A 115,343-nucleotide genomic window follows, 5' to 3' on the forward strand; every position below is an offset into this window, starting at 1 on the left:
GGCAACGTAGCCTATAAAACGGGAGAGCGCTTGTTCTGGGATGCCCAAAGAAAACAATTCAATCATAAAGAGGCCGATTTACTATTGGTCAATGAATACCATAATGGCTGGAAAATGCCAACCAAATAAGTTCCGTCAAACATTATGAATGTTTTCCTCGATAGCCGTTCACAGGCCATGTGTTTATGCTTTGCATTGGTGTTGATGTTAGGATGCTCAATTCCAAAAAAAGAAATTGCATCGCAGGTAAGACAAGTACCTTCTCCCATGCAGGATCATATCCGGGAACACGCCCGACTGAAGAATGAAGAGCCTCCGGGTACTAAGATTTTATTGGAGAATATATTGTCTAAACCGGTTACAGTATACTTGCCTCCTGCTGCGGAGGGCATTAGAGAGTTGGATTTGCTCATCCATTTTCATGGAACACCCTTTGTGGCCATGCAGGCCGTTCACAATTTAAAAAGGCCTATGGTTTTGGCCGTGGTGCAACAAGGTTCGGGTTCTTCGGTCTATGCAGCGCCTTTTGTCGATGTGGAGGTCTATCCCCGTCTGTTGAAAACCATACAGGATGAATTAGGTGTAGACCAGATCGGAAAAGTATATTTTAGCTCCTTTAGTGCCGGATATGGTGCCGTTCGTGAGTTGTTGAAAGCACATGAAGATAGGATATATGGTATTGTGCTTTTGGATGGACTCCATACCGATTATCTTCCCGATGCCACCCCTTTAGCACAAGGCGGACAATTGAATGCGGAAAAAATGAAAGGTTTCTTGGCATTTGCCCAAAAAGCAGTCAACGGAGAGAAGAAGATGCTCATAACCCATTCCGAGATTTTTCCGGGAACCTATGCCAGTACCACCGAAACCGCCGATTGGTTGATCACGGAATTGGGGTTAAAACGAAACCCGATTCTGGAATGGGGTCCCATGGGCATGCAACAAGTGTCTGAAACCCAAAAAGGCAATTTTGAGGTCAAGGCGTTTGTGGGCAATACAGCCCCCGATCATGTGGATCATTTGCATGGGCTAGAGGATTTTATAGAAGTGATGATAAATTGAGAAATACAGTTTTTGACTTGTTCGAAGCCATGTTTTTTTGGTATCACAATAGGCTGTCGCAAAAGAGGGATATAACAAATTTGACTGCGTTAAATAGTTTCAAGTTTGAATATTTGTTGGGATTGCTTCTTGTTGATTCTGTTAGGAGTGATTTTTATGAGCTGATCTCTTAATCCAGTTGCTATTGGGTTTTTCCAATGCGCAATCTTTCCTATTCGCCAACTTGTGTTTATAATACTGTTTACTTTTAGCATTCTTAATTTCTGAAATGTTGAAAATGCCTCATTACCATTAAATTTACTCAAACACTCTGCAAGGATATATGCATCCTCTATTGCTTGACATGCTCCTTGACCCATATTTGGGGTTGTGGCATGGGCTGCATCTCCTATCAGACAAGTATTGTTTTTGTACCATTTTTTTATGGGTGCTAGGTCGGCAATGGTTGCTGTATGAATTTTCTCTATTGGAGTTTTTGAGATTATGGACTGTATAATATGGTCATATCCTGAAAAAAAATCAGGTAGCTTATCCACTGAATGCTCGCTGGCACTTTTTTTAAAGGTTTTTGAAGCATACCAATAAACTTCATTTGACCCAATTTGCACAAATCCCAACCTGTTGCCTTTTCCCCAAGCTTCATTGAGTTCGTTTTTGAATTTTTTGGGTAAAGCATGATTAACAGTTCCACGCCAGCAAACTTGAAAAGCGTTTCTTATTCTTGTGGTTGGAAACAAAAAACCTCGAACCGTAGAGTTAAGCCCGTCAGCTCCCAATGTAATTTTAGAGTTGATTTTTTTACCGTTTTCAAACCTTAAAAGATTGGAGTTGCCCACCACTTCCATTTTTGAAAGTTTGTAGCCCAGTTTCAAACTATTGGACTCTAATTCCGTTGCCAATATTTTTTGAAGTGCTGCTCGGTGAATGGCAATATTTTGACAATCATACTTGGTCTCAAAGTATTTTAAATCTATACTTGAAAGTTTCGTCAAATTAGGCGAGGTGATATTCATGCAAGATATTCGATTCCCGTTTTGAACAATTTTAGAGTCCAAGCCTAGTCTCTGAAAAACTTGCATAGCATTGTTTGCAAGTATTATACCAGCCCCAACTGGTTTTAACTCATCAGCTTGTTCATATACCTGAGCTCTTATTCCTTTTCTTTGAAGGGCTATGGCCATAGTTAAACCTCCTATCCCTCCTCCTATAATATCCACTCTCATTTTAATAATTCATAATATAGGTTTAAATGAGTGCGAAAATTCAAGCAATAAATTACGACTTCCATAGTAGTGTAATATTTATCTATAGGCGTCATTTAACCCAATGCCCCTTTCAATCAAGGGCAGTATTTTTTCCAACCGTCTTTGTTTGGTCTGCTCTTGTTTGGCTTCAGAGATATATTCGCAAAATTCTTTTTGTTTATAGGGAGTAAAATTTTCGAATGCGGTTCGCAACTCCTTATTTTCCTTTAATTTTTCCTGAAGCAATGACGGAATGGTCACTTTTGATGTCTTTTCCACAGTAATCTCCAAACCCTTTTTTTGATTTTCAATGGCTTCCTGCATATAGGCGAGCACACTTTTTTTATCAATTCCATCTAGCGTATGGAACTTCCAATGCCGCATACCCTTGGTTTTTCCTTCTTGGGCATTTTCCAACATTTTTTTGGGATCTTTCAAGAACACCCCATTAAAGAACCAGACCCCAAAATGATTTTTGAACTTGCAGATGCCAAACACATTTTTGCCATTGACCGTATACACCGGAAAACTCCATTTAAAGTCCTCCTCACTTTCGGTTTGCAGGGCCAGTTTTCTGAGTTGGGCTATGCCTTCTTTAAATGGGTGGTCTTTGCTATAATACGCCGCTATTTTTTCTGATTTTCCCATAATCATTTAATTTGACTGGCTGTAAGTTCGCAAATCTTTACAATAACCTGAACAGCTTTTTCCATACTTTCCAAAGGGACATATTCATATTTCCCATGAAAATTGTGTCCTCCGGCAAAGATGTTGGGGCAGGGTAGTCCCATGAAACTCAATTGTGACCCGTCCGTTCCGCCCCTAATGGGTTTAATGATGGGTTCAATGCCCAAGGATTCCATGGCCTCCTGTGCAATCTCCACAATGTGGAACACCGGCTCCACCTTTTCACGCATGTTGCGGTATTGGTCTTCAATCTCCACAGCGATGCAATCTCCATGTTTTTTATTGAGTTTTTCGGTGATATTGACAAGAAGCTCCTTCCTGGCTTGAAAATGTTCGGCATCATGATCACGGATGATCAAGTCTATTTGGGCCTTTTCAATTTCCCCCTTAAGCTTGTGCACATGGAAAAAGCCTTCCATTCCTGTGGTATGTTCCGGGACTTCCCTCAGAGGGAGCAAACTTAAAAATTCATTGGCTATGGAAATGGCGTTTACCATTTTGTTCTTGGCATAGCCGGGGTGGACGCTTTTTCCTTTAACCATGATTTTGGCACTGGCCGCATTAAAGTTTTCATATTCCAGTTCGCCCACTTGACTACCGTCCATGGTATAGGCCCAATCGGCACCAAACTTTTTTACATCGAACTTGTGGGCGCCCCTTCCAATTTCTTCATCTGGGGTGAAGGCAATCCGTATTTTTCCATGTTTTATTTCGGGATGTTGTACCAAATACTCCATGGCCGTAATAATCTCGGCAATACCTGCCTTATCATCAGCTCCAAGCAAGGTATTGCCGTCCGTGGTGATCAAAGTTTGACCTTGGTACTGCAATAAATCCTCAAAATAACTTGGGGAAAGCACAATGTTCTTCGTCTTATTTAGGACAATGTCCGTTCCATCATAATCTTTTATAATCTGTGGTTTTACATTCCTTCCCGAAAAATCAGGAGAGGTGTCCATATGCGAAATAAAACCGATGGTGGGCACTTTTTTGTCCAGATTACTGGGTAAGGTTGCCATGATGTAGGCATTCTCATCAATGGAAACTTCCTGAAGACCAATTTGATGTAGCTCCAGAACCAATTTTTTTGCCAAATCCCATTGTTTTTCCGTACTAGGGGTAGTTTTGGAGTAGGGGTCACTCTGAGTATCGGTGGTTACATAATCCAAAAAACGGGACAATAGTTTTTCCATGTTGTGCTTTTTATCAAAAATAATGGTTATTCAATGGTAATTTTAAGAAAAGAGTGTTTTAAAACTTATCTTTCCCATGCTTTTCAAAATTGACCAAACTTGCACAGAATTTTAGTAATTGTTTTTCTTTCATCCGTCTTTGGCGTAAAGGCGCAACAGGAATGTGCCTTGGGCGTGGGAGGTACAGATTATGAAACCATTGCGGAGGTGTTTCAGCTAAACGATGAGCAGAGACAAAGTCTTAGGAATTGGAGCGCCGAATTAAAGGTCAGGAATGAAATCCTGGGTAATCAGGCTGAGTTTCTTTTAAAACAGCATGAAGAAAGTTCTCCCGAAGTCTTGATGACTATTTCCAAAGAGTATAAGACCATTATGGACAGTATGAAACAAAATGTCCGCATGATGGACAAAAGATTACTGTCAATTTTTAATCCAAAACAGTATAACTTTTACGTGAAACTCTGCGACCAACTTACCTTGCGCCCTATCTATATAAACAGGTCAGTTGACGAAAAATGAACGATTTGGTGTGTTCTGTTTTAAGAGTTTTTATTTTTGTTGAAAATCTTTTGAATGTATAAAACCCTCATTCGCCCAATCTTATTTTTGTTTGATCCAGAAAGCGTGCACCACTTTTCATTTTGGGCTATTAAATGGTTTTCCAGAATGGGACTTGGGCCTCTTTTCAGAAAGATTTTTGAACTAAAGGACCCAAGGTTGGAACGAGAGGTTTTTGGGGTGAAATTCAAAAATCCTGTGGGTCTGGCCGCTGGATTTGATAAGAATGCACAACTCTTCAACGAATTTTCGGATTTTGGTTTTGGTTTTGTTGAAATAGGGACCTTGACCCCCAAACCGCAACCCGGAAACCCTAAGAAGCGGCTTTTTAGACTACGAAAGGACAGTGCCATTATAAACCGAATGGGATTCAACAACCATGGGGTTTTTGAAGCGGTGGAACTGTTGAAGAAAAAGCATCGGGTCATTGTGGGTGGTAACATTGGTAAGAACAAGGTAACTCCCAACGACCAAGCCGTTAAAGATTATCTAATCTGTTTTGAAGCTCTTTTTGAGCATGTAGATTATTTTGTGGTCAATGTAAGTTCACCGAACACACCAGGATTACGGGAGCTTCAGGATAAAGAACCGTTGACCCAACTGCTAAAAAAACTAAAGAGGCAGAATGCCAAGCAGGCTAAAAAAGCGAACAAAAAAGAAAAGCCCATCCTTTTAAAAATTGCGCCAGATCTAAGCAATGACCAACTTTTGGACATTATAGCTATTGTAAAAGCCACGGAAATTGATGGGGTCATTGCCACAAATACTACCATTTCCAGAGAAGGCCTTAAATCTGACCTGATTGTTTCAGAGGAGCAAGGAGGGCTTAGTGGCAAGCCTTTGGCCAAAAGGAGCACAGAGGTCATTCGGTTTTTGTCCGAAAAGAGCAACAAGGCATTCCCAATCATTGGGGTGGGGGGAATCCATTCTCCTGAAGATGCCCTTGAAAAATTGGATGCTGGTGCCGATTTGGTGCAGTTGTACACCGGATTTATTTATGAAGGTCCGGGTTTGATCAAAAAAATCAACAAGGCCATTTTGGACCGCACATCGTAGAACAAGATGCATCAGTTGTTCCTGGTAAGCACCGAAACCATTAATTATCCCATTCTTATTGGGTTTTTGGTTTCTTCTGCGGCCTTGGCCATTTCTCCTGGACCAGACAATATTTTTGTGCTTACCCAAAGTATTTCCAATGGTGTCAAGGCAGGCTTGGCTACGGTTTTAGGATTGGTCAGTGGGTGCTTGGTGCATACCACTTTGCTTGCTTTTGGAGTGTCCGAAATCATTAAGCGCAGTGATGCCCTCTTTTTTGGAATAAAACTTTTTGGCGCTGCATATCTTATCTATTTGGCAATTAAAGTTTATAGAGGCAGCGATGCCATTCACGTTGAACAAGAAAAAGGGCCTTCACAAAGCTCTTTTAAACTGTTTAAGACCGGTTTTGCCATGAATGTCCTCAATCCCAAGGTCACTATTTTCTTTCTGGCATTTTTTCCGGGCTTTCTCTTTAGCGAAACGTTGAGTTCGGTACTCCAATTCTATGTGCTTGGCCTGCTATTTATGTTGGTGGCTTTCGCCATTTTTGGGATGATCGCGTTTTTGGCCGGAAGCATTTCAACCTATTTAATGCGCCATCCCAAAGTAGGAAGTTATCTCAAATGGGTCCAGATCATTGTTTTTGTGGGAATCGCTATTTATCTATTGCTATCGGATAAATAGTGCTAATTTTACAGGCAACCAATGTCAAAAGTAAAGCTCATAGAATGTCCGCGTGATGCCATGCAAGGCATAAAGACCTTTATTCCCACCGAGGAAAAAGTAAGGTATATCCAGTCGCTTTTGGGATGTGGTTTTAACACGTTGGATTTTGGCAGTTTTGTCTCGCCCAAGGCCATTCCGCAGATGCAGGATACAGCAGAGGTTTTGGCAGGATTAGATCTTTCTAAAACGAAGAGTAAGCTCTTAGCTATTGTAGCCAATATCCGAGGTGCGGAGGATGCCTGCAAACACCCTGAAATTACTTACTTGGGTTACCCATTTTCAATTTCCGAAAACTTCCAAATGCGGAACACCCATAAGACCATAGCGCAATCTGTGGATACCCTAAAGGGTATACTGGAATTGGCAAATGCCCATGGCAAGGAAGTGGTAACCTATATTTCCATGGGATTTGGAAATCCTTATGGCGACCCTTGGGATGTGGACGTGGTAGGGGAGTGGACTGAAAAATTGGCCGATATGGGTACCAAAATTTTGTCCCTTTCCGATACCATTGGGAGTTCCACCCCAAAGACCATTTCGTATTTGTTTTCCAATCTCATCCCCAAATATCCGGATATTGAATTTGGCGCACATTTGCACACCACCCCGACCAAATGGCATGAAAAAGTGGATGCGGCCTACAAAGCAGGTTGCAGACGCTTTGATGGTGCTGTTCAGGGCTTTGGAGGATGTCCCATGGCCAAGGATGAGCTTACCGGGAACATGCCCACGGAAAAAATGCTATCCTATTTTACAGCCGAAAAAGCCGATTCAGGTGTAAACTGGATGGTTTTTGAGGCTGCTTACAACAAGGCCACCGAACTTTTCTCCGCGTATCATTGATTTTTTTTGATGCTTGTCGTGTACTAAGCCTTAAAATTTATTTAAACTAAGTCCAAATAAATTTGGTTGCTTTAAGAGGTAGGAATATATTTGCCGCGCAATTATTAAAAAACATGAAACAAACAACTATTCTATTTGCTTTGTTATGTGCATCATTTACGTTTGCACAGACACAAACCGACTCAATCCAACTTGATCCCCAGAAACAAATCAACGCTGCACAGCGTTTACTATCAGGAAATTATGCTTCTGCAGTAACCGTGGGTGCCTATGGCGAGATGCTGTACAATCAGCCTGAAGGAGATAACGGTGAATTGGATGTACAACGTCTGGTTCTACTTTTTGGATACCGATTTGACGACCGTACCCAGTTTGTTACAGAGGTGGAATTTGAGCACGTTGAAGAGGTCTTTGTGGAGCAGGCTTTTGTGAACTACAATGCGGCTCCCAACCTTAATATCCGTGGTGGATTGATGTTGGTTCCCATGGGAATCATAAACGAATTCCACGAACCAACCACGTTTAATGGAACAGAGCGCCCAGGTTTGGACAATTCCATTGTTCCCACCACTTGGCGTGAGCTTGGGGTAGGGGTAACCGGAAGGTTCAACTCCATTTCCTTGGGATATCAAGCCTACCTTTTTAATGGATTCAAATCTGCTGAAGCCGATGGCGAAGGTGGTGTAGCTGGGAAATTAAGTGGTTCCAGCGGCCTTCGTGGTGGAAGACAAAAAGGAATCCAATCCACCATTGATAGCCCTAACCTATCCACCAAGCTGGATTACTATGGCATTCCCGGATTACGATTGGGTTTTTCAACCTATTTTGGACGTACCCAAGCTGATGACGACGTAGAGGAATTTGATGGTGCGGATATTGGTATCGCCATGTTCGGACTGGATGCCCGATATGCCTACCAAAACTTTACGGCCAGAGGACAATTTATACATGCCTCGCTATCAGATACCGATGCCTATAATGATCTAACCGGAAGTAATTTGGGAAGTGCATTGCAAGGTTGGTATTTGGAAGGAGCCTATAATGTCCTTCCAGCGGGAAATAGACAAAAGCTTTTTGCTTTTGCTCGTTACGAAATGTATAACACCCATGCGGATACCGAGGGTGGTTTGGTAAAAAATGAGGCCTATGACCGTACCGATGTTACTACGGGATTAACCTATCACATTGCACCAGGCGTGGTGGTCAAGGGAGACTATCAGTTCAGGAGTAATGCTGCAGATGACTCAGATGTGCAGGACCGTTTGAACTTTGGAATAGGAGTTTGGTTCTAAGAAGATTGAAGTAGGGTGGATGTAATATTCCACCCTATTTTTATTCGTAATGAGTCTAAATTAATATATTTGTGGGATGAAATCGGCAAAACCATATTTAGCTATCCCCTTTATTTTAATGCTACTTGCATTCGCCGCTCCAAAGGAGGTCAACAAGAGAGTGCTGAAAGAAGTGGAAAAGACCTTCGAGGTAGTTGATTTTACCATGCAGCCCATTACGATTACGAATGACTTGAACACCAAACTGCCTACTAAGATATCAGGGGAGAATTTGTATCGAATCACTGCTGGAGATTCAACTTTGGGATATGCATTTTTTGACCAGGCTCCGAGCAAAACTGCAAAGTTTGATTATTTGGTGTTGTTTGATGGCAGCGTAAAAATCATCAATACAAAAGTATTGGTCTACCGGGAGGAATACGGTGGTGAAATTGGGAGCAAAAGATGGTTGAAGCAGTTTTTGGGAAAAACAGGCGGTGATCGTGTAAACAGTGAGACCAATATAGATGCCATCTCCGGTGCCACCATATCGGTGAATTCCATGACCAAATCCATGGACAATCTGCTTCAGACGATAGGAATACTTCAGGATAAAGGACAGCTATAATGGTATATAACGGTGTGTTGTCTACATTCCCCAAAGAGATTCGCTTGTTCATAAGCACCTTTGTTATTATACTATCCATTGGATTTTTCACGGGATTGCTCTTTATCAAAGAAACCGATTCTACAACACCTGCAGGTATCGAGGAAAATTATTTGGGCAACGAGGAAGATGAAGAAGCCACGGTGATGAAGTTCAAGAAGGGCGACCGTGAGATGCTCACCATTGTGCACACGCATATTCTGTCCATGTCCATGATCTTTTTTTTGTTGGGAGGATTGGTATGGTTGACTCGTTTACCAAAAAAATGGAAGCTCTTTTTGACGATAGAGCCTTTTTTATCGGTGGTATTGACCTTCGGGGGCATTTACCTGATGTGGAAAGGCATATCTTGGTTTAAATATGTAGTTATTTTTTCAGGCATATTAATGACCCTTACGTATACTTGCTCCGCCGCATTGGTTTTGTGGCAGTGTGCTAGGCCATCGCGAAAGTAACGAGTATTGGATGTGGGGGGAAAGTCCTTTCGAAATCAGTTTTCAATAAACGTATAATCAATATCATGGTAGCCGATAAGTTCTGGTTGGAGCTTTTCGTAACGCAGTAGCTGCTTTATTTCGATAAGCTCTTCCTTGTTCACCAAAACAATGAAATGTTTCTTCCCAACCGAAATGGGGATTTTACGCTGTTGCGACCAATGTTTCAGCTGTTTTTCCCAATACGATGCATCCAACTGGTGGATATACTCTTTAAAAGCATCCAATTCCCATTCGTATAATTCAAAACACAGGTTGTTGAAAATCAACTGAAATAGCTTGCTTCTATTGCAAAAGGTCAATATACCATTCTTGGATTGGTCTAAAATGATGAGGGATTCACACATATCAAATTGGATTATGGGATAAATATATTAATTATTTATAATAAGTCTAAATAAAAATAAATTTTATATACCATTAACCAAATGCCAAAATAGATAGATATGAACTAAAATAGTGGTACATTTGCACGCAATTAATTCGTAATTGCAATGGAAGCCCACCTAAACAAAATTGTTGGCGAAGGATTGACCTATGATGATGTCCTGCTTGTGCCAGCATATTCCGAAGTACTTCCTCGGGAAGTCAATATTCAATCGAAATTTACAAGAAACATTACCATTAATGTTCCTATTGTATCTGCTGCTATGGATACGGTCACTGAATCCCGTATGGCCATAGCTATGGCTCGCGAAGGAGGCATTGGTGTGCTTCATAAGAACATGACCATCGAGCAGCAAGCCCTTAAAGTCCGTAAGGTTAAAAGAGCCGAAAGTGGTATGATCATGGATCCTGTTACTCTTCCTTTGGATTCTACGGTTAGGGATGCCAAAGCCAATATGAAGGAGCATAGCATTGGGGGAATTCCAATTGTGGATGATAATAAAAGATTGATAGGAATCGTGACCAATAGGGATTTGCGGTTCGAAAAAAATAATGATCGCCCCATTGCGGAGGTCATGACTTCGGAAAATTTGGTCACTGTTGGTGAGGGTACTTCATTGCAACAGGCCGAGGTAATTCTTCAAGAAAACAAAATTGAAAAATTACCGGTGGTGAATGACAAGGATGAATTGGTTGGACTTATCACCTTTCGGGACATCACCAAACTAACCCAGAAACCCATTGCCAATAAAGACCAATACGGTCGCTTGCGTGTTGCTGCTGCGGTTGGGGTAACGGCCGATGCTGTGGAAAGGGCAGGGGCCCTTGTAAATGCTGGTGTGGATGCAATTATTATCGACACAGCACACGGTCACACCAAAGGTGTGGTCGGTATCCTAAAGGAAGTCAAAAAAACATACCCAGAGCTTGATGTGGTCGTGGGTAATATCGCTACTGCCGAAGCAGCCAAGTATTTGGTCGAAGCCGGAGCCGATGCCGTAAAAGTGGGTATAGGACCAGGGTCTATATGTACCACCCGTGTGGTTGCCGGAGTTGGCTTCCCGCAATTCTCCGCTGTACTGGAAGTGGCTGCTGCCATAAAAGGTACTGGGGTTCCTGTGATTGCCGATGGTGGTATCCGATATACTGGGGATATTCCCAAAGCTATTGCTGCTGGGGCCGATACGGTGATGCTGGGTTCTTTGTTGGCAGGTACCAAGGAATCTCCTGGAGAGACCATTATTTATGAAGGTCGAAAATTCAAATCGTACCGTGGAATGGGTTCTGTTGAGGCCATGAAACAGGGCAGTAAGGACCGCTACTTCCAAGATGTGGAAGACGATATCAAGAAATTGGTTCCTGAAGGCATTGTGGGACGTGTACCCTACAAAGGTGATCTATACGAGAGCATGCATCAATTTATTGGTGGTCTGCGTGCCGGAATGGGCTATTGTGGTGCCAAGGATATAGAAACCCTTAAAGAAACTGGGCGATTTGTGAAAATCACTTCCAGTGGTATCCATGAAAGCCATCCGCATGATGTAACCATCACTAAGGAAAGTCCAAATTATAGTAGATAGTAAAATTAAACGGATTTATTTTCCAGCGTAGGTCTGCCAATCCTGATCTTTGTAGATATTGTCCCCAAAGTAACGGGCAATTTGTAGAAAGGGCTCTACCTTTTGGTATCCGGGTACCGGAGATAACATTTTTAAATCCTCATCCAAAAAGACCACCGTGGGATAACTCATTTTTCCTTGCAGTAAGGCTGCGGCAAATTCATGGTAACCTCTTCTTCCAGAAGGGACAAATTTGAAGGTCTTACCTTGAAATTCAATGGGGTCTTTCCCTTCGGCGTCCAACTTTACCATGTAAAAATTGTCCTGCATGTAAGCGGAAACCTCAGGATTTTGAAAGGTGTCCTTGTCCATTTTTTTACACCATCCACACCAATCAGTGTACACATCGATGAATATTTTTTTGGGCTTGGCATCGGTTTGTGACAATTGTACAGCTTCTTCCCAAGATACCCAATTGATATCCTGTGCTTGGGCCTGAAACCCTGTCAATAGAAGAAACATTAAACTGATTTGGGTAAAAATTGTGCGCATAGTGCCTATGTTTTGAGGTATTGGTCTCTTAACCAATACAAAACTAACGAAAATTGTGCCAAAAAAGTATTCAACCCCAAAACTCCAAAACGAAGATAAGCGCAGCAATGACCAAGGTCAATGGGGAATAGAACTTTGAATCCATTCCCGCAAAATTGGTGTTCTTCACTGTCTTGAAAAAACCAACGTATCTAAAATCCCCAATGGTCCTTACTAAAAACAAAGCGCCAATTCCCAAAGAGATATGGGTCAACCCTTCAAAATTGAAAAACTCCAAAACCTTGTTAAGGTAAATAGAGGCAAAAAGTGCCAAAAACAAACCTACGAGGAATGTGCCTGCTTTCCCGGGCCGCATCAATAATTGACCATCTTCATTGGTGGGGAGCACCCGTGTGGGGTCCTTGATACCAAAAAGAACCCAATACAAATGCAATCCGGAAAGGAAGATAAATACAATGGCAAGCAATAGGGCAATGACCCCCATCTTATTTTACAGCTTCTTTTTGGGTTACTTTGAATAAATCTTTGGTATCCACCTGGTTTCTTAAAATATCATCAAACGTTTCCCTTTCCCTAATTAGGTGCGCCTTGTTTTTATACCATAAAACTTCAGCTGGCCTATATCTGGAGTTATAGTTGCTGGCCATGGTAAAACAGTAGGCTCCGGCATTTTTAAAACAGAGAATATCTCCTTCCGATATTTCGTTGATCCTGCGATTGCTGCCAAAAGTATCCGTTTCACAGATATATCCCACAACGGAGTAATACCGTTCCCGCCCCTTGGGGTTGGAAATGTTGATGATGTCGTGACTAGAACCATATAGCATAGGTCTGATAAGGTGATTGAATCCAGAGTCAACACTTGCAAAAACGGTGGATGTGGTCTGTTTTACAACATTGACTTTTGCCAAAAAGTAACCAGCCTCGCTCACCAAGAATTTGCCAGGCTCAAAGGCCAAGGTAAGTTCGCGACCATATTCGGCACAGAATTCATTGAAACGTGCGGTCAATTTTTTACCCAATTCTTCCACATTGGTTTGAATGTCACCTTTTTTGTAAGGAACCTTAAATCCGCTTCCAAAATCTATAAACTCCAAATCTTTGAAGTTTTTGGCGGTTTCAAATAGTATTTCAGATGCATAAAGGAATACATCAATATCCAAAATATCGCTTCCTGTATGCATGTGAATACCATTTATATTCATGTTGGTAAGTTCCACAATGCGGAGTAAATGCGGAATTTGATGGATGCTGATACCAAACTTGGAATCGATATGACCCACAGATATCTTAGAGTTTCCACCGGCCATCACGTGCGGGTTTATTCGGATACATACTGGAATATCAGGATGCTTGCTTCCAAACTGTTCCAAAACGGATAGGTTGTCTATGTTGATTTGAACTCCAAGTGCCGCAGCCTGTTCAATTTCTTCCAAGGAAACACCGTTGGGAGTATATATGATGGATTCAGGCGCAAAACCTGCCAATAGCCCAAGTTTTACTTCTTGTATGGAAACCGTGTCCAAACCACTTCCCAAATGGTTCATAAACCTAAGGATGCTGATATTGGACAGTGCCTTGGCGGCATAATTCAATCTTAGGTTTGGAACCCCTTCAAACGCTTGGGTCAATCTATGGTATTGTGAGGCTATTTTTTCGGCATCGTAAACGTAAAGTGGAGCACCAAACTCGCCGGCAAGCTTCAATAAATCTTTGGAATTCATATGGATTAGTCTTTCCGACAAAACTAAGCCTTGTACTCGGGTTGTACAAGAATAAAAAGTAGAGAAATATTTTTGTAACAAATTGTTTTATAAATAACAAATGACTTTTTAAATACTTGCGCCTTTGGGTTTCACATTGTACATTTAGGCAAACTCCAACAATGAAACTACCACTATTTCCACTACAATCTGTTTTTTTTCCGGGTGAGACCGTTCCCTTGCACATTTTTGAAGAGCGATACAAGCAACTGATCAATGATTGTAGAAATGAAGCGATCACTTTTGGAATACCAGTGTTCATCAACAATACCTTATCCTATGGAACCGAGGTGCAATTGGTCGAGGTTGTAACGACATACGATAATGGTGAAATGGATGTGATCTGTGTGGCACGTCAGGTGTTTAAGATGCTTTCCTTTGAAAATCAAATGGAAGGGAAGTTATATGCGGGTGGAGATGTTGAGTTTTTGGATATGGAGAACAGCGCAGATGAGAAACTTAGAGTGGAAGTCCTTGAAAAAGTGGAAGAGTTATATGGCCTAATGGATGTTCCCTTTACCCAAATTTCCCCAAAACAGTTCAGTAGTTATTCCTTGGCACATAAAATGGGACTTTCCTTTGAACAGGAATACCAATTGCTACAGATTTCCAACGAAACCGATCGCTTGCTGTTCATCAAAGGTCATTTGGAATCCACCACGGCTATTCTAACCCAAGTAAACCATGCCAAAACCGTTATTGAAATGAACGGGCACTTTAAGAATTTTGACCCTTTGGACTTCGAAGACTTTAAAATTTGAAGGTTCAATTCAACAAAAAGCACTACAATTGTCATAGGTAATGGATTGGAAGGCAATTATTCTTTTTTCATCTTCTATTTCTCGGTGTGGTTTTCTATTTTTGTCAACGAACAAAAGTTAATTCACAGATGAATCTTCACGAATATCAAGGAAAAGAAATTTTAGCCAGTTTTGGAGTAAGGATACAACGCGGAATTGTTGCCCGAAACGCGAATGAAGCGGTAAGCGCCGCCAAACAACTTACTCAGGAAACAGGTACGGGATGGCACGTGATCAAAGCTCAAGTGCATGCTGGAGGCCGAGGTAAAGGCGGAGGCGTTAAATTGGCCAAGAACTTGAAGGAAGTTGAAGAATTGGCAGGAAGCATCATAGGGATGAACCTTATTACTCCACAAACATCTGCAGAGGGAAAGAAAGTACACCAAGTATTAATTGCTGAAGATGTTTACTATCCAGGAGATAGTGAAACCAATGAGTTTTATATGTCTGTATTGATGAACAGAGGTACAGGTAGAAACATGGTAATGTACTCCACGGAAGGTGGGATGGATATTGAGGAAGTGGCTGAAAAAACCCCTCATCTTATTTTTACCGAGGAAATTGATCCCGCAACAGGTCTTTTGCCGTTTCAGGCTAGGCGTATAGCTTTTAATCTAGGGCTATCCGGAAATGCGTTCAAAGAGATGGTGAAATTTGTTACTGCCCTTTACAAGGCATATGAGCAAAGTGATGCCAGTCTTTTTGAAATCAATCCAGTCCTTAAGACTTCTGATGATAAAATCATGGCCGTTGATGCCAAGGTGTCTATAGATGACAATGCATTGTATAGAAGAAAGGCCTATGCCGAAATGCGTGACCTTCGTGAGGAAAACCCCATTGAAGTTGAAGCTAGAGAGGTGGGGTTGAACTATGTGGATTTGGATGGTAACGTGGGCTGTATGGTGAATGGTGCCGGATTGGCCATGGCTACTATGGATTTGATAAAAATGGCCGGTGGTGAACCTGCCAACTTTCTGGATGTTGGAGGAACGGCTGATGCAAAAAGGGTGGAAGAGGCTTTTAGAATCATCCTAAAAGATCCGAATGTAAAAGCAATATTGATCAATATCTTTGGCGGTATTGTTCGTTGCGATAGGGTGGCACAAGGTGTGGTGGATGCCTATAAGAATATGGGCGACGCCATTAAGGTTCCCATTATCGTTAGATTGCAAGGGACCAATGCCGAATTGGCCAAAGAAATCATAGACAATTCTGGATTGGCCGTGCATTCTGCTGTACAGTTCCAAGAAGCTGCGGATAAAGTAAAAGAAGTATTGGGGTAATTTCCGTAATACTCCAAAAGATAAGGGCAACGTTTTTTTAACGTTGCCCTTTTTTATTTTTCTTGATCCAATACAAAAACCATTTCAAGGTATTCAAACTTTTGCTGTTTTTGATAGATGTTTTAATCTAAAAAGGAGAAGTGTGTTGATAAGCTTGCAAACCACTTCCGTGATGATGGGAAAGCATGAATATTAAGCCAAGGTTACAGAAATTAAATGTCAGTTAAATCGCACCGTTGGTGTATTGATTTCGGTTTTTTGGAGCGTAATTTTGCCTTGTCTTTCAAAAAGAAACGTTCATTAAAGAGTTGTAAAACCTATTCTTAAGCATCATCAAAATCAGAAAACAAAAACGAAATCATGAAAAAAATCAAAGCTATTACATTGACTTTTACGTTGTTCGCAACTATGGCCCTTTTTGCCAATCCAAGTACCGAAGAAAATCCTGAAAAAAGCCTTTGCTCCCAAATCCAAGGGATGTTGAAAAACAATACCCTTAAATTAGCTACTGAGGATTGGACGGCACAAGTTATTTTCACCATAAATAAAAACGGTGAGCTTGTGGTGCTTTCAGTGGACACAAAGAGTAGTACTCTTGAAGGGTTCATCAAGAGCAGATTGAACTATCAGAAAGTGAAATTGGAAGGAATCCCTTCCGGAAAAGTATTTGCTGTTCCTGTTCGGGTTACGGCATAGCAGAAGCTATTGTTCAACTATTTCAAAAAGCCCTGAATCGTATCGGGGCTTTTTTATGCACTAAATTTTGAGTTTTCGAGTTATGTAATATAGGAACCTATCTAAAAATCTGCACCTATGGGTACCTACGAGGAAAAATTAAGTATTCTTTCAGAGATGATCGCTTTTGCAAGGGTGGATCATTCTTTGAAGGAATCTGAATACCAATTTTTACTCAAAGTGGCCCTGAACTTAGGTGTGCAAAGGGATGTATTTGATGGACTTCTCAAAGAAAACTCCCCAAGGATTGTGCTGAAAACCCAAGCTGAACGCATAGTTCAGTTTCACAGGCTATTGCTTTTGATGAATGTTGACCAAGAACAACACAAAAAGGAAGTGAACACCTTGTACAATATCGGACTTCATATGGGGTTACCTCCGGCAGCTATCGGTCAAGTGCTCGAGGTCATGCACAACTATCCAGATAAAGTAATTCCACCAGATGTGCTAATCAATATCTTCAAGGCGCATTACAATTAATGTCATTTTGTCATAACATTTTGTTAAAACCATGTCAAATAGACATGATTTGTGCAGTGGTACATAATTTGTCCTATGCATGGTGATTTAAAAGTTTAACCTAAAAAAGTAAATCGCCATGAGTATAGTAAAGAGAAACAATCTATTTTTCCCCGCTTTGTTGAATGATGTTATGGGACCGGATTGGTTCGGTGGCACCGACAAGTGGAATACTACTGTTCCTGCTGTAAACATTAAGGACAATGAGAAAGAATTTGAGCTTGAATTGGCTGTTCCCGGTGTCAAAAAAGAGGATTTTACCGTGGAAGTTGACCATGACGTGCTTACCGTTTCCAGTGAAATAAAGTCGGAAAGCAAGGATACCAAGGAAAATTACACCAGAAAGGAATTTTCGTATTCATCATTTAAAAGAGCTTTCACCTTACCTGAAACGGTAGATGGCTCTAAAATCGATGCAAAATATGAAGATGGGGTATTGAAATTGACGTTGCCCAAGAAAGAAGAAGCATTACCAAAACCCAAGCGCCTGATTTCTATTGGGTAAATAAAAAATGAAACGCACCAACTAGAGGTGTTTCATGATGGTTAGTTAGTTGGCGCGCTCCGGCAGAAATGTTCGGAGCGCGTTTCATTTATTCCTGTTCTTGGAGCATCTTTATTTCATCCCGAAGTTTGGCTGCCTCCATAAAGTTGAGTTCTTTAGCCGCTTTTTCCATGGCTTTTCTCTTTTCACGAATCAACTTTTCTTTTTGATTCTGGGTAAGGTATTCCAAATCTGGTTCTGCGGCACGCAGTTCCTCTTTTTGGAAATGATAGGTAGATACAGAATTTCTGGCCAATGCACTGTCCAAGCTCTTATTCAGTGCCTTGGGGGTAATATTGTTTTCAAGATTGTACGCCATTTGCTTTTCCCTGCGATAGTTGGTCTCATCAATAGTTTTCTTCATACTATCGGTTACCGTATCGGCATACATAATGGCCTTGCCATTAAGGTTACGTGCCGCGCGGCCTACAGTCTGTGTCAATGAGCGGTTACTTCGCAAAAAACCTTCTTTGTCGGCATCCAAAATGGCCACCAACGACACTTCAGGCAAATCCAGTCCTTCCCTGAGTAGGTTGACCCCGATCAGTACATCAAAAAGCCCTTTTCGTAAATCCTGCATAATCTCTACCCTTTCCAAGGTGTCCACGTCACTGTGTATGTATCGGCAGCGAATATCTATCCGAGCCAAATACTTGGTCAATTCCTCTGCCATACGTTTGGTAAGGGTGGTGACCAAGGTTCGTTCATCGAGTTCCACCCGCTGTTGTATTTCTTCCACCAAATCATCTATCTGATTTGCACTGGGTCTTACTTCTATAATGGGGTCTAGCAATCCTGTGGGACGGATGACCTGTTCCACATACACACCTTGACTCAGTTCCAACTCATAATCAGCAGGCGTGGCACTTACATAGATAACTTGATTTTGAAGTGCTTCAAATTCTTCAAACTTTAAGGGGCGGTTGTCCATGGCTGCAGGTAGACGGAAACCGTATTCCACCAAATTCTCCTTTCTCGAACGGTCGCCACCGTACATGGCATGTACCTGTGGGATGGTCACATGGCTTTCATCGACAACCATCAGATAATCGTCTGGGAAATAATCCAACAAACAGAAAGGCCGTGTACCCGGTTCCCTTCCATCCAGATATCGGGAGTAATTTTCAATTCCGGAGCAATAGCCAAGTTCGCGGATCATCTCCAAATCAAAATTGGTACGTTCGTCCAGTCGTTTAGCTTCCAGTGGTCGGCCTATTTCTTTGAAATAATCAACTTGTTTTACAAGATCATCCTGTATTTGGTGTATGGCATTTTGAAGCACATCTGGCGATGTCACGAACATATTTGCCGGATAGATGTTCAGTGAATCATAAACCTCAATGACCTTATTGTTGAAGGGGTCCAATGCTTCAATTTCTTCTATCTCATCCCCAAAAAAATGGATACGAAAAGCATGGTCGGCATATCCTGGGAATACATCCACAACATCTCCCTTTACCCTAAAGTTTCCATTTCTAAAATCTGCTGTGGTACGGGAATAGAGGCTTTGTACCAGTTGTTTTAAGAATTTAGTTCGGGAAATCACCTGATCTCTGTGGATGGAAATCACGTTCTTTTGAAACTCGATGGGGTTTCCTATACCATACAAACAGGAGACCGAGGCAACCACCAATACGTCCCTTCTGCCTGAAAGGAGGGATGAAGTGGCGCTGAGACGGAGTTTTTCTATATCCTCATTGATGGAAAGGTCCTTTTCTATGTACAATCCGCTAGAGGGTATATAGGCTTCGGGCTGGTAGTAATCATAATAGGATACAAAGTATTCCACGGCATTGTTGGGAAAAAACTGCTTGAATTCGGAATACAACTGTGCGGCCAAGGTCTTGTTATGGGCCAGCACCAGCGTGGGTCTCTGCACCGATTCCACCACATTGGCCACGGTAAAAGTCTTTCCAGAGCCGGTCACCCCCAATAAGGTCTGGTGGCCCTCATTTCCTTCAATGCCCTCTACCAATTGTTTTATGGCCTGTGGTTGGTCACCTGTGGGTTTAAAATCTGATACTACCTGAAATTTCATAGGATAAAAATACTAAAGGGTAGGGCTATAATAAAGCAAATGGGTAATATTATCGCTTTAGTGTGAAGTGTCCTTTTATTTCCCTGTTGGAGTCATCAACAGCCCTGAACCAATATTCGCCAGCAGGTAACGGACGGCCATTAAAATTCCCATCCCAGCCCAAAGAGTTTTGGGAGATTTCCTTTAACAGTGCCCCATATCGATTAAAAATATAAATGCTTTGCAAAACAACTACGTCACCATTTGGGGGTTGAATGAACTGCCAGAAATCATTGATATTATCTCCATTGGGGGTAAAAAACTTTGGGAATCCCTCCAAGGTCAGGTCCTGCGTAAACCTTTTCTCGGCTATGCCACATCCATTTTTGTCCCTAACGTAAAATGTATGTGAGCCAGGCTCCAATCCCCTAAAAATGTTATCATCAACATAGGGTCCATCCCTATTATCCACAGCATATTCATAGTCTCCGCTTCCAGATGCTTCCACACGAATCTCTAAACTTGTTCCCGCATTGGAAGCCTGTAATCGTTCAATGGTAGGTGACTCCGAGGAGACCACGTTAAACACTTTGGTCGTGGGGCATTCAATAATATCTCCCGATTGGGTCACAAGGTTGTAGGCTTCATATCTGTATGAGCCATTTTCGGTCAATGCCACTTCATTGGTCTGGGAAATTAGGCTCTCGGCACCAAATTGATCTATTTGATACCATCTAAAACCATCGGCAACATCATCAGAAGAAATTATTAGGGGAGCTTCATTTTCACAGAAAGATACACTGTCCGGGAAATCAATTTCCGGATTTAGGGTTACAAATTCACCCGAAGCCAAATCCAAATAGGGACCGCATCCCAGCAAGGTTGAAAAACTCTCTTGGATGCAACTTTGGGCAGAACCAGCATCATTAAATGGAATTACCCTGATGAAAAAGGTCTGATTGGGCACAAAATTTAGTACAGGAGTGGAATTTGTGAAAAATGTGGCATTATCCAAAATGTCCGCTCCGTTGGGCGTTGATCCAATGGTTACCCGGTAACCTGTTGCATCGGGAACCTCAAACCATTCCAGAAGCGGGGTCAATGGTACATTTATTTCGCCATTTGGAGGGTATACCATACTTGTGCAGCTGGGTAAGGGGGAGACCTCGCTGGTGGTAAAACTCTGAGAGGGACAATTGGTGGCAGCCCCTATGCTGTTGTAGGGTACAATGGTAACATAAATGGTTGTTTCGGAAGGTAGTTCTCCAGGTGGGTCGTAGCTTAAATTGTTTCCTGCATCAAATGTGTTCAAAATATCGACACCGCCAGGAGTAGTGCCCAAGCTCACATAATACCCAGTGGCGCCATAGGTATATTGCCATCTAATGTTGGAAGCGGGATTTACATCGGTGGCCATGTCAACTGGATTGGTAGTTTGGGTACAAGCAGGGGGCTGTGTCAATGTTTCCGTGGTGAAACTTTGAGTAGTACAGATAATGTCGGGTTGGTCAAAAAAGAACAATGTTATGGTTACATATATCGTGGTGTTCTCCGGTAGGCCTTTGGGAGGAGTATAGTTGGGCGAATTCCCGACGTTTTGGGCATTGAGCAACTCTGTGCCTCCAGGCGACGTGCCCAGTGAAATAAGGTATGCCGGGACTCCGGGCACAGATTCCCATGAAATGGTAGTGTTAACGGCCACATTGGTTGCTCCATTAACAGGATTGACCAAGTCTGGGCATTGCTGTCCATGGGTATTTAAGACCATGAAAAGCAAAAAAAACGTAATGCCTATTGTTTTTCCAATTCCTATTGACATATTATCGTTTTAGAGTGAAATGCCCTTTGAAAACCCGACCGTCTTGCAAGGTAACCGCAAACCAATAATCTGAAGCGGGGAGGTGACTGTTGTTGTACATGCCGTTCCAACCTTGAGTTTTTGGACTTACTTGGGCCAAGAGTTTCCCGTATCGATCATAGATTAAAATTATACTTTCTGGTTGAAATTGTTCATTGATACCGATAATTTGCCAAGAATCGTTGATTCCATCTCCATTTGGGGTGAAAAATTTGGGATATCCAATAACCGAGATCATTTTTTTGGATAGGCCACAGCCATTTTTATCCCGAACATGGCCTGTTAATAATCCAGGTTCTACGTTTTCAAACAATGGAGAATCTTGATATAAGATTCCATCCAATGAATATTCATAATCGCCATCTCCCGAAACCTGAATTTCGACAATATTGTTTTCGGAGATATCGCTTACCAAGATATCTTTGATCAAAGCTTTGTTCGAGGGCAATATTTTGAACCGGGCAGTGTTGGTACATTCCATCGACCCATTTGGGGTAGGATAAATGTTACCTGCCTCAAGAATGTAGTTTCCAGTTGAGGTAACCTGCATATTTTGCTCATTCGCTATAAAGATATGGTCATTGCCTTCCTCCCGATACCAACGGTATATATCAAAACCATCCGGAGCGTCAATGGAATGAGGTGGCCCATCAGTACACCATATGACCTCGTCCATAAAGTCTAATGTTGGCACCGGGTATACCACTAGGTTGATTAAGTCTACGTCTTCACAGGCATTGGTATCTTCAATTCGCGCAAAGATTGTGGTGGAAGTGGAAATATACTCTTTATCTATGGGGTTTTGTTCCAAAATGGCATCTGACTGTGTAGGATAAAATGAAACTGTGGAAAGCGGGTAGTTTGCTTCCCTATACGCATCGAGGTCAAAAAAACCCGCCAGAAGTACATCATGGGGATCTTCATCACAGATGGGAAAATATTTTTCATCTTCCTCTGTCAATACTATCGATTCTACTATCAATTGAAGCTCCCCAACATTTTCGCATCCATTGGCATCCACAATTTTGTAATAAATGATTTGATCAAACGGGGTTGTGTTTGAATAGCCCACTGGATTTGGAATGGGATTGTCCAGATTCGCATCCGTCATGGACTCATAAAAAGTGAAGGAAAAGGAATTGTCAAAGATGGCTTCATTCAAATTGAACTGGGTGACTCCATCGATGTTGTTATTCATCACGATATCACACTGCGACAAAGAAAGTGTGGGAGCATTCGGAATTGCATTCACCGAAATGAACGCTTCACCAATGATAGGGCATATACTGGGATTGTTAGAGATGATTTCCAGACTGTACCGACCGGAATCTGAAAATGAAGCTGGGGCAACGGTTAATACATTTGTTGCATTGGATATTGGATTTCCATTCTTTTTCCAATGGTATGTGGCATTGGGAATACTTTCTGCTTCCAAAGTGAATTCATCACCTTCACATATGCTGAGCGATGTGGATGTGGTGCCATCATCATTTTTTATGAGCTCGACCCTATTAAAGAATGATTGGACAAAAGGGGGAAGTCCTTGATTGGCAATGCCATTTCCCAAATAGACTGCGTCATGGATGTAATTGGCAGCAATACCCTTTTCGTTGGGGTTTTCTATGACTCCGAGATGGTCCGATCCTATAAGGTAGTTTTCTGCGGTGGTTCTGTAGATTTTTCCATTTTGACCGAGTTGCAAAGCACCTCTATAGATGGGTCTTTGGTCCAACTCAACCTCAGTTGAGGCTATGTTGGGTTCGGTGATGTCGTATTGGAGCAATGAAGAAGAATGTACGCCTACCTCTATTGGCGCCGCATCGTTAAAAGTGTGCACGTATAGGAACTGCTGGTTGGGCGAAAACTCCAAACCATAGGCAGATTTATTGGGTACGGATACTTTTATCTCCTTTTGTTGGGACAGTAATCCGGTATCCCCATTAAAACTGTAAATAAATAACCCGGAATTGCCATTGGCACTGGCCAGAACATTTCCATCTGCTGAGAATTTCAAGTAGCCTCTGGGATCTTCGATGTTTAAATTATTGAAAGTACTTGTGACCGGAGTGGTATTTACTCCATTTTCGTCAACCTGAAAAGCATAATAGGTGTTGAAAGGCCCAGGGTTAGAGGTTTCAGGACCTAGAGTGACCACCCAAATGGACTGGTCCAAACAGTTTTTTAGTACAGCGGCAATTTTTTCGGAACAATCAGGGAGCAGATTAATGTTTTTTTGGGTAATGGTCCCATTGCCTCCATCCAACGTAAGATCTACTATGGAATAGTTCAAACCGCGGTCAAGATCGTTCTGGGAGGTTGAAGTATCAACGGAAAAGATGTAAATAATGTTAGGGTCATCCGGTTTTTGGACGATGATTGCCGATTGGGTGCTTGAAGGGTCTCCATATAACCCTGCTCCGTTTACCATGACATCATGGTTTTTGTTGAAGACCCGAATGCCGTCCGTATATAAAATAAGGTTGCCCGAAGCATCCGATAGAGAGGCGCAACCCTCTAAGGTATTAATCCTACTATCGGTAAGGGAAGTGACGCTCCCATCATTGTTGAACTGTATTCCAGCACCCTTTCCAAAATACCAACGGGAAGTTTGTCCCTGACCAAAAATAGAAAGAGGGGATAGGCAAAGAAATAGAATAAATAAGTATTTACTTAGCATTCAGCATAATAAGAGTATCTCACAAGATACTACAAATCACGCTTTTTGAGGAGTAGGTAGGACAAATAGATGAATACTGCCGTCCAAAAGAGGACGATCAAGAACTCGTACCAATAGGTATGGTAGTCAAACCGAAGGTTTTCACCAATTTGGTCACCAATATTCTGTACCGCTGAAAGCCGGGTTCCCGGTTCTTTGATGAGGTTCATCATGGACTCCAATGGAAAGAAGTCCTTTACTTTTTTTGCGGCGGGCCAACTCATGACCTTCCAGCCCAACAAACCAAAGATGACCTGTTCCAGAATGGTCCATAAAATCAAGAAGCCCAAGGCAAAAGCCGACCGTTTCACCAAAATGCCCAAAAAGAGACAGAAAGAGAAAAACCCCACCAACTTCACAAAAAAGGCCAATAGAAACTCCAAATCCGAAAAAATGATGGAGAGTTCGTTATAGTCGGAATAAATCAATCCCAAAATCAAGGATACCGCAAACACAAAAACAGTTGAAATCAAGGCAAAGGAAACCACGGTGAGAACCTTGGACAATAGAAATTCCTTTTTGGATAATCCATCAATAAGGTTTTGTTTGATGGTTTTATTGCTGTACTCATTGGCCATCATGGAAACAATGACAATAGCCAAAAACAGTTTAAAAATGGCAGTGACGAAGGTATTGAAGTGCCATATATAGGGGAAATTAAATATTCCTTGGTCGGCCAAATGAAACTGGACCGGGCCGATGTCGAACTTTATTGCCGCAATCAATGCTATAGAAGTAAGCAGCACAAAATAGGAGATGATAAGAACCTTGCTGGCTCTATTGTTCCAGAGTTTTATGAATTCTATTTGTAGTAGACGTACCATTTCGTAATTAGGTTAGTTGTTTTTGGTAAGACTTAAAAATTGTTCCTCCAGACTTTCCTTGCGCTTTACCAAATGGGAAAGGATAATGCCTTTGTCATATAGCATTTTATTGAGGGACTCCGCGTCCATTTCTTCTTTGAGGTAGGCAGTAAGGGTGCCGTTAAAACTGTTTATTTTTCCAAAACTGGCATGGGTTTCCAACAGTTCTTTCATTTTTTCCATATCTGCTGAACGAAGCTCAAAAAAGCCGTGACTTGCCATCATTCCATCTACCGGTCCTGAATATAATTTTTCCCCTTTACGCAGGATGACCACATGTGAACACACTTTTTCAACTTCGTCCAATAAATGGGACGCCAATAAAATAGTGGTGCCTTGCCCGGCAATGGTTTTGATGATCTCCCGTATCTGATGGATGCCTTGGGGATCCAATCCATTGGTGGGCTCGTCCAAAATGAGGATTTCAGGGTCATTGAGCAGGGCAGAGGCGATGGCCAAACGCTGCTTCATTCCAAGGGAATAGGTCTTGAATTTACTGTCTTTCCTGTCCCAAAGACCGACCAGTTTCAGTTTTTCTTCAATTTTGGCACTAGGAACCTCCTTAATCTTGCACACCAGTTTTAAATTCTGGATGGCCGTCATGTACGGGTAAAAATTGGGACGCTCTATAATGGCTCCCACTTTTTTCAATGCCTCATGGGTCGAAGTGGAACCATCAAACCAACTGAAATCACCGGAAGTGCGGTTCACCACATTTAAAATAATGCCCAAAGTAGTGGACTTGCCACTGCCATTGGGGCCTAATATGCCATAAACATTACCCTTTTCTATAGTAAAGGACAGGTCGCTTACAGCCGTTAGAAGACCAAATTTTTTGGTGAGATGATTTACGGTGAGTATAGTCTCCAAGACAGAATCGTTTTTTGATTAGTTTATAGTAACTTGACGAGGTATAGCGTAATTTGTTACAAAATAGGAAAAGAATGTCCGAGGAAAGACTGATGTCCAAGAAAAAGCCTGCCTACCCGGTCCATAAAAAACTGGATAGTTACCTCCATAAATACAATAGAAAAATAGAGATTCCCATTTTCTATGATGATTTGCTCCGCTTTTCGGGGTCTGTGGTGGTCTACGATGCCAATGAAGAGGACACGCTCTGGGTAAGGGTGTATTACTCTGATTTTGATCGACAGGAAATCGATATGAGCTTAAAACAGGTGTATTCTATTTTGCATTCGGATGGTAGTGACCGAATTCTGGAGTATTTAAATGTAGATGCCATTGATTTTTGCACTTTTGGCAATTCTAAACCTTTCCGTATCAAAGTGCGGAATATCCTCAATGACAACTACACTTATTTTTATGTGAAGAAGACCGATGCGTCAAGGATATACGGTTTGGAATTGGAACATATGCTCTCCCCATACAACCTTAACTTTTTGGTATATAAGGGAACGCTTATCGAAGAGCATATCGCGGGAATTCCGGGTGATGTCTTCATCAAGGATATGCTGCCCAAATGTTCCGAATCCGAAAAGGCCCAATTGGCCAAGGAGTTCGTGAAATTCAACGAAAGGTGTATGATTCGGTTATTGGGTGATATGCGCTCCTATAATTATGTCATTGTCCCGGTCCATGATTTTGATCATGTGGTCTACAAAATCAGGGCCATTGATTTTGACCAGCAGTGCTTTGAAGGAAAATTGAAAGTGTACCGTCCCCAGTTTTTTAAAGAGAACTATAAAATGGTGGAACTGGTACGCGCCAAATTGCAAAAAGATTCGGTAGATCAGTATAAAATTGAGGAACGCTCCATAGTGGCCAAGCGTATCCTAAGCTCTGGAAACCGTATTCGTAGGCTGATTGCCGCTGTTAAACCCGATACCATATCGCTTCCGGAGAACATTGAACAATTAAAGCACGAAATCTATGATCTCACCAAGGATATGGACTTTAAAAAAAGCACGACCATGGGTGAAGTATTGTCGCTTGCGTTGGATTTTGTAAAACGAAATTATGAGGATGTGAGCATGAAACAGATCATCGAGAAGAAATTCTAGCTCTTCTGTTCCTTGTTGAAATACACCAAATAGTAGTACATCTGTCGTTCCTCGTCCCAACCTTTTTCCACAAATTTTTGGGCGGATTCCGGATTGATGAAATCCATTTTAATCTGGATGTTGGTGTCCAGATTGATAACATTCTTGATTTTTTTCCGGGCATCGGATACAGCCTTGTTGGCAATATCAAAATTGGAAACGTCCTCAATGCTGTATTTGGGACCTTTTTCAACCTTGTAGTGTTTGAACTCGGGAATTAAATCTGGGTTTTCCATCACCTCATTTAAAAAAGAGGTTTCCTCAAAAGCATCGTTCTTGGCAAAGTGGTTCACCGCGCGGTTCATGAAGAGTACTTCCTGTTGTTTGTCCTCGGCGGGCAATACCACGTCCTTGGCAAAGTTTTGACAGAACTTGAGGTAGTTTTTGGTATAAAAGTTTTCATCGGTCAAGGGAACAAGACCCAAAAAGTTCTCCAGCCAATATTTGGCATCGTAGCGGTTACTATCAACGGACAAAACTTTGAACCCTTCTTCCTTTTCCATGTTGAAAATGATGCAGCCCTTGTCCAATTTGTTGATATTGATGCCTTGGCGGATCAAAATTTCCAGGTTCTGTTCCTTTTCTTGGAATTGAAGGAAGTCATGCTTCAGCTCACTTTTGAAAATCCCCACGGCATCCGTTTTTTTATTGTCGATGACCATGTCCGAAAAATGCACCACATACACTTCCCCGCTTTTGATGTGGGGGTGGTTGGATTGTTCAAAAAGGTGACTGGTGATTTTTTTGGAGGCCTGATGGGCCGTTCCATAATCCAAGAACAATTCCGCAACCGATTTGTACACTTCATTGAACTCCAAATCAACGTCATTAAAGAACCTAAAATAGTTCTCTTCCTTCTCCCGAAAAGGCTTAAAGAAGTATTCTTTGAGCAATCCGGCCATTTCATCATTTAATGAGAAAGGCTCCGCAGACAAAAAGGCGGATTCGTTCTTGCTCTTGTTTCCCACTCTGTGGAGGGAGATACTTTCGATTTGGGCGGAATATAGGTTTAGCATTTTTTAAGTTAGGAGTTAGGAGTTAGGGGTTGTTAGTTCCAGTTTTCGTCAAAATCCATGTCGTCGTAACTGTCCAGAAGATTGTCAAAATCAACGGAAGCATCGGGATCTGATTCGAATTTTTTTTCTGGTGGGGAATCCGGGAGTTCCCCAAAACTGAAGAGGATGTTCGGATAGACCCTTCCGTCTTCCTTGTCCACAATGTCAGCCAATTCCACAAAGAAAGTCCACATACTGAAAAAGTCGTACACATAAATCAACTTTGGGGATTGTTCGGTCATTACATCGTCAAGAACAGTTTCGTTCATCAACCGGACATCGGAACCGTTCTCGCTCATATCGAATAAGGCGATTTCCTCATCTTGGTTCCATTCCTCGTCACAGGTATAAAAAGAGGCCATTTCACCACCCTCAAAACCAAAGGCTTGGGTTATGGCATTATGGAATTCTTCCAACGTGTTGTTATCCTCAATTTCAATATCCCTGAAGATATCTTCCTCAGCATCAAGAATAATCCTGATCTTATAAATCATCCAAAAATTTTTAGAGTGGGCACAAATTTACGACAAATAGGTGTTATTTGGTGAACCGATGCAAGGTAAAGGTCATGGCTGCCAATAGGAAAAATGCTCCGATCTGGTGCGCAATGCCCAACCACAGGGGAACCGCATATATCAGCGTCAATACTCCCAAGATAAATTGTAAAAAGACCAAGGCCAGTAACAATTTCAATCCTTTTTCCTGAAGGGGCGTACGTTCCACTTTTCGGGTCCTGAACCAAATAAGCGCTATGAATCCAACTACAATATAAGCCAAGTAACGGTGTACGAACTGCACACCACTCTTGCCTTCAAAAAAGTTTTTGATTACAGGCTGATGTTCTATGTAAACGGTCTCGTGCATTAGTTTTCCCTCACTCATCATGGGCCAATGGTTGTGGATAAAACCAGCGTCCAATCCGGCTACAAAAGCGCCCCAGATGATTTGAAGCAGCAAGACCACATACCCAACACGGATGAGGTTTCGTATGTTGCGGTTGATTTCTTTTTTAGTGGGGTAGATCAGGTCCAAGGCCACCCAAAGACTGAACGCGAAGGTAAGGAAGGCCATGGTGAGGTGGGATGCCAACCTAAAATGGGACACATCGGGATGGTCCACCAATCCGCTTTTTACCATATACCAACCCAAAAAACCTTGAAATCCACCTAAAAACAAAAGGACCAAACATTTTTTAATGGTAGGCCGGTCCAGTTTTTTAGTGAACAAAAAGTAGAGGAAAGGTAAAATAAAGACAATGCCAATAAACCTTCCAATGAAGCGGTGCAACCACTCCCAAAAGTAAATATCCTTGAAATCTTCGATATCAAAATGCGAATTCAGCTTTTGGTACTCTGGGTACTGTTTGTACAGGTCAAATGCCTCCTGCCATGCTTGCTCGTTCATGGGAGGAAGGGTGCCGTGGATCAATTTATAATCCGATATGGAAAGCCCGGAATGGGTAAGACGGGTAATACCACCCACCAAAACCATCACAAAAATGAGCGCGCAGCCCGTCAACAACCAATACACAACAGCTTTGTTCGTTTTCATTCCGATTGGACTTTTAAGTTCAATTTTTTGCCTTTTTCCAGCATAAACTGGTAAGCGGCCTCATATTCATTGGGAATTTCACCTTCCAAAATGGCTTCTTTAATGGCCTCTTTGATGATGCCAATTTCCTTTGAGGGCTTTAAATTGAAAGTTTTCATGATCTCCTCGCCGGAAACCGGAGGTTGAAAATTGCGAACGTGGTCCCGTTCTTCCACTTCCACTATTTTTTGGCGGACAATTTGAAAATTGTTCTTGTATCTTCTTTGTTTCTTGGGATTTTTGGTGGTGATGTCCGCTTCGCAGAGGGTCATAAGGTCATCCACATGATCACCGGCATCAAATACCAATCGCCGTACCGCAGAATCGGTTACATGGTCTTCAGCCAGAACAATGGGTCTGGAACTCATCAACACCATTTTCTGAACGAATTTCATTTTTTCGTTCAAGGGCATCCGTAACCGTTTGAAGAGTTTGTAAACCATTTTGGACCCCACAAATTCATGGGCATGGAAGGTCCAGCCAATTTTTTTATGGAACTTTTTTGTGGGTGCCTTTCCAATGTCGTGCAGAAGCGCGGCCCATCGCAACCAAAGATTATCCGTGGTTTCAGAAATATTGTCCACTACTTCCAAAGTGTGCCAAAAATTGTCCTTGTGGCGTTGTCCTTCAATCTCCTCTATGCCCTGTAAAGCCGTTAATTCTGGAAGTATAATCGGCAAAAGTCCCGTTTTGTGCATCAATGAAAGACCTACGGATGGTTTTTCACTGAGCAATATCTTATTTAGCTCGTCCACAATCCGCTCCCCGGAAACAATCTTGATGCGTTCTTGGTTTTCCGAAATGGCTTGGAGCGATTTCAATTCTATGGTAAAATGCAGTTGGGAGGCAAACCGAATGGCCCGCATCATCCGCAAGGGATCATCGGAGTAGGTGATGCCCGGTTCCAAAGGGGTCCGGATGATTTCCCTATCCAAATCGGCCAATCCGTCAAAAGGATCTAAAAGTTGCCCGAAATTGGCTTTGTTCAACGCCAATGCCATGGCATTGATGGTGAAATCACGTCGATTTTGGTCATCTTCCAAAGTGCCATCCTCTACTATGGGTTTTCTACTGTCCCGGTGGTAGCTTTCTTTCCGTGCGCCCACAAACTCCAGTTCCAAATCCTTGTGTTTGATCATGGCGGTCCCAAAATTCTTGAAAACCGAGATGTCCGGTCTTCCTTTTAGTTTTTTGGCCACGGCTTTGGCAAGCTGAATTCCACTGCCTACGGCAACAATATCAATGTCCTTGGGCGTTTTTCGGTTTAAAAAGTAATCACGGACATATCCACCAATCACATAGGAGTCCACGCCCAATTCATCGGAAGCTTCCCCGATAAGTTGAAAAATAGGATGTTGTATGGCCTCTTTATGGAATTCCTGCGTCATTTTATTCCCGGATTACCTTCACCTGCCCATCATTGCCCAATTTTATAATGGATGATGGGGAAGGATCTTTGTTTTCGTCCGGCAAATTTACCACATAGTCCACTCCTTTTAAAATTTCAGGGCCTATATCCTTAAACCGTTTTGGAGTGGGTTCTCCAGAGATATTGGCTGATGTGGATACAATGGGCTTTCTAAATTTGTTGATGAGGTATTGGCAAAACTTGTCCGAAGCCACTCGAATGGCGAGTGTATTGTCTTCTGCGACCAGGTTTTGGGCCACACCAATGGGTTCATCAAATACAATGGTTGTGGGTTTGGTAGCCAAATCGATAATGTCATAGGCCACTTCGGGCACCTCTTTTATATGGCGTTCCAACATAGCCTGGTTGGCCACAAGACAAATAAGGGCCTTGCTGTCCTCCCTGTTTTTAAGGGCATATACTTTCTGGACGGCTTCAGGATTTGTGGCATCGCAGCCAATGCCCCAAACGGTATCGGTAGGGTAAAGGATCAGTCCGCCTTGCTTCAGAACCTCGAAGCATTTTTGCAGCTCGTCATTAAAATCGGCGCCCATTTATTTTTTGTATTTCAGCTTTTCGCGCTGTACGCTTTCAATATCCAGAATGTCTTTTTGTTTGTAGGTCAATGCTTTGTGGGTGGCCCTGAGGTCCCTACACAGTTTGCGAAGTCCCATAGGCTCCAAGGAGGCGGCATGGTCGGTACCTTTCCAAGTCCGGTCAAGGGTAAAATGCCGTTCAATGACATGGGCGCCCAGGGTGTAGGCGGCAACATCTATGGCAATTCCCAAGTGGTGCCCAGAAAACCCGATGCTTTTGACTTTGTCCCCATATTTTTCCTGAAGTGTCAAGATATCCAAAAGGCAGACATCCTCAAAAGGTACGGGATAGCCCGAGGTACAATTGTAGACGACCAAGTCTTTGCCTCTACCTCGCTCATCAAAAAAGTCCACAAGTATTTTGATTTCGTCCTTGGTAGTCATTCCCGTTGAGATATGGATTTCCCCATGGTAATTATCGCACAACCATCCCAACATCTCAAAATTGTTGTTGCAGGCGGATGGGATTTTTATAAAATCCGGATTCAATCCGCCAATCTCCTTGGCTGATGTGGTTTCCCAAACGGAAGTGGAGTAGGTAATACCCACTTCTTCGCAATAGTCTTTCAATTCTTGGTGTTGGTCCACATCGAACTCCAAAAATTCCCGGTGTGCCCCATAAGTATCCCCATAAGAATTGATGGGATTGGGGTGGGGGGCATTGTATTGCGCCTCGGTCAGTAATTCTTTATTGTTCCGCTTTTGGAATTTTACCGCGTTGGCATTACCAAAAATCTTGGCCATGTTGATCAACTCTTTGGCGATTTTCATGTCGCCTTTGTGGTTGCATCCGATTTCGGCAATGATATAGGGTTCTTTATAGGTCATTGAATCTTAGATTATAGTTGATGATAAATTCGCAAGCCTCGCGAATGGCACCTTGCGCAGATTTGTTCTTTAAGACCATATCTGCATGGTGTTTGATATGTTTGGTTGCGTTTGAGGGGCAAAAGGACCAACCGGCCCTTAGGATGTTGCTCCAATCGTTTACGTCGTCCCCAATATAGGCAATCTCCTTTGGGGAGATATTTCTTTCCGAAAAGAGGTGTTCCAGAAACGAATATTTGTCCTTTATGCCCAAAAAGGTATCCGCTATCTTTAATTTTTTCATGCGCTGACCCACTACTTGTGAATTTTCTGAGGTCATGACCATGACATTGACCCCATGCTCGCGCAACACTTCCAGCCCCATACCATCGCGCATATCAAAGCACTTGGAGAATTCCCCTTCCTTGTTGAAGGTGACGCTCCCGTCCGTGAAAACGCCATCCACATCCAAAATAAAGTGGTTGATGCGTTGGGCGGATTTGTTGGATTTGAAATGGGAAATCAGTAATTGTTCAATAATTTGAAAGTCGGTTTCTGAATCAATCTCCACCAAGGTTTCCTCATGCATTTCAATAAGGCCAATGGAGCCACTCAACCTGTTTTTGGACTCCAGAAGTGCTTCTTTATTGGTACAGTAGACCGCCCCATTTTCAATAAGAAGTCCATCAAAATCCTGTCGTCTTGGTCTTGCTTTGAAGTCGTAGTTCAACGGTTTGCCATCTTTGGACCAAGTAAAACGGTGTGTGTTCACCGCGCTGAGCACGGCATCAAAACCTCCGTCATCCAATTTGGACAAGGCCGCATTGATATCGTTCCTTTTGGTAAGAGGTGATGTGGCTTGCAACAGGCAAAACACATCAAAATCAATCTGCGCGGACTCACAAAATTCCAGCATGGCGGCTTCGGTGGAAGCCGTATCGGAGGCATTTTCATCGGAGCGTTTCAAGGGTTTTACCTTTGGCGCCCATTTAAAATGCTGGGAAATGTAATCGATGATGTCGTCATCATCGGTAAAGACATAGACCTCATCAAGGTTTGAGAAGATGGCTTCTGTCAAGACCCAAGTGAACAAGGGTCTGCCCAACAATTTCTTTTTGTTCTTGCCAGGGATGCCCTTTGAGTTTTTTCGTAGTGGTATGAATCCGATGCTTTTTTTTGACATAACTGAATGCTATGGATGAACGTCCATGTTCTTTATCAGGTTCCTTGTTGCTTTAACGGTAAATTTATCCAAATAATCCTTGCCCAGAAAAAATCTGTGCTTAACAATTTCCAAATTGGAAAGTGCGGTGGAAAAGAGGGTGTAGCCATGTTCAAAGAAAAAACCTTCACGTAACCCTAATATTTCTATGGGGAAAAGGGCTGGTAACACGGTAATGTCCTTAAAATGTTCTTCGTATTGGGTGGTTTCCCTGGGATGGGTTTTTAAGATAATGTTCATGCCCGAAGGCACCTTGGAAATCACATCCCTGTAGATGGCTATTTTTTCGGCCTCGCTCTTTATGACCTTGTCCTCGGATATGGGCTGGGTAAGGATGAGTGCATTGTTGTCTCCTTTGATGGCAAAGGCATTTTCCGGTAGAAAAATGGAGAAAATTTCCTGTTTGGTTTTTTCATCCAGCTTAGCCACCTCTTTTTTAATGTTCAACTCCACGGCTTTTTTGGGGAGTGGGGCAGGTAATTTTTCAGGAAATTGGGCAAAAATGGTTTTGATTTCTTTATCAAAACCGCCACCAATGGGGGTCTTGGTGAGGTAGGTCTTTATGAATTGCTCAAAATTACTATGTCGTTGGCTATAGGTTCGCGCACCATCCTCTATCATTTTGAGGTCCTTTTTGCCAAACTCGTAGAGAAAATAGCTTTTGGACGAATCGGTATCGCATAGATAGATATCAGAATTCTGAATAAAGGTCTTTTCCTTGGCAAGAACAGGGTGTTTGGACTCTAGATAGGGGATGAGTTTTTGTTTCCTACGAAATGAATAATTGAATTTCCCGAGATCGGACACATGGTCTTTCCGTTCCGAAACGATGTGAACATCCCTAAAAAAATGCTTTTTTAGATTCGGAATAAGCGTTTCGATCATGGGCGTGCTTTCTACCAAAAAAAGAAGGTTTTCTCCCAAATTCCCTGTTTCGTATCTCGAATCTTTTAGGATATGCAACAGTGCAAGATAAATATGATATATGGTAGATCCCACATAGGTTCTGGACATACGGGTCAGATTAATAGGAGGAATTTATTGGAGATGAATGGCAAAAAACTACTTTTGTAAAATTAGTCAAAAGTAAACAATATTCAGTGATTCAGGTAAGCGTCATAGTAAGCACCTACAATAACCCGGAATGGTTGAAAAAAGTCCTATGGGGTTTCAATTGCCAAACATACAAGGGTTTTGAGCTTATAGTGGCCGATGATGGCTCGGGTCCGGAGACGAAACAGATGGTAGAAGAAATGCGGGAGCAGGTCTTTTATGACATCAAGCATGTTTGGCAAGAAGATGATGGGTTCCAGAAATGCAGAATCTTGAACAAGGCCATTGATGTTTGCGATGCGGAATACATCATCATGACAGATGGAGATTGCATTCCCAGAGAAGATTTTGTTCAGGTGCATTACATAAACAAAGAGCAAGGTTATTTTATTTCTGGGGGGTATTATATGCTGCCGATGAACATTTCAAAAGCCATTACTTTGGAGGATATTGAAAAACAGAATTGTTTCAATATTCAATGGTTGAAGGAGATGGGTATTCCCAAGACTTTTAAAAATAATAAGCTGACAGCAAGTGGGTTTATCTCAAAGCTTTTGAATACGATTACACCAACCAATGCCAGTTGGAACGGCCATAATTCCTCGGCATGGAAAAAAGATATATTGAACGTCAACGGTTTTGATGAGCGTATGCAATATGGAGGTGAGGATCGGGAATTGGGCGAACGCCTGTTCAATTTTGGAATAAAGTCAAAACAGCTAAGATACAGTGCGGTCTGCGTCCATCTGGACCATAAGAGAGGGTATAAAACACCAGAGGCGATTGCCAAAAATCAACTGATACGAAAAGAGACAAAGTCCAAAAAGGCAGTTTGGACTCACTATGGCATTACCAAATAATAGGCCAATTCATTTTTCTTTTCCAACCTTTTAAGCTCACGGAACCTTTCCAATACCCCAAGAGCATTAAGATAACAGATGGTGATACCTTTTTTGCCATCCAAGAAACCAAGTCGAAGAACATAGTGGTTGAAGAATTTCCATATAGGCTTGACCGTCATGAGAACATAGTTAAAGTGTTTTTCTTTATAAAAGTCCTCTTTGGCCTTTAGTTGACCATATTTAAGCATTTTACCCTTGTAATCCTCATAATTCTTGTAGCAATAGTGGGTAAGTTTTTCTTTGAGAATACAAGATTTGCCATCTACTTCCAAGGTTTCGTGCACCAATTTTTTGTCAGTGAAACACACTTTACTTTTCCTGAAAAGTCTATGATTCTTGTCTGTTTGCCACCCACTAAAATTAAGGGGTTTGTTTTGGAACATGAACTTGCGATAAAACCAGTAGGCTTCGCAAGCTTCGGGATTGTTTATGGTGCTAGTGATTTCCTTCTGTAACTTTTCGGTCACCACTTCATCGGCATCCAGAAAAAGAACCCAATCATTTTTAGCCTGTTTTAGGGTAAATGACTTTTGTGCAGTAAAGTTTTCAAAAGGATTTTGAATGACCCTTACTTTGGGATGTTCCAGTAAATACTCGTAGGTGCCATCGGTACTATAAGAATCCACAACAAGGATTTCATCGGCAAACGAAACGGAATCTATACATTTTTCAATGTAGCCCATTTCGTTGTAGGTTATGATCAGTGCTGAAATTTTTTGCTTTGGGGTGCTCAATTTTGGCATTTTCAATGGTAAATGGTTAGGTATGTACAAAACTATAACAAAAAAACAGGGTAAAAATTGTTTATCTGTTTATTTTTCCTACAACAACAACAAAACAGGATACCCTACTTTTTATTCAAAAAATTAACAGTTAAAACGTTTTTACATCTCTAAGATTAAGAAAATGAAAGAAGGTTGCTTTCAGTTTTTACAAAAGCGAAAAGTATTTTACCCTTTTATCTGACAACTGATTGATGTCTAAGTCTGTTGCTGAATACCTTCTTCCATTAGCTCTATTATACTGCTACGTCGTGCTCCCTAAGCGCATTGTTCAGTGAAGTCTTTTTGTCCGTACTCTCTTTTCGTTTTCCAATAATAAGGGCGCATGGAACTTGATATTCTCCTGCGGGAAATTTTTTGGTATAGCTTCCGGGAATGACCACAGATCTTGCTGGTACCCTTCCCTTTAATTCTATGGGTTTGTCTCCGGTAACATCAATGATCTTCGTAGAGGCTGTCAAGACCACATTGGCTCCGAGAACAGCTTCTTTTTCCACACGGACTCCCTCCACAACAATACAGCGCGAACCAATAAAGGCATTATCTTCAATAATAACGGGCGCAGCTTGGAGGGGTTCCAAGACACCACCAATACCTACACCACCACTTAAGTGGACATTTTTTCCAATCTGGGCACAACTGCCCACCGTGGCCCAAGTATCCACCATGGTTCCTTCATCCACATAAGCACCAATATTCACATAGCTGGGCATAAGAATGGTTCCTTTGGAAATATAGGCGCCGTGTCTGGCCACTGCATGGGGCACTACACGCACTCCTTTTTCCTGATATCCTTTTTTCAACGGAATCTTATCATGATATTCAAAAATGCCAGCTTCAAGCACCTCCATCTTTTGGATTGGAAAATATAGGACAACGGCTTTTTTTACCCATTCGTTTATTTGCCAACCGTCTTTTATCGGTTCTGCGCATCGCAATTCTCCCAAATCAATTAAATTGATAACCTCCCGGATGGCATTCTGGGTTTTCTCTTCAGACAACAACGCTCTGTTGTCCCATGCTTCTTCAATCAGTGCCCTTAATTCTGTCATTTTTCTTAAAATTTTGACAAAGATAACCCCCTCGTGAGAATATTGCGGTGTATTTTAAGGGCATAACATTTTTAAGGTTATTTTTGCCAAAAAATTGATTTGGCAAGGATTTTAGCTTTGGATTATGGAAAAGTGAGAACTGGAATTGCAGTAACAGATGAACTGCAATTAATAGCTTCCGGACTTACCACGGTTGAAACCAAGGACTTGATTTCTTTTCTTGCTGATTACATTAATAATGAGCCTGTGGAATTGTTTGTGGTAGGGTTGCCCAAACAAATGGACAACACCCAATCAGAATCGGAAGACTTGATTCAGACTTTTTTAAAAAAGCTTTCGAACAAGTTTCCTGCTATACCCATAGAACGTCAAGATGAACGGTTCACATCCAAAATGGCATTTCAATCCATGCTGGATAGTGGAATGAAAAAGAAGAAAAGACAGGACAAGAGCCTTGTCGATGAAATTAGCGCCACATTGATATTGCAGGCATATCTTTATAGAATTTAGTTTTATGATTTTACCTATTGTTGCCTACGGAGACCCTGTTTTAAGAAAGGTTGCAACTGACATTACAGCAGAGTATCCCAAACTGGATGAATTGATTCCAAATATGTGGGAGACCATGTACAATGCCCACGGCGTTGGATTGGCCGCACCGCAGATAGGGTTGCCTATTCGTTTGTTTTTGGTTGATACAAGTCCTTTTTCAGATGATGAAGACCTTAGTGAAGCAGAGCAGGAACAGTTGAAGGATTTCAAAAAAGTCTTTATTAATGCAAAGATTGAGGACGAAACAGGGAGCGAATGGGATTTTAATGAAGGTTGTCTGAGCATTCCAGATATTCGGGAAGATGTAAAACGTAAACCAGAGATTACCATTAGTTACCTTGATGAGAACTTTGAACCCCATACCGAAACCTATGGTGGACTATTGGCAAGGGTAATTCAACATGAATATGATCACATAGAAGGGGTCTTGTTCACCGATAAGCTTTCATCCCTTAAAAAGCGTCTGTTGAAAAACCGCTTGGACAAAATTTCCAAGGGAAAGATCAACGTGGACTACAAGATGCGATTTCCCAATATCAAAAAAGGACGTTAAAAAAGTCAGCATTTGCGATAAAAACATATTTTTGCGCGCATAAATTTATTTTGAATGGCATTGGACAAGATTTTATCTATAGGTGGTAAACCTGGACTTTACAAATTACTGACACAGACCAGAAGCGGTTTTGTGGGTGAATCCCTTTTGGACGGCAAGCGCATCACCGTTGGTATGCGAAGCAATGTGAGCGTTTTGTCCGAAATTGCCATCTACACTTTGGAGGAAGAAGTGCCTTTGAAGGAAGTCTTCCAAAAAATCAAGGAAAAAGAAGGGGGGAACAAAACCTCCATAAGCCATAAGGCGGACAAAATAGATTTAGAAGAATATTTCTTCAGTGTACTACCCAACTATGATGAGGATAGGGTGTATGCCAGTGACATCAAGAAAATTATCCAGTGGTACAATCTTCTTACCGATAACAATATCACGGACTTCGTGGAAGAAAAAACTGAAGGCGAAGGGGAAGAATCCGCCGTCGCCTCCAGTGAAGAAGAATAATTATTCCTCTTTCCAATCCACCAATTTGGTGGGATAATATGCTACTTGTTTCTTGTTGAGGTACGCTACCTGTTGTGCCAAGCGTTGTCTGTAGTCTTCCCAATTGCAGTGCTCTGCGGGGGACCAGCCCAATTCGGCGTATCCAATGGCTCGTGGAAAGGCCAAGTACTCCATTTCGGTACTATTGCTTATGGTCTCTGACCAAAGTGGTGCTTCAATACCCAAAATGCTTTCCCTGGGCAACCCTTCAATATAAGTTTCGGGATTCCAGTTGTAAGCTTCATCAACAGGAATATACGCGGCCCAGTGCAATCCAAATTTGGAAAGTGAATCATACTGCATATCCAAATAGGCTTTTTCCGCTGGGGATAGAATGATTTTGGAACCATCTTGTGCGGCCTTGGTGGCATATTTTGCCTCGTTCCAAAGTTGAAGCACACTGGAAGAGCTAATGTCAGCTTGGGCCACTTCGTTCCATCCCACCATTTGTTTGCCGTGTTTTTGGATGATTTTCTCTACCTTTTCCACAAAGAGGATGTAATCACTTTTCTTGGTAACATGGCTTTCATCACCTCCCATGTGGAAGTATGGGCCAGGAGTCAGTTCAACAATCTCACCGATTACATCATCCAAAAAACTGTACACGGTGTCCTTTTGGGCATCAAAGGTGCTAAAGCCCACTTGGGTCCCCGTGTAGGTTTTCAAAGGTTTTCCGTTACCGTTCAAGAACGGATAGCTTACCGATGCAGCATTGGTGTGTCCGGGCATATCCACTTCGGGAACTATGGTGATGTGTCTATCTGCGGCATAGGCCACAAGCTCCTTATACTCTTCTTGGGTATAAAAACCGCCTTTACCACCACCGACTTCAAATTCACCACCCACTTCGGTCAATTTGGGCCAGGATTTGATTTCCAAACGCCATCCTTGGTCATCGGTCAGGTGCAAGTGTAGGGTGTTGTACTTGTAATAGGCCAAAATGTCAAGGTATTTCTTTACTTCGTCCAAAGTGAAGAAGTGTCTGGCCACATCCAACATGGCCCCTCGGTATTCAAACTTTGGACTGTCCACAATTTGTCCCGAAGGGATGGGCCAAAGGGCATGGTCCGTCAGGGTATCGTTGCTTTTTTCAGGGATGAGCTGTCGCAAGGTCTGTATTCCCCTAAAAGCTCCTGCCGCGGTTTTGGCATTCAACAGGATGGAATCTTTTTTAATGTCCAATTGATAAGATTCCGCTGTTTCCAAGCTCGCATCATCGGCCAAATTGATATAGATAAACCGTTCCACGGATTTTGAATCATCCGAGGAATTTACGGCAAGATCCAATCCAGTGGACCATTTAATTTTTTCGGAAAGGAACTGACCTACTTTTTCAAGTTTTGGATCTGTTGTAGAAGTATAAATGGCCGTATTTTGGTCCAATCCAAAAGCGCTGTGCGTTGCAACTGTTTTTACAGGTTTCGGAATTAAAGGGGCGGCCCCCAAATCGGTCTTTGGAAAATTGATTTCTGGCTTGGCCGGCTGGCAGGCGGCCATGGCAATCAATACCAAAAAAGCTACTGAAATTCTGGATATCATAATTAGTTAGGGTTTGTATTAAGGTTGATATAATCTTTGAGGGTTTGCTGCCAAATGTCGTACCCCTTTTTGTTCATGTGCAATCCATCTTCAATGAAGATGTCATCCATTACTTTTCTGTGGTTTAGCATAGGAGTCCATACATCCACAAATTCAACACCATCGGTCTTTGCGGCCAATCTGCTGAGTTTTCTGTTCAAACGTTTGTACTTACGTCTCAAATGCCACCGGGAAATGCTCGGCTTGGCCGAAATCAACACAATTTCCATTTGGGGCCTCTCCTGTTGTAGGGTATGCAGGATTTCCTCCGAGAGTTTTAGGATGGCCCTTGGTCTTTTTTTGGCACTGATATCGTTGTCTCCTTCATAAATGAACACCTTTACAGGCTCATAATCCAATATTAACTCATCCAAATAGTGTTGAAGATCGGAAAATTCAGAGCCGCCAAATCCGTTGTTTAGAATTTGATAATCGGGAAACCGTTGTTGTACATCTTTCCACATGCGTACGCTGGAACTGCCTGTGAAGACCAAGGTGGGTTTTGTGGCATCCCAAATGGAATCATTGTTTTTCTGGATTGTTTCCACTTCTTTTTGATAGCGTTGGATGTCTTGGGCATGCGGTAAAAAGGGGAGTAATAATATTGGTAGGAGTAATTTATTCATTGGAGTGATTTAATTAGTGCTGACAAGATTTTGGGCAAGGCTCCATTCGTAAAACCGTTCGATCCAAGTATCGGAGGGAAGTCCTTGTTTCCGCATTCCAAAGCCATGACCTCCTTTGCTGTACAGGTGCAGTGCAACTGGTTTCCCCGCTTTGTGCCATGAGGAATATAGTTCTATGCTCCCTGTGGCCAATCCCAGAGGGTCGTCCGTGGCGCAAATAAGAAACATGGGAGGGGCGTCTGTCTTGGGTTCTTGAACCGGTATTACATAAGACCAATAGTATACGGGAACCAGAAAATTGGGTTTGCTTTCAGGGGTGTAGTTGTATCCCACGCCAACCGTTACGGCTCCTCCGGCAGAAAATCCCATAAAACCAATCTTATCGGGGTCAATACCATAATCGGCAGCATTTTCACGAACATATTTTATGGCATTCAGGCCATCTTGAATAGAATAGGGGAGTACCTTTCCAGCTTCAATCCCAATTTTATCGGGGTCACTGTTTGAAAGCTCTTCGATTTCGGCAACACCATCGTTGCCGGTGGGAACCAATCTATACTTTAAAACAAAAGCAGTGATACCTTTCTCGTTAAGCCATTGGGCCACTTGGCTACCTTCGGTGGTGGTGCTCAAGGCATACAATCCACCTCCAGGAGCCACAATTACCGCAGTTCCGGTATTGGTTCCCTCTCTGGGTCGGAGCACCTGCATGGTGGGTTCAGATACGTTGGTGGTAACATGAGCTTGCCAAATTTCTGAGAAGTATTCCGATTCAGGAGAGCTCCATTCCACGGGAGGATTACCATCTTTGGGCAGTTTGATGATCTCTTGTGCCGATATTGCTACGGATAGGAAAAAAGTTCCGAGCAAGAATATTGGTTTCATGCTTGCCATTTTTTCAAAAATACGATTTTCACCCTAGCACCCCCTTATGTTTTTCGCAACTATTTTGATGAATGTTGAAAAATAAGGGAAAGTCTTTATAAATATGCCAACAATTCGAGGTGCGCCTTTTTCATGTCTTTGTATTTTTGGACAAAACCCAATGCATGAATACGAGAACTGAACAGTTGGCCGCTTTTGATCGTCTTTTGACCATTATGGATGAGTTGAGGGCCCAATGTCCATGGGATAAAAAGCAAACCATGCAAACCTTGCGCCATCTCACTATAGAAGAAACCTATGAGTTGGGTGATGCCATTTTGGACAATGACCTGGAAGAAGTCAAAAAGGAATTGGGCGATTTGTTGTTGCATATTGTGTTTTATGCCAAAATAGGTTCGGAAACCCAAAACTTTGACATTGCCGATGTGGCCAATGGTATCTGCGAGAAGTTGATCAACCGCCATCCTCATATCTATGGCGACGTAATTGTTGAGAATGAAGAAGAGGTGAAACAGAATTGGGAGAACATCAAACTCAAGGAAGGAAAAAAAAGTGTGCTTGAAGGGGTCCCCAATAGCCTTCCAGCATTGGTCAAGGCCAACAGAATACAGGAGAAAGTGGCTGGAGTTGGATTCGATTGGGAGCAACCGGAACAGGTGTTTGAAAAACTACAGGAAGAATTGGGTGAATTACAGGAAGAAATTAAATCCAACAATACTGACCAAATGGAATCCGAATTTGGGGACGTGTTTTTTTCTATGGTCAATTACGCCCGATTTTTGGGAGTGAATCCCGAGAATGCCCTGGAGCGGACCAATAAAAAGTTTATAAATCGCTTTCAATTTTTAGAGGGGAAAGCCAAAGAAAAGGGAAAGACCCTGAAAGAAATGACCTTGGCCGAGATGGATGTATTTTGGGAAGAGGCTAAGAAAATAGATAAACCACAATGAATATGATACAGACCAACCGTTTACAAAAAATTGCAATACTTTCCCTGCTGATGGCAGTGGCATGGAGCTGCAAGACCAAAGAAGAGCCCAAAGTGGAGGAAAAACCCAACATCCTCTTCATTCTTTCCGATGACCATACCTCACAAGCCTGGGGGATTTATGGGGGTATTTTGGAAGAGTATGTGCAGAACAAGAATATTCAACGATTGGCTAATGAAGGGGCTGTTCTTAATAATGCTTTTTGTACCAATTCTATCTGTAGTCCTAGTAGGGCTACCATTCTTACAGGTCAATATAGTAATGTAAATCAAGTGTACACTTTGCGAGAACCGCTTCCGGTAGGACATCCCAATGTGGCAAAAACGTTTGGTGAGGCCGGGTATCAAACCGCGGTGATAGGCAAGTGGCATTTGTTTAGACAGCCCGAAGGCTTTGACCATTTTGAGGTTTTGCCGGGACAAGGAGTTTATGTGAATCCAATCTTGAAAACCAAAGATAATTGGGTAGATGGTGCTGATGGCACCCAAGGGAAACAATACGAAGGCTTTTCCACAGATGTCATCACCGATTTAACCATTGAACATTTGAAGAACAGAAACAAGGACAAACCTTTTTTAATGTTCACCCATTTTAAGGCCACACATGAGCCTTTTGATTATCCGGAACGATTTGCAGATTTGTATGTGGATGAAGAAATCCCAGAGCCCGAATCTTTACTGGATTTTGGCCCTGAAAGCACTGGAAGGACATTCAATGGACAAATTTTGGAGCGCTTGGCCGACCGTTGGCAAGCCGCAACCGAAAGGCCGGATGAGTTTTGGACCTATTATCCGGGGTTACCTTACCCCTTGGATGGCTTGGACAGTGTTCAGAAACGTAAAAAAATCTACCAAAAATTGGTTAAGGATTTTATGCGTAGTGGTGCTGCCATTGATGATAATATAGGTAGACTGCTTGATTTCTTGGAAGAAGAAGGTCTGGCCGATAACACCGTGGTAGTTTATACCGCAGATCAAGGCTATTTTCTGGGCGAACATGGCTTTTTTGATAAACGTTTGATCTACGAGGAATCCCTAAGAATGCCCTTCGTAATCCGCTATCCCAAGGAAATCAAAGGTGGGCAGCGTATAGATGATATCATTCTAAATATTGATTTTCCAGCATTGATGGCAGACTATGCAGGAATAGAAAAACCGTCTTACATGCAAGGGAGAAGTTTTCGGAAAATCCTAAACGGAAACACTCCCGCCGATTGGAGAAAGCAAATGTATTACCGCTATTGGTTACATGAACCTAAAAGACCTGCTCACTTTGGGGTAAGGAACCATCGATACAAATTGGCATTTTTCTACGGACAGGGATTGGAGCGAAGCGGAGCTTCGTCCGAAGCCACAGACCCACAATGGGAATTCTATGATTTGGAAAACGACCCCAAGGAACTCCACAATGCTTACGCAGATCCAAAGTATGCCGATATTATTTCGGAAATGAAAAAAGCCATAGTGGAAGAACGCCAGAAGTATGGCGATACCGATGAGAATTTCCCAGAGATGCAATCCATTTTGGAAGAAGCATTTTAGAAGCTTTTTCTAGAGATTTATCATTTTTTTAATTCGGTCAACCGTACCAAAGGTTCTATATTTGTCGGTTCCAATTGTCATGGCCATGTTTCAACGGTATACCAAGGAATTTGCATACAACCTTAAGCTCTCTTACCCTGTAATTTTGGGGATGCTGGGTCATACGTTTGTAGCTTTTGCTGACAATATCATGGTAGGCCAACTGGGAACTGCAGAGCTTGCAGCGGTATCATTGGGCAATAGTTTTGTGTTCATAGCCATGTCCTTGGGTATTGGTTTTTCAACAGCCATTACCCCCTTGGTGGCCGAAGCGGATGGAGCCAAAAATCAAGCAGATGGCAAAAGTGCCCTCAAACACGGATTGGTCCTGTGCACCTTGTTGGGATTGTCCCTCTTTGGAATCATTCTGCTATGCAAGCCATTGATGCATTCCATGAAACAGCCCCCTGAAGTAGTGGAACTGGCCATACCTTATTTAGAACTGGTTGCCTTTTCATTGGTGCCTTTGGTCATGTTTCAGGCGTTTAAGCAATTCTCGGAAGGATTGTCACAGACCAAATACCCCATGTATGCCACCATTTTGGCCAATGTGGTGAATATCTCACTGAATTACCTATTGATTTTTGGTTCATTTGGATTTCCAAAGTTGGGAATCGTTGGAGCGGCGATTGGTACCTTGGCCTCACGATTTATCATGGTGGGGTACATCTGGTTTCTTTTGAAAAGGAAGGAGAAGTTTCAACCCTACGTGACCGGGTTCAACTTTAAGGTGATAGAGAAGAAGGTGATGAACAAAATCATCAGTCTTGGATTTCCATCGGCCATGCAGATGTTTTTTGAAGTGGCCATATTTACCGCTGCCATTTGGTTGAGTGGGGTGTTGGGCAAAAATGCCCAAGCAGCCAATCAGATAGCATTGAACCTGAGTAGTATGACCTTTATGGTGGGAATGGGACTCAGTGTGGCGGCCATGGTCCGTGTGGGCAATCAAAAGGGACTGCAAAACTTTAAGGAACTCAAAAGAATTGCCGAATCCATTTTTTTCCTCACCCTATTGTTGGAAATTGTTTTTGCCGCTCTCTTTTTGATCGGGAGACATTGGTTCCCTACCATTTATTTGGATGTGGACGACCTTGTCAACCAAATGGACAATACCGAAGTAATTATTATTGCTGCCAAGTTGTTGTTGGTAGCCGCATTTTTTCAAATTTCGGATGGTTTACAGGTCGTGGTCTTGGGTGCTTTAAGAGGACTGCAAGACGTAAAGATTCCTACCTTGATCACGTTTGTAGCCTATTGGTTGATCGGATTTCCCATTTGCTACTACTTGGGTCTGCACACCCATTTTAAAAGTACCGGTATTTGGTTAGGATTGCTGTCCGGGCTTACAGCTTCGGCGGTATTGTTGTATATTCGATTCATCTATTTGACCAAAAAATTGATACAGGACTGATTCGGATTTTATTGACCGGATTTAAATCAAAAACATATGGAACTGCCCAAATTTCTTTTAGCGGACAACACGGATTATCCCGATGCGATATTTATCGTCCATACCGAGTATCCACGGTTCATTATCAACCTGGAAAATGATGAAGTGGAATGGATGGAGGAATTTTCAAAAGAAGATGAAGCGGAGCTTGCTGATGAGGCTGAGGGCCTTATTGAAGCGGCAACGGCATTCTATGATCGCGAAGTTTCCCGATACGACGAGTAGATGCTGGACCAACTGCTGCAATACGATAAAGACCTTTTTCTCTTCCTCAACGGATTGGGGACCCCGACTTGGGACGGTTTTTGGATGTTCATGACCAAGACCAAGAATTCATTCCCTCTGTATGTACTGCTGCTCTATCTTTCCTATAAAAATTTTGGATGGAAAAAAACGGGTGTCATTTTGGTGAGTGTAGCCCTCTTGATTACCTGCACAGACCAACTATCCAATTTTTTTAAATACGGCATAGGCCGTTTGCGACCTTGCCATGATCCGGAGATCAATGGGGTCATGCGTTTGGTGAAAAGTTATTGCGGAGGACAGTTTGGTTATTTTTCTGCCCATGCCGCCAATTCTTTTGGGCCAGCCACTTTTTTCATGGTCCTGTTCTGTGGGAAGGTGAGATATATGGGATTCATCCTTATGATATGGGCCTGTTTGGTGGCTTATAGCCGAATTTATATTGGGGTGCATTTTCCCTTGGATGTGCTCACAGGGGCCATTGTAGGCCTGTTGTTCGGATGGTTGTTTGCCAAGTTGGCTATATTTGCATTCCAAAAAACAGGGACATGATTTCAACGGCCAGATACTGGTTTTTACTTACCCTTATTGTTCTGGTCTATATCGCTGGAATGTTCGTGACCCTTTTCGAGAACGATTCCGCACAGTTTGCCGTTATGGCAATGCGAATGGTTCAAGAAAATGATTTTTTGAGCCTCTTCAAGGGACCCGAGGAATACTTGGACAAACCGCACATGCACTACTGGTTGGCGGCACTTTCCTATAAAATTTTTGGGATACACGATTGGGCCTACCGGATTCCGGGTATTTTGGCGACCCTGCTGGGGGCCTATAGCTGTCATGGCTTGGGGAAATTGCTATACAACAAGGATGTGGGTAGATTCGCCGCCCTGATTTTTATGACAGCACAGACCATTGTATTGGCCAACATCGATGTGCGTACCGATGCAGTTTTGACCGGCTTTGCCATTTTTTCCATTTGGCAGTTGGTCACGTACATTGAGAAAAATACCCTTAAGGGTATCATACTGGGTGCTTTTGGAGCTGGGATGGCTTTTTCAACCAAGGGCCAGATTGCACTTGTGGTCATTGGGGTTTCGGTGCTTTGCCACTTGGCTTATACCCGAAAATGGATGCGATTGATCAACTGGAAGGTGTTGGTGGCTTTAGTGGTTTTTGGTTTGACTATAGCTCCCATGCTCTATGCCTACTATCACCAATTTGATTTGCACCCCGAGAAAATTATTCGAGAGAAAGACCATCGCAGCGGTATCTTTTTTATTTTTTGGGAACAGAGCTTTGAACGTATGAGCGGCGAGGGAGTAGGCAAAAACAGCAGCGATTTCTTTTTCTTCTTCCATACTTTTTTATGGGTATTTCTACCATGGACCGTTTTGGCATTGATAGCCTATTGGACGAAACTCAAAACATTTTGGGAAATCAAGTTTGCCTACAGGCCGCAATTGGAGTTCCTGACTTTTGGTAGCATCTCCATTCTTTTCTTTCTAATAAGTTTTGCGCAGTTTAAGCTACCGCATTACATGAACATACTTATTCCTTTGTATGCGGTCCTTTCTGCAGGATATCTCTATCGAATCCATCATGAACAAAAGGAAAAGGTGGCTAAAGTATTGGTTATAGTACAGTACTTCATCTTGAGTTTGGTTTTCGTTTTTACCGTTTTGGTTTGCTTTTATGTGTTCAAACTGGAGCATTGGTACGGGTATTTGGTCTTATTGGCAGCACTTTCAGGCGTTGTCTACTATTGTTTGAAACGAGAGGTACCTTATCTAAAAGTTTTAACCATTTCGGTTTGTAGCTCATTATTGCTGAATGGACTGCTCAACACCCATTTTTATCCCCGTCTTCTTCAATACCAGGCAGGCTCAACCATGGCAGGGAAAGTTGCGGAGGACAACATTCCTGTGGATAAGATTTACAAGATTTCGGAAGGACATACCTGGGCCTTGGATTTTTATAATAAGAACCCTGTCAATATTACCACCTTAACGGAATTGATGGATATGAGCGATGTTTGGGTATATGCCACGGATGCCGAGCTTGAAAAAATGCAGCGAGATGGATTAGATTGGAGTCAGCAAATTACAGTGGACCAATTCCGGATTACACGTTTGCAGATGAAGTTCTTGAATCCCAATACCCGTCAACAGAAATTGAACCGAATGCATTTGGTGCATTTGGATTAAGATGTCGTTTCCAATAGTGGTTTTTTGAAGTGATAAAAAGCACCCAAAAGAGAGACCAAGGCAGTAATCAAGAAAAAGGTAAAACTTATACCAATGGATGTGCTGACATTCAATCCCAACCATTCGGCTCCATACAAAAAGGTGACCTCCCTACTTCCGATACCACCAATGGTCAATGGAATCACGGATACAATAGAAGAAACCAAGAAGACAAAAAGGTATTCCACAACATCCAATCCAATGGACAATGATTTCAGAATACATAGCACACAAACCAACTGGGCCAGTTGCACCAAGGCCGAATAGCCCAAGGATTTCCAAAATACTGGAAATCCAGAAATGAAAAAGCGTTTGTTTACCCACCAAAAGACCACGACACTTACAGGAATGGCCAGAGCAACAAGTCCGTTCAATCCATTAAAAAAAGCACTGGAAGATAGGAGCGCCAAGGTACAGGCATAAACAAACAGTAGCAGCATGCCACTCAAACGGTCTACCAATAAAACCGAGACCACTTTCTTTGTCCCGGGCTTATATTCTTTTTGGACCACGTAGCCTTTGTAGGCATCACCGCCAATTCCACCAGGGAGGAACAGGTTGTAAAACATGCCCAATAGATATAGTTTTAGGTTGGCCAATTGTGTGATTTTTGCCCCAATCCCATGAAAATAAAGGTTAAGTCTAAAAGCAGCCAACACTTTTGAAAGGATAAACAGTAGGATGCCCAAAATCAAAAATAGAGGGTCACTCTTTTTTAGGGTCTGTAATACATCCTTGAGTTCTATTTTGGTGAAAATAAAATAAATCAATACCGTACTGATGATGATTTTCAGTGCCGTAATGAGCTTCTTACGCAGTTTTTCCGTCACCTATAGAGATTTTTTTGATGCGATAAGGTCGTTTCTGTTGGGATTCGTAATAGGTGCGAATCAACAACTCCATCACAATACCAATCGTGAAGAGTTGTATGCCCCCCAAAATGAACATGACCCCAAAAATGAGCAAAGGCCTACTGCCAATGTCTTGACCAAAGCCGAGTTTTACAACCAGCAAGTAGATATTTATAAAAATGCCTAGAATGATGAGCAATACCCCAAAAATTCCAAAAAGGTGAATGGGTCGCTGAAAATATTTTCGGATGAATAGCAATAGCATCATATCGGCCACCACCTTGAATACCCGTTCCAGACCATACTTGGAAACCCCGGCATGGCGGGCATGGTGTTTCACGGGAACCTGCTTGATTTGGGCGCCTTCCAGATGTGCCAAAAGTGTAATAAAACGGTGCATTTCACCATATAGGTTGAGTCCTTTGGCAATATCCTTGGTAAAGACTTTGAGGGCACAGCCATTGTCTTTGATATCGAGTTTGGTCACCCTTCGCACCAAGAAGTTGGCAATTTTGGAGGGAATTTTCTTGATGAGGGAATCCTTACGTTTCTGACGAATCCCTGTGACAACATCATATTCCCCGCTTACAGCATATTCCAGCATTTGGGGAATGTCGGAAGGGTCATTTTGAAGGTCTCCATCCATGGTAATGATGTATTCCCCTTCAGCGTAATCAAGTCCGGCGGCCAAGGCCAAACTTTGTCCGTAGTTCTTTTTCAACTCGATCAAATGGACTTTGCGGTCATCCATTTCCTTGACCTTTTGGCGGGTCTTGTCAGTTGAAAAATCGTCCACATATACAATTTGATAGTTGTACCCTTCAAGACTTTCATGGATCTTTTGGGTGAGAAGGGCCACATTGTCCTCTTCATTGTACAAGGGGACCACTATGGATAAAAGGGAATCGGTGACGGTGCTCATTCGTTTTGAAATCTGTACAAATTTATTGCTTTTATTTAAAGTTACTTGGTTATATCTGCCAACAGATTTTTTGCGGCATAAAAGGGGGATATTTTGTTTTCCTCAATAGCCTTCAACATTTTGTCCTGAGCTTTTTTGAACGATGCTTTTTGATAAAAATACTGCTTGATTTGTTCGTCTACGGTTTGAAGGAACCAGTTTTTGTTCTGAAGTTTTCTGTTTTCTTCAAAATGACCATTTTTCTTATTCTGTTCTACAAAATCCTTAACCATATCCCAAATCTCTTGAATGCCCATATTTTCTATGGCTGAGCATTTTAAAACTTTGGGTATCCATCCGTTTGCTTTAGGTGGGTAGAGGTGAAGGGCCCTTGAAAATTCTGCTGCGGCCAAGTTGGCCCGCTCCAAATTGTCACCATCGGCCTTGTTGATGGCAATGGCATCGGCCATTTCCATGATGCCCCTTTTAATGCCCTGCAATTCATCGCCCGCTCCGGATAGTTTCAAGAGCAAAAAGAAATCTACCATGCTGTGTACCGCAATTTCACTTTGCCCCACACCAACGGTTTCCACTAAAATGACATCGTACCCCGCAGCTTCGCACAAAATGATACTTTCCCTGGTCTTTTGGGCCACTCCGCCCAAAGAGCTTCCGGAAGGAGAGGGTCTGATAAAGGCGTTGGGGTCTTTTGAAAGGGACTGCATGCGGGTTTTATCCCCAAGAATACTGCCTTTACTCAAGGAACTTGTGGGGTCTACCGCCAGAACAGCCACCTTTTTTCCTTTTGAGGTCAGGAGGGCACCCAATGCTTCAATGAAGGAGCTTTTTCCTACTCCTGGAACACCAGTAATCCCTAAACGGATACTGGAATTTGGTCGGGAAAGACATTTCTCGATTACAGCATTGGCCTTTTCAAAATGCTCGGGATTGGTGCTTTCCAACAAAGTAATGGCCTTGGCCAGTAGCGCCTTGTTTCCTTCAAAGATGCCTTTGGTCAAGGTATCCACAGAAATTTCCTGTTTCCGTAGCTCCTGAATTTTGGAAATGGTACCGGGAGTTGTATTTTTTTTGTTGGCCAAGATATCTTTTAATGGAGTCCTACTACTAAGGTATAAAGTTTTTATGGGTTATACTGTATTACAAATGATTGTGACCACTACTTTTAAATGGAGGGAATAAGCACTATTTCACACAAATTTAATAACTGTAATTAGGGACATCCATCTACAAATGGTAACTTCTCATGTTGAATATTGGATAGTAGATTGACTAGTCCGATTTTTAAGAACTTAACACCTAATTTACAGATGAAAACTATTTTTGAGAGTAAGGCTACCAATACGGGAGGACGTTCCGGGCATGTACAGAGTGAGGATGGGGTAATCGATTTTGACATCAGTATGCCCAATTCCAAAGGAAAACCTGATTCAAAATCCACCAATCCAGAGGAACTTTTTGCCGCAGCTTATTCTACCTGCTTTGCAGGTGCTTTACAAGCTGTTGCCAAGGAACACCATATTGACGATTTGGGGGATTTCAGTGTTACGGCCACTATTGAGTTCAACAAAGAGGAGGATGGTTTTTACTTGGAAGCAACCTTAGATGCTTACCTGCCTACGGTTGATAAGAATATGGGGGAGACGTTGATCAATGCCGCCCATGAAATTTGCCCATATAGCAAGGCCACACGGGACAATATTACTGTACACTTGAATCTTCTTATGGACGAATAAAAGATTGAAATACATGTCGTTAAAATAAATCCCGTTGAACCTTCAACGGGATTTTTTGTTAAAAAACTGCAAAAAGAGAACTATTTTGCAACGTTGTTTTTTTTCCATCGTCCTTACATAGAACAACAAATTAACCCAACATAAAACCGACCGTGTTTCAAATTGATCTGGTTGAAAGATGCAAGGCCAACGACCGCAAGGCGCAAGTAAAACTGTACCGCCAATATTGCAATGGTATGTACGGAGTGGCCATGCGCTTTTTAAAAAACCCGGATGATGCCGAGGATGTCCTCCAAGAATCCTTTATCAAAGCTTTTCAGCGTATTGATCAGTATAAAGGCGAGGTTACGTTTGGGGCATGGTTAAAACGGATAGTGGTGAATGGGAGTATAGATTTTTTGAAATCGAAGCACCAAAGAACCATTGAACTAAATGAGAATTATTTACAGGTAGCTGAAACGGATGATTGGAAGGTAGATGGAGGAATATCCATGGAAGAGGTAAAAAAGGCTATTGAGGAATTGCCAGCAAAGTACCAATATGTGGTGCAGCTTTATTTAGTGGAAGGCTATGATCATGGGGAAATAGCAGAGATATTGGAAATCTCTGAATCGGCCTCACGTACCCGACTATTGAGAGGTAAGGCACAATTGAAAGAAACATTAAAAGATATAGCTTATGGCACAGGATCTTAAAGAAATGTTCGCCAAAGAGCGGGAAAGGACACACAGCATGAAAGAAGGGCACGAGGCTCGGTTTTTATCCAAATTGGAGAAAGAGCTTCCGGACCCCATCAAAAATAGGACTCCCCAGATTTTTTGGATGCGAATTGCCGCTTCGGTTGTGGTTATTTTGGGAGTTACCGTTTACTTTTTATCCGGGGAGCAAAAAATATCCCCAGTTATAGACCAAGTGGTTGGGAATGAGACCAAGATCCAGCAAACCCTTTCTTTGGGTGATTTGTCCCCAGATTTGCAGAAAGTAGAGAATTATTATCTCACCAATATTAATCTGCAACTTTCAGATTTGGAGTCCAACCCGGAGAATAAGGAAGTACTGGACAGCTATATGGCGCGATTGGCCGAACTGGATGCGGAATACCGCCGACTTAACGTAGAGCTTAACGAAATAGGTCCCAATGACCAGACCATTGGTGCCTTGGTAAAAAACCTTCAATTGCGATTGCAGTTGTTACAACGATTAAAATCAAAGTTAAATCAATTAAAATCATCAAAAAATGAACAGGAATCATCAAATATGGTTTAGCCTGATGCTCTTTGTGGTGGCGGGTACCGCTATCCAGGCACAGGAGAAATCAAAAACGTACAAGGAGACCTTCAATGTTGACAAGGAGGCCGTCATCAACCTGAATACCAGTTATGCAGACATTGAGTTTGAAACGTGGGACAAAGACCAAGTGGAAGTAACTGCCGTGGTGGAACTGGAAGGAGCCACTGACGAGGAGGCAACATCGTATTTTGAGAAAGATCTGATCAAGATCATGGGCAATAGCAAGGAAATTGAAGTTCGCACCCAAGGAAACCGCTTTGGTCCCATGGTATACGATTTCAATAGTAATTTTGATTTTGTTTTTCCTGATGTGCCCTCCGTGGAGCATATCATGGCAGATATTGAAATTCCGGTGATTCCAGAGATTCCCGAAATTCCAGAGATAGTTGTTATTCCCGAATTGCCCCCAATGCCGCCCATGCCCTTTATGGAGTTTGATTATGATGCTTATAAAAAAGATGGGGACAAATATTTAAATGAGTGGAAGAAGAACTTTGATAAAAATTTTGACAAGAAGTACAAAAAGCGTTTTGAGGAATGGAGCGATCAATTGAAAGATCGGGCCAAGGAAAGGGAGGAAATGAGAAAGCAGATGCAGGAGGACCGTAAGCAGCTCATGGAGGAGCGCGAACAAATGCGAAAGGAAGTTAGGGAAGAAGTGAAGGCGCAGAGAGAGGAAGCAAGAAGCCAGCAGGAAGAAATGAAACGCGAGCATGAAAGGGTAATCCGTATTCATAAAGATGGTCCCAATGTATTTTATTATTCCTCGGAGGATGGAAAACATAAGGAATACAAGGTGAAAAAGCGTATCAAGATCAAAATGCCCAAGTACATTAAACTTAAAATGGATGTGCGGCACGGTGAGGTGAAATTGGCCGCCAATACAAAGAACATTAATGCAAGCTTGTCCTACGCAAGCTTGCTTGCTTCTACCATCGATGGCAGTAAGACCAGTATAAAGGCTTCGTATTCCCCCATTGTGGTACAGCAGTGGAACTATGGCCAGCTACAGACCGATTTTGCCGATAACGTAAACCTGAATGAAGTAAAGGAGTTGAAATTGAATTCCGTGTCATCCAATGTGTTTATTGGAAAATTAAAAGGAAAGGCTTTGGTGAACAGTACTTTAGGGGCTTTGAGTATTGATACTGTGACCGATAGTTTCAGTACTATTGATGTTTCCGTGGAGAATGGGGAAGTAGCGTTTAAATTACCTTCGGTGGCGTTTTCAATTTATGTGAATGAAACAGCCTCAGAATTTACCTATCCAAAGTCCATGGTATTGGAAACTTCCAAAAATCATGCTACCCAAGTACACAAAGGGTACTATATCAATCAAACAGACAATAAATCCATAAATATCAACTCCAGATATAGTGATGTTGTCCTGAAGCAATAAAGCTTCCTTTTCTCCCCAAGCTCCAGAAAACGCGCAACGCTTCTTTCCTAGTTGCTTTTCTGGATGTAATCACAAATGTTTTTTATAAACCCGAATTAATGGGTGTCTTCCTTTAAATAAGATCCAAATTTGGCCTTAAACTTATTTAACCTAGGAATGGATACTTGTTGGATGTACGGATTGTTGGGATGCTTTTTCTCGTAGTCTTGATGGTATTCCTCGGCCATGTAGAATTTTTCAAAGGGCTTTACTTGGGTAACAATGGGTTTTCCAAATACATTGGCAGCTTCCAATTTGGCAATGTAATCTTCAATGGTTTTCTTTTGAGTGTCATCTTTATAAAAGGCGATGGACCGGTATTGAGCACCACGGTCCGGCCCTTGACGATTTAGGGTGGTAGGATCATGGGACCCAAAGAAGACCTGTACCAATTGGGGAAATGAGATAACATTGGGATCGTAATATACTTCAACGGCTTCTGCATGATCTGTACGGCCGTATCCCACTTGTTCGTATGTTGGGTTCTTTTTCTTTCCGCCCGAATAACCTGAATAAACCTCTTTAACCCCCTTTACGCTTTCAAAAATGGCTTCAACACACCAAAAACAACCACTGGCAAAATAAGCTGTCTCATACTTTTGAAGTTCTTCATTCGATGGGGCCATTTGTTTTAGAGTCTCTTTCTGTTCTTTTTGGCCCATTTCCTGTTTGTTGTTTTTGGTCTTGGACTGACAACTTATAGATGTAAATAATAGTAAAGTCAAAAAGGAAATCTGAATGGTCTTCATTTGTGTTGTTTTTTGCTTAGTAGGGATAAGATAGCAACTATTACGATGAGGGGTGTTAAAAAGTGTTAATCGATGTTTTTGGAACCTTTTCCAATAGCCTTTCCGTATTTGAGTTAAAAATCAAATTTGTAAGTTTTTTACCACTTTAAATCTATTTTCTGTATTTCTTTTCCTACAAATAATCTCTTTGTTTACAAGGGTTTGCAGAGATTCGGTCTTTAAAACGATCGATGAAATGCACGCCGAATCGGTGTGCTGTTTTTTGACCCAAAATCGTTCATCGACGATAAAAAACACTTTATCCAAGAAAAGTTTCTACACCGAAAAAAAAGGGGGGTTTAGCGACAGAAATCTGATCCAGGGGTCATGCGAGGGTAGATTTACATTGTAATAAAAACCCAAATCATGAAAACAATTTTAACCATCATCGCAGTAATTTTCTTCGGAACAGTAGCTATGGCACAAGATGCTAACAAAGAAGTTAAAGTTGATGCCGTTACTGTAGGAGTTGAATTGAACATTGATATCCAGAAGCAAGCCAAAAAGGAAACTGAGGTTGCTAGGTTGTACAAGTTCAAAAACTCTAGGGTTAAAAAGGAGCTTTCTTTCAAAACCAAAAAGGACAGAGCTAAATTGGCATAATCATGATTGTGGGTATCGTTATTCCATTTACACTTTTTCTAGGGGTTGCTTTTGTGATGGCCTCAATAGTCTTTTCGTTCCGAAAAAAAATGTTCCAATAAAAAAGCAGGATGTCAGTATTTTATATACTTCTATCCTGCCAAAAATTAATTTAATCCCAGAATCGTTTATGGATGCTATTTTGATCCCGGTTGCTTTAGGTTGTAGTTCAATTTTTCTTTTGCTTGTTGTACTTGCTTCTTTACGTCCCGTAAAAGTGCCTTCGCGTCGTAAACGATTCCGTCTTTAACGGTATAGGTAACCCCGCCCACACGGACCACTTCATTATCTTCGGTCAGCTTAATGGCTCCTGTACCATAGAGTACCTTGAAGTTCCGTAGCGGATTTTCCGCTAGGATTACAAAATCGGCCATCTTACCAACATCCACTGTGCCAATCTTATCAGAAGCACCTAAGGCTTCCGCTCCATTCAACGTAGCAGACCGAATGATTTCCAAAGGATGGAATCCTGTCTCGCGTAGCAACTCCATTTCACGTATATAAGCAAATCCATACAATTGGAATATAAATCCGGAATCCGACCCTGTGGCCACACGACCACCCCGGTTCTTATATTCATTGATAAAGGTCATCCAGAGCCTGTAGTTCCGTTTCCAGGCCACTTCCTGTTCGGTACCCCAATCGTGCCAATAGGAGCCATGTGATATTTTACTGGGTTGGTAGAATTCCCAAAGGGAGGGCAAGGTGTAGTCTTCGTGCCATTCGGCTCTTCTGGCTCGGTGTAAATCCCGACTGGCCTCATAGATATTAAATGTGGGTACCAGCGTAAAATCCAAGCTGATGAGCTCATCCATGACCTTGTTCCAATGTTCTGAATACGGTTTGGCAGCTTGTTCCCATAGTTTTCCTGCTTCCTCAAAGCGGTGCTGTTCATTTTGATAGTTATAGTCCAACGGATAATCCTGTACGGTTCTGTCCTCGAAAAGAGCCTCTGGAAGACCATACCAATGCTCCATGGTGGTTAGACCGGCCCGGGCGGAATTGAGTACGTTCCATCGAGCTACATCGGTTTGGGCATGATGGCATGCGGACCGTAACCCCAACTTTTTGTTTTCATCCAAGGCAGCGGTCATGATTTCTGGAGGGGCACCAAAGAACTTGATGCCATCCGCTCCACGTTCGGCATTGGCGCGTACCCATTTCCGAGCTTGCTCAGGTGTGCTTATTGGGGAACCATTCAGCGGGCTAAAATCTCCACCTTGTTGCCCAAAACCAGTATAGGCATAAATACGTGGGGCAATGATTTGGTTCTTTTCACTTTTCCGTTTGAGGTCAAGTGTCCAGTCTACACCTCTACCACTAGGCTCCCGAACGGTGGTGATGCCGTGTGCCATCCAAAGTTTGAACACATAATCGGAGTCTGCCCCTTGGGCTTCACCACCAATATGGCCATGCATATCTATAAATCCCGGAAGGAGGTACATACCGGAGCAATCCAACTCCTTGCCCCCGGGTTTTAGCTTAGGTCTTTTGGCTTCATCTATTTTAACACCAGGGTACCCCACCACTTGGATGCTTACAATTTTATTATTTTCCACAACAATGTCAATAGGGCCTCTTGGTGGTGAACCGTTGCCATTGATCAAGGTTACGCCTCTAATGATAAGTTGCGAAAATGGTCCTTCACTCATGCTCTCTTGACCTGTGGCCCAGAGAAACTGGAGTGATATTACAAGGAAAAGTATTTTTTTCATGATATCTGGTGTTGGTTATTCTGGAACCTCAATCTTATCCCCTAAAAACAATGCATTTAGGAACAGACGGTTGGTGCCGTACCATGACCCCCGGAAATTGGGGTTGTCGGCAAAAAGTACCACACGACCGCTTCCCACCTCACTAACAATTAAAGAGGCAGAGGGTTTAAGGTTTTCTTCCATATTCTTGGAAGTGATAAAGCCATCAATATGTGGATTCTTGGCATACTTGCCCACGGTTGCGTAGGCATTCTTACTTGGAGACAACCACACGGAATTGTTCTTATAAACAGGGATAGACGTGTCTCTATAACCAAAAGCCAAGGGGTGGGTCACATCCAAATCTACCTTAAAAATGGCTCCTCCCACACTTTCCTTGCCAATGTTCTCCGGGGCGTCCACATAAGGTTTACGTTCCACAGTTGCGGTGGAGTCTTTCTCCTGTTCGGTCAATTTTTCTTTGACCAATTTTTTATCGATAGCCCATTTGGAAGCCGTTCCAATAGTAATCAAAGTATTGCCTTTACTTACCCAATCTTTGATTTTTTTAAGTTGGTTTTCGGAGAAATCATAGTTTCCGGATATCATGACCAAAGTGTTGTACTTGTCCATATCCAACCTGTTGAAATTCCGCAAAGGTACCTTGGTAATGGGCATATGAACACGGGTATCCAATAAATGCCAAACCTCTCCGGCTTCATAGGACCGTGTGCCATTGCCAATAAGCATAACTGCTGTGGGTTTGGTAATGGGAGAGACGTACCTGCTGCCCAAATCAACCCCCTGTAGGCTATATCCTGAAGGAATGGCATAGGCAGGAACCTGAAATTTCTTTTGGGCCTCTTGGACCAATTCGTACACAGTATTGGCATCTTTCTTTTGAAGACTGACCGGAACAACCAAGGCCCCATAGTTGAACTTTTTATCACCAGTGGTTGTTTTTATGGTAAATGGTTTAAAGGAAGAAGAAAGCACCAATCCTTTTTGTTGAAGAAAATGCAACGCGGCTACAGCATTATAATCATCATAATCGATGATATAGGCATACTCTGATTTTTGCACGGCCGGTGAATTCACAAGACCATCTGTGGAAGTTACTTTCTCGCCCAAGTTTAGGTTATTCACTGGACTATATTTCATATTGTAGAAATTGGCCACGGACCAAGCTGAAGCATCATAATAAACACTGTCCCGATATTTACCGTAGGTTTCAAACATGGTCTGCACCATTCTGTACTGCGCTTGACGTGTGGGCACCACAAACCTGTTCCCGGATTTATAAACATCTATCTTGTGCAATAACAGCTTATCTATAAAAGCCTTTACACGATTGGCGTCATGATCGTCCCAAAATGTATATCCTTGAATTCGGCTCTTTGAAGCATTAGTGAGTCCACTTTTAAAAAAATCTTGTTGGTATTTGCGCAGCATGGCCTTGTTTTCAACCGCTGCTTTAACGGTGGTGATGCTAGAGGTGTATTGATTTCTGATTGTGAACGGAAAAGTAATTTCCCCGAAATCGGTGGTTTGTTTATGCCCTCTAGAGCTTGCCTGCTCAAATAACAATCCCAAACCGCCCTGAAGATCAGGGTAGGAGGAGCCGTAACCAGGATAGGTCCCATCAAAAACTTCTTTGGTGAAGTAAAAAGAACCAATACTGTCCAATGCTTTGGAGAAATAATCACCAAAAAGATTGTTGAGGTCTTCGTAGTTTTCTTTGGGCATGATGGGGTTTAGGGAGCCATTGGTCTTCATCGGTTCAAAAAAATACGTGCTCTGGCTACCCATCTCATGAAAGTCGGTCACTACATTGGGGTACCACTCATGATACCAAGTCAATTTGCCCCTACTTTCTGGGTGAATGGCCAATAACCAGTCCCTATTTAGATCAAACCAATAGTGGTTGGTCCGGCCCATGGGCCAGTATTCGTTATGTTCGGCATCGGCAGGGTCGGCCACCAATGGATTGCCTTGATACATATTGGCCCATTGGGTATGCCTGTCCCTTCCATCTGGATTAATGGTAGGGTCGATAAAAATTACGCTGTTCTTTAAGTAATTCAATATTTCAGGATGGTTGGAAGCGGTCAAAGTATAGGCTGTCAACAAAGCTGCTTCGGAGCTGGAAGGCTCATTCCCGTGGACGTTGTACCCCAAATTGATGAAAATGGGGACCTCATCATAATTGGTTGGGGTTTGGGACGGGTCTGTAAATTGAAGGTGTTTTTGCTTCAATTGTTCCAGGTTGTTCAAGTTTTCTGGTAAAGAAACCGTTAGCATGACCAGTTTTCTTCCTTCATGTGTTTGACCGTATTGGTGGATGCTGGCCCTATCCGAAACTTCAGCAAGTTTGGTTAAATAAGCCACGATGAGGTCGTGTCGCGTGTGCCTATCACCAATGCCGTACCCCAAAAACTCTTCAGGCGAGGGTACATTATCGTTAAAAGGGTGGAATTTCTTAAAAAAGTAATCTTGGGCAGATACTGAAAAGGTAATACAGACAAGGAAGGTTCCTAGGAGTAGTTTTTTTAACATGCGATGAAGATTAATGATAATCTTCTAAAGATAAAAAAACAGTTTAATCAACAGAGTTGAATTCCTCTATAATTTCCTCAAACTCTATACGATAATAGGTCCCTTTCTTGGCATAATCACGTGAAATGGTACCTCTTAGCTGGCGTGTTAGGTTATAGATAAGTTTAAGTCCCAACGAATTTGTTGTTCTGGGGTTGATGTCCTCGGAATACCCAATGCCATTATCTCCCAAGAACATCTCATAACGATCATTGGGCAGCTTGTGCAAAGAAATATGGATTTCCCCATCATGCTCTTCCGTTATACCATATTTAAGAGCGTTGGTAATGGTTTCGTTGATAATAAGTCCAAGGGGAATTATGGTATCTATACTGAGCTTATTGTCGTCAATATCCAAATTGACCTTGACACTATTGGAGTTTCCTTTTACCGAACGTACCAGGTAATCGCATAATTCTTGTACATAGGGCTTAAGTTCAATTTTTGAAAGGTAATCGTCCCGCTTGTAGAGCATTTCGTGTACCATAGCCATGGATACAACCCTATTCTGACTACTTTTGATGATGTTGCTGATTTTTTCATCGGCTATGGCACGGGATTGTAGACTCAACAGGCTGGAAACGGTCTGTAGATTGTTCTTGACCCGATGGTGGACTTCTTTTAGTAAAATTTCCTTCTCCTGGATGCGCTCTTGAATCTCGTTTCTGGACTTGTATAATTTGTGATGCGCCCTTAAGAGATTTTTACCAAAGACGCCGCCCAATAAATAGACTGCAAAAACGGCACTCAAGAATGCAAACCAATCCCTGGATTCCAAAGGAATGGTATTTTCGGTAACCTTAAAGTTCCCAACATCATACAGAAATAAAATGGCGAGCACAGATAGGTTAATAATCAAATAGAGCTGTCCGAATACCTTGGTGGTCACATAACCGGCAAAAACTACAATGGCCAGTACAAAAACAAACGGGCTTTGAATACCACCACTATATATGGTTACCAAAGTGGCGCCGATCATGGCCAAGACCGAAGTGAGATTGTATGTGAGGATAAGGTTTTGGTGTTGCTTGTAAAGAAGTGTGTTTACCAAATTTACGACGGCAAAACCAAAGCAGGCATACGGAATCACGCCTTTAATATCTAGAAGAAAGAGGCAGATTATCCCTAGGATAAATGCGAACAAAGAAGAGCTATAATTAACTTTAAGTATCAAATCAATTTTATCTTGTAATCGATATCTGTCCTTAATAGGAATCTTCATATGCTACGCTTGGTTGTTTTCCTCTACTACGATAAGGTTGAAAATGGAGTAGTAAAAGTAGCTTGTTACGGGGTGTTTGTGCTGTAAATCTAAAATGTTTTTTGATATAATCAAAAGCGGCAGCTAAAATCGCTGCCGCTAACTAAATTTTTATTTTTTTGGAAATTAATCCTCCACAAGAACCCACTCGCCCTTTTCAATAAGGGGCTCAGCTTGTTTGTACTTGCAGGTTTTGCTTTCCCCGGACATCACATTTTTAATGGTGACCCGGTCGTTCCTGCCAATTTTTGGTTTTTCACGCACAATGGTCTCGGTAACTTGTGGTCTTTGTCCTTGGGTCTGTCCTACAGCTCTGTTCTGGGCAGCTAGTTCATCACTGTTTGGAATTTCTTCTTTTGAGGTTTGAAGATTTTCCTTGGGTCTTCGCACATTTCTGGCTTCTTGGATTTGACTAGTGTTTTCTGAAGGCAATTCTCCCTTAAACAGGAATGAAATTACTTCTTTGTTCACCTTGTCTATCATTTCCTTAAAGAGTTCAAATGCCTCGAACTTATAAATTAAAAGCGGATCTTTTTGTTCGTGTACGGCCAACTGGACAGATTGCTTCAACTCATCCATTTTTCGCAAATGCGTTTTCCAGGAATCGTCAATTATGGCCAATGAGATATTTTTCTCAAAATCAGTGATCAATTGCTTACCATCTGTAGAATAGGCTTTTTCCAAATTGGTGACCACATTCAAGGTTTTGATGCCATCGGTAAAAGGTACCACAATGCGCTCAAAATTGTTGGATTGGTCTTCGTATACCTTTTTGATGACTTGGAATGCCGTATGGGCACTACGTTCCATTTTCTGTTGATAGAACTGGTAGGAAGCCTTGTAAATGGTATTTGCAATTTCCTGAAAGCTTAATTTCTTAAATTCTTCTTCACTTATGGGTGATGTAATAGAGAAGTACTTGATCAGTTCAAACTCGAAGTTTTTGTAATCATCGGCCATTTTATTGGTTTCTGCGATTACCTCACAAGTATCGTAGATCATGTTGGCAATATCCACCTTAAGCCGTTCCCCTTGCAAGGCATGCTTTCTACGTTTGTAGACCACTTCCCTTTGGGCATTCATAACATCATCATATTCCAAAAGACGTTTACGGATACCAAAGTTGTTTTCCTCTACCTTTTTCTGGGCCCGTTCAATAGATTTGGTCATCATGGAATGTTGAATGACCTCACCTTCTTCCAAGCCCATTCGGTCCATCATTTTGGCTACTCTGTCCGACCCGAACAAGCGCATTAGGTTATCTTCCAGAGAAACATAGAACTGCGAGCTACCTGGGTCTCCTTGACGTCCAGAACGACCTCTCAACTGCCTATCCACACGTCTGGAATCATGGCGCTCCGTACCAATAATGGCGAGACCACCGGCATCCTTCACCTCATTGGATAGTTTAATATCCGTACCTCTACCGGCCATGTTCGTGGCAATGGTCACCACGCCTGCTTTTCCAGCTTCGGCAACAATGTCCGCCTCTTTTTTGTGAAGTTTGGCGTTCAATACATTATGGTTGATTTTGCGCACACTCAGCAATTTGGAAAGCAGCTCGGATATTTCCACTGAGGTAGTACCGATCAACACAGGTCTTCCAGCGTTGGCTAGTCCGGTAACTTCTTCAATAATGGCATTATATTTTTCACGCTTGGTCTTATAGATCAAATCATGTCTGTCATCACGGGCAATGGGTCGGTTGGTTGGTATTTCCATCACATCCAACTTATAGATTTCCCAAAACTCACCTGCTTCAGTGACCGCTGTACCAGTCATACCGGCCAGCTTGTTGTACATTCTAAAATAGTTCTGAAGGGTAATCGTTGCAAAGGTCTGTGTCATGGCCTCGATCTTCACATTTTCCTTGGCCTCGATGGCTTGGTGAAGCCCATCGGAATAACGTCTGCCATCCATAATACGACCGGTCTGCTCATCAACGATCATTACCTTGTTGTCCATGACCACGTATTCCACATCTTTTTCAAAAAGCGTGTAGGCTTTTAATAGCTGTGTCATGGTGTGGATGCGTTCACTCTTTACCGCAAAATCTTTGAAAAGGTCTTCCTTTAGCTCTGCCTCTTTTTCAATTTCTAGATCTTGATTTTCAATTTTGGCGATTTCACTACCGATGTCGGGCATCACAAAGAAATCCTTGTCTTGATCTCCTGAAATATAGTCGACCCCTTTGTCTGTAAGCTCTATTTGGTTGTTTTTTTCATCGATTACAAACAATAATTCGGCATCGATTTTGGGCATTTCCCGATTGTTGTCCTGCATGTAGAAGTTCTCGGTCTTCTGCAACAATTGTTTTACCCCCTCTTCACTCAAAAATTTAATGAGCGCTTTGTTTTTGGGAAGTCCACGGTGTACACGTAGCAAAAGGAACCCACCTTCCTTGGTGTCACCTGCTGCGATAAGTTTCTTGGCTTCTGCCAAAACACCTGTCAGATATTGGCGCTGTTTCTGAACGATGTCCGAAACCTTTGGTTTTAATTCGTTGAATTCATGACGGTCACCTTCCGGTACGGGACCAGATATGATCAATGGGGTCCTTGCATCGTCAATTAATACGGAATCCACCTCATCTACAATGGCATAATGGTGGGGGCGCTGTACCAAATCTCCCGGGGTATGCGCCATATTGTCGCGCAGGTAGTCAAAACCAAACTCATTATTGGTTCCGTAGGTGATATCGGCATTATAAGCGGCCCGTCTTCCATCAGAATTAGGTTGATGTTTATCTATACAGTCCACGGATAAGCCATGGAATTCAAAAATGGGTGCCATCCAAGCACTGTCCCTTTTGGCCAGATAGTCGTTAACGGTTACCAAGTGAGCACCTTTGCCGGCCAAGGCATTTAGATAGAGTGGGAGAGTGGCCACCAATGTTTTTCCTTCCCCGGTCTGCATTTCGGCTATTTTTCCTTGATGCAGTGCAATACCTCCAATGAGCTGTACATCGTAGTGTATCATATCCCAAGTTACTTCCTTACCAGCGGCATCCCATGAATTTTTCCAGATGGCGGTGTCGCCTTCCAAAGTAACATAGTCTTTGTCACCGGAAAGAGCCCGGTCAAACTCTGAAGCAGTGACCGTAAGCGTTTCATTGGCCGCAAAGCGTTTTGCGGTTTCCTTTACCACTGCAAAGGCCTCAGGGAGGATGTTATTCAATGTTGTCTCCGAAATTTTATAGGCTTCCTCGTTGAGTTTGTCTATTTCGGAGTAGATTTCTTCATTGCGGTCTATGTCGTTGGAATTACTTACCTCTTCCTGTAAAGCTGCAATTTTGTCATTGATTTCTTTACAGTCTTCGGCAATCAAGCTTTTAAAGGCCGTGGTTTTTTGTCTAAGCTCATCGTGGGACAATCCTTCCAATTGTTCCTCGAAGGATTTTATTTCTTTGACCAAAGGTTGTAGGGACTTTACATCTTTCTCCGATTTATCTCCCACAAAAACCTTCAGTACGGAATTTATAAAACTCATGAATTGTGTTTTTTTTAGAATGGCAAAAGCTGTTCCATTGATGGGATTATACTGGAAATCTTTTGCTAGGCTGCCAAAATTACATAAAAAAAAGCCTCAAATGAGACTTTTTAACGTGCTTTGTTTATTCTGAAAATCTAATATTCATCCTCATTCCAGAGGTAGTCTTCCTCGGTGGGATAATCTGGCCAGATTTCCTCGATGGATTCGTATATTTCACCACCCTCTTCCTCCATGGACTGTAAATTTTCTACAACTTCCAACGGAGCTCCAGTACGGATGGCGTAATCTATTAGTTCGTCTTTGGTGGCTGGCCAAGGCGCATCACTTAAATATGAGGCTAGTTCTAATGTCCAGTACATAGTAACGGTTTGATTTTAAATTTTTTGCAAAAATAATTTTTAAACCCAATTTGCCAAGTAAAAACTGCATTATTTAAAAATTATTTTGACATTGGCAAAACTCTAACGTTAAAAAAACAGATTTATTGGTCCAATTTCTCGGGAATCCACTTGACTTCATCGGCTTTCAAATCTTTTGACAACTTTCGTGCCAAGACAAAGAGATAGTCAGACAGGCGGTTTATATAGGACAGTAAGGTTTCAGGAACCGATTCGTTTTCGTTCAGATAAGAAATCATACGTTCTGCTCTGCGGCATACGGTTCTGGCAATATGACAGTATGACACGGTGGTATGTCCTCCCGGCAAGATAAAATGTGTCATCTGGGGAAGATTTTCGTTCATGCTGTCCATTTCCCTTTCCAACAATGCAATATCATCGGCATTGATACGTGGAATTTTAAGTCGATTATCCTTTTTGGGTTCTGTGGCCAGAATGGACCCCACTGTGAAGAGCTTTTCCTGGATAAGGGCGATTGTTTTTTTGGAATGGGCATCTATCTTCTGATCACGTAGCAGCCCCAAGAACGAGTTGAGTTCGTCAATGGTGCCGTAGCTTTCTATGCGAATATGGTGTTTGGGAACCCGTGTCCCTGTAAATAATGCGGTGGTACCTTGGTCCCCTGTTTTGGTATATATTTTCATTTTTACAATTATCAATGTTCAATAAACAATGAACAGTTGTATGGGTGACTAAAATGTATTTTTGCTAATTGCTAATTGCTAATTGCTAATTGCTAATTGCTAATTGCTAATTGCTAATTGTCTCGCTCATGTTGTCGTTTACCTTCCATAAACTTGCGGGACCTTCTGCGTTTGGTACCGCGCTTGTTTCGGAATATGATAATCAAATAAATGAGTCCCAACACGGCCAGAACGTACCAAATGGTGTTATCTGTTGCTACATTTTCCATACCTAAATTTACTTTTTTATATCCGAATGGTGAAATGTTCCTTGACCTGTTCTTTTCGAACAAATAGAACCCCACAATGAAATAGGTCCATACTTACCGTAATATTTGGTGATTCAATGAGGTTTTTCCATTCAAGTTCGCTTTCTTGGTCTTCATGAATGGAGTCTATCAAAACCATACTGTCATTGTGCAACTTTCCATTGGAGAGAAGTTTCTCCAAATCATGGGCATCCAAATACTTCGTATACAAAATATCAACCATGTTTTCACTAGGGTGTACTTGAGGGAAATGGATTTCGACCAATTTTTTAAGGTCCGGATTTTTATGGATATATATGGTTTTGACCTTAAAATAGCAGATGCTTTTTAGCAATACATTTGCTGTTTTATCCTTGCTGAATTTTCCTTTGGCGTACAGGCATTTGGTTACATATTTGAAGACAAATGGTGAGTGGACTCCATGTTGGTTGGTGGATTTTGATAAAAACTTTAGAAAAGTACCAAATCTGAACCACATACTTATCCTTCTAAAATGGCTGAAAGTTCAAACCAACGTTCTGTTTTTTCTTCAATGGTATCTGAAATTTCTTTGAGTTCAATGGAAAGCTGGTTGATTTCATCACCGCTAAGATCGGGGTTTGTAAACTTATTCTGTAAAACCTCTTTTTGTTCCTCCAATTTTTGAATGTCCTTTTCCAATTGTTTGTATTCCCTTTGCTCCATGTATGAGAGCTTACCGCTAGTGTCCTTTTCTTTCCAATGGGTTTTTTCCAATTTTTCCGAAACGTTGACCTTGTTTTCACGTTCCTCTGCAATTTTACTGGTTTCATACACTCTGTAATCGGTGTAATTGCCAGGAAAGTCTTCAATTACACCATTTCCTTTGAAGATAAACAAGTGGTCCACTATTTTATCCATAAAATAACGATCGTGGGATACCACGATCAAGCAGCCCGGAAAATCCAAAAGGAAACTTTCCAACACGTTCAAGGTAACAATGTCCAAGTCGTTGGTGGGTTCGTCCAAAATCAAGAAATTGGGATTCTGTATGAGCACTGTACATAAGTACAGGCGCTTACGCTCCCCGCCACTGAGCTTTTCAACAAAATCGTACTGTTTTTTTCTATCAAAAAGAAAACGCTCCAGTAGCTGTTGGGCAGAAATTTGTTTGCCCTTTTTAAGGGGGATATAGTCCCCAAACTCCCTAATGACATCAATGACCTTTTGTCCTTCTTTCTCCGGAATGCCTTTTTGGGTGTAGTAACCAAACTTTAAGGTGTCGCCTACTACTACCTTTCCTCCATCAACCGTTTCTTGTTGGGTGATGATATTCAAAAATGTGGACTTTCCTGTGCCGTTCTGCCCAATAATACCCACTCGTTCCCCTTTGGTGAAGGTATAATCGAACTTATCCAGAAGTAACTTTTCCCCATATGATTTGGAAATTTTGTGCAGCTCCAGAATTTTACTGCCCAAGCGTTCCATGTTCAGTTCCAGTTGTACCTCGTGTTCTTTACGGCGTTGGTGCGCCCTTTTTTTGATTTCGCTAAAGTCATCAATCCGGGATTTGGACTTTGTGGTACGTGCCTTGGGTTGTCTCCTGATCCAGTCCAACTCTTTTTTGTAGAGTTGTTTGGATTTGTGTTGTTCCACTTCCTCCCGCTCCATTCGGGATTCCTTTTCCTTAAGGAAATAAGTGTAATTTCCTTTGTAGCTGTATAGTTGGTTGTTGTCCAGTTCAAGGATTTCATTGCAGACCCGGTCTAGAAAATACCGATCGTGGGTCACCATGAACAGCGTGATATTTTCTTTGGCAAAATAGGTTTCAAGCCATTCGATCATTTCAAGGTCCAAATGGTTGGTGGGCTCATCCAGAATAAGCAAGTCTGGTTTGTTGAGCAGGGCATTGGCCAAGGCCAAGCGTTTTCGCTGTCCTCCCGATAGTGTTTTTACCTTGGCATCGAGCTGGGTCAATTGCAGTTGGAAGAGAATTTGCTTGTATTGGGTCTCAAAATCCCAGGCGTTGAGCCGTTCCATGGCCTCAAAGGCTTTTTGGTAGCGTTCGGTGTCCTCGGTGTTTTCCACGGCTTTCTCATAGTTGGAAATGACCCTCAAAGTTTCATTGTCCGTGGCCAAAATGGTCTCTTCAATGGTAAGGTTGGGGTCCAGACTGGGCTCTTGCTCCAAAAAAGCCATTTTAATCCCCTTACGCACCGTTACTTGCCCCGTTTCGGTAGCATCTTTCCCGGACATGATGTTGAGGATGGAGGTTTTTCCACTTCCATTTTTGGCGATGAGAGCTATCTTTTGGTCTTTGTTTATTCCGAAGGAAATATCAGAAAATAAGACCAGCTCCCCATATGATTTAGATATGTTCTCTACCGTTAATAAGTTCATGGAGAATGTTTTGTGCTATAACTTGGAATACCGCAAGAGGTAGACATACCGAATAGCAAGGGTCAAAAGTAAAGGAATCAGCACAGGTGAAAAAATCTGGACCTTAATTATCCAAAGTAGCAACATGAGGCCTATGAGGCCCAATGCTGTCCATAAATATTTCGGTAGCCATTGCGGTAATTTGTCTTGGAATATAAATACAAAAGCAACTATCGCGTTGAGGGGGAAGGCCCATAACACATTAAAATTTTTGGGTGTTGAGGTGTGATCGGTGGCCAACCATAACACCAATAGAAAAGTGCCGACCAACCCGGTCAACAAGAACAAAGTGAAATCCAACCAACGGCTTCGTGTTTTGTGTTGATGGTCAAAATAGGTGATTAAGGCCGTGAATCCCAACAACAAGCAGAACCAAAACAAAGGAGATAGTGGAAAGAAGCTTTGTTGTATATGTTCATCATAATCCAAAACTGAACGCTCTCGCTTCAATAAGGGTTTTCCATTCAAAGAGGTATGGCGTATCTGTTCCATGGCGTAATAGGGTAGGAACATATGCTCCTGTACAGTAGCCTTTCGGTCTACTACGGAACCAAAAGCCAAGTCTATACCAAACATGGACCAAGAGTTGATATTCATAAATTGCCTTACTAATTGTCGGAAGGTGTATTGTTCATTCAAATAAGAACCATCAAAAACAATGGCATCCCCAAATTGGTCTTTTAGGATGTCCCCGGTAATGCTGGAGCAATTGTTCAGTAGCGGGTCGTAAAGATAGTCCCGGTTTTGGGGCAGGTAATTGTTCTCGAAAAAAGCAAGCAGTTGATTTCTTTGCTCAAGGGTGAGGTCCAAAATTTGTTCCTTGACCCATCTTTTCTCCATTTCATATTCAAAAAGAAAGTCATCAAAACTGCGTCTGGAAAGGGAGTAGATCAATTTTCCCTTGACGAAGTTCAGGTAGAAATTGGGTCGATTAAAATCAAACGTACCATAATTATAGACCACATCTATTCCCAACACAGAATCCTGCACCCGGAACGAACTATGCCCAAAAGCATAGTAGAGCTCATCGCCAGCGGCACAGGTGAGGAGGCTTATTTGTGACTTTTCTGAGAGTTGTGGAGCTTGGGCAAGCGCCTGTACCCCTAGTAAAAGTGATATGGTAAAAAAAAGGATTCTTGCCTTCATGGTTTGATTTGTCTGGGCAAATATCAGAATAAATACGGCTCAGCCGAACATCAAAATCTTTTTACCTTATTTTTACGGAAATTGAAATTTATGAAGTCGTATATTCCCAATTTTCTAACACTACTCAATGTGTTCAGTGGTTGTGTGGCTACCGTCTTTGCCGTGCTCAACCATTTGGAATGGGCCGCTCTCTTTGTCTTTATTGGGATTTTTTTTGATTTTTTCGACGGTTTGGCTGCTCGCTTGCTCAATGTGCAAAGTGAAATTGGGGTACAGCTAGATTCCCTAGCTGATATGATTACCAGTGGATTGGTGCCTGGGATTGTTATGTTCCAATTGCTCAATATGGCGGAACGTGGCGGATGGAACCTTGGTTTTTTTGGCCACGATGATGAAATTACCCTATTACCTTTTTTAGGTTTTGTGATTACCTTGGCTTCAGCATACCGTTTGGCAAATTTTAATGTGGATGAGAACCAAGTTTCCTCATTTAAAGGATTGCCTACACCGGCCAACGCCCTTTTGATCCTTTCCTTGCCCCTTATTTTATTGTATCATACCAATGAGGTGCTCAGTGGAATTATACTGAACCAATGGTTTTTGATAGGTTTAACTCTTCTCAGTGCTTATTTATTGAATTCCAGAATTGAACTTTTTGCCTTGAAATTTGACAATTGGAGTTTTAAGGACAATGCGGTGCGATATCTGTTTTTGATAGGTAGTTTGATTATGCTGCTGACCTTAAAATTTTTGGCGATTCCTTTGATCATTGTTTTTTACTTGATCGCTTCGGTTTTGAACTTCCAAAAAAATGCCCAAAGCTGAACAAAAGTATGTAGATGGTAAAGTATACCCTTCGAAAGTAGGGTTGGAACTTCTTGTTCCAATTCTATTGATTTCTGGTGCGGGCATGGTTCCTGCAATCAAAGAAGGGGCTTGGGTAAAATTGGCCATCCCAATCGGGATCTTGATTTTATTTATTGCCATATTTTATTCCATATCCTATGAAATTAAGAAGGAGGTGCTGGTGGTCAAATCCTTTTTTTGGTTCAAAAAAGTAATTCCCATTGAATCAATTAAGGCTATTGAGGAAACTTACAACCCTATTTCGGCTCCTGCCGCATCCTTGCAAAGACTTGAAGTGCGTTATGACCGATTCAACAGCATCATTATTTCGCCAAAGGACCGGATGGGTTTTATTGCACATTTGAAGGCGTTATCGCCATCCATTCAGGTGAAAGTGAAAAAATGGGAGGAGAAGAACTAAAAGTCCAGTTTCTTTTTTCGAAGCTCGAAGTTTTGCCCCAAATATACCTTTCTGACCATTTCGTCCACAGCCAATTCTTCGGGAATCCCCGCTTTTAAGATTCCTCCTTCGAACATCAGGTAAGACCGTTCGGTAATGGCCAAGGTTTCCTGAACGTTGTGGTCCGTGATCAAAATACCAATGTTTTTGTTCTTCAATTGGGCCACGATTCGCTGAATATCTTCCACGGCCACGGGATCTACACCGGCAAAGGGCTCATCCAACAAAATAAACTTTGGATCGGTTGCCAAGGCGCGGGCAATTTCGGTACGTCGGCGTTCGCCTCCGGACAATAGATCACCCCGGTTTTTACGGATATGCCCCAGACCAAATTCGTCAATAAGCGACTCCATTTTCATGTGTTGCTCTTTTTTGCTCAGTTTGGTGAGTTGCAATACACTAAGGATGTTTTTTTCAATGCTCAATTTCCGGAATACCGAAGCTTCTTGTGCCAAATATCCAATACCGTTCTGCGCCCTTTTGTACATGGGAAAGTTGGTAATGTCCATGTTGTCCAAAAAGATTTGACCACCATTGGGTTTTATAAGGCCTACAATCATATAGAAAGACGTAGTCTTACCTGCTCCATTTGGACCCAATAGCCCTACGATTTCACCTTGGTTTACTTCGAGCGAAATGCCCTTAACAACTTTTCGGCCCCTATAGGCCTTCATTATATTTTCTGCGCGTAGCTTCATACGAATGTGCCAAAACTAAACATATTCTATTTTTGCGGCGTGTTCTTTTGGTTTTTTTTAAGCATCGTGTTCCTCCAAATCTTCCCAAAATTCATAGGCCCTGCGCAAATGGGGAACCACAATGGTTCCTCCGACCAAGGTAGCGATACCCAAAGTTTCCATAACTTCTTCCTTGCTGGCCCCTGCCTTTTTGGAGTGCTCCAAATGGTATTTTACGCAGTCATCACAGCGAAGAACGGCAGAAGCAACCAAGCCCAATAACTCTTTGGTCTTTACATCCAAAGCACCGGCCATATAGGCATTGGTGTCCAAATTAAAGATACGCTTGATGAGTTTGTTGTTCTCGGCAAGCAATTTTTCGTTCATTTTGGAACGATAGGCATTGAACCCGTCTACACTATTTGGCATTTTTTCTCTCTTTTTCTTTTTTGGCTTCTCTCTTTACGACCATGCTGGAAATTCTGATACTGATCTGATACAAAATAAGTACAGGCACGGCAACCACAATTTGGCTGGTTACATCGGGAGGTGTAATGATTGCTGAAAGAATCAGGACAATCACCAAAGCTATTTTTCTATATTTTCTCAAGATTTCCGGAGTCACCAACCCTACTTTGGTCAAAAAGTAAATGATGATGGGCAGTTCAAACATGATTCCACATGCAATAACCGATGATCTTACAGCGCCTACATATGAGGCGAGGTCTATTTCATTGAGTACCTCTGAACTGACTTGATAGGTTCCCAAAAAGTTAATGGATAAGGGAGCTACCACGTAATACCCGAAAAGAACCCCTAAAAAGAACAGGGAGGATGCGGTTAGGATAAAACCACGGGAGTATTTACGTTCGTTCTCGTAAAGTCCCGGACTGATAAATTTCCACAATTCGTACAAAATGTATGGGAAACCAAGGATTATACCCGCCCAAATAGAGGTCCAGATGTGGGCCGAGAACTGTCCAGCCATCAATCTACTTTGAATGGTAAAGGGCATGGAGTCTCCGCAAAACTCGGAATTAATGCCAAAATAAGTGGCGATTCTACAAAAGAACTTGTAGGTGGGGAAGTCCATGTTCTTGGGTCCGAACAAAATGGTGTCAAAAATAAATCCTTTGAAAACGAATGCCGCGCAGGCAATAATAACTATGGCCAAGGTTGAGCGTATCAAGTGCCATCTCAATTCTTCCAAATGGTCCAAAAAGGACATCTCATCTGGATTTTTCTTTGCTGTTTTTGCCATTATAGGATTCCCTCGTTAATAAGGTTATGGATATGGACTACCCCAGCATAGGCCCCATTGTCAAAGGCCAATAGTTGGGAAATCCCTTTTTCTTGAAGTAATTCCAATGCGGTTACCGCAAGGGTGTCCACATCTACAGATTTAGGGCTGGAGGTCATGATATCTTTGGCGGTAAGCCCGTTGATATTGTCATATTTGCTCAACATTCTTCGAATGTCCCCATCGGTAACAACACCTACTACCTTACCATTTTCAATGACTGCCGTAACACCCAACATTTTTTCAGAAATCTCAACAATCACCTCTTTTACATTTGAGTTGACATCGACTTGCGGTTTTTGGTTGTTCACCACAATATCTGCAACCCGCAAATATAGCTTTTTGCCCAATGCGCCACCGGGATGGTATTTGGCAAAATCTGAGCTGGTAAACCCTCTGAGTTCCAACAGGCATATGGCAAGGGCATCACCCATGGCCATCTGTGCCGAAGTGCTGGTGGTAGGGGCTAGATTGTTGGGGCAAGCTTCTTTTTCCACATAGGTGTTCAGTACAAAGTCTGCTTGTTTGGCCAAGACCGAATCCAAATTGCCCGTAATCCCGATCAATTTGTTCTTTCCAATTTTGATCAAAGGAAGCAAAGCCTTTATTTCGGGGGTGTTCCCACTCTTGGAAAGACAAATTACAATGTCGTTTTCTTGAATGGTGCCCAAATCGCCATGAATGGCATCTGCGGCATGCATAAAAATCGCAGGGGTTCCGGTAGAATTTAATGTGGCCACTATTTTGGAGGCTACAATGGCACTTTTGCCCACTCCGGAAACCACAACCCTTCCCTTAGATTCCAAGATATACTGTACGGCTAGGGCAAATTGTTCGTCAAGCTGGCCAATAAGATTGCCTATGGCCTTGCTCTCGATTTCCAGGGTTCGTTTTGCAGTGGATAAAATAGACTGAATGTCGCTCAATGTAATTAACGGATTAACTGATTGTATTCCTAAAAGAATGTCTTATATTTAAGTTTACAAACTTAATCAAACTATCTTTTATGTCCATTTATGGAAGATAGAATACTTCCTACTTTTAAATGACGTTGAAAATTTAAAGTCAAACCCCATTTTATACAGGGGGTTAGATTAAAATCGAAAATGCGGAAATGAGTCTTACGAATACTGAGTTGCACGCCTCGCTAAAAAAGATTTTTGGTTTTTCAAAGTTCAAGGGACTTCAGGAAAATGTAATACAAAATGTGCTTGATGGAAAGGACACTTTTGTAATCATGCCAACGGGTGGAGGTAAATCCTTGTGCTATCAACTCCCGGCCATCATGAAAGATGGTGCGGCCATAGTCATATCGCCCTTGATTGCCCTGATGAAAAACCAGGTGGATGCCATTCGAGGCATATCCGAGCAGCAAGGAATAGCCCATGTGCTTAATTCTTCATTGACCAAGACCGAGGTAAAACAGGTCAAGGAAGATATGGTCAATGGTCTTACCAAGTTGTTGTATGTGGCGCCGGAATCCTTGACCAAAGAGGAGAATATAGAATTTTTAAGGAGTGTTAAGGTGTCTTTTGTTGCGGTAGATGAAGCCCACTGTATTTCGGAATGGGGACACGATTTTAGGCCCGAATATCGAAACTTAAAGGGGATTATCAATCGATTGGGGGATGATATTCCCATCATTGGACTTACAGCCACGGCCACACCAAAGGTGCAGGAAGATATTATAAAGAATTTGGGCATGACCGATGCCGAAGTATTCAAAGCCTCCTTTAATAGGCCCAATTTGTTCTATGAGGTCCGTCCCAAGACACAGAATGTAGATGCGGATATTATTCGATTTGTAAAGCAGAATCAAGGGAAATCGGGAATCATTTATTGTTTGAGCCGAAAACGGGTAGAGGAGTTGGCCCAAGTGCTTCAAGTGAATGGAATTAGTGCCGTTCCCTATCATGCCGGCTTTGATGCCAAGACACGTTCCAAATATCAGGATATGTTCCTGATGGAAGAAGTAGATGTGGTAGTGGCTACCATTGCTTTCGGGATGGGAATAGATAAGCCCGATGTCCGCTTTGTCATCCACCATGATATCCCAAAGAGTATAGAAAGTTATTACCAGGAAACCGGAAGAGCCGGAAGAGATGGGGGTGAAGGACATTGTTTGGCCTTTTATGCCTACAAGGATGTGGAGAAATTGGAAAAGTTCATGTCTGGCAAGCCCGTGGCCGAACAGGAAATAGGCAATGCCCTATTGCAAGAAATTGTAGCGTATGCCGAAACGTCCATGTCACGGAGAAAATTTATCCTGCATTATTTTGGGGAAGAATTTGACGAAACCAATGGAGAAGGGGCCGATATGGATGATAATGCCAGAAACCCCAAACCCAAAGAAGAGGCCAAGGACGAAGTGGTGAAACTCTTGAAGGTCGTTAAGGACACCAATGAAAAATTTAAGACTAAGGAAATTGTAAAAGTATTGGTGGGCAAGGTCAATGCTATGATCTCATCGCACAAAACCGACGAAAAACCTTTCTTTGGCATTGGTTCCGATAAGGATAAAATGTATTGGATGGCCCTTATTAGACAGGTTTTGGTGGCAGGATTGTTGAAAAAGGAGATAGAGCGTTATGGTATTCTGCATCTGACTCCAGCAGGGGAGGTATTTCTGCAGAAACCGGAATCCTTCATGATGACCAAAGATCATGTTTACACAGAAACAAGTAACGATGCTGTGGTTGCCGCTGCAAAATCAGGTGGAGGTAGTGCCGATGACAATCTGTTAAAATTGCTCCGAGATCTTCGAAGGGGTGAGGCAAAAAAGATTGGAGTGCCTCCTTTTGTTGTGTTTCAGGACCCTTCGTTGGAAGACATGGCCCTAAAATACCCTATTTCAATGGAGGAGATGCTCAATATCCAAGGAGTAGGGGAAGGTAAGGCCAAAAAATATGGAAAACCATTTGTATCACTGATTGCCAAGTACGTTGAGGAGAACGATGTGATTAGGCCCGAGGATTTAGTGGTGAAGAGTACGGGGGCCAATTCAGGATTAAAGCTATATGTGATTCAAAGTGTGGACCGCAAGTTGCCGTTGGATGATATAGCTTCGGCTAAGGGATTGCAAATTCCCGAACTTATCAAAGAAATGGAGCAGATTGTCTTTAGTGGGACCAAATTGGATTTAGGGTATTGGATAGATGAAATCTTGGATGAAGATCAGCAGGAAGAGATCCACGAGTACTTTTTGGAAGCAGATACGGACTCCATCTCCCAGGCCATAGAAGAGTTTGATGGGGATTATGAGGATGAGGAACTCAGACTCTACCGACTCAAGTTTATCAGTGAAGTGGCCAACTAAGGGGCCAAAAGTTCAAAAGGATATAATTTCAGGTTTCTAAGTACCATAAATAGCAGTACAACAACCAAGAGTACCAATGGCGCGTATCGATAACCGAGAAGGCTCTTCCCTTTAAGAACCCCAGCTTTTACAAGTAAGTGTTGCAGGATCACAAATAGTGCAGGCAACAAGAGGGCATTGTGTCCTATAGCGTCGCCAATACGCAAATGCAGAAGATCATGAATGGCTCTTTGGCTGCCACATCCAGAACAATATATGCCCAAATATTGGTGCATGGGGCACTTTGGAAATAGAAAACCATTTTCTGGATTAAAGGAAAAATAAAGGAGTATTGCCACTACGGACAATACTCCCAATCCTACTACCAATATTTTTTTAGTAGCTGCCTGCATTGGACAGAGCCCCTAAAAAAGCAACGCCGAAGAAAGCTACATAGATAATCCAGATCAAGACAGAAAGCCCGATTCCTATGAAAGCCCACATTTTTGCATTCTTCGATGCTTTTTCAGCTTCTGCATATTCTCCGCGGGCATAGCATTCATTTACTTTTGATGCGTAAATGATACTTGCAATTCCTGTGGCAATACAGCAGAAAATAGTGCTTAAAATGGCCAAGACCATATAATTGTTCGGTTTTGGCGGCATACTTTGGTTAGTTTCCATTATAATTTAATTATTTATTGATATTGTTCCATCATTTGGTTTACACGTTCCATATAGCCTTCCCAGCCTCCCATTTGATTTATGGACCAAAAGGTGTAAATCAGATAAAGAGCGCCAATGACCATTCCTACGATGGCAAGGATTTTAACGGTCTTAAGGGTGCTGTAGTTGGAATAATTCTCCGGACTTTCTGCATAGACCTTTTCGTCCTTTCTTACCAAGAAAAAGGCAATTGCACCCAAAATTAGTCCCGGTGCTCCTCCAAAACAGCAGCAAAGCAAGGAGAAAATGGCCAAAACCAGGGCCAAGGTAACGTTTGGTAATTTTTTCTGTTCCATGATTTAAAGTTTAAAATATGAGTTTTGTGGTATAATTGATCAAAATAAGGGCTACAGTTGCAATGCTTAGGCCTATGATCAAACGGTTATCGAATTTAAAGTTAAGTACTTTTGAGCTTATCAATACCAGAAATAGAGGTATTAGGGTGAAAGTTGCGGGATACATTTTAAAAGCGGCCCATAAATTTCCTTCAAACAATAGTGCTACCGACCTTTGCAATCCACAACCAGGACAATCCACCCCCAGTAATTCCTTATTTAGGCAGGGCAGCATGTATTCTTTTAGACTGAGTTGTAAGATGGTTAGTAATGGGTACATCATCGCTAATAGAGTGAAGAAAAATACTATTATTTTTGCGTTCAGGGCCAACTTTTTTAGCATTTTTTTAAGATGGGACGTATGAAGGGTTTTGTTATTGGAGACAGGGTAGAGGTACTGGATGAAGCCATCTCGGGCAGGATTGAGTCCATTACGGATGATGTGGTCATTATTGTCACCGAAGAAGGTTTCCCTTTGCAATATCGTATAACCGAACTGGTGAAAGTGGCGGATGGTATCACCGTCTCCAATTTTGAGGTGTCCCAAGTTAAAAGGGAAGAGGAAAGACCTAAGAAAAAAAGATCTCAAACCACAAAGCCTAAGGAAAGGAACGCACCCAAAATGGAGGTGGACCTGCATATCAACCAATTGGTGAAATCTACCAAGGGTATGGAAAAATTTGACATGCTCAATCTACAATTGGAAACGGCAAAACGGCAGTTGGATTTTGCTATTTCCAAGCGTATCCAAAAGGTTGTTTTTATCCATGGGGTGGGAGAGGGAATCCTTAAAGAAGAGCTGTACTACCTTTTCAAAAAATATGACAACCTCAAGTTTTATGATGCCGACTACCAAAAGTACGGCCTTGGGGCAACAGAAGTATATATTTATCAGAATGCCTAATTGGTAGGTATTGTGGTGCTGACCTCTCCAAATTCGTTGATGCTTAGATTGGTAATCCGCTCGCCTGATTTGGTTACAAAAGAAATACCGCTCAGGCTTATGGTATGCACAAAGCTGGTATTGTCTTCGTTGGCAGAGGTTTCAATAAAAACCGCCCCGTCTTGGGCCTCAATCTCATCAATTACAACGGGGTCAACCGGAGGGAAATCATCACAAAAATAGTTCTTGCCAACATCATCTGAGAATACCCGATAGGTAATTTGGGATTGGCTGGGTACGGAGCTTTCCGTGGTCACGGTCTCTCCCGAAACGCCCTTATTGAGGACGCCGCTCTGGAGTTCCAAAATCAAGGCCTCGGTCCCATTTATTTTGAACAGGATATTTTTGGCGGTTGTTTGGGGCGTTGTACAGAACTGAACTGAAACACTATCGAAGTCAATGGTCTCGATTTGCAAATCGCCATCGCTGCATGAAACGAACATAGCAACGGAAAGACCCATCAAGAAAAATTTTCTCATGCATCAAATTTAAAGCAATTCCAATGTAATACCCCAAACCCAAGGTACACTTTAAAAGAAATTAACTTTATTTCCCCTATTTTTGGCCTACTTAACTTGAGAACTTAATCATGCAAAAAGTATACCTGGACAATGCGGCAACAACGCAGGTAAGGGATAAGGTAATTGAGCGGATGCAAGAGGCCTTGGCACAATTTTATGGCAACCCTTCGTCTACACACAGTTATGGGAGGTCGGCTAAAACTGCTGTTGAAAAAGCGCGGAAGACCATTGCCAAAACCTTGAATGCGCAACCATCGGAAATTATTTTTACATCTGGTGGGACCGAGGCAGATAATATGATTTTAAGATGTGCGGTCCGGGATTTGGGTGTAAAGACCATCATTACTTCCAAAATTGAGCACCATGCCGTGCTTCATACGGCTGAAGAGTTGGAAAAAGAATATGGAATTGCACTTCACTTTGTTGAATTGGATGAAAATGGCAACCCAAGTCTAGATTATTTAGAGCATCTTTTAAAGCAGGACGACTCCAAAAAGTTGGTAAGCTTAATGCATGTGAATAATGAGATAGGGAATATCATCGATATAAGGGCCATTGGCGACCTATGTAAGGAAAATGCTGCGCTGTTCCATTCAGATACGGTACAGTCCATTGGGCATTACCCTTGGGATGTACAGACCATTTCCATTGATTTTATGACTGCGGCAGCCCATAAGTTTCATGGGCCAAAAGGAATTGGATTTGCGTTTGTCCGTAAGAATTCAGGGTTGAAACCCATGATTTTTGGTGGCTCCCAAGAGCGTGGGCATAGGGCGGGCACAGAGCCTTTTCATAATATTGTGGGCTTGGAGGAGGCCTTTGTGAAAGCGTATGACAATCTGGAGACAGAAACCCAGCTTGTTAAGGATTTGAAGCGTTATTTTATTGAAAAAGTGCAGCAAGAAATACCGGGGGCTGTTTTTAATGGACTCTCAGGTGATATGGAAAAAAGCACGTATACCTTGGTGAATGTCCGTTTACCATTTGATAAACAGAAAGGATTGATGCTTTTGTTTCATTTGGATATGAAAGGTATAGCCTGTTCAAAGGGAAGTGCGTGTCAATCTGGCAGCAATTTGGGTTCCCATGTACTTACCGAAATCCTGCCCAGTGAAGAATTGGAAAAGCCCTCTTTGCGCTTTTCATTTTCTAAATACAACACCAAGGAAGAGTTGGATTACACCATTCAGGTGCTCAAGGATTTTGCTGAAAGCTGATCAGCTCTTGTTTTTGCGCTTTTTTTCCTTGTCGTACGGAAACTTTCGGGAGGCTGTCTTCATCATTTTATCAATGAGTTCCGTGGTGTTCTTTCCGGTTTTTTTGGTGATTTCGTTTTCGTATTTCCAGAGGAGTTTGCCGGTTTCCCCATCACTGATTTTCACCCCGATTCTACCGTAGTTGGCATCTCCGCTAAAATAGTCCAGAAGACTGAAATTGGTGGGCACTCCCTCAGAAAGTAAAATGTTCAGGTTTAGGTTGCCACTGATGATGCCGTCCACCTTCAGAATATCGCAAAGTTCCTGTGTGGTGTAAATGTCCAGGTTATTGTAATCAATACCGTTTTGCGACAAAATGGCATTGGTATTGGCAATGTTCTGAAAATCCACATTGAATTTTTTACGCTTCTTGCGTTGCGAAAAATAGGTTTCCAAGGCATTCTGTACAGCATAACCTTCCCTTTGGGCCAATGTCTTGAGTTCATTGTGGTCTACAGTTTCTTTGAGCTCCAAGTGGGCAATAAAGGGTACAATGGCCAAAACATGGTGGTCTTGGGTAAGTTCATCAAACTTTCTATTCTCATAGATGTTCTTTTGCCCCAGTGCCAATGCAGTGGTAAAGAACATAATAAGCGGAAAGATTTTCTTCATCATTCTAGTTAAAATCGCATCCCAAATTTTAAGTTGAAGACACGGCTTGTCAAATAATTCGGCACGGCAAATTGCCTTTGGGTATCTACATCCCTTACCCAGGTATTGGTTATGGAATTTTGAGTGTTGAATAGGTTGAAAATTTCAAAACCAACACTACATTCTCTAAACTTATATAGCCAATGCCCTTGCGGATGTTTGTTTTTTTCGTCTGCAAAAATATAGGAAATTCCCATATCGGCCCTTTTATAATCTCTTAATCTATTCTGAAAATTGTAAGGGTCGGCAGTATTGGGTGACCCTCCGGGGACCCCAGTATTGTAAACTAAGTTGAGATAGAGTCTAAGATTTGGGATGTTGGGCATATAATCTTGGAACAGCATGGCAAACTTTAAGCGTTGGTCAGTGGGTCTGGGAATGTATCCGCGCTCCGCTATATTTTCCTTGGTCTGTAGATATCCCAAACTTACCCACGACTCTGTTCCGGGTACAAAAGCACCAACAAGCCTTAAGTCCACTCCATAAGCAAAAGCAGTTGTGTTATTCTGGGCAGCATATCGTAACCGAACATCTTCAATAGTGTAGGGGTTTACATTTTTTAAATCTTTGTAATAAGCTTCGCCCAATAAAGTAAATGGCCTGTCCTTGAGGTTAAAACTGTATTCGCTCCCCAATACATAGTGAATGGATTTCTGCGCTTTCACCTGGGGATTGATTGAGCCGGTAATATCCCTAAGTTCTCTATAAAATGGAGGTTGTTGGTAGCTCCCGGTGGAAAATCGAAATAAAACATCCCGTTCCCAATTTGGTTTTATGGAAAACTGAACTCTTGGACTAAATATGGTCTGGGAGCTGTTATTAAACCCCTCTCCTGATATGGTCCAATGCTGGATTCTGGTTCCCACATTAAAATATAGGGTTTGGTTTTTCAGGTCCATTTGGTGTGCATATTGGATAAAGCCTGCCAATCTACTTGTCTTAACATAGTTTGTGGCCATAGCACTTTCATACGGAAGGATATCGCCCAGAAAAGGTTCTTCTGGTTGATTGTTGGGTAAGGGAGGTTCGGAAGGACGTATGATATAGCCTGCTGAATCAATAAATTCAGATTCCCTGAGTTGATCACGGATATCTTCATGGGTAAACTTGAGGCCCCATTCCAGCGTTTTTCTGTTTTTGGAAAACTTTCCGGTATGGGAAATGGTGAAAATTAAGGCGTCCAGCTGATTTCTTGCCCTCGTGAACTGGGAACCAATGCCCCTTGGGGCATTGGCATCACCGGAGTCTCCATCGCTGAAGTCGGTATCCACTGGTCCCAGCTCATAAGAAGCGATGATGTCCGAGAACTCTTCCTCTTGGGTATGGTATAAAGAAGAGGTAAGTCCCAATACGGTATTATCCCCCAAGTAATAGTCCAATTTTAATGCGCCCAGAGCATTGGTGTATGTGTTGTTTTCCCTTCCTTGATAAAAGACAAGCAAAGCTTTGGGGTCATTAATGGTCCCAAAATTGGTTTGCCGGGTGAAAGGTTCATTTTCATAGTCGTTTATGGAATAAGTGCCCAAGAAACTTAAATGAAACACGTTGGAAAATCTGTATGTAAGGTAATTTTGGGCATCAACGAACTTAGGGTTCAGGTTGCTTTCTGTTTGTTGACTATTAACCAATAGGCTGTTGTTTCTGTATCGTACCCCAGTAATGGAGGTGAATTTTTTGTTTTTAGATGCCGTTTCCAGTGTGCCACTGCCGCCAAGAAAACTTCCATTGAGGCGCAGTCCAAACCTTGTTGGGGTTTTATAGGTAATGTCCAAGACAGAGGATAGTGCGTCCCCGTACTTTGCTTGAAATCCACCAGGGGAGAAATCCAATCCAGAGACCATATCACTATTTACAAAGCTTAAACCTTCTTGTTGTGCGGAACGTATCAAAAAGGGGCGGTAAACTTGAATACCGTTCACATAGACCAGATTTTCATCAAAATTACCTCCGCGCACATGGTACTGTGTACTTAATTCATTGTTGAAGGATACACCTGGAATCAGTTTCAGGACATTTTCTACTCCAGCATTGGCACCTGGGATTTTCCGAACCGTTTGGGGAGAGATTGTGGTTATGCCCTCAAGTTTTTTCTCACCCGTGGCTGAAACTTCCACACCTGCCACCTGTACTACATCCTTGTACATTACAGGATTCAATTCAAAAGTTTCATTGGTGAGCAAGGTCAGCTGTTCTACCACAATGTCTTTAAACCCCACATGGGAGAAAGTCAAGGTATTTGGAGTGTCGGCAACTACTTGAAGTATAAAATAGCCGTTATCATCCGAAACCGTACCAGCGTCCCCATAAACAATATTCACATTGGGAATTGGTGACTGTTCCTCATCCAAAATAGTACCGAATACGGTTGCGTTTTGTCCTTGGAGCAATGCTGCCCAAAACAGTAAAAACGGAACAGTTATGGGCTTGAGGTGGATCAATGGGCTATTTTCTGAAAAAAGTACCCGTAAAGGTACTGGAGTTTCCTACATTATCCGTAACGGTTACTTTTAGCTCACATTGTGTGTCATTCAAGATGTTATCATCAAAATTATAGGTAATGGTATTGGTCTTTGGCTCGTATTCCATCAAAATCCATTTCCCATTTAGTGTGGCGGAATAGGTATCAATACCGCTTAAGTCATCCGAAATGGTCAAACTTAAATAGCTATAATTGCTCAGCCACTGGTTCTCTTTAAAGTTTTTTGGCGATATGGTTGGGGCAACGGTATCTTTGGCCAAGGTATACATGCCCATAGCGCGTGTTCGGGTGGTAAACGAGCCGTCCCGTTTGTAAGTTTTGGAATAGGATGGTCTCTTTTGGTCATCCAAACGGGCAATGAACAATTGCTTTCGTTCTTCGGGAGTATATTGGGACGGGTCAAAACTAATGGTGAAGTTTCTGTGGGCAGCCACACTATTGTCATGTATCATCACCGTATCCTTCCCCTTTTTTAAATCGATGTAGAAATCCTCATAAAACGTATTGGCGGGAAAATATACTTTGGCAGCACCTAAATCAAAATTATTGGGCTTGTTTGCAATGATGAAGTCACTGGTAACTTCATTTTTCAAATTGTTCTTGGGAGATTCCTTTTTTCCTTCAACGGGAATAATGACCTTCGTCTCATTTCCTTCAATATCGGAAATCAATAATTCCACATTATAGGACATACCTTCCTCAATATCAATTTTTCCATTGTTGTAAAGGGTTTTGTATATGCTCAGATGATTATACGGTTCCTTAAAACATTTTTGGATGCGTTGTCGGTACTTGCCAAAATGGGCATAATCTATCAAGGTGTTTATATACCGGGTTTCTCCAAAGGAGAAGGTTTCAAAATCGTATTCCAGGTACACTTTTCCGTTAACGGTTTGTTTAACCGAGTAGACTCCATTCTGGTTGGCGGCCATATCTTGGCGGTCAAAACTGTTGATGCCAAAACCTATGGTACCATTGGCTGTAACTTTGTCTGCCTTAAAGCTTCCATCTGCTTGTTTGGTAAAATTGACTTGTATTTTTTCTGAACTTCGGTTAACCAAGGCATCGTTGGATAGGGGATAGGCAAAAAGACCTACTAGAGAGGGGTTTGTGGCATCCCTTACGTCGTACCCATAGAGCAGGGGATTGGTAGGTTTTTCGGAAACGCTGCTGCGGATTTCAAAATGAAGGTGTGGGCCGGAAGAACCACCAGTATTTCCGGAGTAGGCTATGATATTGCCTTTGGAGACCTTTAGTTCTCCATAATCTGGAAAAATCTCAACTTCATAGGATTGTTTGGCGTACTGTACTTTTTTTACGTACTCCTCAATCTCGGGACCAAATTTTTTAAGGTGACCGTAGACCGAAGTGTGCCCGCTGGGATGTGCCACATAGAGCGCCTTGCCATAGCCCCAGTGGGAAACTTTAATGCGGGTAACGGTGCCATCCGCCACGGCCAAAATGGGCAACCCTTCCCGTTGCTGCGTCTTAATATCTATTCCCGAATGAAAGTGGTTGGACCGTAATTCCCCAAATGTACCAGCAAGTACAATGGGAATTTCCATGGGGGATTGAAATGTATCGGTAGGGTAATTTTCTTGTGCTTTAAGCACTAAGGAAAACAAAAGGAAGACACCAAAAAAGTTAAAACGCATGCTATATTTTATAATTAGATACGAAAATAACCAATGTTTTGATTTGTAAAAAGTCCATAAGAATGCCAAAAAAGGTTTAAATGAACACTTTAAGAATAAATCCAAAAAGTATTGCGAAGTTAGCCAAGGTTGGTTAACTTTGTGTGGTACGCATTGATGTTTGCATATATGGGCGAACTTGTTGAGATTGTTGATTCTTTGGAAAACAAAGTGAGCAAACTGTTGCACAAAATGGAGTTGTTGCATCAGGCCAATGCCAAGTTGAAAGAAGAATTGGACCTTGTTAAAGAGGAGAACAAACTTAAGCAAGACGCCGTTTTGGAATGGGAAGAAAAGTATAATTCCTTAAAAATGGCAAACACAATGCTGGGTAGTAATACTAGCAAAACAGAAGCTAAGCTCAAAATAAATACATTAATTCGCGAACTTGATGTTTGCATAGCCAAGTTGGCGGATTAGTTTGTTCCAATATGATGGAAGAGAAGCTCAAAATAAAGCTTTCCATTGCTGATAGGGTATATCCTCTAACAATAGACCCTAAACAGGAGGAAGGATTGCGAAAAGCGGCCAAGAATATTGAAAATTTGGTCAAAAAGTTCGAGCAGAACTATGCTGTCAGGGACAAACAGGACGTTTTGGCCATGTGTGCCCTGCAGTTCGCCTCAAAAATAGAGCAAGGCGGAATAGATCAGTCAGAAGGAACCAAAGCTGCCATGGAACGGCTAAGGGCCCTGAATGATTTGGTGTATTCCAAACTAGGGGAATAAGTTCTTTAAAATAAATATTGTTACTGCCCACATTGGTAATATTTTTTTGACAAACTCAACACTATTATAATTAAAAAGGGTGAGTTTAGGTTGTAAAAGCAGGCCCTACCTGTATAGGGATCCTTGAGCAGCATGGTAGCCCTAAACCTGTAATTTGGAGTTTGTACAAAACTTCCTCCAGTGTGGGCTTTTTTTATAACCAAACATAATCAACATGGATAACATCATAGTAATCGTTATAGCGGCTGTTGTGGGCTTGGCAATAGGATTTGCCATCGCCAAGATGATGGAGAAGGGCAAGGCGACCAAAATTATCTCCAATGCCAAAAGGGATGCATCAAATATCATAAAAGAGGCCAAGAAGGAAGGTGAGGACATCAAAAAGGATAAAATTTTCCAAGCCAAGGAAAAGTTTTTGGAGTTAAAGGCAGAGCATGAAAAAGTAATCATCAATAAGGATAAGAAGATTGGTGAAGCGGAAAAGAGAACCCGGGACAAAGAATCCCAAGTCAGCAGTGAACTTGCCAAGAACAAGAAATTAAATCAGCAACTGGAGCAACAGCTCAAGGAGGTTGATCATAAAAGTGAAATCCTCGACAAGAAACAATCCGAAGTTGAAAAACTGCACAAAAGCCAAGTACAACAGTTGGAGGTAATCTCGGGCCTATCGGCCGAAGACGCAAAGAGCCAATTGCTAGAATCCTTGAAAGAAACCGCAAAGTCTGATGCCATGGCTTATCTTCAGAGTACTTTGGAGGAAGCAAAGCTTACAGCACAGCAAGAGGCAAAAAAGATTGTCATCAATACCATCCAACGCATTGGAACGGAGGAAGCCGTGGAGAACTGCGTATCTGTTTTCAATTTGGAATCTGATGATGTAAAAGGGCGTATCATTGGACGGGAAGGTCGGAATATCCGTGCTTTGGAAGCAGCCACAGGTGTAGAGATCATTGTGGATGACACTCCTGAAGCAATTATACTGTCTTGTTTTGATTCCGTTCGGAGGGAGGTTGCCCGTTTGTCTTTGCACCGTTTGGTGACCGATGGACGAATCCACCCAGCACGTATTGAAGAGGTCGTTAAAAAGACGGAAAAGCAAATCAACGAAGAGATTGCCGAGATTGGAAAACGCACCGTAATCGATTTGGGGATTCACGGTCTTCACCCAGAATTGATCAAGGCCGTTGGACGAATGAAGTACCGTTCTTCTTACGGACAAAATCTGTTGCAACACTCAAGGGAAGTGGCCAAGCTTTGTGGGGTAATGGCCGCTGAATTGGGAATTAATCCCAAATTAGCCAAACGTGCAGGACTTTTACATGATATTGGAAAAGTACCCATGGCCGAAGTGGAAGTGGAAACACCGCACGCTATATTGGGAATGCAGTGGGCGCAAAAATATGGTGAGAAAAAAGAGGTTTGTAATGCCATTGGTGCCCACCATGATGAAATAGAAATGACCACCCTTATTTCTCCCATTGTACAGGTTTGCGATGCCATTAGTGGCGCACGTCCGGGAGCCCGTAGACAGGTTTTGGATTCATACATTCAACGGTTGAAGGACTTGGAAGACATCGCTTTTGGATTCAATGGTGTGCAAAAAGCCTATGCTATTCAAGCGGGTAGAGAGCTTCGTGTGATTGTGGAGAGTGAAAAGGTAAGCGATGATAAAGCGGCCGAACTTTCATTTGAAATTTCCCAGAAAATACAAACAGATATGACCTATCCCGGCCAGGTGAAGGTCACTGTGATTCGTGAGACCCGTTCAGTAAATGTGGCAAAGTAAGTTAGGCGGTTTTTATTTTTGATAAACACCACTTTCCAAGCACAATACCCCTTTTTGAAAGTGTACCAAAAGATTGGTGAGTTTGGGTTTTGTGGATTCTCCCATCAAAACGTTCAATCCTAATTTAGGAGGTCCAAACTTAGCAATACGAGCTAAAAGCGAAGTGAAGAAAGCTACTCCAGCTTGGGTTTGGTCTTTTTTTGATTTCAAAGTAAAACCTAGTTCTGCCATGATTTTTGCCATTTCTTCACCTTTGAAGAGAAAACTTAATCCTTCATGGGCCGCCCATGGCATGGGGTAGGTGACGCCATCATCACTTTTTCTAAAAATGTCATAGTATAAAAAATACCCTCCAGGGCGTAATACCCTGTAAGCCTCGCTGTAGAACTTCTGTTTGTCCGGAATGTTCATTTGTACATGCTGGGTCCAGACTACATCAAACGAACTGTCTTCAAAAGGAAGTTCGGTGGCACTTCCTTGAACAAACTGGGTTTTGTCATCAAGTCCTACCAGTTTGGAAAGGGCATTGGCAGTATTCACAAATTCGGTGCTCAGGTCTATTCCAGTAGCATGGCAGTCATATTCATCGGCCAACATTCGGCAAGGGCCTCCAAGACCACTGCCCATATCCAAAACTTTAAGATCTTTTAGGGCAATGGTTGATGCCAATTCTCTTGAAACTTCCGCTCCCCTCACATGAAATTCATCCACGCCGGCAATGTCACTTCGTTTTACATGACCTAGATTTACATGCTGATCTTTGAGGCGATTTAAAATCTCATGGTATAGGTTTTCCTTTAAGTAATGGGTTTCAATTTGTTGATTCAATGCATCCATGATATCGTGTTAAGGTTTACGGATATTTAAACACAGGATTGGTAGGGGAAAGTAACAAATACTTACCTGCTCGATTGTAAAAAAGCTCCTAAACCAAAAGGATTTGCATTAAGGATCAACATTAAGAAAATCTCACCTCTTTATTCTTCCTCATATGAATCTTCTTCCTCTATCTCCCGGTTGATTTTGTTCTCAAGAATGTTCAGTTTTTTGAGTTTTTCCTTCCAGGTTTGTAGCGCTTCTTTCTGCTTTTCTATGTTGTTTATGACCTCTTGTACCAAAGGATTGTCTTCAGAATCATTGGAGAAAAATTGAAGATTGTTCTCCAATTGCCTGATTTCCGACTTGCTCTCATCAATTTTTCTTCTGATAAAGACCCTTTCGTTTCCTATGGCGCGGTTATCCTCCGTTTTGGCAAGTTCCTGTACTTTATTTCCATATTTCAGGAGTTCGGACTCTTGTTTGCTAATTCCCAATTTATTAAAAAGGGCATCCATGATTTTATTGAACTTACCATTGATGTGCTTTTTGTTATAGGGGATATGACCATAGCTTTTCCATTCGGCCAAAAACTTTTTAAGGGTTTCCAAATCCTTATCAGTATTCCCACTCAACTTAAAGGCACGAAGGCGTTCCAGACAGGCTGTCTTCTTTTCCAAGTTTTGGTATTCCTCTTTGTGGGCATCATTTTTTTCAGCATGCAGCCGGTTAAAATAATGATTGCAGGCATTCTTGAACTCGTTCCAGATTTTATCGGAATATTTTCTGGGAACATGGCCAATTTTTTTCCACTCACTTTGAATCCGTTTCATTTCTGGAGTGGATGTATTCCAGTCATCACTATCTTTTAAAGATAGAGCGAGCTCCAGAAGAGCTCTTTTCTTCTCCAAGTTCTTGTGCTGTTCCTTTTTCTGGTTTTTGTAAAAGGCATTTTTGTTCCTGTTGAATTTCCGGACAGCTTCCTTAAAGGCGCTCCAAGTTTCTTCGTTGACTTTTTGAGGAACCTTACCTGCCTTGAAAAAAGAATCCCTAAGAGCTTCAACTTGTTTGATTTGTTGTTGAAGGGCTCTATGGTTATCGGTCACATTTTCCGCTATATTGGCGATTTCAGCAATGATATCTTGCTTTTTTTCAAGGTTTTTTTCGTAAACTTTTTCAAGTTCTTGAAAATGCTCTTGCCTACGCTGGTGCATGGCCTTGGTAGCATTGCTGAAACGGTCCCAAACCTCTTCACGCTGTTCCTTGGCAACTGGGCCAATGTCTTCTTTCCAAATTTTGTGCAAGGTTTGCAACTCCCGAAAAGCTTTGCCCAAATCTGGTTCATTGACCAATGCCTCAGCGCGCTCTACGAGTTTTAGCTTTTCTTCCAGATTGTGCTTAAAGTCAAGATCGCGCAACTCACGATTTAGGTGAAGAAAATCATAAAAGATTTCCATGTGGTGGTGGTAGGTGCGCCAAACATCGTTATAACTGGCCCTAGGTACTGGCCCTGCATTCTTCCAATTTTCTTGGAGTTCCTTAAAATTTTTATAAGTGGTGTTGATGTCTTCCTCTACATCAATAAGCCCTTTAAGCTGCTCAATGATTTCCAATCGCTTTTGGAGGTTGCTCTTCAGTGTTTGCTCCAATTGCTTGTAATAGTGGTCACGTTTTTCACGATAATCGGAATAGACCTCGTTGAACTGCCTTTTGGCAACTGAGTTGTACTTAAAATCTACCTCGTTGCCACCTTTGGAAACGAATTCTTCCTTTTTGTGCTCTAAAAATTCTTGGAACTTTTGGTCAAACTCATATTTAATGGAACTTACGTGTTTGCCAATGGCCTGTATCTTTTCATTTCTAATAAGGCGCTGGAGCTCACCCACAAGGTTTTCCATGGGCATGGAATGATAGTCCAGCATAGGGATAAAGTGCCTTTTTTCATTGTCCGTGTCTTCAGCATCTTCAGCATTGTCAGCATCTATTTCATCAATAGCCTCATTGGAATCTTGGATATCTGCTTTTTTCTCTTCCTCACCCTTCTCAGGATTTGGGGAAGCAGTTTCTTCGGATTTAGTGTTCTCTATAGTTTCAGAAACAGTATCATCGGATGACTTTGGGTCAGAAGTGGGGCTTTCCTCCAAGGTTTTCTTAGTATTGTCCGATATGTGCTCTGTGCCACCTTCAGCTTGCTGAAGTTTATGATCATTTTCCTGCATTAGTAGTCTCCTTTCCTTTGGATTGATGATAATTGTAGCCAATTTAGCAACTTAATTGTCTAATAGCAAAAGTATTGATTCTTCTTTTGTGGAAGTTTTTTGTTGTGCGGATTGGCCATAATGGCGCACTGTTGACCTTTTTTAAGGCGTATTCCAGATTTTCCAAGCTTTTTCAGCTTGGTATTGAAGCATTGATAAACCGTTGCAGATGGCAGCCCCATTAGCCTCTCCCATAGCCAAAAAGGTAGTTTTTTCAGGGTTGTAGATCAAATCGTATAGTAAATGGCCGCTTCCAACGAATTGATAGGACAGATCTGGTTTTTCCGAAACATTGGGATGAGTGCCCAAAGGAGTACAGTTTATAATAACGGTATGCGTCTCAATAATATCCTTGTTCAATTCATCATAGGTGAACTGCCCGATTTTCTTGGTTCTGGAGACGAACGTATTGGCAATGCCCAACTCGTTCAATACAAAGTTAATGGCTTTGGAAGCTCCTCCCGTACCTAAAACAAGTGCCCTGGTATGATGGGGTTTCAAGAAGGGTTTTAGTGATGTTTTAAAGCCATAAGCATCGGTATTGAATCCTTTTAGGCCTTGTTTGGTAAACTTAATGGTGTTCACGGCGCCAATTTCCCTTGCTTGTCCATCCATGTCATCCAGATAAGGAATAACAGCTTCTTTGTATGGAATGGTAACGTTAAGGCCCTTTAGTCTGTTTTGGGATAGAATTTCACTGAATTCTGTTATTTCTTGGAGGTCGAAGTTCTCATAACTATGGTCCACTAATCCCAAGTCCTTGAATTTTTGGGTGAAATACCCTTGGGAGAAGGAGTATGAAATGTTTTTACCGAGTAGTCCGTACCTGTTTTTTTTCTTTCCTGTTTTTTCCATACCAATCCAAGAGTAATAATATCAAAATTCCCAAAATAACAAAGAGTATGGCCCACCAAGTCTCGGTATGACCCAAATTGGGAAGATAGCGTTCGTAATTGAGGATAACCTTATCGCCATTGGAGTCCAATACAGGATTTCCTAAGTGGTCCATTTTGTACATGGTGCGTTTCCATGGCCATAAAACCCCCAAAGACCCGGTGATAAATCCTAAAATGGCAGCGGTTGTGGAAGCCTTGTAATGTTTGAGTACATAGCTCAACAAATGCGAAAAGGTGACCAAGCCAGTTGCGGAACCTAAAGTAAATATGGCCAGAATTTTTAAGGTTTCCATGCGTTCCGCATTGTCCAGAAAACCAAAATCACCCGAAAAAATATCGGAAAAAGTATCGTACAGGGCATTTACAGAATCGACCAGTAAGAGCACATAGTTTCCAAGGAGAATCAATATAAACGAGCCAGAAAGACCTGGAAGAGTCATTCCGGACACGCTTATTATTCCACAGAAAAAGATGAAAAATAGATTGTCGTTTTCCGTGGCAGGGCTAAGGAAACTGATGGATATTCCAACAATTAAGCCTAAAACGCCTACTAGAATTGTCCTTTGGTTCCATGAATCATAATCTTTGCCGATGTAGTAAATGGACCCTAAAATCATTCCAAAAAAAGTGGCCCAGACGAGTAATTCGTTATGGTCCAAGAAATAGTCCAATATTCTGGAAACACTAAAATAGCTCACCAGCATTCCAAAAATGAGCAGTATTAGAAACTGGGCATTGGTGTATTGGTAAAAACTTTTGAACCGTCCATTAAAAAATAGTTTAACGGCCTTGGAGTTGAGTTTCTGCAATGAATAGATAAACTCTTCATAAAAACCTCCTACAAAAGCCACAATGCCACCAGAAACTCCGGGCACTTTATTGGCTGCTCCCATACAGAGACCTTTGATGACCAAAAAGAAATTGTCCAGAAAAGATCTAGGTTGATGCATATGCCCAATAGGTTTTCTTTATTTTTTGGAAGCTAATCTTTCCAGGATAAAAATAAGCGAAAAACCAATTATAGCTAGGATTATGGCAGGGATTAACTGATTGTCCCCGTCAAATGAGGAAGGCCAGACATTGATATCGTCCACAACTATGGTTTTGTCACCAAAGGTTTTGGTCTCCAATACTTTCTTCCAAGGCCAAATTTTGTTCAATGAACCCAAAATGAATCCCGTTAAAAGGGCCAAGGTGAGATTTTTATGGTGATTAAACATCCATTTTAGCAAACGGGCAAAACTTAGCAGTCCAAAAATGGCTCCGAGCCCCACGACCAATATTATTTTAATGTCCCGTTCATGAACGGCGTCCAAAATAGTTTTGTAAGACCCAAGCAATACTAGGATAAACGCACCTGAAATTCCGGGGAGAATCATGGCGCAAACGGCCAGTGCACCCGACACAAAGAGGTAGGGCAGGCTGTCGATATTTTCGCTAGCAGGAAGTTCAGTGATGAAATAGGCCAAAGCAGCACCAAAAATTAATATCAATGCTGTTCCCAAAGTCCACTTACTAATTTCCTTCCCCACGAAAAAAATACTGGCCAAAACAAGACCGAAGAAAAATGACCAAAGCAAGATGGGTTCATTTTCAAGCAGCCAGCTAAGGAATTTTGCCAAAGAAAGCACACTGATAAAAATCCCAAGAAAAAGGGCCACCAAAAAATTTCCATTGACCTTGGTCCACGCTGCTTTAATGCCTTCCTTTCGCAAAATCCCTATGAGCGATAGATTTATATTGTTGATTGAGGATATAAGTTCCTCATAAATACCGGATATGAAAGCGATTGTACCTCCCGAAACACCTGGAACCACATCCGCAGCCCCCATGGCCATTCCTTTAAGGGTTATAAAAATATAGTCGGCTAATCTGCGTACTTGCATGGATTTGGGGTAATGTATTTTAGATTATGTGGAGGTCTTCTTTATTTTGGAGACAAAGGATTTAACCCATTTTATTTCACTGAACTCGGGAAATTCCTCATCGAACAGCTGTAATTTATCCATGTCCAATTGAATGGCCTGTGCCAATTTTTTCTTGGCTTCCGCCATTTCTCCATTTTTAAGGTAAAGGCCAGCCAACTTATAGGTAAGTTCGGGGTTTTCAGGATAGAATTCCAGTCCTTGGGTAACCACTTGGATGGAAGAATTTAAATCTCCCATTCTTTTGAGGGTCTCGGCCCAATTTTTCCAAGTGCTTAACTCATAGTTGCCTAAATCAACAGTTTGTTTGTAGGCAAAATCGGCCTCGTCATAATTTTCTAGGGCAAAATAGATTTTTGCTGACTTTTTCCAGTACAGGGGATTATCCCCATCAATATTGATGGCTTTGTTGATATAATACAGCGCTTTTTCATAATCTTTTAGGCTGTAATGAAAATCGGTAATGGCGAGCCATCCTTTGTCCAGGAGTGGGTCTTCGTGAACCGTATTGTAATAGTAGTATTTGGCCAAATCCGTATTACCCAACTTTTCGTGACACTTGCCCAATCTTAAAAAGGCATGACTGGTTGGGTCATCTATGGAGATTGTGGCTTCATAGTTTTCAATGGCCTCATTGTACCTACCTAGTTTTTCAAGTACTTTACCTTTTTCGAAATAGGCTCCAATAAAGGAATCATCTGAAATTACTGCAAAATCAAAAGCAGTCAAGGCCTCGGGATACATGTCCATGGCATAGTACATTTTTCCCAACTGATGCCATGCCACTTCGCAGTAGGGGTTACGCTCCAAATAATCGTTCAGATAGTGGATGGCTCCATCGAAATCCTCCAAGAATTCAAAGCAGTACACCACATTGTAAAGGGAGGAATAATCTCGGTCATCAAACTCAACGCATTTCATAAAGCTTCGCTTGGCCCGTTCATAATCGTCCATAAAAAGATATTCCATGCCCAAAAGAGAATGGATGTCAAAACTATCTTCAGTGAGGTGGAGTGCCTCCAAAAGCAGATTTACCGCTTCTTGGTGATTGTCTTGTTTGGATTGAATATTAGCGCGCTGAATGTAGATTTCCTCATTGTAGGCATCCAAATTTTGGATTTCGTCCAATAACTTTTCGGCCGCTTCATACTTGTCTTCAAAAGCCAGCACTTCTACCTGTAACAATTTCAATTCCAGTGAATTTGGATGCTGTTCCAAACCAATTTGGATAGCTTTTTTCCCCAAGGAAATTTTGCCGTTGTTAAGGTAATGGTGAATAATCTCTTCAAAGTCCTCTGCATCAAAAAAGTAGACATCATCTGTCCGAAGCATGGACTCGAATTTGCTAATGGATTTGTCAGAATGTTCGTTAGAATCTAACGCCATAGGAACTTGTTTGGTTTGACTATGGACTTAAAATTAACCGTTTGTATAGGTGCATTCGTCCATTTTTGGGGTATGTTATCAACAAATTAGTTAACAGTGGCAGGTTTATACCGGTTTAAAATGTCTATTATTTGGTCGCAACCTTGCTCAATTTCTTTCATTGAAATAGTCAATGGAGGCGAAATCCGAACCGCTTTTGGTTCAAAAAGTAACCAAAAAAGAATGAGCTTTTCTTTGGCAGCAGTTAGAATTAAATAATCGGCAATTTCCTTATGCTTTACTATTGGGGCCAGCATTAATCCTTTTCCTCGTATTTCAGTTATCAAAGGATGTACCAAACGTTTTCTAAACAACTTTTCCTTTTCAAGGGTTTCTGTAATAAGTTGTGATTCAGTTAGTTCTTGCAGGGTTGCCAGACTGGCAGCTGCTATGACAGGGTTGCCGCCAAAAGTAGTGATGTGTCCCAATTTAGGGCTGTCCTGAAGCGCAGACATAATTTCCTTGGAAGCCACAAAGGCTCCAACTGGCAGCCCGGATGCCATTCCTTTTCCAATGACCAAAATATCTGGGGGACAGTTAAAATGCTCGAAGGCAAAAAGTTTTCCTGTACGGCCAAATCCTGGTTGAATTTCGTCCAAAATCAAAAGTGCACCTACCTCGTTGCAGCGCTTCCTAACTTTTTCCAGATATCCCTCTTTTGGAAGAATGAATCCTGCACCCCCCTGAATGGTTTCCAAAACCACGGCTGCAGTCTTGGTTGTTATTTTCTCCAAATCTTCATAAGAATTGAAGTTGATGAACCTAACATCGGGGATTAAAGGTCTAAAGGCGCTTTTTCGTTCTTCAAAACCCATTATGCTTAAACTTCCCATGGTATTGCCGTGGTATGCCTTGTTGGCAGCGACAATTTGGGAACGTCCCGTATACCTTCGGGCCAATTTTAAAGCGCCTTCCATGGCTTCGGTTCCCGAATTTACCAAATAGGTGGTCTCTAGGTTTTCTGGAAGATGGGAGGCCAGTAATTTGGAAAATTCCACTGCGGGTTGTTGCACATACTCACCATAGACCATTACGTGCATGTAGCGGTCCACTTGCTGTTTTATGGCCTTGATCACCCTAGGATGGGAGTGTCCCAAACCACAGGCGGATACTCCTGCCACAAAATCCAAATGGGCATTTCCATGTACATCATGGATATAGCTGCCTTTGGCATGGGAAATCTCCAAGCCTAAGGGATGTGGGGTGGTTTGGGCCTGATATGTGAAAAAATCCGATTTGGGCATTAGGGTGTCTGTACTTTGGTAACCTGCGTTTTCTTGGGCTTCGTGGCTTTGGAATTGATGGCATTGACAGGGTCGTTCTCATTTTTGTTCCGTTCCTCTTCCTCCGCATCAATATCTATAGGGTTTTCAATACCCCGAATCTTTACCAGTTCGATGTTATTGTCGTCCTCATCAAAAATTTCATCTTTGGAGCGAATACGCTCATCGCCACGCCAGACAAAGCCTTTTAATTTTCTGCTCTCCACGGGCAAATCTTTTTCTGGAAAAATGTCCCCGTCCGGATTCACAAAAAAGGAAATGTCCTCAATATCGTTATTGGCCATGAGCAAACGTATTCTACTGCAAATGGTCTTGTCTATGCCAATAAGTTCTTCGTCGTCATTATATACGTAATAAATAACCTCGGTGTTTTTGACCAAGTCTATGATTTTAAGCTCATTTTCGATGAATTTTCCGAAGAGATCTTTGCCCTTGGCTTGATTGTATCCTGTACCGCTAATGGTATCCAAAGAAATGATGAACGCATTTTCCAGAACTTTGAGGGAATCCAGTTTTTCGGTTTCCAAATCTGTGATCAAATGGATGCTGTCTCCCGTAATTTGGTTATCCACGTTCCAAAGAATGGGATTTGTGATCAGTTGGGTGATTCCGGTCTTCTCACTAAAATGGATGGAATCACATTTGCCGCTCAAGTCTGTCTTGTAGAATTTGGCATTTCGAAAGGCCCGAACAATACGGTCTTCAGTTTTGCCAGTGGCCATCAGGGTATCTCCGTGCATGTAGAGCGAATCGTTCTGTACCAAGCTTATGGAGACGGCTCTTTTGGTGGCAAAAACGGAATCCTTCGCTTTGAATACCTCAGCGTGGTGCGCTTTTATTACGCTGTTATTGATGGTGTCGGTAATTTTAATGTTGTTGGTTCCCGAAGCAAACTCCGTGGCCTTGTCAAAATATAGGCTGTCTCCTTTTATGATTTTGTTGTCGTAATCAATTCGGGTGTTTTTTATGCCATAACCTTGTTCTACCTTGGTATCATAAAAACCACGTTCGCAGTAGATTTTATAGTCTTCCCCTGTAATGGTGGAGGGGCCGTACATGTATGCATTTTTGGAAATCCGGTAGTAATCCAGCTGCTCTGAATCGATAATGTACTCGGGATTGTCTATATGGACTTTGTCTTTGAACTGCACTTTTTTAAGTTCGGTGAAGTACGTGCCAACTTTACTGGTGAGCACATTGACCGAATCGACCACCTTCCCCCCAGAGTTATAGTAGGAAATCTGCTTTTCCCGGTCAAAATAGAGGGTGTCCGTGGTCAGGGTCATTTTCCCATCGGAAAGGTCTACATTTTCCCAGGCCTTGGCCAAACTGGTGTTTCCGTTCCAGTCCAGTTTAGCGCTGTTCATTTCAATGGAATCCCCTTGTTGAAGCCTAACATTGCCTAGGGCCCTCAGCCTATTTTCTTTGGAATAAAATATGGCGATATCGCACCATAGGTCGGCACCTTGGTGTTCAAACTGTACTTGGCGCTCATCATCCCTGCTAAAAATGGAAGCTCCGGGATACTCGCTCTCATTTTTGGTGAAATTGGCCCCGTACACAATGTTGATTTGCCTACTTTGGGTTTGCGGTGTCTCTTCTTGGGCAATGGCCGTATAAAGCGACAAAATCAGAATGAAAAAAGAAATCCTTTTCAAATCCACAGAATTTTGTCCAAAAGTATGACTTTTAATGCAAGTGGCATACGGTATTTGGAAAGCTTTGGGATTTGAAAAGGATTGTGATTTTCTCTATCCGTTAAGATAAGCGGTGTACATCCAAATGAGTTTTTCTTGTTCCCTGATATAATCGCTCATCAAGGCATTTGTGCCTTCGTCATTGGAATCCCCTGACATTTCCAAGAGTTCCCTTTCCAAAGGTAGGAGTACTTCATACCCTTTTAGGATTTGGGCAACAGCCTCAACGCCGTTGGATATGTTTTTAGCCTCTTTAATTTTGGACAATCCCATATAATCGCCATAAGTGTGTAGTGGGGTAAATCCCAAGGTCAGGATTCTTTCGGCAATCTCATCGATTTTTATAAGGGAGTCGTTGTAAAGCTCTTCAAACTTCAGATGTAGTTCAAAAAACTTTTCTCCTTTTATATTCCAATGAAATCCTCTAGCATTCATGTAGAAGATTTGATAGTTGGCCAAAAGCTGATTTAATTTTTCCGATAAAGCTTTTGAAGCATTCTTATCGAGACCAATTTGATTAAGGGTAGCCATAAATGTTATTTTTAAATGATTTTTTAGCCCTATCTACAATGATTTAGGACTCCTCTATTTATCATTACAAATTTACGGATAACGAAGCATAGCTTTGGTGACCTAAGTCACAAAGAAACCCTAACTTCCTTCATGGGCTAGGGAATCTAGGGTTGATTTATGGCTTTTCCGAAGGAAAGATTATCTGTGTATGGTCTGAAGCCTATCGGGACCTACTGAAACAATCTTGATTGGAACTTCCAATTGCTGTTCCAAGAATGCGATGTAATCGTTCAAAGCAGGTGGTAATTCCTCTGCCTTTGTAAGTTTGGTAAGGTCTTTTGCCCAACCCTTCATTTCGGTGTACAAAGGTGTTACATGTTCTTCCTCAATATTGTAAGGTAGGTGTTTTATCTCTTCACCCTTGTATTTGTAAGCAGTACAAACCTTAATGGTTTTAAAGCCGCTAAGTACATCGGCTTTCATCATCATAAGTTCTGTTACCCCATTGATTTGAACGGCATATTTCAAAGCTACCAAATCCAACCAACCACAACGGCGCGGTCTTCCAGTAGTGGCGCCAAATTCATTTCCTACGCGGCCCATGGTTGCCCCATCATCATCAAAAAGCTCGGTAGGGAAGGGGCCACTGCCCACACGGGTGGTGTATGCCTTGAAAATCCCGAATACCCTTTTTATTTTATTGGGAGCCACACCCAACCCAGTACAAGCACCTGCGGCGGTGGTATTGGATGAGGTTACATAGGGATAGGTGCCAAAGTCAATATCCAGTAATGAACCTTGTGCGCCTTCAGCCAGTATTTTTTTACCTTCAGCCTGTGCTTTGAAAACATATTCCTCACTGTCAATGAAGGTCAATTTCTTCAACATTTCAACACCTTCACAGAATTCGGCTTCCAACTCGGCCAAATTGTACTGTATATCCACATTGTAGAAACTAATCATGGCTTCATGCTTATCGGCCAAGGCACGATATTTGGTTTTCCAGTCTTCAAATTCCAAATCGCCCACACGCATACCGTTACGACCTGTCTTGTCCATATAGGTAGGCCCAATGCCCTTTAATGTGGAACCTATTTTGGCTTTTCCTTTGGAAGCTTCAGAGGCGGCATCCAATAATCTGTGGGTGGGTAAGATTAAATGTGCTTTTCTGGAAATCAACAATTTGGAAACGATATCGATGTTGAACTTCTCCAAATTGTCCAACTCTTTTTTAAAGATTACTGGGTCTATGACCACGCCATTTCCCACAATGTTAATGGCGTTTTTATGAAAAATGCCCGAGGGGATGGTGTGCAATACGTGTTTAATACCATCGAATTCCAAGGTGTGTCCAGCGTTTGGGCCTCCTTGAAAGCGGGCTATGATATCGTATTCCTTGGTCAGTACATCAACAATTTTTCCTTTTCCTTCGTCTCCCCATTGGAGTCCAAGCAATAAATCTACCATGAAATGTGTGGGTTATTCGGTTAGGTTCTTTTCTTTGTTACGGGTGCCGTAAAAGTATAATGAATGTGTATTGATCTTAATGTCAAAAACTTCCTCAATGGTTTTTTTGATGGATTGTATGCGGGGATCACAGAATTCCACAACTTCTCCAGTATCTGTTAAAATAACGTGGTCGTGTTGACGATCAAAATAGGATTTTTCATATTGTGCCTGGCTCTTTCCAAACTGATGTTTTCGAACCAATTTGCACTCCAACAACAATTCTATGGTGTTGTAAAGCGTTGCCCGACTTACCCTGTAGTTTTTGGTTTTCATTTTAATGTAAAGCGATTCTACATCAAAATGGTCGTCACTTTCATAAATCTCCTGTAGAATGGCGTAGCGCTCAGGTGTTTTACGATGTCCCTTTTCCTCAAGGAAGGCAGTGAACACATTCTTTACGATTTCCTGATTTTTGTTGTTCCCCATGGCTTTCTCTACCTATGCTAATGCACAAAGGTACAGCTAAAAATTAAATTCTGGTCACTTTATCTATTCCCTCGACCCGCTTTAGATTATCCATCAACTTTTTAAGGATATTGTTGTTTTTTACAACCAAGGTGATCTTCCCGGTAAAAGTACCCCCTTCCGCATTAAAGTTTAGGTTTCTCATATTCACGTGCATATTGTCCGAAATGATTCGGGTAATATCGTTCACCAATCCCAAATTATCGATACCGGCCAATTTAATGTCAACGGAAAACTCCTCTTGGGTGGAATCTATCCACTTGGCACTCATGATCCGGTAGGCGTAATTGGATTGCAAAGAAATGGCGTTGGGGCAATTCTTTTTGTGCACTTTTATACCATCGTTTACGCTGACAAAACCAAAAACATCGTCACCGGGAATTGGATTACAGCATTGCGATAATTTGTAGTTCAATTTTTCTTCCTCCTTTCCAAATACGAGCATGTCGTACTTGGTGGTAATTTCATCCCTATCGATGTCCTTTGGTGCAGGAGTTCGTCGAATCCTGTTTTTGAAGAAATTAAGGAAGGCATTATGATAGGAAGAGGCAAAATCCTTGAGCTTATCATTGTCTATGACCCCTATGCCCACACGATAGAACAAGTCCAAACTTGTCTTTAGTTTAAAGTAAGTGACCAGTTTGTTTACGGCGTCCTCATTCAGGTTTATTTTTTGGGATTTCAACTTCCTTCGAAGAATTTCCTTTCCTTCAGCAGCTATGTTCTTTTTTTCCTCACTCAAAGAGGACTTTATCTTGGAACGCGCCCTGGCCGTCTGCGTATAATCCAACCATGTTTGGGTAGGTTTGGCACTTTCTGAGGTTATGATTTCCACTTGGTCGCCACTCCTGAGTTCGGTTCCCAGGGGTACAAGCTTTCCGTTTACACGGGCCCCGCGTGTTTTCATACCTATTTCGGTATGGATGTGAAAGGCGAAATCCAAGGCAGTGGCTCCTTTTGGCATAGACTTAAGATCTCCCTTGGGTGTAAAGACGAAAATTTCCTTGGAATATAGATTGAGTTTAAATTCCTCAACAAAATCCACGGCATTACCGTTAGCACTCTCCAAAGCTTCCTGGAGGCGGTTCAACCATCCTTCGATACCTTGTTCTTTTTGATCTCCGTGCTTGTATTTAAAGTGGGCGGCATACCCTTTTTCAGCAATTTCATGCATTCGTTCACTTCGGATCTGTACTTCAACCCATTTTCCCTTGGGTCCCATTACAGTGATGTGCAGTGCCTCATATCCCGTGGATTTCGGAGAGGTGATCCAGTCTCGGAGTCGAACAGGGTTGGGGGTAAAGTGGTCGGTGACTATGGAATAGATTTTCCAAGCCAGAAATTTTTCATTCTTGCGATCGGACTTGTAAATGATTCTAATGGCAAACTTATCGTATACCTCATCAAAGGAGACATTTTGGGCCTTCATTTTTCTTCGGATGGAGAAAATGGATTTCATCCGTCCCTTAATGTGATAATTGAGGCCTTCCTTGTCCAACGAGTTTCGAATCACATCGGAGAAGTCCTCGATATAGGCCATTTGATCTTCCTCAGAATCCACAATCTTGGCCTGAATATCCTTGTACACTTCAGGTTCTGTATACTTTAGGGCCAAATCCTCTAAATGGGTCTTGATGTTGTACAGCCCAATCCTATGGGCCAACGGGGCATAGATGTACAGGGTCTCCGAAGCAATCTTCACCTGCTTGTGCTCGGGCATGGAATCCATGGTGAGCATGTTGTGGTACCGATCCGCTATTTTAATGATGATTACCCGGACATCGTCGTGGAGGGTCAGCAGCATTTTCCGAAAGTTTTCCGCTTGCTGACTGATATCCATGTCCTTTTTAAGGTGCGCTATCTTGGTAAGTCCGTCTACAATACGGGCCACAGTTTCTCCGAACATACGCTCAATATCTGCCAAGGTATAGGGCGTGTCCTCAACTACGTCATGGAGCAGGGCAGAAGCAATGGAAACAGCATCCAGGCCAATTTTGGAAGCCACGATTTTGGCCACGGCGATAGGATGGAAGATGTAGGCTTCACCAGATTTTCGACGTTGTTCCTTATGGGCATCTACGGCAACATCAAAGGCTGAGCGTATCAACTTTTTGTCCTCGTCGGTCAAAGTTTGATAGCTGATGCGAAGCAATTCTTTATACTGCTTGGCAATCTCTTTGTTCTCTTTTTCAATAGCAGCCTCCGTCATAGTATATTAAAGTTAGCATAAACTTTACAGGTAAACAACAAAAACTATGCCTTTAAGTTTCTGATTCGTTCTACCAAAGGGGGGTGGGAATAGTGGACAAAAACGTAGGCGGGATGCGGGGTCAGATTACTCAGATTGTTCTTGGAGAGCTTTTTTAACGAACTGACCAAAGGGGGTGCCGAAAAGGTCGTTTTGGCATAGTCATCAGCTTGAAACTCGAACTTTCGTGACAAACAGTTCATGGCCAGCCCGGTGATTTCCGATATGGGACTGTACAACAAGGCAAAACCAACAAGACCTGCATGGAAACTTGGAGTACTTACCCCGATGGCTCTCGAAATTTCAGGATTGTTGATGAAGAGCGAAAGAATGTACAACGTAAAACCCATCAATGCCAAGGAAACCATTAGATTGAATATGATGTGCTTTCTTTTATAATGGCCAACCTCATGGGCCAATACAGCAACAATTTCCTCCTCGCTCAGGTCATTGATCAATGTATCGTACAGGGTAATGCGTTTTTCTTTCCCAAATCCAGAGAAATAAGCATTGGCCTTGGTGGATCGTTTGGATCCATCAATCACAAAGATGTTCTTTAATTCAAAGCCTACTTTTTGCGCATAGTTTTCAATGGCATTCTTTAAGCTGCCATCGTCCAAAGGAGTCTGTTTATTGAAAAGAGGAACGATCAATCGGCTATAAAATAGATTCATGAAAAGAATCACTGCTCCAATCATAATCCATGCATAGAGCCAAAACCTAGGGCCTGTCCATTGGTAAAAAAGAATGAAGAGCGAAAGTAGTCCACCGCCAAAAATTAGGGTGAGAACACCACCTTTGAGTTTGTCCAAAAAGAATAGCTTCTTGGTCGTTTTGTTAAAACCATAAGTTTCTTCAATAACAAAGGTCTTGTAATATGAAAAAGGTAATCCAATGATGGTACTACCCAAAACAATAATTCCAAAAAACAGCAATGCCATTGGTATGGTGTCTTCTGTAAAGGATCGTGTAAGACCATCGACCCATTCAAACCCGCCGAACCACAAAAAACAAAGGGTGGCCACCAAAGAAAAACCGTCGGAAAAAAGCCCAAAACGATAATTGGTCTTTTTGTAGCTCTGGGACTTTCTGTATTCGGTTTCATCAAAAACATCTGACAGTTCTGATGGGACCTCCGATTTGAACTGTCTGGCATTAAGATATTCCAACAACAGGTGAACGAGGTACTGAACCACCAAAATAGCAAGGATTATATAAAAGAGTACATTCTTTTCCATAGCTTAAAATCCACGTTGCCGCTTGGCTTCAAATATAAGTATTGCAGCCGATACGGAGACATTCATGGAATCGATTTCCCCTTGCATGGGAATAATTATATTTTGATGGGAATGCTGTAGCCATGTCTGGGTCAACCCTGTAGCCTCGGTGCCCACTACAATGGCAGAGGCTTGTTTAAAATTGCATTCCACATAATTTTTGGAGGCTGATAGTGCAGCACAATATATAGTGATGTTTTTCTCTTTGAGAAAAGCGATGATTTCTTCGGTTGTGCCCATTCCAATCGTGTTGGTGAAAACGCATCCTACACTGGAACGGATAATGTTTGGGTTGTATAGATCGGATTTGGGGTTGGCAATAAGAACGGCATCCAGGGCAGCCGCGTCCGCGGTTCGTAACAAGGCTCCCACATTGCCTGGTTTTTCGGGGGCTTCGGCCACAAGGATCAATGGAGTTTTGTTTTTGAATTGAATCCCGTCCAAAGAGTGGGACTTGCTTTGGGCAATGGCCAAAATTCCTTCCGTGGTTTCCCGGTAGGCCATTTTTTCATAAACCTGTTGGGAGATTTGGATCAATTCGGTATGGGGATTCTCCAAAAACACATCGATATCAGTATCTGAAAGGACTTCAGTGCAAAAAAAAACGGTTTCCAAGACATAGCCTCCTTTTTGGGCCAGTTTCATCTCACGTATGCCTTCTACAACAAAACGGCCCGTTTTCTTCCGTTCCCTGGCTTTTTCTTTAAGGAGCAGTGTTTTTTTAACCAAAGGATTTTGGATACTGCTGATCAATTTGGCTTTCATCACATTCCAAAAATAGAGATTCCTGTAATTAATGAAAGGGGTTTTCGACCAATCGTGAAATTTATTTACCATGAAAAAAATAACCATCCTAGCCCTAGTACTGATTCTAGGGTCGTGCAAGCCCAATGTCAAACAAAAAGCTGTCCAAAATTCTGTTCCTGAAAAGTCGGTCGAACCACATTCCCACTACCCCGATGTCTTGATGCAGGTTTTTGATGCCCATGGCGGATTGGAACAGTGGAAGCAACAACGAACCCTGTCATATATTATCCCTAATCCCGACAACCCAGAGACCCATACGGTCGATCTTTGGTCAAGAAAGGACCGAGTAGATGCCAAAGAAGTTTCCATGGGTTTTGATGGGGAGGAAATATGGTTGTTAGATCCTGAATCTACCTACAAAGGGGATGCCGCATTTTACCATAATCTGATGTTCTACTTCTATGCCATGCCTTTTGTACTGGCGGATGATGGAATTGTGTATGGTGAAGCTGATGTGTTGAGGTTTGAAGGGAAAGAATTTCCCGGCGTAAAGATTGCCTATGAGTCTGGAGTGGGGGTTTCATCCAAGGATGAATATTTTATCCACACCGATCCAGATACCCATCAAATGGCTTGGTTGGGCTATACGGTTACCTATCGTACAGGTGAAAAATCGGATAACGTAAAATGGATTCGTTATAATGATTGGCAGACCGTAAATGAATTGGTCTTGCCCAAATCCATTACATGGTACAATTATGAGGGAAGGGACATTCTTGATCCCAAAAGCACAGTGACATTCGAGGATGTTGCTGTGGGTACCACTCCCAAGCCCAAAGAATTTTATGCCAAACCTGAAGGAGCTATTTCGGTGGAGGCTAAAAAGAATTGATTGCTGGTTACTGATTAATTTTGTTAAAATGGAAGCGGCGTTCTATTGAACGCCGCTTTTTTTTATTTTCCTTGGTTTTCGTATTTGCCCATATACCGTTTCCAAAGTTCAGTCTGATGGGTTTCCAGAGAAATATCCCTGCCATCTATAAAAGCTTTGATAAGTTGGTTGGTGCGCATATCCAGAGCGTCTCCTTCAGAAATGAACAAGGTAGCACTCTTACCTACTTCCAAGGTGCCGTAGTGGGCATCGATTCCCAATATTTTGGCGGTGTTACCCGTTAATAATTGTAACGCTTTCTCTTTATCCAAGCCTTGACCAGCCACTTGTCCTGCATAGAAGGGTAGGTTTCTGGTCTGGAAGTTGGACATTGACTCATTTTGCAAGCCTACCAATAGTCCAGCATCCACCAATAACTTTGGTAACTTGTACGGGAAATCGTAATCATCATCATCAAATTGGGGCAAGGCATGAGGCTGACTCACCAATACAGATACATTATGCTCTTTTAGGAAATCGGCCACTTTGTGCGCCCGGTATCCCCCTACCAATACAATATGTGTTACACCTATCTTTTTTGCTATGGTAATGGCATCCATGATTTCCTTTTCTCCATTGGCGTGGATATACAAACGTTGGGAACCATCAAAGATTCCCTTCATCGCGGCAAAAGGTAGATGGGTTTCTTGAGCATTTCCACCTCCATACGCTTTTGCATTTTGGATGAAAGTTTGAACTTCATCTACCTGTTCTTGGTAATTTTTATTGGGTAAAAAGGCATTGGGCTCTCCTAACCATGAGCTACCTTTTCTGAACAGAGAGGGCCAATTGAGGTGAATACCATCATCTAATTTTACTGCTGCGTCCTCCCAGTTCCACGCATCAAACTGTACAATGGTGGAAGTTCCGGAAATCCGACCTCCCCTAGGGGTAATTTGCCCCAAAAGAACCCCATTGGGCCGCATACTTTCTACAACCTTTGACTCTGCATTGTAGGCAATTATACTGCGTACGTTTGGAATCATTTCGCCAATTTCATCTTGATCGTTACTGGCGCGTACTGCATCCACTTCCACAAGTCCCAAAGATTTTGATGGGGCTATAAAGCCAGGATACACATGTTTTCCTTGGGCATTGATCATGGTGCCAATGGTCGGTGCCATAAGATCGGATCCAATGGCTGCGATTTTTCCATCATTAAAAATGATGGTGCAGTTCTCTATCACTTCCCCATTGCCAATATGGGCAGTTGCACCAAAAATGGCAATTTGTTCCGTTTGTGCCGGGGCTGGTGTTTGCTGGGCGTTTGTGATAACCCCAAAACCTATTGCTATGATTAAAAATAGTTTCTTCATGATTCGTTTTTATAGGGTTTCACATTCAAATCGTTCTTTCTTGTTCTGTACTGGGGTCTGTGTTTTCCCCCCATTTTCTTTTTCATTCAACATCATGTTGATGAGTTGGTTTCTTTCCTGTTGTACAGATTCACGAATAGCTTGGTCTTTTTCAATATCAAAATAAACAGTGCCTTCTATCAAAGTTTTTTCCGCTTTTGCATAGATGGAAAGCGGGTGGGCATTCCAAAGCACCAAATCGGCGTCCTTACCTTCCTCAATACTTCCAACCCTATCATCCAAATGCAAAAGTTTGGCGGGGTTCAGCGTAACGGTCTTCCATGCTTCAATTTCTGACATTCCTCCGTATTTTACGGTCTTTCCAGCTTCTTGATTCAGTCTTCTGGACATTTCTGCATCATCACTGTTGATGGCTACGGTAACTCCTTGACTGGCCATGATGGCGGCATTGTAGGGAATAGCATCGTTTACTTCAAATTTATAGGCCCACCAATCACTAAAGGTTGAACCTCCCACACCATGCTCTGCCATTTTATCGGCCAATTTGTAGCCCTCCAAAATATGGGTGAAGGTGTTCATTCTAAAACCAAATTTTTCCGCAACCTTCATCATCATATTGATTTCACTCTGTACATAAGAATGACAACTGATAAAGCGTTCGCTGTTCAAAATTTCGGAAAGTACTTCCATTTCTTCGTCATAACGTACGGGCTGCCCACTTTTCTTCTTGGCATCGTATTCCTTGGCGCGTTGGAAGTAATCGGTGTAAACTTGTTCCACACCCATTCTGGTTTGTGGAAAACGGGAATAGCTGTTCCAGTTGGACTGTTTTACATTTTCACCCAAGGCAAATTTTATAAACTTGGGAGAGTCTGGGAAAACCAATCCATCCGCATTTTCGCCCCATTTTAAGCGAAGAATGGCAGAACGCCCTCCAATGGGGTTGGCAGAACCGTGCAGTAATTGAACGGTGGTTACCCCACCGGCCAAGTTTCTGTATATGTCCAAATCCTTTGGGTCTATGGCATCCTTCATCCGAACTTCGGCAGAAGAATTATGACCAGCTTCGTTAATGGACAAAGCTGCAATATGTGTGTGTTCATCTATAATCCCGGAAGTTAGATGTTTTCCGGTGGCATCCACAGTTTTTGCACCTCCTGCGCGTAGGTCTTTGCCAACCTTGTCAATCTTGCCATTCTTTATAAGGACATCGGTATTTTCCAAAATGGCGTTGCCAGTCCAAACAGTGGCATTTTTAAAGAGAATGTTTTCCTGTTGGGGTTTTGTTTTGTATCCGTAGCTCACATTGGGGTAGGTAACCGCCATAAGTTGGGGTTTTTGCGTGGAAGACGATTTTGACGTTTCCTTGAATGGCCCAGATTGGGTAAGGGTTACTGTAGTTTCAGTACCGTTGGGCAATACAATCTTCCCGCCGATATTTTGGGAATCTGATGAAACTTTTCCTGCAAAACGATAGGACTCCGTGCCATTTTCGGAAAAAGAAAGATTAAGCCAATCGGTGGAGTATTCCAATTTAGCATCCACTTTTTCGGTTCCTTTTTTAAGCTCTACTTTGGGTTTGTTTGCTTCCCCGGTAATGGAGGCGGTATAATTCTGTCCATTTATGGACACGGTATATTCTCCGCGAATATCTTTTTGATCCTTGGATTGGATAACATTTTTGACACCTTGTACCCAGTTTTCGTAGAGGGTGGTTTCCTTTTCAAAAATGTCTCCCGAAGCGATTAAAAAATTGGCCTGGCTACCGGGTTGTAGGGAGCCTATGTCGGACGATTTTCCCAAAATTGACGCTGGCACCGTAGTCAAAGCTTCCAAAGCTTTGGTTTTGGAAAGGCCATAGGTAATGGCTTTCATTAATTTGGATGAAAGGTCCGATGGAGATTTTAACTCATGTAAGGTAAATGAAAATTGAATCCCATTGTCCTCCAAAACCTTTGGGTTGGAGGGTGCTAAATTCCAATGACGCATATCTTTCAAGGCCACATATTGGGCTTCGTAAGGGTTGGAAACATCATAGGCATCCGGAAAATTTAGAGGAACGATCAATCGTGCATTGGTGGCCTTAACATCCGCTACGCGCTCATATTCGTCGCCTCCTGCTAAAATAGTATACTGGATTCCAAACAAATCCCCGATTTTATCGGCTCGAAGGATGTTACCATTCCCTCCGGCTGCAAAGATTTGGCTGAGACCCTTATTCCCTTCCAAGGCTTCCAAGGAGCGGTCGGTAGTTTCTACATTGCCTTTGTTGTACCAATCCAAATCATAATATAGCTGGCGCATCAAGGCCGTGGCTCCCATGATGGATGTAGGGTAAGACTGTCTTGAAGTGATGCTTTTATCAAATGAAAAATATTGGGCAGATTTATCGGAAAGGATTCTTTGGGACTCTGAAGCTTTATCATTCAAGGCCACCAAAACACCGGTTCCGCGTGCTATTCCATCCTGAATATGTGAATTGACGACGCCAAACCCTGCCTTACGTAGTTCTTCGGCCTTTTTACTATCATAGGAAAAACCACTGATGGCATTGTTCTCGGGCATAATATGATCGTTCCAGTAAAATCCTTCCCTACTGGGGTCGTATTGTGCCGACCTACCGCCGCCATCTGCTTTTTTCGGTTTTGCAACTCCATAGTCTGAGAATGCATCGATAAAGGAAGGATAGATATAATTTCCTTGAAGATCTTCAACAATGGCATTTTTGGGAATGCTTACCGACTTTCCTACTTGTACAACCTTTCCATCTTGTATAAGGAGCGTACCGTTTTGGATAATTTGTGTCGGAGTCACATAGATTTTGGCATTGGTGAATGCCGTGTAGTTGTTGTTTTTTGTTTTGACACCGTCATTTTTTGGAAAATAGTCCTGTGCCATTAAAAAAGCACCGCCAAGGAAAAAGGCAAGTGCCACGAGTTTCATTTTCATATTACAATCAATTGAATTAGTCGCTTTAAAGGTAATTGAAGTAGAGGTATTGCACAACCCTAGGAAGAAGTCTCTTTTTTTAGGTGGAAATTGATCATTAGTCCAACCACCGAATTATAGCTTTTAATACCTTCTTCTTGATTGTTCATTTTTAAAAAGGTGTTGAAAATGGATTTAAAAACCGGTTCCAACGGATTTTGATAGTGGTCCCAGAAATCCCTGAGCTCTTGGAAATTCTTTTTTACCCCTGGATGGAGTGCTGCAATGATTTGCTTTGAAGTGTGCTCATCTTTTCTGGAAAGGTCGGAGAGGCAATACCCCAAGGCATTGTGGTATGCAGCATATTTAAAATAGGGGTCATTGTTTTGAACAGTGACCAAATACCCGATAAAATTGGTGGCATCCTCGGCCGAATAACCAAGTTGATGTCCCACTTCGTGTCCGCTTACGGTGGGCATACGAAATAAAGGGGTAATGCCATTGACTTGAGCTTCGTTGCTAAAAGGGTTCAAATACCCACCATAGCCCATGTAAGTAAGTGGGATGCTAAAAATAGAAATTTTGAGGCTGGGACTCTTGTATGCCAAGTCTGGATAGTCTTTTTTTAGTTTGATATATCCTTCCTCAGTTTTTTTGAATATCTCCTTTTTAGAATAGGGAATCTGAACTGGGTCAATACTGTCACCGGTAATTTGATGCTGATATGCATTCGCTTTCTTGGCAAAGTATTGGGTCAATTGGGTCAGCTCTTCAAGGGTGTACTCCCGTTCTATGCCCAATTTCCATGTGATGGGCTGTCGGTAGTAATTCATTCCCCAAAGCAAATGAAAAGCAAAATAGGAGATGGAAAGTACCACACCAATATTCTTGAGAAAATGTAGCGGTTTGGATTTTATGGTTTTCCTGTGTTTATATAGATAGCGGATGGCCAATATGCCAAGGGTCAGATAGAGTAAATCTCCCACGGAAAAAGGAATCCATCCCAAAAGAATCCTCAAAAATCTGGAAATAGGCAGATAGAGTCCATTGCTGTAATACGTCTCAACAAAGTTGGGGTATGCTGCCATCCATTTTACCAATACAACTTGGATAGGAAGCGCAATGAGGATGTAAGTTTTTACCTTTTCTTTTTTCAACATTTGAACATAAAAAAAGCCGCACGGAAAAGTACGGCTTTTTTGTGTCTTGAATATAAGGGTTATTGTTGGATTCCGGTTATCTCCACATCAAAGACCAAATCGGAATTTGGAGGAATGGGGCCACGACCTTGCGCTCCCAATCCTAGGTGAGGTGGAAGGAAAATACGGATTTTATCACCGACTTTTATGGTAAGAAGACCCTCCCTGAAACCTGGGAATAACCTAGCTTGGGGGCTGTATTCCATAGGAACTGGGGCATAACCACCCTGATCTCTTCTTGCTGGGTTCAATTGGTTGAATTTTTCTGCTACCTCTTGCATGTTGGTGTCAAACAGGTCGCCATTGAGCAGGTACCCTGCGTAGCTCACCAAGACTTGTTGTCCTTCCTTGGGTTGCTCGCCCTCTCCTTCGGTTACGGTGTAGATCCGTAGACCGGTTGGGGTTTCTTCAGCGGCTTCTCTTTGCTGTGCAAATTCTGCGATAAGTTCTTCTTTCATCTTCTGAAAAGCAGCCTCTGCGACCTTTTCCTCTTCGAAATAGTCACCCATGATCTTATTGGCGTCAAAGTTTTTGGCCTCTTTGCCATTGCGAACTATCTCGACCTTGTTCATCACTACGGGAACTGTGGGTCTGTCCCTAGGGTCGGTTTCCACGTTGGCTATGGAGTCTACCACCTCCATACCACTTACCACTTCCCCAAAAACGGTGTGCTTGCCATTGAGCCAAGGTGTGGCCTTGTGGGTGATGAAAAATTGGCTTCCATTGGTTTTTGGACCGGAATTGGCCATGGAAAGTATTCCTTTTTTGGAATGGGATAAAGAATCATTGAACTCATCTTTGAACTTATACCCAGGATTTCCTCCTCCTGTTCCAGTTGGATCACCTCCTTGAATCATGAAATCTTTAATGACTCTGTGAAATGAAATACCGTCATAATACTTTTTATCTTTCAGGCTATCTGCAACAAATGGGCTGTTGCCTTCGGCCAAGGATACAAAATTGGCCACGGTCACCGGGGTTTTTTGGTATTCCAATTTAATGATGATATCGCCTTGGGTGGTCTGTATATCGGCAAAGATACCATCTCCCAAATCTGCATATTTGCTGGATTTGCATCCTAGGAAAACCATGGAAAACAAAGCGATTAAAGCTAGGGTGTGTTTCATGTTAGGTGTAATTTAATTTAGACTGTCTTTGTGAATAATGATTGTATGTAACTCTACTGACGATTTTAAAGGAGTTCTTGGTGCAATGGAGTTATTGTCTCCTTGGTAACCATAGGCTTGTAATGATGGAAAAACAAAGGTTGCTTTTTCGCTGATCTTAAGGAGCTTTACCGCATTTTGAAGCCCGGGGAACAATTGCTCTTTGTCCACTACGTATGAGGTTGGGCCAATATCTTTGGCAGTATAGATGGTGTCATTGCCCAATGTCATCAAGTTATAGGAAAACAATATTTGGTCATTGGTCTTTGGGTGATATTTGGCGGTATCATTTTTAGTCTCAAAGTAGTACCAAAAACCATTGGGACTTGCCATATAGGTGTGCAGCGTGTCTTTTGATATGATGTCTTGGATGACTTTCTCTTCTTCGGCGAGCAAGGTTCTGTTCCGTTCTACGGACTCCTTAAAAAAACTGCCCGACCTTACTTCCACGGGTCGCCGGGGCTCAGGGTTTCCACAGGCAGCGAAGAATACCAACAAAAGAATCACTATTATCCTCATGGATTTAATTGGCTTTTATAGGTTGTTAGGATTTCATTGAATCGCTTCAAGGTTTCTTCCATTGAAAGCTCGCTTTTCCCTCCAGCGGCATTGTCGTGTCCTCCGCCGCTAAAATGTTTTCGGGCAAACTCATTTACGGAAAACTCGCCAATGGACCTCAAGGATATTTTAATAATCCCTTCATCCTTGTTTTCAATAAAAATCAACGCAAAAATAATCCCTTCCAAAGTAAGCCCGTAATTCACAAAGCCTTCGGTGTCTCCCTTTTTAAAATCATTGGCATCCAGTTCCTCTTGGCTAAGGGTGATATATGCCGTTTTGTATTCGGGTAGGATGACCATATTGCTCAAAGCCACTCCCAGCAAATGTAAGCGGGAAGGCGAATTGGTATCAAAAACCTGTCTATGGATTTCCATATTGTCCGCACCCCGATCAATAAGGTCCGCTACTACCCTATGGGTTTTGCTAGAGGTAGATCGGTATTTGAACGATCCGGTGTCTGTCATTATTCCGGTGTACAGGTTGGTGGCGATAGCGGCCGTAATACGATCGGTTTCCCCTAAAAGATCAATGAAATTATATACCATTTCACAAGTGGAACTCATATTCACATCGGAATAGGTTACCTTGGCATAATCACTGGGTTGTTGGTGATGGTCGATCATAATGAAATCGGCTTGCTTCTCTTTTAGCACGGATTCCATTTGTCCCGTGCGGGAAAAATCGTTGAAATCCAGTGTAAAAATAACCGAGGCTTCATCCAATAATTTTTGGGCCTCTCCATTGTCCCATTCAAAATTTACAACAGATTCGTTTCCTGGCATCCACTTTAAGAATTTAGGATAATCGTTGGGTGCAATTACATGGACGGTCTGCCCTATGGATTTTAAAAATCCCCATAAGCCCAAGCATGCTCCCATGGCATCTCCATCGGGGTTTTTGTGGGGGATGATAACAATTTTTTGGGGCTGCGAAAGAATAGACTTAACCGCTGAGATGTCCTCTAAATTCATGCGGCCAAAGATACAATAATATAATATAGAGGTAACTGGATAAGCTCTATTTTTGTTCAAAATCAAATTGATTACATGAAGTATACCCTTCTCATATTTAGTGCTACCATTTTCTTTTTTGGCTGCAAAAGAAACCCCAATAAAGCGGATGCCATATTTGTGGTCGCTTTTGGTTCTTGTAACATACCCCAGGAGCCCAACCCATTTTGGGATGATATTCTGAACGAAAACCCCAATGTTTGGATTTGGGGTGGTGACATTGTTTATGCCGATACGGACAATATGGAGAGACTCAGGGCTATATATGCCATGCAAGACAGTGTACAGGGTTATGCCCAACTGAAGTCAAAGGTCCCTGTTATTGGTACATGGGATGATCACGATTTCGGAGTGAACGATGGTGGGGAGGAGTTTATGGCGAAGAGTGAAAGCCAACAAGTGTTTCTGGATTTTATGGGTGTGCCCAAGAATAGCCCTAGAAGGAGTAGGAAGGGTGTGTATGCTGTTCACAACTACGAAACAGCAAAGGGCAAAGTGAAAGTTCTGGTGCTGGATACCCGCTATTTCCGAAGTGCCTTGGTGAAGGATACCGTTTCGGAAAAGAGATATAAGCCCAATTTGGTAGATGAAGCAACGGTTTTGGGTGCCGAACAATGGCAATGGCTGCGACATGAGCTTCATCAATCTGATGCTGATTTTAATTTGATTGTTTCCAGTATCCAGTTTTTATCAAGGGAACATGGATTTGAGACTTGGGGCAATTTT

Annotated in this window: 112 protein-coding genes and 1 other RNA gene (2 of these 113 running past the window's edge); 42 read left to right on the top strand and 71 right to left on the bottom strand. The window is 42.1% G+C overall.

What is annotated here, in order from left to right; all coding sequences use genetic code 11:
• Both EZV76_RS06625 and EZV76_RS06630 read left to right on the top strand, forming a co-directional pair.
• Nucleotides 1-129: the 3' portion of a Gfo/Idh/MocA family protein gene (locus EZV76_RS06625; protein ID WP_136565810.1), read on the top strand. Its footprint begins 1,218 nt before the window's first position; only the last 129 of its 1,347 coding nucleotides appear in the window; its start codon lies beyond the left edge, outside the window; its stop codon occupies nt 127-129.
• 138 nt (nt 130-267) lie between these two features.
• The gene (locus EZV76_RS06630) at nt 268-1,062 is read left to right on the top strand and encodes a hypothetical protein (protein WP_136565811.1); all 795 of its coding nucleotides are present in this window, start codon (nt 268-270) and stop codon (nt 1,060-1,062) included.
• An 89-nt stretch (nt 1,063-1,151) separates the two neighbouring features.
• Here EZV76_RS06630 and EZV76_RS06635 read toward each other — a convergent pair whose 3' ends face one another.
• The 3 genes from EZV76_RS06635 to pepT all read right to left on the bottom strand — a co-directional run bounded on the left by EZV76_RS06635 (nt 1,152) and on the right by pepT (nt 4,186).
• The gene (locus EZV76_RS06635; protein ID WP_136565812.1) at nt 1,152-2,285 is read right to left on the bottom strand and encodes an FAD-dependent monooxygenase; all 1,134 of its coding nucleotides are present in this window, start codon (nt 2,283-2,285) and stop codon (nt 1,152-1,154) included.
• Nucleotides 2,286-2,363: 78 nt separating this feature from the next.
• Entirely contained in the window at nt 2,364-2,954 is a 591-nt protein-coding gene (locus EZV76_RS06640; RefSeq protein ID WP_136565813.1) for a YdeI/OmpD-associated family protein, read from the bottom strand.
• 2 nt (nt 2,955-2,956) lie between these two features.
• Nucleotides 2,957-4,186 (bottom strand): peptidase T, encoded by a 1,230-nt coding sequence (gene pepT / locus EZV76_RS06645; RefSeq protein ID WP_136565814.1) that lies wholly within the window; start codon nt 4,184-4,186, stop codon nt 2,957-2,959.
• 99 nt (nt 4,187-4,285) lie between these two features.
• Between pepT and EZV76_RS06650 the strand changes: the two genes are divergently transcribed.
• From EZV76_RS06650 to EZV76_RS06680, 7 genes are all read left to right on the top strand, one after another.
• The gene (locus EZV76_RS06650; protein WP_136565815.1) at nt 4,286-4,705 is read left to right on the top strand and encodes a hypothetical protein; all 420 of its coding nucleotides are present in this window, start codon (nt 4,286-4,288) and stop codon (nt 4,703-4,705) included.
• Between the two features lie 54 nt (nt 4,706-4,759).
• A complete protein-coding gene (locus EZV76_RS06655) occupies nt 4,760-5,800 on the top strand; it encodes a quinone-dependent dihydroorotate dehydrogenase (protein ID WP_136565816.1) in 1,041 nt (346 codons plus the stop codon).
• Nucleotides 5,801-5,806: 6 nt separating this feature from the next.
• Complete coding sequence (locus EZV76_RS06660) at nt 5,807-6,466, top strand: LysE family translocator (protein ID WP_136565817.1); 660 nt, start codon at nt 5,807-5,809, stop codon at nt 6,464-6,466.
• Nucleotides 6,467-6,487: 21 nt separating this feature from the next.
• Entirely contained in the window at nt 6,488-7,351 is an 864-nt protein-coding gene (locus tag EZV76_RS06665; protein ID WP_136565818.1) for a hydroxymethylglutaryl-CoA lyase, read from the top strand.
• Nucleotides 7,352-7,464: 113 nt separating this feature from the next.
• Nucleotides 7,465-8,643 (top strand): putative porin, encoded by a 1,179-nt coding sequence (locus tag EZV76_RS06670; protein WP_136565819.1) that lies wholly within the window; start codon nt 7,465-7,467, stop codon nt 8,641-8,643.
• A gap of 118 nt (nt 8,644-8,761) precedes the next feature.
• Nucleotides 8,762-9,250, top strand: a complete 489-nt coding sequence (locus EZV76_RS06675; protein WP_236640871.1) for an FMN-binding protein — start codon at nt 8,762-8,764, stop codon at nt 9,248-9,250.
• The gene (locus EZV76_RS06680; RefSeq protein ID WP_136565821.1) at nt 9,250-9,744 is read left to right on the top strand and encodes an Aq_1264-related membrane protein; all 495 of its coding nucleotides are present in this window, start codon (nt 9,250-9,252) and stop codon (nt 9,742-9,744) included. The genes EZV76_RS06675 and EZV76_RS06680 overlap by 1 nt, the downstream gene beginning before the upstream one ends.
• 35 nt (nt 9,745-9,779) lie before the next feature.
• On the opposite strand, the gene EZV76_RS06685 is transcribed toward EZV76_RS06680, so the two are convergent.
• Nucleotides 9,780-10,130, bottom strand: coding sequence for a DUF6686 family protein (locus tag EZV76_RS06685; RefSeq protein ID WP_236640872.1), 351 nt, complete (start codon nt 10,128-10,130; stop codon nt 9,780-9,782).
• A 147-nt stretch (nt 10,131-10,277) separates the two neighbouring features.
• On the opposite strand from EZV76_RS06685, the gene guaB reads away from it, so the two are divergent.
• Complete coding sequence (gene guaB / locus EZV76_RS06690) at nt 10,278-11,750, top strand: IMP dehydrogenase (protein ID WP_136565823.1); 1,473 nt, start codon at nt 10,278-10,280, stop codon at nt 11,748-11,750.
• Nucleotides 11,751-11,765: 15 nt separating this feature from the next.
• Here guaB and EZV76_RS06695 read toward each other — a convergent pair whose 3' ends face one another.
• The 3 genes from EZV76_RS06695 to lysA form a co-directional block, all read right to left on the bottom strand.
• Entirely contained in the window at nt 11,766-12,281 is a 516-nt protein-coding gene (locus tag EZV76_RS06695; protein ID WP_136565824.1) for a thioredoxin family protein, read from the bottom strand.
• A gap of 70 nt (nt 12,282-12,351) precedes the next feature.
• Entirely contained in the window at nt 12,352-12,765 is a 414-nt protein-coding gene (locus tag EZV76_RS06700; protein ID WP_136565825.1) for a DUF3995 domain-containing protein, read from the bottom strand.
• 1 nt (nt 12,766) lies between these two features.
• Nucleotides 12,767-14,005 (bottom strand): diaminopimelate decarboxylase, encoded by a 1,239-nt coding sequence (gene lysA, locus EZV76_RS06705; RefSeq protein WP_136565826.1) that lies wholly within the window; start codon nt 14,003-14,005, stop codon nt 12,767-12,769.
• A gap of 161 nt (nt 14,006-14,166) precedes the next feature.
• Here lysA and EZV76_RS06710 point away from each other — a divergent pair, with 161 nt between their 5' ends.
• From EZV76_RS06710 to EZV76_RS06730, 5 genes are all read left to right on the top strand, one after another.
• A complete protein-coding gene (locus EZV76_RS06710; protein ID WP_136565827.1) occupies nt 14,167-14,805 on the top strand; it encodes an LON peptidase substrate-binding domain-containing protein in 639 nt (212 codons plus the stop codon).
• 128 nt (nt 14,806-14,933) lie between these two features.
• Nucleotides 14,934-16,127: an ADP-forming succinate--CoA ligase subunit beta gene (gene sucC, locus EZV76_RS06715; protein ID WP_136565828.1), complete on the top strand. Its 1,194-nt coding sequence runs from the start codon at nt 14,934-14,936 to the stop codon at nt 16,125-16,127.
• A gap of 360 nt (nt 16,128-16,487) precedes the next feature.
• Nucleotides 16,488-16,823 carry a hypothetical protein gene (locus EZV76_RS06720; RefSeq protein WP_136565829.1) on the top strand — a complete coding sequence of 112 codons (336 nt, stop codon included), beginning with the start codon at nt 16,488-16,490 and terminating at the stop codon, nt 16,821-16,823.
• Between the two features lie 117 nt (nt 16,824-16,940).
• A complete protein-coding gene (locus EZV76_RS06725) occupies nt 16,941-17,342 on the top strand; it encodes a TerB family tellurite resistance protein (protein WP_136565830.1) in 402 nt (133 codons plus the stop codon).
• 118 nt (nt 17,343-17,460) lie between these two features.
• Nucleotides 17,461-17,886 carry an Hsp20/alpha crystallin family protein gene (locus EZV76_RS06730; RefSeq protein ID WP_136565831.1) on the top strand — a complete coding sequence of 142 codons (426 nt, stop codon included), beginning with the start codon at nt 17,461-17,463 and terminating at the stop codon, nt 17,884-17,886.
• Between the two features lie 88 nt (nt 17,887-17,974).
• Here the strand turns inward: EZV76_RS06730 and uvrB are convergent, their stop codons facing one another.
• From uvrB to EZV76_RS06755, 5 genes are read right to left on the bottom strand one after another with little or no spacing between them, the layout of a single operon-like run.
• Nucleotides 17,975-19,963 (bottom strand): excinuclease ABC subunit UvrB, encoded by a 1,989-nt coding sequence (gene uvrB / locus EZV76_RS06735; RefSeq protein WP_136565832.1) that lies wholly within the window; start codon nt 19,961-19,963, stop codon nt 17,975-17,977.
• 49 nt (nt 19,964-20,012) lie between these two features.
• Nucleotides 20,013-21,761, bottom strand: a complete 1,749-nt coding sequence (locus EZV76_RS06740) for a T9SS type B sorting domain-containing protein (RefSeq protein WP_136565833.1) — start codon at nt 21,759-21,761, stop codon at nt 20,013-20,015.
• Between the two features lies 1 nt (nt 21,762).
• On the bottom strand, nt 21,763-24,477 hold the full coding sequence (locus tag EZV76_RS06745) for a T9SS type B sorting domain-containing protein (protein ID WP_136565834.1): 2,715 nt from the start codon (nt 24,475-24,477) through the stop codon (nt 21,763-21,765).
• Nucleotides 24,478-24,506: 29 nt separating this feature from the next.
• On the bottom strand, nt 24,507-25,340 hold the full coding sequence (locus EZV76_RS06750) for an ABC transporter permease (RefSeq protein WP_136565835.1): 834 nt from the start codon (nt 25,338-25,340) through the stop codon (nt 24,507-24,509).
• A 12-nt stretch (nt 25,341-25,352) separates the two neighbouring features.
• On the bottom strand, nt 25,353-26,249 hold the full coding sequence (locus EZV76_RS06755; RefSeq protein ID WP_136565836.1) for an ABC transporter ATP-binding protein: 897 nt from the start codon (nt 26,247-26,249) through the stop codon (nt 25,353-25,355).
• A 74-nt stretch (nt 26,250-26,323) separates the two neighbouring features.
• Between EZV76_RS06755 and EZV76_RS06760 the strand changes: the two genes are divergently transcribed.
• Nucleotides 26,324-27,400, top strand: coding sequence for a hypothetical protein (locus EZV76_RS06760; RefSeq protein WP_136565837.1), 1,077 nt, complete (start codon nt 26,324-26,326; stop codon nt 27,398-27,400).
• On the opposite strand, the gene EZV76_RS06765 is transcribed toward EZV76_RS06760, so the two are convergent.
• Genes EZV76_RS06765 through EZV76_RS06800 form a run of 8 tightly spaced genes read right to left on the bottom strand, consistent with a single transcriptional unit; the run spans nt 27,397 to nt 35,131 of the window.
• A complete protein-coding gene (locus tag EZV76_RS06765) occupies nt 27,397-28,455 on the bottom strand; it encodes a nucleoid-associated protein (protein WP_136565838.1) in 1,059 nt (352 codons plus the stop codon). The two genes, EZV76_RS06760 and EZV76_RS06765, sit on opposite strands and share 4 nt — an antisense overlap.
• Before the next feature lie 32 nt (nt 28,456-28,487).
• Nucleotides 28,488-28,988 (bottom strand): IS1096 element passenger TnpR family protein, encoded by a 501-nt coding sequence (locus EZV76_RS06770; protein ID WP_136565839.1) that lies wholly within the window; start codon nt 28,986-28,988, stop codon nt 28,488-28,490.
• A gap of 43 nt (nt 28,989-29,031) precedes the next feature.
• Entirely contained in the window at nt 29,032-30,045 is a 1,014-nt protein-coding gene (locus EZV76_RS06775; protein WP_136565840.1) for a COX15/CtaA family protein, read from the bottom strand.
• Nucleotides 30,042-31,472: a CCA tRNA nucleotidyltransferase gene (locus EZV76_RS06780; protein ID WP_136565841.1), complete on the bottom strand. Its 1,431-nt coding sequence runs from the start codon at nt 31,470-31,472 to the stop codon at nt 30,042-30,044. The genes EZV76_RS06775 and EZV76_RS06780 overlap by 4 nt, the downstream gene beginning before the upstream one ends.
• A 1-nt stretch (nt 31,473) precedes the next feature.
• On the bottom strand, nt 31,474-32,046 hold the full coding sequence (locus EZV76_RS06785; RefSeq protein ID WP_136565842.1) for an L-threonylcarbamoyladenylate synthase: 573 nt from the start codon (nt 32,044-32,046) through the stop codon (nt 31,474-31,476).
• Nucleotides 32,047-32,916 carry an N-acetylneuraminate synthase family protein gene (locus EZV76_RS06790; RefSeq protein ID WP_136565843.1) on the bottom strand — a complete coding sequence of 290 codons (870 nt, stop codon included), beginning with the start codon at nt 32,914-32,916 and terminating at the stop codon, nt 32,047-32,049.
• Complete coding sequence (locus tag EZV76_RS06795; RefSeq protein ID WP_136565844.1) at nt 32,906-34,078, bottom strand: acylneuraminate cytidylyltransferase; 1,173 nt, start codon at nt 34,076-34,078, stop codon at nt 32,906-32,908. The genes EZV76_RS06790 and EZV76_RS06795 overlap by 11 nt, the downstream gene beginning before the upstream one ends.
• Before the next feature lie 9 nt (nt 34,079-34,087).
• Complete coding sequence (locus EZV76_RS06800) at nt 34,088-35,131, bottom strand: glycosyltransferase family 52 (protein ID WP_136565845.1); 1,044 nt, start codon at nt 35,129-35,131, stop codon at nt 34,088-34,090.
• Nucleotides 35,132-35,217: 86 nt separating this feature from the next.
• Here EZV76_RS06800 and EZV76_RS06805 point away from each other — a divergent pair, with 86 nt between their 5' ends.
• Nucleotides 35,218-36,030: a glycosyltransferase family 2 protein gene (locus EZV76_RS06805; protein ID WP_136565846.1), complete on the top strand. Its 813-nt coding sequence runs from the start codon at nt 35,218-35,220 to the stop codon at nt 36,028-36,030.
• On the opposite strand, the gene EZV76_RS06810 is transcribed toward EZV76_RS06805, so the two are convergent.
• Together EZV76_RS06810 and EZV76_RS06815 are read right to left on the bottom strand one after the other, a co-directional pair.
• Nucleotides 36,012-36,815: a glycosyltransferase family 2 protein gene (locus EZV76_RS06810; RefSeq protein ID WP_136565847.1), complete on the bottom strand. Its 804-nt coding sequence runs from the start codon at nt 36,813-36,815 to the stop codon at nt 36,012-36,014. The genes EZV76_RS06805 and EZV76_RS06810 overlap by 19 nt on opposite strands.
• Before the next feature lie 275 nt (nt 36,816-37,090).
• Nucleotides 37,091-37,906 (bottom strand): 2,3,4,5-tetrahydropyridine-2,6-dicarboxylate N-succinyltransferase, encoded by an 816-nt coding sequence (locus EZV76_RS06815; protein ID WP_136565848.1) that lies wholly within the window; start codon nt 37,904-37,906, stop codon nt 37,091-37,093.
• Between the two features lie 99 nt (nt 37,907-38,005).
• Here EZV76_RS06815 and ruvX point away from each other — a divergent pair, with 99 nt between their 5' ends.
• The 3 genes from ruvX to EZV76_RS06830 are packed head-to-tail and all read left to right on the top strand — an operon-like array spanning nt 38,006 to nt 39,512.
• A complete protein-coding gene (ruvX, locus tag EZV76_RS06820; protein WP_136565849.1) occupies nt 38,006-38,416 on the top strand; it encodes a Holliday junction resolvase RuvX in 411 nt (136 codons plus the stop codon).
• A 4-nt stretch (nt 38,417-38,420) separates the two neighbouring features.
• Entirely contained in the window at nt 38,421-39,011 is a 591-nt protein-coding gene (def, locus tag EZV76_RS06825; protein ID WP_136565850.1) for a peptide deformylase, read from the top strand.
• Between the two features lie 54 nt (nt 39,012-39,065).
• On the top strand, nt 39,066-39,512 hold the full coding sequence (locus EZV76_RS06830) for a DUF5606 family protein (protein ID WP_136565851.1): 447 nt from the start codon (nt 39,066-39,068) through the stop codon (nt 39,510-39,512).
• Here the strand turns inward: EZV76_RS06830 and EZV76_RS06835 are convergent, their stop codons facing one another.
• The 3 genes from EZV76_RS06835 to EZV76_RS06845 are packed head-to-tail and all read right to left on the bottom strand — an operon-like array spanning nt 39,513 to nt 42,640.
• A complete protein-coding gene (locus EZV76_RS06835; protein ID WP_136565852.1) occupies nt 39,513-41,090 on the bottom strand; it encodes a beta-N-acetylhexosaminidase in 1,578 nt (525 codons plus the stop codon).
• A gap of 2 nt (nt 41,091-41,092) precedes the next feature.
• Nucleotides 41,093-41,755 carry a GDSL-type esterase/lipase family protein gene (locus EZV76_RS06840; RefSeq protein WP_136565853.1) on the bottom strand — a complete coding sequence of 221 codons (663 nt, stop codon included), beginning with the start codon at nt 41,753-41,755 and terminating at the stop codon, nt 41,093-41,095.
• Nucleotides 41,756-41,764: 9 nt separating this feature from the next.
• The gene (locus tag EZV76_RS06845; protein WP_136565854.1) at nt 41,765-42,640 is read right to left on the bottom strand and encodes an alpha/beta hydrolase; all 876 of its coding nucleotides are present in this window, start codon (nt 42,638-42,640) and stop codon (nt 41,765-41,767) included.
• A gap of 164 nt (nt 42,641-42,804) precedes the next feature.
• On the opposite strand from EZV76_RS06845, the gene mazG reads away from it, so the two are divergent.
• From mazG to EZV76_RS06875, 6 genes are all read left to right on the top strand, one after another.
• Nucleotides 42,805-43,590 (top strand): nucleoside triphosphate pyrophosphohydrolase, encoded by a 786-nt coding sequence (gene mazG / locus EZV76_RS06850; RefSeq protein WP_136565855.1) that lies wholly within the window; start codon nt 42,805-42,807, stop codon nt 43,588-43,590.
• Between the two features lie 2 nt (nt 43,591-43,592).
• The gene (locus EZV76_RS06855; RefSeq protein ID WP_136565856.1) at nt 43,593-45,170 is read left to right on the top strand and encodes a sulfatase family protein; all 1,578 of its coding nucleotides are present in this window, start codon (nt 43,593-43,595) and stop codon (nt 45,168-45,170) included.
• Nucleotides 45,171-45,255: 85 nt separating this feature from the next.
• On the top strand, nt 45,256-46,623 hold the full coding sequence (locus EZV76_RS06860; protein WP_136565857.1) for an MATE family efflux transporter: 1,368 nt from the start codon (nt 45,256-45,258) through the stop codon (nt 46,621-46,623).
• Nucleotides 46,624-46,659: 36 nt separating this feature from the next.
• Nucleotides 46,660-46,887, top strand: coding sequence for a DUF8828 family protein (locus tag EZV76_RS06865; RefSeq protein WP_136565858.1), 228 nt, complete (start codon nt 46,660-46,662; stop codon nt 46,885-46,887).
• Entirely contained in the window at nt 46,888-47,457 is a 570-nt protein-coding gene (locus EZV76_RS06870) for a phosphatase PAP2 family protein (RefSeq protein WP_136565859.1), read from the top strand.
• Nucleotides 47,454-49,112, top strand: coding sequence for an ArnT family glycosyltransferase (locus tag EZV76_RS06875; protein ID WP_136565860.1), 1,659 nt, complete (start codon nt 47,454-47,456; stop codon nt 49,110-49,112). Before EZV76_RS06870 ends, EZV76_RS06875 begins: the two co-directional genes overlap by 4 nt.
• Here EZV76_RS06875 and EZV76_RS06880 read toward each other — a convergent pair.
• Genes EZV76_RS06880 through meaB form a run of 3 tightly spaced genes read right to left on the bottom strand, consistent with a single transcriptional unit; the run spans nt 49,109 to nt 52,003 of the window.
• Nucleotides 49,109-49,981 carry a lysylphosphatidylglycerol synthase transmembrane domain-containing protein gene (locus EZV76_RS06880; protein ID WP_136565861.1) on the bottom strand — a complete coding sequence of 291 codons (873 nt, stop codon included), beginning with the start codon at nt 49,979-49,981 and terminating at the stop codon, nt 49,109-49,111. The two genes, EZV76_RS06875 and EZV76_RS06880, sit on opposite strands and share 4 nt — an antisense overlap.
• On the bottom strand, nt 49,962-50,924 hold the full coding sequence (locus tag EZV76_RS06885) for a glycosyltransferase family 2 protein (protein ID WP_136565862.1): 963 nt from the start codon (nt 50,922-50,924) through the stop codon (nt 49,962-49,964). The genes EZV76_RS06880 and EZV76_RS06885 overlap by 20 nt, the downstream gene beginning before the upstream one ends.
• Before the next feature lie 41 nt (nt 50,925-50,965).
• Nucleotides 50,966-52,003 carry a methylmalonyl Co-A mutase-associated GTPase MeaB gene (meaB, locus tag EZV76_RS06890; protein ID WP_201741832.1) on the bottom strand — a complete coding sequence of 346 codons (1,038 nt, stop codon included), beginning with the start codon at nt 52,001-52,003 and terminating at the stop codon, nt 50,966-50,968.
• A gap of 228 nt (nt 52,004-52,231) precedes the next feature.
• Between meaB and EZV76_RS06895 the strand changes: the two genes are divergently transcribed.
• The 4 genes from EZV76_RS06895 to EZV76_RS06910 all read left to right on the top strand — a co-directional run bounded on the left by EZV76_RS06895 (nt 52,232) and on the right by EZV76_RS06910 (nt 55,346).
• Nucleotides 52,232-52,657, top strand: coding sequence for an organic hydroperoxide resistance protein (locus EZV76_RS06895; protein ID WP_136565864.1), 426 nt, complete (start codon nt 52,232-52,234; stop codon nt 52,655-52,657).
• Between the two features lie 152 nt (nt 52,658-52,809).
• A complete protein-coding gene (locus EZV76_RS06900; RefSeq protein ID WP_136565865.1) occupies nt 52,810-53,352 on the top strand; it encodes an RNA polymerase sigma factor in 543 nt (180 codons plus the stop codon).
• Complete coding sequence (locus EZV76_RS06905) at nt 53,336-53,923, top strand: hypothetical protein (RefSeq protein WP_136565866.1); 588 nt, start codon at nt 53,336-53,338, stop codon at nt 53,921-53,923. Before EZV76_RS06900 ends, EZV76_RS06905 begins: the two co-directional genes overlap by 17 nt.
• Entirely contained in the window at nt 53,895-55,346 is a 1,452-nt protein-coding gene (locus EZV76_RS06910; protein ID WP_136565867.1) for a DNA-binding protein, read from the top strand. The genes EZV76_RS06905 and EZV76_RS06910 overlap by 29 nt, the downstream gene beginning before the upstream one ends.
• Before the next feature lie 95 nt (nt 55,347-55,441).
• Here EZV76_RS06910 and msrA read toward each other — a convergent pair whose 3' ends face one another.
• Complete coding sequence (gene msrA, locus EZV76_RS06915; RefSeq protein WP_136565868.1) at nt 55,442-56,134, bottom strand: peptide-methionine (S)-S-oxide reductase MsrA; 693 nt, start codon at nt 56,132-56,134, stop codon at nt 55,442-55,444.
• Between the two features lie 405 nt (nt 56,135-56,539).
• Between msrA and EZV76_RS06920 the strand changes: the two genes are divergently transcribed.
• Nucleotides 56,540-56,776 carry a hypothetical protein gene (locus EZV76_RS06920; protein WP_136565869.1) on the top strand — a complete coding sequence of 79 codons (237 nt, stop codon included), beginning with the start codon at nt 56,540-56,542 and terminating at the stop codon, nt 56,774-56,776.
• 176 nt (nt 56,777-56,952) lie between these two features.
• Here the strand turns inward: EZV76_RS06920 and EZV76_RS06925 are convergent, their stop codons facing one another.
• The 10 genes from EZV76_RS06925 to EZV76_RS06965 all read right to left on the bottom strand — a co-directional run bounded on the left by EZV76_RS06925 (nt 56,953) and on the right by EZV76_RS06965 (nt 70,750).
• A complete protein-coding gene (locus EZV76_RS06925; protein WP_136565870.1) occupies nt 56,953-58,530 on the bottom strand; it encodes an amidohydrolase family protein in 1,578 nt (525 codons plus the stop codon).
• A 15-nt stretch (nt 58,531-58,545) separates the two neighbouring features.
• A complete protein-coding gene (locus EZV76_RS06930) occupies nt 58,546-61,065 on the bottom strand; it encodes a M14 metallopeptidase family protein (protein WP_136565871.1) in 2,520 nt (839 codons plus the stop codon).
• A gap of 43 nt (nt 61,066-61,108) precedes the next feature.
• Nucleotides 61,109-62,326 carry a sensor histidine kinase gene (locus tag EZV76_RS06935; RefSeq protein ID WP_136565872.1) on the bottom strand — a complete coding sequence of 406 codons (1,218 nt, stop codon included), beginning with the start codon at nt 62,324-62,326 and terminating at the stop codon, nt 61,109-61,111.
• Nucleotides 62,327-62,491: 165 nt separating this feature from the next.
• Nucleotides 62,492-65,854 (bottom strand): preprotein translocase subunit SecA, encoded by a 3,363-nt coding sequence (gene secA, locus EZV76_RS06940; RefSeq protein ID WP_136565873.1) that lies wholly within the window; start codon nt 65,852-65,854, stop codon nt 62,492-62,494.
• A gap of 137 nt (nt 65,855-65,991) precedes the next feature.
• Nucleotides 65,992-66,216: a DUF2795 domain-containing protein gene (locus EZV76_RS06945; protein WP_013551418.1), complete on the bottom strand. Its 225-nt coding sequence runs from the start codon at nt 66,214-66,216 to the stop codon at nt 65,992-65,994.
• 122 nt (nt 66,217-66,338) lie between these two features.
• A complete protein-coding gene (locus EZV76_RS06950; RefSeq protein WP_136565874.1) occupies nt 66,339-66,899 on the bottom strand; it encodes a cob(I)yrinic acid a,c-diamide adenosyltransferase in 561 nt (186 codons plus the stop codon).
• Between the two features lie 113 nt (nt 66,900-67,012).
• Nucleotides 67,013-67,168, bottom strand: a complete 156-nt coding sequence (locus tag EZV76_RS17185) for a hypothetical protein (RefSeq protein WP_201741833.1) — start codon at nt 67,166-67,168, stop codon at nt 67,013-67,015.
• Nucleotides 67,169-67,184: 16 nt separating this feature from the next.
• Entirely contained in the window at nt 67,185-67,685 is a 501-nt protein-coding gene (locus tag EZV76_RS06955) for a hypothetical protein (RefSeq protein ID WP_136565875.1), read from the bottom strand.
• Nucleotides 67,686-67,687: 2 nt separating this feature from the next.
• On the bottom strand, nt 67,688-69,565 hold the full coding sequence (locus EZV76_RS06960) for an ABC-F family ATP-binding cassette domain-containing protein (RefSeq protein WP_136565876.1): 1,878 nt from the start codon (nt 69,563-69,565) through the stop codon (nt 67,688-67,690).
• Between the two features lie 15 nt (nt 69,566-69,580).
• Entirely contained in the window at nt 69,581-70,750 is a 1,170-nt protein-coding gene (locus EZV76_RS06965; protein WP_136565877.1) for a lipoprotein N-acyltransferase Lnb domain-containing protein, read from the bottom strand.
• 90 nt (nt 70,751-70,840) lie between these two features.
• Between EZV76_RS06965 and EZV76_RS06970 the strand changes: the two genes are divergently transcribed.
• The gene (locus tag EZV76_RS06970; RefSeq protein WP_136565878.1) at nt 70,841-71,575 is read left to right on the top strand and encodes a CDP-alcohol phosphatidyltransferase family protein; all 735 of its coding nucleotides are present in this window, start codon (nt 70,841-70,843) and stop codon (nt 71,573-71,575) included.
• Complete coding sequence (locus EZV76_RS06975; RefSeq protein WP_136565879.1) at nt 71,562-72,017, top strand: PH domain-containing protein; 456 nt, start codon at nt 71,562-71,564, stop codon at nt 72,015-72,017. Before EZV76_RS06970 ends, EZV76_RS06975 begins: the two co-directional genes overlap by 14 nt.
• Here EZV76_RS06975 and lptB read toward each other — a convergent pair.
• From lptB to EZV76_RS06995, 4 genes are read right to left on the bottom strand one after another with little or no spacing between them, the layout of a single operon-like run.
• Nucleotides 72,014-72,754, bottom strand: a complete 741-nt coding sequence (gene lptB / locus EZV76_RS06980; RefSeq protein ID WP_136565880.1) for an LPS export ABC transporter ATP-binding protein — start codon at nt 72,752-72,754, stop codon at nt 72,014-72,016. The genes EZV76_RS06975 and lptB overlap by 4 nt on opposite strands.
• Before the next feature lie 57 nt (nt 72,755-72,811).
• A complete protein-coding gene (locus EZV76_RS06985) occupies nt 72,812-73,162 on the bottom strand; it encodes a carboxymuconolactone decarboxylase family protein (protein WP_136565881.1) in 351 nt (116 codons plus the stop codon).
• Nucleotides 73,152-73,994, bottom strand: a complete 843-nt coding sequence (gene tatC / locus EZV76_RS06990; protein ID WP_136565882.1) for a twin-arginine translocase subunit TatC — start codon at nt 73,992-73,994, stop codon at nt 73,152-73,154. Before tatC ends, EZV76_RS06985 begins: the two co-directional genes overlap by 11 nt.
• Complete coding sequence (locus tag EZV76_RS06995; protein ID WP_136565883.1) at nt 73,994-74,959, bottom strand: KpsF/GutQ family sugar-phosphate isomerase; 966 nt, start codon at nt 74,957-74,959, stop codon at nt 73,994-73,996. The genes tatC and EZV76_RS06995 overlap by 1 nt, the downstream gene beginning before the upstream one ends.
• A 188-nt stretch (nt 74,960-75,147) precedes the next feature.
• Here EZV76_RS06995 and recQ point away from each other — a divergent pair, with 188 nt between their 5' ends.
• Nucleotides 75,148-77,349, top strand: a complete 2,202-nt coding sequence (gene recQ / locus EZV76_RS07000) for a DNA helicase RecQ (RefSeq protein ID WP_136565884.1) — start codon at nt 75,148-75,150, stop codon at nt 77,347-77,349.
• Here the strand turns inward: recQ and EZV76_RS07005 are convergent.
• From EZV76_RS07005 to EZV76_RS07020, 4 genes are read right to left on the bottom strand one after another with little or no spacing between them, the layout of a single operon-like run.
• The gene (locus EZV76_RS07005) at nt 77,346-77,717 is read right to left on the bottom strand and encodes a DUF2752 domain-containing protein (RefSeq protein WP_161594389.1); all 372 of its coding nucleotides are present in this window, start codon (nt 77,715-77,717) and stop codon (nt 77,346-77,348) included. The two genes, recQ and EZV76_RS07005, sit on opposite strands and share 4 nt — an antisense overlap.
• A gap of 7 nt (nt 77,718-77,724) precedes the next feature.
• Nucleotides 77,725-78,012, bottom strand: a complete 288-nt coding sequence (locus EZV76_RS07010; RefSeq protein ID WP_236640873.1) for a CD225/dispanin family protein — start codon at nt 78,010-78,012, stop codon at nt 77,725-77,727.
• A 14-nt stretch (nt 78,013-78,026) separates the two neighbouring features.
• Complete coding sequence (locus EZV76_RS07015; RefSeq protein WP_136565886.1) at nt 78,027-78,350, bottom strand: CCC motif membrane protein; 324 nt, start codon at nt 78,348-78,350, stop codon at nt 78,027-78,029.
• Between the two features lie 10 nt (nt 78,351-78,360).
• On the bottom strand, nt 78,361-78,732 hold the full coding sequence (locus EZV76_RS07020) for a DUF2752 domain-containing protein (RefSeq protein ID WP_313790954.1): 372 nt from the start codon (nt 78,730-78,732) through the stop codon (nt 78,361-78,363).
• Nucleotides 78,733-78,750: 18 nt separating this feature from the next.
• On the opposite strand from EZV76_RS07020, the gene EZV76_RS07025 reads away from it, so the two are divergent.
• The gene (locus EZV76_RS07025) at nt 78,751-79,293 is read left to right on the top strand and encodes a DUF8465 domain-containing protein (protein ID WP_136565887.1); all 543 of its coding nucleotides are present in this window, start codon (nt 78,751-78,753) and stop codon (nt 79,291-79,293) included.
• On the opposite strand, the gene EZV76_RS07030 is transcribed toward EZV76_RS07025, so the two are convergent.
• Nucleotides 79,290-79,811 carry a hypothetical protein gene (locus EZV76_RS07030; RefSeq protein WP_136565888.1) on the bottom strand — a complete coding sequence of 174 codons (522 nt, stop codon included), beginning with the start codon at nt 79,809-79,811 and terminating at the stop codon, nt 79,290-79,292. The genes EZV76_RS07025 and EZV76_RS07030 overlap by 4 nt on opposite strands.
• A 110-nt stretch (nt 79,812-79,921) precedes the next feature.
• Here EZV76_RS07030 and EZV76_RS07035 point away from each other — a divergent pair, with 110 nt between their 5' ends.
• The gene (locus tag EZV76_RS07035; protein ID WP_136565889.1) at nt 79,922-81,070 is read left to right on the top strand and encodes a cysteine desulfurase family protein; all 1,149 of its coding nucleotides are present in this window, start codon (nt 79,922-79,924) and stop codon (nt 81,068-81,070) included.
• Here the strand turns inward: EZV76_RS07035 and EZV76_RS07040 are convergent, their stop codons facing one another.
• Genes EZV76_RS07040 through EZV76_RS07050 form a run of 3 tightly spaced genes read right to left on the bottom strand, consistent with a single transcriptional unit; the run spans nt 81,071 to nt 85,894 of the window.
• Complete coding sequence (locus EZV76_RS07040) at nt 81,071-81,721, bottom strand: hypothetical protein (RefSeq protein WP_136565971.1); 651 nt, start codon at nt 81,719-81,721, stop codon at nt 81,071-81,073.
• An 8-nt stretch (nt 81,722-81,729) separates the two neighbouring features.
• Complete coding sequence (locus tag EZV76_RS07045) at nt 81,730-84,198, bottom strand: TonB-dependent receptor (RefSeq protein WP_136565890.1); 2,469 nt, start codon at nt 84,196-84,198, stop codon at nt 81,730-81,732.
• Between the two features lie 4 nt (nt 84,199-84,202).
• Nucleotides 84,203-85,894 carry a M23 family metallopeptidase gene (locus EZV76_RS07050; protein WP_136565891.1) on the bottom strand — a complete coding sequence of 564 codons (1,692 nt, stop codon included), beginning with the start codon at nt 85,892-85,894 and terminating at the stop codon, nt 84,203-84,205.
• A gap of 168 nt (nt 85,895-86,062) precedes the next feature.
• On the opposite strand from EZV76_RS07050, the gene EZV76_RS07055 reads away from it, so the two are divergent.
• The 4 genes from EZV76_RS07055 to rny all read left to right on the top strand — a co-directional run bounded on the left by EZV76_RS07055 (nt 86,063) and on the right by rny (nt 88,447).
• On the top strand, nt 86,063-86,353 hold the full coding sequence (locus EZV76_RS07055; RefSeq protein WP_136565892.1) for a coiled-coil domain-containing protein: 291 nt from the start codon (nt 86,063-86,065) through the stop codon (nt 86,351-86,353).
• A gap of 14 nt (nt 86,354-86,367) precedes the next feature.
• Nucleotides 86,368-86,661, top strand: a complete 294-nt coding sequence (locus tag EZV76_RS07060; protein ID WP_136565972.1) for a cell division protein ZapA — start codon at nt 86,368-86,370, stop codon at nt 86,659-86,661.
• Between the two features lie 53 nt (nt 86,662-86,714).
• A non-coding RNA gene (gene ssrS / locus EZV76_RS07065) (6S RNA) lies at nt 86,715-86,824 on the top strand.
• A gap of 51 nt (nt 86,825-86,875) precedes the next feature.
• Nucleotides 86,876-88,447 (top strand): ribonuclease Y, encoded by a 1,572-nt coding sequence (rny, locus tag EZV76_RS07070; RefSeq protein ID WP_136565893.1) that lies wholly within the window; start codon nt 86,876-86,878, stop codon nt 88,445-88,447.
• Between the two features lie 12 nt (nt 88,448-88,459).
• On the opposite strand, the gene EZV76_RS07075 is transcribed toward rny, so the two are convergent.
• The 14 genes from EZV76_RS07075 to EZV76_RS07140 form a co-directional block, all read right to left on the bottom strand.
• The gene (locus EZV76_RS07075; RefSeq protein WP_236640874.1) at nt 88,460-89,284 is read right to left on the bottom strand and encodes a class I SAM-dependent methyltransferase; all 825 of its coding nucleotides are present in this window, start codon (nt 89,282-89,284) and stop codon (nt 88,460-88,462) included.
• A 140-nt stretch (nt 89,285-89,424) separates the two neighbouring features.
• Complete coding sequence (locus EZV76_RS07080; protein ID WP_136565973.1) at nt 89,425-91,482, bottom strand: DUF349 domain-containing protein; 2,058 nt, start codon at nt 91,480-91,482, stop codon at nt 89,425-89,427.
• Nucleotides 91,483-91,623: 141 nt separating this feature from the next.
• The gene (locus EZV76_RS07085; RefSeq protein ID WP_136565895.1) at nt 91,624-92,376 is read right to left on the bottom strand and encodes a shikimate dehydrogenase family protein; all 753 of its coding nucleotides are present in this window, start codon (nt 92,374-92,376) and stop codon (nt 91,624-91,626) included.
• Nucleotides 92,330-93,367 carry a DUF368 domain-containing protein gene (locus EZV76_RS07090; RefSeq protein ID WP_136565896.1) on the bottom strand — a complete coding sequence of 346 codons (1,038 nt, stop codon included), beginning with the start codon at nt 93,365-93,367 and terminating at the stop codon, nt 92,330-92,332. The genes EZV76_RS07085 and EZV76_RS07090 overlap by 47 nt, the downstream gene beginning before the upstream one ends.
• Nucleotides 93,368-93,385: 18 nt before the next feature.
• Complete coding sequence (locus tag EZV76_RS07095) at nt 93,386-94,303, bottom strand: polyprenyl-phosphate transporter (RefSeq protein ID WP_136565897.1); 918 nt, start codon at nt 94,301-94,303, stop codon at nt 93,386-93,388.
• 24 nt (nt 94,304-94,327) lie between these two features.
• Nucleotides 94,328-95,728, bottom strand: coding sequence for a tetratricopeptide repeat protein (locus EZV76_RS07100; protein ID WP_136565898.1), 1,401 nt, complete (start codon nt 95,726-95,728; stop codon nt 94,328-94,330).
• A gap of 86 nt (nt 95,729-95,814) precedes the next feature.
• Nucleotides 95,815-97,011: an aspartate aminotransferase family protein gene (locus EZV76_RS07105; protein ID WP_136565899.1), complete on the bottom strand. Its 1,197-nt coding sequence runs from the start codon at nt 97,009-97,011 to the stop codon at nt 95,815-95,817.
• Complete coding sequence (locus EZV76_RS07110) at nt 97,011-98,714, bottom strand: OstA-like protein (RefSeq protein ID WP_136565900.1); 1,704 nt, start codon at nt 98,712-98,714, stop codon at nt 97,011-97,013. The genes EZV76_RS07105 and EZV76_RS07110 overlap by 1 nt, the downstream gene beginning before the upstream one ends.
• An 87-nt stretch (nt 98,715-98,801) precedes the next feature.
• Entirely contained in the window at nt 98,802-99,278 is a 477-nt protein-coding gene (locus tag EZV76_RS07115) for a Dps family protein (protein ID WP_136565901.1), read from the bottom strand.
• A 180-nt stretch (nt 99,279-99,458) separates the two neighbouring features.
• Entirely contained in the window at nt 99,459-100,727 is a 1,269-nt protein-coding gene (locus tag EZV76_RS07120) for an adenylosuccinate synthase (protein ID WP_136565902.1), read from the bottom strand.
• Nucleotides 100,728-100,739: 12 nt separating this feature from the next.
• Nucleotides 100,740-101,195, bottom strand: a complete 456-nt coding sequence (locus EZV76_RS07125; protein WP_136565903.1) for a Fur family transcriptional regulator — start codon at nt 101,193-101,195, stop codon at nt 100,740-100,742.
• A gap of 43 nt (nt 101,196-101,238) precedes the next feature.
• Entirely contained in the window at nt 101,239-103,443 is a 2,205-nt protein-coding gene (locus EZV76_RS07130) for a RelA/SpoT family protein (RefSeq protein ID WP_136565904.1), read from the bottom strand.
• 44 nt (nt 103,444-103,487) lie between these two features.
• Complete coding sequence (locus tag EZV76_RS07135) at nt 103,488-104,720, bottom strand: M48 family metallopeptidase (protein WP_136565905.1); 1,233 nt, start codon at nt 104,718-104,720, stop codon at nt 103,488-103,490.
• A gap of 3 nt (nt 104,721-104,723) precedes the next feature.
• Entirely contained in the window at nt 104,724-105,524 is an 801-nt protein-coding gene (locus EZV76_RS07140; protein ID WP_136565906.1) for a TrmH family RNA methyltransferase, read from the bottom strand.
• 70 nt (nt 105,525-105,594) lie between these two features.
• Between EZV76_RS07140 and EZV76_RS07145 the strand changes: the two genes are divergently transcribed.
• Nucleotides 105,595-106,398: a DUF6503 family protein gene (locus EZV76_RS07145; protein WP_136565907.1), complete on the top strand. Its 804-nt coding sequence runs from the start codon at nt 105,595-105,597 to the stop codon at nt 106,396-106,398.
• 62 nt (nt 106,399-106,460) lie between these two features.
• Here the strand turns inward: EZV76_RS07145 and EZV76_RS07150 are convergent, their stop codons facing one another.
• Genes EZV76_RS07150 through EZV76_RS07175 form a run of 6 tightly spaced genes read right to left on the bottom strand, consistent with a single transcriptional unit; the run spans nt 106,461 to nt 114,578 of the window.
• Nucleotides 106,461-107,753 carry an amidohydrolase family protein gene (locus tag EZV76_RS07150; protein WP_136565908.1) on the bottom strand — a complete coding sequence of 431 codons (1,293 nt, stop codon included), beginning with the start codon at nt 107,751-107,753 and terminating at the stop codon, nt 106,461-106,463.
• Between the two features lie 9 nt (nt 107,754-107,762).
• Nucleotides 107,763-110,702 (bottom strand): amidohydrolase family protein, encoded by a 2,940-nt coding sequence (locus tag EZV76_RS07155; RefSeq protein ID WP_136565909.1) that lies wholly within the window; start codon nt 110,700-110,702, stop codon nt 107,763-107,765.
• A gap of 59 nt (nt 110,703-110,761) precedes the next feature.
• Nucleotides 110,762-111,841 (bottom strand): DUF3810 domain-containing protein, encoded by a 1,080-nt coding sequence (locus tag EZV76_RS07160; protein WP_236640876.1) that lies wholly within the window; start codon nt 111,839-111,841, stop codon nt 110,762-110,764.
• Nucleotides 111,842-111,900: 59 nt separating this feature from the next.
• Nucleotides 111,901-113,007, bottom strand: coding sequence for a peptidylprolyl isomerase (locus tag EZV76_RS07165; protein ID WP_136565910.1), 1,107 nt, complete (start codon nt 113,005-113,007; stop codon nt 111,901-111,903).
• A gap of 12 nt (nt 113,008-113,019) precedes the next feature.
• The gene (gene gldI / locus EZV76_RS07170; protein ID WP_136565911.1) at nt 113,020-113,565 is read right to left on the bottom strand and encodes a gliding motility-associated peptidyl-prolyl isomerase GldI; all 546 of its coding nucleotides are present in this window, start codon (nt 113,563-113,565) and stop codon (nt 113,020-113,022) included.
• Nucleotides 113,562-114,578, bottom strand: a complete 1,017-nt coding sequence (locus tag EZV76_RS07175; RefSeq protein WP_136565912.1) for a DHH family phosphoesterase — start codon at nt 114,576-114,578, stop codon at nt 113,562-113,564. Before EZV76_RS07175 ends, gldI begins: the two co-directional genes overlap by 4 nt.
• Nucleotides 114,579-114,653: 75 nt before the next feature.
• Between EZV76_RS07175 and EZV76_RS07180 the strand changes: the two genes are divergently transcribed.
• Nucleotides 114,654-115,343: the 5' portion of an alkaline phosphatase D family protein gene (locus EZV76_RS07180; protein ID WP_136565913.1), read on the top strand. The gene runs 324 nt beyond the window's last position; 690 of the gene's 1,014 nt are visible here — the first part of the coding sequence; it begins with the start codon at nt 114,654-114,656; the stop codon falls past the right edge of the window.

Source organism: Flagellimonas alvinocaridis (genome assembly GCF_004916895.1).
In the GTDB taxonomy this organism is placed as follows: Bacteria; Bacteroidota; Bacteroidia; order Flavobacteriales; family Flavobacteriaceae; genus Flagellimonas; species Flagellimonas alvinocaridis.

Bases quoted from the DNA above. Each gene is read 5' to 3' on its own strand.
- EZV76_RS07030 (WP_136565888.1), bottom strand. From the start codon at position 79,811: ATGAGAAAATTTTTCTTGATGGGTCTTTCCGTTGCTATGTTCGTTTCA.
- EZV76_RS07035 (WP_136565889.1), top strand. From the start codon at position 79,922: ATGCAAAAAGTATACCTGGACAATGCGGCAACAACGCAGGTAAGGGAT.
- EZV76_RS06925 (WP_136565870.1), bottom strand. From the start codon at position 58,530: ATGAAAAAAATACTTTTCCTTGTAATATCACTCCAGTTTCTCTGGGCC.
- EZV76_RS06635 (WP_136565812.1), bottom strand. From the start codon at position 2,285: ATGAGAGTGGATATTATAGGAGGAGGGATAGGAGGTTTAACTATGGCC.
- EZV76_RS07040 (WP_136565971.1), bottom strand. From the start codon at position 81,721: ATGAAGAAAATCTTTCCGCTTATTATGTTCTTTACCACTGCATTGGCA.
- EZV76_RS07175 (WP_136565912.1), bottom strand. From the start codon at position 114,578: ATGAATTTAGAGGACATCTCAGCGGTTAAGTCTATTCTTTCGCAGCCC.
- EZV76_RS06865 (WP_136565858.1), top strand. From the start codon at position 46,660: ATGGAACTGCCCAAATTTCTTTTAGCGGACAACACGGATTATCCCGAT.
- EZV76_RS06860 (WP_136565857.1), top strand. From the start codon at position 45,256: ATGTTTCAACGGTATACCAAGGAATTTGCATACAACCTTAAGCTCTCT.
- EZV76_RS07020 (WP_313790954.1), bottom strand. From the start codon at position 78,732: ATGCTAAAAAAGTTGGCCCTGAACGCAAAAATAATAGTATTTTTCTTC.
- EZV76_RS07165 (WP_136565910.1), bottom strand. From the start codon at position 113,007: ATGAAACACACCCTAGCTTTAATCGCTTTGTTTTCCATGGTTTTCCTA.
- EZV76_RS06710 (WP_136565827.1), top strand. From the start codon at position 14,167: ATGAAACTACCACTATTTCCACTACAATCTGTTTTTTTTCCGGGTGAG.
- guaB (WP_136565823.1), top strand. From the start codon at position 10,278: ATGGAAGCCCACCTAAACAAAATTGTTGGCGAAGGATTGACCTATGAT.
- lysA (WP_136565826.1), bottom strand. From the start codon at position 14,005: ATGAATTCCAAAGATTTATTGAAGCTTGCCGGCGAGTTTGGTGCTCCA.
- EZV76_RS06975 (WP_136565879.1), top strand. From the start codon at position 71,562: ATGCCCAAAGCTGAACAAAAGTATGTAGATGGTAAAGTATACCCTTCG.
- EZV76_RS06775 (WP_136565840.1), bottom strand. From the start codon at position 30,045: ATGAAAACGAACAAAGCTGTTGTGTATTGGTTGTTGACGGGCTGCGCG.
- EZV76_RS06795 (WP_136565844.1), bottom strand. From the start codon at position 34,078: ATGTCAAAAAAAAGCATCGGATTCATACCACTACGAAAAAACTCAAAG.
- EZV76_RS06695 (WP_136565824.1), bottom strand. From the start codon at position 12,281: ATGCGCACAATTTTTACCCAAATCAGTTTAATGTTTCTTCTATTGACA.
- EZV76_RS06780 (WP_136565841.1), bottom strand. From the start codon at position 31,472: ATGACGCAGGAATTCCATAAAGAGGCCATACAACATCCTATTTTTCAA.
- msrA (WP_136565868.1), bottom strand. From the start codon at position 56,134: ATGAAGACCATTCAGATTTCCTTTTTGACTTTACTATTATTTACATCT.
- EZV76_RS07055 (WP_136565892.1), top strand. From the start codon at position 86,063: ATGGGCGAACTTGTTGAGATTGTTGATTCTTTGGAAAACAAAGTGAGC.
- mazG (WP_136565855.1), top strand. From the start codon at position 42,805: ATGAATACGAGAACTGAACAGTTGGCCGCTTTTGATCGTCTTTTGACC.
- EZV76_RS06960 (WP_136565876.1), bottom strand. From the start codon at position 69,565: ATGAACTTATTAACGGTAGAGAACATATCTAAATCATATGGGGAGCTG.
- EZV76_RS06810 (WP_136565847.1), bottom strand. From the start codon at position 36,815: ATGCCAAAATTGAGCACCCCAAAGCAAAAAATTTCAGCACTGATCATA.
- EZV76_RS07145 (WP_136565907.1), top strand. From the start codon at position 105,595: ATGAAAAAAATAACCATCCTAGCCCTAGTACTGATTCTAGGGTCGTGC.
- pepT (WP_136565814.1), bottom strand. From the start codon at position 4,186: ATGGAAAAACTATTGTCCCGTTTTTTGGATTATGTAACCACCGATACT.
- EZV76_RS06760 (WP_136565837.1), top strand. From the start codon at position 26,324: ATGTCCGAGGAAAGACTGATGTCCAAGAAAAAGCCTGCCTACCCGGTC.
- EZV76_RS07010 (WP_236640873.1), bottom strand. From the start codon at position 78,012: ATGGAAACTAACCAAAGTATGCCGCCAAAACCGAACAATTATATGGTC.
- EZV76_RS06725 (WP_136565830.1), top strand. From the start codon at position 16,941: ATGGGTACCTACGAGGAAAAATTAAGTATTCTTTCAGAGATGATCGCT.
- EZV76_RS06920 (WP_136565869.1), top strand. From the start codon at position 56,540: ATGAAAACAATTTTAACCATCATCGCAGTAATTTTCTTCGGAACAGTA.
- EZV76_RS06740 (WP_136565833.1), bottom strand. From the start codon at position 21,761: ATGTCAATAGGAATTGGAAAAACAATAGGCATTACGTTTTTTTTGCTT.
- gldI (WP_136565911.1), bottom strand. From the start codon at position 113,565: ATGAGGATAATAGTGATTCTTTTGTTGGTATTCTTCGCTGCCTGTGGA.
- EZV76_RS06675 (WP_236640871.1), top strand. From the start codon at position 8,762: ATGCTACTTGCATTCGCCGCTCCAAAGGAGGTCAACAAGAGAGTGCTG.
- EZV76_RS06685 (WP_236640872.1), bottom strand. From the start codon at position 10,130: ATGTGTGAATCCCTCATCATTTTAGACCAATCCAAGAATGGTATATTG.
- EZV76_RS06935 (WP_136565872.1), bottom strand. From the start codon at position 62,326: ATGAAGATTCCTATTAAGGACAGATATCGATTACAAGATAAAATTGAT.
- lptB (WP_136565880.1), bottom strand. From the start codon at position 72,754: ATGAAGCTACGCGCAGAAAATATAATGAAGGCCTATAGGGGCCGAAAA.
- EZV76_RS06720 (WP_136565829.1), top strand. From the start codon at position 16,488: ATGAAAAAAATCAAAGCTATTACATTGACTTTTACGTTGTTCGCAACT.
- EZV76_RS06670 (WP_136565819.1), top strand. From the start codon at position 7,465: ATGAAACAAACAACTATTCTATTTGCTTTGTTATGTGCATCATTTACG.
- EZV76_RS07060 (WP_136565972.1), top strand. From the start codon at position 86,368: ATGGAAGAGAAGCTCAAAATAAAGCTTTCCATTGCTGATAGGGTATAT.
- EZV76_RS07150 (WP_136565908.1), bottom strand. From the start codon at position 107,753: ATGAAGAAACTATTTTTAATCATAGCAATAGGTTTTGGGGTTATCACA.
- EZV76_RS07105 (WP_136565899.1), bottom strand. From the start codon at position 97,011: ATGCCCAAATCGGATTTTTTCACATATCAGGCCCAAACCACCCCACAT.
- EZV76_RS06870 (WP_136565859.1), top strand. From the start codon at position 46,888: ATGCTGGACCAACTGCTGCAATACGATAAAGACCTTTTTCTCTTCCTC.
- EZV76_RS06875 (WP_136565860.1), top strand. From the start codon at position 47,454: ATGATTTCAACGGCCAGATACTGGTTTTTACTTACCCTTATTGTTCTG.
- EZV76_RS07160 (WP_236640876.1), bottom strand. From the start codon at position 111,841: ATGTTGAAAAAAGAAAAGGTAAAAACTTACATCCTCATTGCGCTTCCT.
- uvrB (WP_136565832.1), bottom strand. From the start codon at position 19,963: ATGAAATTTCAGGTAGTATCAGATTTTAAACCCACAGGTGACCAACCA.
- EZV76_RS06815 (WP_136565848.1), bottom strand. From the start codon at position 37,906: ATGACAGAATTAAGGGCACTGATTGAAGAAGCATGGGACAACAGAGCG.
- EZV76_RS07050 (WP_136565891.1), bottom strand. From the start codon at position 85,894: ATGCGTTTTAACTTTTTTGGTGTCTTCCTTTTGTTTTCCTTAGTGCTT.
- EZV76_RS06680 (WP_136565821.1), top strand. From the start codon at position 9,250: ATGGTATATAACGGTGTGTTGTCTACATTCCCCAAAGAGATTCGCTTG.
- EZV76_RS06835 (WP_136565852.1), bottom strand. From the start codon at position 41,090: ATGATATCCAGAATTTCAGTAGCTTTTTTGGTATTGATTGCCATGGCC.
- EZV76_RS06800 (WP_136565845.1), bottom strand. From the start codon at position 35,131: ATGTCCAGAACCTATGTGGGATCTACCATATATCATATTTATCTTGCA.
- EZV76_RS07100 (WP_136565898.1), bottom strand. From the start codon at position 95,728: ATGGCGTTAGATTCTAACGAACATTCTGACAAATCCATTAGCAAATTC.
- EZV76_RS06765 (WP_136565838.1), bottom strand. From the start codon at position 28,455: ATGCTAAACCTATATTCCGCCCAAATCGAAAGTATCTCCCTCCACAGA.
- EZV76_RS06855 (WP_136565856.1), top strand. From the start codon at position 43,593: ATGATACAGACCAACCGTTTACAAAAAATTGCAATACTTTCCCTGCTG.
- EZV76_RS06965 (WP_136565877.1), bottom strand. From the start codon at position 70,750: ATGAAGGCAAGAATCCTTTTTTTTACCATATCACTTTTACTAGGGGTA.
- EZV76_RS06830 (WP_136565851.1), top strand. From the start codon at position 39,066: ATGGCATTGGACAAGATTTTATCTATAGGTGGTAAACCTGGACTTTAC.
- EZV76_RS06985 (WP_136565881.1), bottom strand. From the start codon at position 73,162: ATGCCAAATAGTGTAGACGGGTTCAATGCCTATCGTTCCAAAATGAAC.
- EZV76_RS06630 (WP_136565811.1), top strand. From the start codon at position 268: ATGCAGGATCATATCCGGGAACACGCCCGACTGAAGAATGAAGAGCCT.
- EZV76_RS07025 (WP_136565887.1), top strand. From the start codon at position 78,751: ATGAAGGGTTTTGTTATTGGAGACAGGGTAGAGGTACTGGATGAAGCC.
- EZV76_RS07115 (WP_136565901.1), bottom strand. From the start codon at position 99,278: ATGGCTACCCTTAATCAAATTGGTCTCGATAAGAATGCTTCAAAAGCT.
- EZV76_RS06665 (WP_136565818.1), top strand. From the start codon at position 6,488: ATGTCAAAAGTAAAGCTCATAGAATGTCCGCGTGATGCCATGCAAGGC.
- EZV76_RS06640 (WP_136565813.1), bottom strand. From the start codon at position 2,954: ATGGGAAAATCAGAAAAAATAGCGGCGTATTATAGCAAAGACCACCCA.
- EZV76_RS06745 (WP_136565834.1), bottom strand. From the start codon at position 24,477: ATGCTAAGTAAATACTTATTTATTCTATTTCTTTGCCTATCCCCTCTT.
- EZV76_RS07135 (WP_136565905.1), bottom strand. From the start codon at position 104,720: ATGGAAAAGAATGTACTCTTTTATATAATCCTTGCTATTTTGGTGGTT.
- EZV76_RS07080 (WP_136565973.1), bottom strand. From the start codon at position 91,482: ATGCAGGAAAATGATCATAAACTTCAGCAAGCTGAAGGTGGCACAGAG.
- EZV76_RS06750 (WP_136565835.1), bottom strand. From the start codon at position 25,340: ATGGTACGTCTACTACAAATAGAATTCATAAAACTCTGGAACAATAGA.
- recQ (WP_136565884.1), top strand. From the start codon at position 75,148: ATGAGTCTTACGAATACTGAGTTGCACGCCTCGCTAAAAAAGATTTTT.
- sucC (WP_136565828.1), top strand. From the start codon at position 14,934: ATGAATCTTCACGAATATCAAGGAAAAGAAATTTTAGCCAGTTTTGGA.
- EZV76_RS06930 (WP_136565871.1), bottom strand. From the start codon at position 61,065: ATGTTAAAAAAACTACTCCTAGGAACCTTCCTTGTCTGTATTACCTTT.
- EZV76_RS06700 (WP_136565825.1), bottom strand. From the start codon at position 12,765: ATGGGGGTCATTGCCCTATTGCTTGCCATTGTATTTATCTTCCTTTCC.
- EZV76_RS06655 (WP_136565816.1), top strand. From the start codon at position 4,760: ATGTATAAAACCCTCATTCGCCCAATCTTATTTTTGTTTGATCCAGAA.
- EZV76_RS07085 (WP_136565895.1), bottom strand. From the start codon at position 92,376: ATGGAAAAAACAGGAAAGAAAAAAAACAGGTACGGACTACTCGGTAAA.
- EZV76_RS06895 (WP_136565864.1), top strand. From the start codon at position 52,232: ATGAAAACTATTTTTGAGAGTAAGGCTACCAATACGGGAGGACGTTCC.
- rny (WP_136565893.1), top strand. From the start codon at position 86,876: ATGGATAACATCATAGTAATCGTTATAGCGGCTGTTGTGGGCTTGGCA.
- EZV76_RS06730 (WP_136565831.1), top strand. From the start codon at position 17,461: ATGAGTATAGTAAAGAGAAACAATCTATTTTTCCCCGCTTTGTTGAAT.
- EZV76_RS17185 (WP_201741833.1), bottom strand. From the start codon at position 67,168: ATGGAAAATGTAGCAACAGATAACACCATTTGGTACGTTCTGGCCGTG.
- EZV76_RS07075 (WP_236640874.1), bottom strand. From the start codon at position 89,284: ATGGATGCATTGAATCAACAAATTGAAACCCATTACTTAAAGGAAAAC.
- EZV76_RS06945 (WP_013551418.1), bottom strand. From the start codon at position 66,216: ATGTACTGGACATTAGAACTAGCCTCATATTTAAGTGATGCGCCTTGG.
- EZV76_RS07125 (WP_136565903.1), bottom strand. From the start codon at position 101,195: ATGGGGAACAACAAAAATCAGGAAATCGTAAAGAATGTGTTCACTGCC.
- EZV76_RS07015 (WP_136565886.1), bottom strand. From the start codon at position 78,350: ATGGAACAGAAAAAATTACCAAACGTTACCTTGGCCCTGGTTTTGGCC.
- EZV76_RS07090 (WP_136565896.1), bottom strand. From the start codon at position 93,367: ATGCATCAACCTAGATCTTTTCTGGACAATTTCTTTTTGGTCATCAAA.
- EZV76_RS06660 (WP_136565817.1), top strand. From the start codon at position 5,807: ATGCATCAGTTGTTCCTGGTAAGCACCGAAACCATTAATTATCCCATT.
- secA (WP_136565873.1), bottom strand. From the start codon at position 65,854: ATGAGTTTTATAAATTCCGTACTGAAGGTTTTTGTGGGAGATAAATCG.
- EZV76_RS07095 (WP_136565897.1), bottom strand. From the start codon at position 94,303: ATGCAAGTACGCAGATTAGCCGACTATATTTTTATAACCCTTAAAGGA.
- EZV76_RS06770 (WP_136565839.1), bottom strand. From the start codon at position 28,988: ATGATTTATAAGATCAGGATTATTCTTGATGCTGAGGAAGATATCTTC.
- EZV76_RS07155 (WP_136565909.1), bottom strand. From the start codon at position 110,702: ATGAAAATGAAACTCGTGGCACTTGCCTTTTTCCTTGGCGGTGCTTTT.
- EZV76_RS06950 (WP_136565874.1), bottom strand. From the start codon at position 66,899: ATGAAAATATATACCAAAACAGGGGACCAAGGTACCACCGCATTATTT.
- EZV76_RS06785 (WP_136565842.1), bottom strand. From the start codon at position 32,046: ATGGGCGCCGATTTTAATGACGAGCTGCAAAAATGCTTCGAGGTTCTG.
- tatC (WP_136565882.1), bottom strand. From the start codon at position 73,994: ATGGCAAAAACAGCAAAGAAAAATCCAGATGAGATGTCCTTTTTGGAC.
- EZV76_RS07120 (WP_136565902.1), bottom strand. From the start codon at position 100,727: ATGGTAGATTTATTGCTTGGACTCCAATGGGGAGACGAAGGAAAAGGA.
- EZV76_RS06970 (WP_136565878.1), top strand. From the start codon at position 70,841: ATGAAGTCGTATATTCCCAATTTTCTAACACTACTCAATGTGTTCAGT.
- def (WP_136565850.1), top strand. From the start codon at position 38,421: ATGATTTTACCTATTGTTGCCTACGGAGACCCTGTTTTAAGAAAGGTT.
- EZV76_RS07140 (WP_136565906.1), bottom strand. From the start codon at position 105,524: ATGAAAGCCAAATTGATCAGCAGTATCCAAAATCCTTTGGTTAAAAAA.
- EZV76_RS06905 (WP_136565866.1), top strand. From the start codon at position 53,336: ATGGCACAGGATCTTAAAGAAATGTTCGCCAAAGAGCGGGAAAGGACA.
- EZV76_RS06840 (WP_136565853.1), bottom strand. From the start codon at position 41,755: ATGAATAAATTACTCCTACCAATATTATTACTCCCCTTTTTACCGCAT.
- EZV76_RS06910 (WP_136565867.1), top strand. From the start codon at position 53,895: ATGAACAGGAATCATCAAATATGGTTTAGCCTGATGCTCTTTGTGGTG.
- EZV76_RS06885 (WP_136565862.1), bottom strand. From the start codon at position 50,924: ATGAGCACCGTCACCGATTCCCTTTTATCCATAGTGGTCCCCTTGTAC.
- EZV76_RS06955 (WP_136565875.1), bottom strand. From the start codon at position 67,685: ATGTGGTTCAGATTTGGTACTTTTCTAAAGTTTTTATCAAAATCCACC.
- EZV76_RS06790 (WP_136565843.1), bottom strand. From the start codon at position 32,916: ATGACCTATAAAGAACCCTATATCATTGCCGAAATCGGATGCAACCAC.
- EZV76_RS07130 (WP_136565904.1), bottom strand. From the start codon at position 103,443: ATGACGGAGGCTGCTATTGAAAAAGAGAACAAAGAGATTGCCAAGCAG.
- EZV76_RS06845 (WP_136565854.1), bottom strand. From the start codon at position 42,640: ATGAAACCAATATTCTTGCTCGGAACTTTTTTCCTATCCGTAGCAATA.